General features: G+C 67.3%; 100 protein-coding genes and 4 pseudogenes (2 of these 104 only partly in view). 51 read left to right on the top strand and 53 right to left on the bottom strand.

The genetic code is table 11. The annotated features are described in order from the left end of the window. A protein-coding gene (locus ACV7NQ_RS03155) for a nucleotidyltransferase domain-containing protein (protein WP_463358216.1) crosses the window boundary here: on the bottom strand, positions 1-712 show its 5' portion. The gene continues 62 nt to the left of window position 1, outside the view; only the first 712 of its 774 coding nucleotides appear in the window; it begins with the start codon at positions 710-712; its stop codon lies off the left edge, out of view. 928 nt (positions 713-1640) lie between these two features. Here ACV7NQ_RS03155 and serA point away from each other — a divergent pair. Then, positions 1641-3239 (top strand): phosphoglycerate dehydrogenase, encoded by a 1599-nt coding sequence (serA, locus tag ACV7NQ_RS03150; protein WP_463358215.1) that lies wholly within the window; start codon positions 1641-1643, stop codon positions 3237-3239. Between the two features lie 372 nt (positions 3240-3611). Beyond that, positions 3612-4619, top strand: a complete 1008-nt coding sequence (locus ACV7NQ_RS03145; RefSeq protein ID WP_463358214.1) for a 3-isopropylmalate dehydrogenase — start codon at positions 3612-3614, stop codon at positions 4617-4619. A 71-nt stretch (positions 4620-4690) separates the two neighbouring features. On the opposite strand, the gene ACV7NQ_RS03140 is transcribed toward ACV7NQ_RS03145, so the two are convergent. From ACV7NQ_RS03140 to ACV7NQ_RS03115, 6 genes are all read right to left on the bottom strand, one after another. Next, positions 4691-5404: an MBL fold metallo-hydrolase gene (locus tag ACV7NQ_RS03140; RefSeq protein ID WP_463358213.1), complete on the bottom strand. Its 714-nt coding sequence runs from the start codon at positions 5402-5404 to the stop codon at positions 4691-4693. Between the two features lie 176 nt (positions 5405-5580). Continuing rightward, complete coding sequence (locus tag ACV7NQ_RS03135) at positions 5581-6330, bottom strand: adenosylcobinamide-GDP ribazoletransferase (RefSeq protein ID WP_463358212.1); 750 nt, start codon at positions 6328-6330, stop codon at positions 5581-5583. Then, a complete protein-coding gene (locus ACV7NQ_RS03130) occupies positions 6327-6581 on the bottom strand; it encodes a hypothetical protein (RefSeq protein WP_463358211.1) in 255 nt (84 codons plus the stop codon). The genes ACV7NQ_RS03135 and ACV7NQ_RS03130 overlap by 4 nt, the downstream gene beginning before the upstream one ends. Continuing rightward, positions 6578-7720 (bottom strand): nicotinate-nucleotide--dimethylbenzimidazole phosphoribosyltransferase, encoded by a 1143-nt coding sequence (gene cobT, locus ACV7NQ_RS03125; RefSeq protein ID WP_463358210.1) that lies wholly within the window; start codon positions 7718-7720, stop codon positions 6578-6580. Before cobT ends, ACV7NQ_RS03130 begins: the two co-directional genes overlap by 4 nt. 119 nt (positions 7721-7839) lie before the next feature. Then, on the bottom strand, positions 7840-8415 hold the full coding sequence (locus ACV7NQ_RS03120; protein ID WP_463358209.1) for a bifunctional adenosylcobinamide kinase/adenosylcobinamide-phosphate guanylyltransferase: 576 nt from the start codon (positions 8413-8415) through the stop codon (positions 7840-7842). A 59-nt stretch (positions 8416-8474) separates the two neighbouring features. After that, entirely contained in the window at positions 8475-9461 is a 987-nt protein-coding gene (locus ACV7NQ_RS03115; RefSeq protein WP_463358208.1) for a helix-turn-helix domain-containing protein, read from the bottom strand. Between the two features lie 86 nt (positions 9462-9547). On the opposite strand from ACV7NQ_RS03115, the gene ACV7NQ_RS03110 reads away from it, so the two are divergent. Further along, positions 9548-9709 (top strand): hypothetical protein, encoded by a 162-nt coding sequence (locus ACV7NQ_RS03110; protein ID WP_463358207.1) that lies wholly within the window; start codon positions 9548-9550, stop codon positions 9707-9709. A 156-nt stretch (positions 9710-9865) separates the two neighbouring features. Here the strand turns inward: ACV7NQ_RS03110 and ACV7NQ_RS03105 are convergent, their stop codons facing one another. Continuing rightward, the gene (locus ACV7NQ_RS03105) at positions 9866-10477 is read right to left on the bottom strand and encodes a DUF3043 domain-containing protein (protein ID WP_463365520.1); all 612 of its coding nucleotides are present in this window, start codon (positions 10475-10477) and stop codon (positions 9866-9868) included. A gap of 256 nt (positions 10478-10733) precedes the next feature. Between ACV7NQ_RS03105 and ACV7NQ_RS03100 the strand changes: the two genes are divergently transcribed. Together ACV7NQ_RS03100 and ACV7NQ_RS03095 are read left to right on the top strand one after the other, a co-directional pair. Continuing rightward, the gene (locus tag ACV7NQ_RS03100; protein ID WP_463365519.1) at positions 10734-11084 is read left to right on the top strand and encodes a HesB/IscA family protein; all 351 of its coding nucleotides are present in this window, start codon (positions 10734-10736) and stop codon (positions 11082-11084) included. Between the two features lie 197 nt (positions 11085-11281). Then, positions 11282-12250: a carbohydrate kinase family protein gene (locus ACV7NQ_RS03095; protein ID WP_463358206.1), complete on the top strand. Its 969-nt coding sequence runs from the start codon at positions 11282-11284 to the stop codon at positions 12248-12250. A 110-nt stretch (positions 12251-12360) separates the two neighbouring features. Here ACV7NQ_RS03095 and asnB read toward each other — a convergent pair whose 3' ends face one another. Continuing rightward, positions 12361-14304, bottom strand: coding sequence for an asparagine synthase (glutamine-hydrolyzing) (asnB, locus tag ACV7NQ_RS03090; RefSeq protein WP_463358205.1), 1944 nt, complete (start codon positions 14302-14304; stop codon positions 12361-12363). Positions 14305-14715: 411 nt separating this feature from the next. On the opposite strand from asnB, the gene ctaC reads away from it, so the two are divergent. Together ctaC and ACV7NQ_RS03080 are read left to right on the top strand one after the other, a co-directional pair. Next, positions 14716-15849 carry an aa3-type cytochrome oxidase subunit II gene (gene ctaC / locus ACV7NQ_RS03085; RefSeq protein ID WP_463365518.1) on the top strand — a complete coding sequence of 378 codons (1134 nt, stop codon included), beginning with the start codon at positions 14716-14718 and terminating at the stop codon, positions 15847-15849. A gap of 13 nt (positions 15850-15862) precedes the next feature. Continuing rightward, the gene (locus ACV7NQ_RS03080) at positions 15863-16279 is read left to right on the top strand and encodes a cytochrome c oxidase subunit 4 (protein ID WP_463358204.1); all 417 of its coding nucleotides are present in this window, start codon (positions 15863-15865) and stop codon (positions 16277-16279) included. Positions 16280-16622: 343 nt separating this feature from the next. On the opposite strand, the pseudogene ACV7NQ_RS03075 reads toward ACV7NQ_RS03080, so the two are convergent. The 14 genes and pseudogenes from ACV7NQ_RS03075 to ACV7NQ_RS03010 form a co-directional block, all read right to left on the bottom strand. After that, positions 16623-17230: pseudogene (locus ACV7NQ_RS03075) on the bottom strand (SDR family NAD(P)-dependent oxidoreductase); the annotation flags it as partial. Between the two features lie 135 nt (positions 17231-17365). Beyond that, on the bottom strand, positions 17366-18643 hold the full coding sequence (locus ACV7NQ_RS03070; RefSeq protein WP_463358203.1) for an FAD-binding oxidoreductase: 1278 nt from the start codon (positions 18641-18643) through the stop codon (positions 17366-17368). Positions 18644-18696: 53 nt separating this feature from the next. Beyond that, positions 18697-18978, bottom strand: a pseudogene (locus ACV7NQ_RS03065) (alkaline phosphatase D family protein); the annotation flags it as partial. A gap of 467 nt (positions 18979-19445) precedes the next feature. Continuing rightward, the gene (locus ACV7NQ_RS03060) at positions 19446-19694 is read right to left on the bottom strand and encodes a hypothetical protein (RefSeq protein WP_463358202.1); all 249 of its coding nucleotides are present in this window, start codon (positions 19692-19694) and stop codon (positions 19446-19448) included. Between the two features lie 195 nt (positions 19695-19889). Next, on the bottom strand, positions 19890-20615 hold the full coding sequence (locus ACV7NQ_RS03055; RefSeq protein ID WP_463358201.1) for a lysophospholipid acyltransferase family protein: 726 nt from the start codon (positions 20613-20615) through the stop codon (positions 19890-19892). A 128-nt stretch (positions 20616-20743) separates the two neighbouring features. Further along, positions 20744-21757 (bottom strand): ROK family glucokinase, encoded by a 1014-nt coding sequence (locus ACV7NQ_RS03050; RefSeq protein ID WP_463358200.1) that lies wholly within the window; start codon positions 21755-21757, stop codon positions 20744-20746. Continuing rightward, positions 21754-22437 carry a hypothetical protein gene (locus tag ACV7NQ_RS03045; protein ID WP_463358199.1) on the bottom strand — a complete coding sequence of 228 codons (684 nt, stop codon included), beginning with the start codon at positions 22435-22437 and terminating at the stop codon, positions 21754-21756. The genes ACV7NQ_RS03050 and ACV7NQ_RS03045 overlap by 4 nt, the downstream gene beginning before the upstream one ends. Beyond that, the gene (locus ACV7NQ_RS03040; protein ID WP_463365517.1) at positions 22434-23657 is read right to left on the bottom strand and encodes an ArsA family ATPase; all 1224 of its coding nucleotides are present in this window, start codon (positions 23655-23657) and stop codon (positions 22434-22436) included. Before ACV7NQ_RS03040 ends, ACV7NQ_RS03045 begins: the two co-directional genes overlap by 4 nt. Positions 23658-23698: 41 nt before the next feature. Beyond that, positions 23699-24136: an SRPBCC family protein gene (locus ACV7NQ_RS03035; RefSeq protein ID WP_463358198.1), complete on the bottom strand. Its 438-nt coding sequence runs from the start codon at positions 24134-24136 to the stop codon at positions 23699-23701. Positions 24137-24266: 130 nt separating this feature from the next. Continuing rightward, the gene (locus tag ACV7NQ_RS03030; RefSeq protein ID WP_463358197.1) at positions 24267-24659 is read right to left on the bottom strand and encodes a polyketide cyclase / dehydrase and lipid transport; all 393 of its coding nucleotides are present in this window, start codon (positions 24657-24659) and stop codon (positions 24267-24269) included. Between the two features lie 44 nt (positions 24660-24703). Continuing rightward, positions 24704-25831, bottom strand: a complete 1128-nt coding sequence (locus ACV7NQ_RS03025; RefSeq protein ID WP_463358196.1) for a glycosyltransferase family 4 protein — start codon at positions 25829-25831, stop codon at positions 24704-24706. A 267-nt stretch (positions 25832-26098) separates the two neighbouring features. Then, positions 26099-27103: a hypothetical protein gene (locus tag ACV7NQ_RS03020; RefSeq protein ID WP_463358195.1), complete on the bottom strand. Its 1005-nt coding sequence runs from the start codon at positions 27101-27103 to the stop codon at positions 26099-26101. Between the two features lie 6 nt (positions 27104-27109). Beyond that, positions 27110-28135 (bottom strand): NlpC/P60 family protein, encoded by a 1026-nt coding sequence (locus tag ACV7NQ_RS03015; RefSeq protein ID WP_463358194.1) that lies wholly within the window; start codon positions 28133-28135, stop codon positions 27110-27112. 249 nt (positions 28136-28384) lie between these two features. Further along, positions 28385-28960 carry a C40 family peptidase gene (locus ACV7NQ_RS03010; RefSeq protein WP_463358193.1) on the bottom strand — a complete coding sequence of 192 codons (576 nt, stop codon included), beginning with the start codon at positions 28958-28960 and terminating at the stop codon, positions 28385-28387. Positions 28961-29557: 597 nt separating this feature from the next. Between ACV7NQ_RS03010 and ACV7NQ_RS03005 the strand changes: the two genes are divergently transcribed. Both ACV7NQ_RS03005 and ACV7NQ_RS03000 read left to right on the top strand, forming a co-directional pair. Then, a complete protein-coding gene (locus ACV7NQ_RS03005) occupies positions 29558-31504 on the top strand; it encodes a DEDD exonuclease domain-containing protein (RefSeq protein WP_463358192.1) in 1947 nt (648 codons plus the stop codon). Positions 31505-31509: 5 nt separating this feature from the next. Beyond that, the gene (locus ACV7NQ_RS03000; RefSeq protein WP_463358191.1) at positions 31510-31785 is read left to right on the top strand and encodes an Lrp/AsnC family transcriptional regulator; all 276 of its coding nucleotides are present in this window, start codon (positions 31510-31512) and stop codon (positions 31783-31785) included. Positions 31786-31847: 62 nt separating this feature from the next. On the opposite strand, the gene trpD is transcribed toward ACV7NQ_RS03000, so the two are convergent. Further along, on the bottom strand, positions 31848-32909 hold the full coding sequence (gene trpD, locus ACV7NQ_RS02995) for an anthranilate phosphoribosyltransferase (protein WP_463358190.1): 1062 nt from the start codon (positions 32907-32909) through the stop codon (positions 31848-31850). Positions 32910-33347: 438 nt separating this feature from the next. On the opposite strand from trpD, the gene ctaE reads away from it, so the two are divergent. The 4 genes from ctaE to qcrB all read left to right on the top strand — a co-directional run bounded on the left by ctaE (position 33348) and on the right by qcrB (position 37812). After that, entirely contained in the window at positions 33348-33959 is a 612-nt protein-coding gene (gene ctaE, locus ACV7NQ_RS02990; RefSeq protein WP_463358189.1) for an aa3-type cytochrome oxidase subunit III, read from the top strand. A 72-nt stretch (positions 33960-34031) separates the two neighbouring features. Continuing rightward, positions 34032-34895 carry a cytochrome bc1 complex diheme cytochrome c subunit gene (gene qcrC, locus ACV7NQ_RS02985; RefSeq protein ID WP_463358188.1) on the top strand — a complete coding sequence of 288 codons (864 nt, stop codon included), beginning with the start codon at positions 34032-34034 and terminating at the stop codon, positions 34893-34895. A 20-nt stretch (positions 34896-34915) separates the two neighbouring features. Continuing rightward, positions 34916-36190 (top strand): cytochrome bc1 complex Rieske iron-sulfur subunit, encoded by a 1275-nt coding sequence (gene qcrA / locus ACV7NQ_RS02980; protein ID WP_463365516.1) that lies wholly within the window; start codon positions 34916-34918, stop codon positions 36188-36190. After that, on the top strand, positions 36187-37812 hold the full coding sequence (gene qcrB, locus ACV7NQ_RS02975) for a cytochrome bc1 complex cytochrome b subunit (RefSeq protein WP_463358187.1): 1626 nt from the start codon (positions 36187-36189) through the stop codon (positions 37810-37812). Before qcrA ends, qcrB begins: the two co-directional genes overlap by 4 nt. Before the next feature lie 70 nt (positions 37813-37882). On the opposite strand, the gene ACV7NQ_RS02970 is transcribed toward qcrB, so the two are convergent. Further along, positions 37883-38371, bottom strand: a complete 489-nt coding sequence (locus tag ACV7NQ_RS02970) for a polyadenylate-specific 3'-exoribonuclease AS (RefSeq protein WP_463365515.1) — start codon at positions 38369-38371, stop codon at positions 37883-37885. Between the two features lie 149 nt (positions 38372-38520). Between ACV7NQ_RS02970 and ACV7NQ_RS02965 the strand changes: the two genes are divergently transcribed. Further along, entirely contained in the window at positions 38521-39906 is a 1386-nt protein-coding gene (locus ACV7NQ_RS02965) for a class II 3-deoxy-7-phosphoheptulonate synthase (protein WP_463358186.1), read from the top strand. A 137-nt stretch (positions 39907-40043) separates the two neighbouring features. Here ACV7NQ_RS02965 and pknB read toward each other — a convergent pair whose 3' ends face one another. Further along, positions 40044-42023: a Stk1 family PASTA domain-containing Ser/Thr kinase gene (gene pknB, locus ACV7NQ_RS02960; RefSeq protein ID WP_463358185.1), complete on the bottom strand. Its 1980-nt coding sequence runs from the start codon at positions 42021-42023 to the stop codon at positions 40044-40046. A gap of 150 nt (positions 42024-42173) precedes the next feature. Here pknB and ACV7NQ_RS02955 point away from each other — a divergent pair, with 150 nt between their 5' ends. Then, positions 42174-42542: an Rv2175c family DNA-binding protein gene (locus ACV7NQ_RS02955; RefSeq protein WP_463358184.1), complete on the top strand. Its 369-nt coding sequence runs from the start codon at positions 42174-42176 to the stop codon at positions 42540-42542. Positions 42543-42796: 254 nt separating this feature from the next. Here ACV7NQ_RS02955 and ACV7NQ_RS02950 read toward each other — a convergent pair whose 3' ends face one another. From ACV7NQ_RS02950 to ACV7NQ_RS02935, 4 genes are all read right to left on the bottom strand, one after another. Further along, positions 42797-43777 carry a phytoene/squalene synthase family protein gene (locus ACV7NQ_RS02950; RefSeq protein WP_463358183.1) on the bottom strand — a complete coding sequence of 327 codons (981 nt, stop codon included), beginning with the start codon at positions 43775-43777 and terminating at the stop codon, positions 42797-42799. Further along, the gene (locus tag ACV7NQ_RS02945; RefSeq protein WP_463365514.1) at positions 43774-45351 is read right to left on the bottom strand and encodes an alpha-(1->6)-mannopyranosyltransferase A; all 1578 of its coding nucleotides are present in this window, start codon (positions 45349-45351) and stop codon (positions 43774-43776) included. The genes ACV7NQ_RS02950 and ACV7NQ_RS02945 overlap by 4 nt, the downstream gene beginning before the upstream one ends. A 226-nt stretch (positions 45352-45577) precedes the next feature. Further along, entirely contained in the window at positions 45578-47146 is a 1569-nt protein-coding gene (crtI, locus tag ACV7NQ_RS02940) for a phytoene desaturase family protein (RefSeq protein WP_463358182.1), read from the bottom strand. 1 nt (position 47147) lies between these two features. After that, a complete protein-coding gene (locus ACV7NQ_RS02935) occupies positions 47148-48374 on the bottom strand; it encodes a polyprenyl synthetase family protein (RefSeq protein WP_463358181.1) in 1227 nt (408 codons plus the stop codon). 232 nt (positions 48375-48606) lie between these two features. Between ACV7NQ_RS02935 and ACV7NQ_RS02930 the strand changes: the two genes are divergently transcribed. Next, positions 48607-49608 carry a methylenetetrahydrofolate reductase gene (locus ACV7NQ_RS02930; RefSeq protein WP_463358180.1) on the top strand — a complete coding sequence of 334 codons (1002 nt, stop codon included), beginning with the start codon at positions 48607-48609 and terminating at the stop codon, positions 49606-49608. Between the two features lie 286 nt (positions 49609-49894). On the opposite strand, the pseudogene ACV7NQ_RS02925 reads toward ACV7NQ_RS02930, so the two are convergent. Together ACV7NQ_RS02925 and ACV7NQ_RS02920 are read right to left on the bottom strand one after the other, a co-directional pair. Beyond that, a pseudogene (locus ACV7NQ_RS02925) lies at positions 49895-51027 on the bottom strand (LLM class flavin-dependent oxidoreductase). After that, positions 51024-51830, bottom strand: coding sequence for a DUF1684 domain-containing protein (locus ACV7NQ_RS02920; protein WP_463358179.1), 807 nt, complete (start codon positions 51828-51830; stop codon positions 51024-51026). The pseudogene ACV7NQ_RS02925 and the gene ACV7NQ_RS02920 overlap by 4 nt, the downstream one beginning before the upstream one ends. Positions 51831-52669: 839 nt before the next feature. Here ACV7NQ_RS02920 and ACV7NQ_RS02915 point away from each other — a divergent pair. Beyond that, on the top strand, positions 52670-53401 hold the full coding sequence (locus ACV7NQ_RS02915; RefSeq protein ID WP_463358178.1) for a hypothetical protein: 732 nt from the start codon (positions 52670-52672) through the stop codon (positions 53399-53401). 120 nt (positions 53402-53521) lie between these two features. Here the strand turns inward: ACV7NQ_RS02915 and ACV7NQ_RS02910 are convergent, their stop codons facing one another. The 5 genes from ACV7NQ_RS02910 to ACV7NQ_RS02890 form a co-directional block, all read right to left on the bottom strand. Next, positions 53522-54676: a glycosyltransferase family 2 protein gene (locus tag ACV7NQ_RS02910; RefSeq protein WP_463358177.1), complete on the bottom strand. Its 1155-nt coding sequence runs from the start codon at positions 54674-54676 to the stop codon at positions 53522-53524. Between the two features lie 58 nt (positions 54677-54734). Further along, positions 54735-55502, bottom strand: coding sequence for an LppM family (lipo)protein (locus ACV7NQ_RS02905; protein ID WP_463358176.1), 768 nt, complete (start codon positions 55500-55502; stop codon positions 54735-54737). A 26-nt stretch (positions 55503-55528) separates the two neighbouring features. Further along, the gene (locus ACV7NQ_RS02900; RefSeq protein ID WP_463358175.1) at positions 55529-56320 is read right to left on the bottom strand and encodes a carotenoid biosynthesis protein; all 792 of its coding nucleotides are present in this window, start codon (positions 56318-56320) and stop codon (positions 55529-55531) included. A gap of 317 nt (positions 56321-56637) precedes the next feature. After that, a complete protein-coding gene (locus ACV7NQ_RS02895) occupies positions 56638-58206 on the bottom strand; it encodes a phytoene desaturase family protein (protein ID WP_463358174.1) in 1569 nt (522 codons plus the stop codon). 43 nt (positions 58207-58249) lie between these two features. After that, complete coding sequence (locus ACV7NQ_RS02890) at positions 58250-58861, bottom strand: GNAT family N-acetyltransferase (RefSeq protein ID WP_463358173.1); 612 nt, start codon at positions 58859-58861, stop codon at positions 58250-58252. Positions 58862-59020: 159 nt separating this feature from the next. Between ACV7NQ_RS02890 and ACV7NQ_RS02885 the strand changes: the two genes are divergently transcribed. The 22 genes from ACV7NQ_RS02885 to ileS all read left to right on the top strand — a co-directional run bounded on the left by ACV7NQ_RS02885 (position 59021) and on the right by ileS (position 84647). Continuing rightward, positions 59021-59461: an SAV_6107 family HEPN domain-containing protein gene (locus ACV7NQ_RS02885; protein ID WP_463358172.1), complete on the top strand. Its 441-nt coding sequence runs from the start codon at positions 59021-59023 to the stop codon at positions 59459-59461. A 125-nt stretch (positions 59462-59586) separates the two neighbouring features. After that, positions 59587-60009 (top strand): DUF3040 domain-containing protein, encoded by a 423-nt coding sequence (locus ACV7NQ_RS02880; protein WP_463358171.1) that lies wholly within the window; start codon positions 59587-59589, stop codon positions 60007-60009. Positions 60010-60430: 421 nt separating this feature from the next. After that, entirely contained in the window at positions 60431-60862 is a 432-nt protein-coding gene (gene mraZ, locus ACV7NQ_RS02875; RefSeq protein WP_463358170.1) for a division/cell wall cluster transcriptional repressor MraZ, read from the top strand. A 179-nt stretch (positions 60863-61041) separates the two neighbouring features. Next, the gene (rsmH, locus tag ACV7NQ_RS02870) at positions 61042-62019 is read left to right on the top strand and encodes a 16S rRNA (cytosine(1402)-N(4))-methyltransferase RsmH (RefSeq protein ID WP_463358169.1); all 978 of its coding nucleotides are present in this window, start codon (positions 61042-61044) and stop codon (positions 62017-62019) included. Further along, positions 62016-62900 (top strand): cell division protein FtsL, encoded by an 885-nt coding sequence (ftsL, locus tag ACV7NQ_RS02865; RefSeq protein ID WP_463358168.1) that lies wholly within the window; start codon positions 62016-62018, stop codon positions 62898-62900. The genes rsmH and ftsL overlap by 4 nt, the downstream gene beginning before the upstream one ends. Before the next feature lie 74 nt (positions 62901-62974). Continuing rightward, positions 62975-64792, top strand: a complete 1818-nt coding sequence (locus ACV7NQ_RS02860; protein ID WP_463358167.1) for a peptidoglycan D,D-transpeptidase FtsI family protein — start codon at positions 62975-62977, stop codon at positions 64790-64792. Between the two features lie 130 nt (positions 64793-64922). Next, a complete protein-coding gene (locus tag ACV7NQ_RS02855) occupies positions 64923-66560 on the top strand; it encodes a UDP-N-acetylmuramoyl-L-alanyl-D-glutamate--2,6-diaminopimelate ligase (protein WP_463358166.1) in 1638 nt (545 codons plus the stop codon). Beyond that, on the top strand, positions 66557-68071 hold the full coding sequence (locus tag ACV7NQ_RS02850) for a UDP-N-acetylmuramoyl-tripeptide--D-alanyl-D-alanine ligase (RefSeq protein WP_463358165.1): 1515 nt from the start codon (positions 66557-66559) through the stop codon (positions 68069-68071). Before ACV7NQ_RS02855 ends, ACV7NQ_RS02850 begins: the two co-directional genes overlap by 4 nt. Positions 68072-68138: 67 nt before the next feature. Then, positions 68139-69215, top strand: coding sequence for a phospho-N-acetylmuramoyl-pentapeptide-transferase (mraY, locus tag ACV7NQ_RS02845; RefSeq protein WP_463358164.1), 1077 nt, complete (start codon positions 68139-68141; stop codon positions 69213-69215). Positions 69216-69264: 49 nt separating this feature from the next. Beyond that, complete coding sequence (murD, locus tag ACV7NQ_RS02840) at positions 69265-70695, top strand: UDP-N-acetylmuramoyl-L-alanine--D-glutamate ligase (RefSeq protein WP_463365513.1); 1431 nt, start codon at positions 69265-69267, stop codon at positions 70693-70695. Then, positions 70692-72176 carry a putative lipid II flippase FtsW gene (gene ftsW, locus ACV7NQ_RS02835; RefSeq protein ID WP_463358163.1) on the top strand — a complete coding sequence of 495 codons (1485 nt, stop codon included), beginning with the start codon at positions 70692-70694 and terminating at the stop codon, positions 72174-72176. The genes murD and ftsW overlap by 4 nt, the downstream gene beginning before the upstream one ends. A 44-nt stretch (positions 72177-72220) precedes the next feature. Next, positions 72221-73381, top strand: coding sequence for an undecaprenyldiphospho-muramoylpentapeptide beta-N-acetylglucosaminyltransferase (gene murG, locus ACV7NQ_RS02830; protein WP_463365512.1), 1161 nt, complete (start codon positions 72221-72223; stop codon positions 73379-73381). Beyond that, on the top strand, positions 73378-74901 hold the full coding sequence (gene murC / locus ACV7NQ_RS02825) for a UDP-N-acetylmuramate--L-alanine ligase (RefSeq protein WP_463358162.1): 1524 nt from the start codon (positions 73378-73380) through the stop codon (positions 74899-74901). Before murG ends, murC begins: the two co-directional genes overlap by 4 nt. 3 nt (positions 74902-74904) lie before the next feature. Then, positions 74905-75570, top strand: coding sequence for a cell division protein FtsQ/DivIB (locus ACV7NQ_RS02820; RefSeq protein WP_463358161.1), 666 nt, complete (start codon positions 74905-74907; stop codon positions 75568-75570). Positions 75571-75877: 307 nt separating this feature from the next. Continuing rightward, positions 75878-77119 carry a cell division protein FtsZ gene (ftsZ, locus tag ACV7NQ_RS02815; protein ID WP_463358160.1) on the top strand — a complete coding sequence of 414 codons (1242 nt, stop codon included), beginning with the start codon at positions 75878-75880 and terminating at the stop codon, positions 77117-77119. A gap of 73 nt (positions 77120-77192) precedes the next feature. Continuing rightward, positions 77193-77921, top strand: a complete 729-nt coding sequence (gene pgeF, locus ACV7NQ_RS02810; protein WP_463358159.1) for a peptidoglycan editing factor PgeF — start codon at positions 77193-77195, stop codon at positions 77919-77921. Continuing rightward, entirely contained in the window at positions 77918-78664 is a 747-nt protein-coding gene (locus tag ACV7NQ_RS02805; protein WP_463358158.1) for a YggS family pyridoxal phosphate-dependent enzyme, read from the top strand. Before pgeF ends, ACV7NQ_RS02805 begins: the two co-directional genes overlap by 4 nt. Before the next feature lie 188 nt (positions 78665-78852). Beyond that, complete coding sequence (locus tag ACV7NQ_RS02800) at positions 78853-79638, top strand: cell division protein SepF (RefSeq protein WP_463358157.1); 786 nt, start codon at positions 78853-78855, stop codon at positions 79636-79638. An 89-nt stretch (positions 79639-79727) separates the two neighbouring features. Next, on the top strand, positions 79728-80030 hold the full coding sequence (locus ACV7NQ_RS02795; protein ID WP_463358156.1) for a YggT family protein: 303 nt from the start codon (positions 79728-79730) through the stop codon (positions 80028-80030). 69 nt (positions 80031-80099) lie between these two features. Beyond that, positions 80100-80945, top strand: coding sequence for a DivIVA-like cell division protein Wag31 (gene wag31 / locus ACV7NQ_RS02790; RefSeq protein ID WP_463358155.1), 846 nt, complete (start codon positions 80100-80102; stop codon positions 80943-80945). 65 nt (positions 80946-81010) lie between these two features. Beyond that, on the top strand, positions 81011-81211 hold the full coding sequence (locus ACV7NQ_RS02785; RefSeq protein ID WP_463358154.1) for a hypothetical protein: 201 nt from the start codon (positions 81011-81013) through the stop codon (positions 81209-81211). A 304-nt stretch (positions 81212-81515) separates the two neighbouring features. Next, complete coding sequence (ileS, locus tag ACV7NQ_RS02780; RefSeq protein WP_463358153.1) at positions 81516-84647, top strand: isoleucine--tRNA ligase; 3132 nt, start codon at positions 81516-81518, stop codon at positions 84645-84647. 52 nt (positions 84648-84699) lie between these two features. Here the strand turns inward: ileS and ACV7NQ_RS02775 are convergent, their stop codons facing one another. Beyond that, positions 84700-84981, bottom strand: coding sequence for a nuclear transport factor 2-like protein (locus ACV7NQ_RS02775; RefSeq protein WP_463358152.1), 282 nt, complete (start codon positions 84979-84981; stop codon positions 84700-84702). 412 nt (positions 84982-85393) lie between these two features. On the opposite strand from ACV7NQ_RS02775, the gene ACV7NQ_RS02770 reads away from it, so the two are divergent. After that, positions 85394-85951 carry an NlpC/P60 family protein gene (locus tag ACV7NQ_RS02770; protein WP_463358151.1) on the top strand — a complete coding sequence of 186 codons (558 nt, stop codon included), beginning with the start codon at positions 85394-85396 and terminating at the stop codon, positions 85949-85951. Positions 85952-86022: 71 nt separating this feature from the next. On the opposite strand, the gene ACV7NQ_RS02765 is transcribed toward ACV7NQ_RS02770, so the two are convergent. Further along, entirely contained in the window at positions 86023-86898 is an 876-nt protein-coding gene (locus ACV7NQ_RS02765) for a UTP--glucose-1-phosphate uridylyltransferase (protein ID WP_463358150.1), read from the bottom strand. A 340-nt stretch (positions 86899-87238) separates the two neighbouring features. Here ACV7NQ_RS02765 and ACV7NQ_RS02760 point away from each other — a divergent pair, with 340 nt between their 5' ends. From ACV7NQ_RS02760 to ACV7NQ_RS02750, 3 genes and pseudogenes are all read left to right on the top strand, one after another. Further along, a complete protein-coding gene (locus ACV7NQ_RS02760) occupies positions 87239-88576 on the top strand; it encodes a DNA polymerase IV (protein ID WP_463365511.1) in 1338 nt (445 codons plus the stop codon). 89 nt (positions 88577-88665) lie between these two features. Then, positions 88666-89172, top strand: coding sequence for a WKL family lipoprotein (locus ACV7NQ_RS02755; protein ID WP_463358149.1), 507 nt, complete (start codon positions 88666-88668; stop codon positions 89170-89172). Positions 89173-89231: 59 nt separating this feature from the next. Further along, a pseudogene (locus ACV7NQ_RS02750) lies at positions 89232-89402 on the top strand (hypothetical protein); the annotation flags it as partial. A 44-nt stretch (positions 89403-89446) separates the two neighbouring features. Here ACV7NQ_RS02750 and rarD read toward each other — a convergent pair. Next, a complete protein-coding gene (gene rarD / locus ACV7NQ_RS02745) occupies positions 89447-90394 on the bottom strand; it encodes an EamA family transporter RarD (protein WP_463358148.1) in 948 nt (315 codons plus the stop codon). A gap of 23 nt (positions 90395-90417) precedes the next feature. On the opposite strand from rarD, the gene ACV7NQ_RS02740 reads away from it, so the two are divergent. Together ACV7NQ_RS02740 and ACV7NQ_RS02735 are read left to right on the top strand one after the other, a co-directional pair. After that, on the top strand, positions 90418-92841 hold the full coding sequence (locus tag ACV7NQ_RS02740; protein WP_463358147.1) for a cation-translocating P-type ATPase: 2424 nt from the start codon (positions 90418-90420) through the stop codon (positions 92839-92841). An 80-nt stretch (positions 92842-92921) separates the two neighbouring features. Then, positions 92922-93740: a PhzF family phenazine biosynthesis protein gene (locus ACV7NQ_RS02735; protein WP_463358146.1), complete on the top strand. Its 819-nt coding sequence runs from the start codon at positions 92922-92924 to the stop codon at positions 93738-93740. 8 nt (positions 93741-93748) lie between these two features. Here ACV7NQ_RS02735 and ACV7NQ_RS02730 read toward each other — a convergent pair whose 3' ends face one another. The 3 genes from ACV7NQ_RS02730 to lspA form a co-directional block, all read right to left on the bottom strand. Continuing rightward, positions 93749-94348, bottom strand: a complete 600-nt coding sequence (locus ACV7NQ_RS02730; RefSeq protein WP_463365510.1) for a hypothetical protein — start codon at positions 94346-94348, stop codon at positions 93749-93751. A gap of 319 nt (positions 94349-94667) precedes the next feature. Beyond that, positions 94668-95594: an RluA family pseudouridine synthase gene (locus ACV7NQ_RS02725; protein WP_463358145.1), complete on the bottom strand. Its 927-nt coding sequence runs from the start codon at positions 95592-95594 to the stop codon at positions 94668-94670. Further along, positions 95591-96319: a signal peptidase II gene (gene lspA / locus ACV7NQ_RS02720; protein ID WP_463358144.1), complete on the bottom strand. Its 729-nt coding sequence runs from the start codon at positions 96317-96319 to the stop codon at positions 95591-95593. Before lspA ends, ACV7NQ_RS02725 begins: the two co-directional genes overlap by 4 nt. An 89-nt stretch (positions 96320-96408) precedes the next feature. Between lspA and ACV7NQ_RS02715 the strand changes: the two genes are divergently transcribed. Together ACV7NQ_RS02715 and ACV7NQ_RS02710 are read left to right on the top strand one after the other, a co-directional pair. Continuing rightward, positions 96409-97350, top strand: a complete 942-nt coding sequence (locus ACV7NQ_RS02715; protein WP_463365509.1) for a hypothetical protein — start codon at positions 96409-96411, stop codon at positions 97348-97350. A gap of 89 nt (positions 97351-97439) precedes the next feature. Continuing rightward, positions 97440-97907: a VOC family protein gene (locus ACV7NQ_RS02710; protein WP_463358143.1), complete on the top strand. Its 468-nt coding sequence runs from the start codon at positions 97440-97442 to the stop codon at positions 97905-97907. Between the two features lie 88 nt (positions 97908-97995). Here the strand turns inward: ACV7NQ_RS02710 and ACV7NQ_RS02705 are convergent, their stop codons facing one another. Together ACV7NQ_RS02705 and ACV7NQ_RS02700 are read right to left on the bottom strand one after the other, a co-directional pair. Further along, entirely contained in the window at positions 97996-98454 is a 459-nt protein-coding gene (locus ACV7NQ_RS02705; RefSeq protein ID WP_463358142.1) for a Rieske (2Fe-2S) protein, read from the bottom strand. 73 nt (positions 98455-98527) lie between these two features. Continuing rightward, the gene (locus ACV7NQ_RS02700) at positions 98528-98716 is read right to left on the bottom strand and encodes a DUF6529 family protein (protein ID WP_463358141.1); all 189 of its coding nucleotides are present in this window, start codon (positions 98714-98716) and stop codon (positions 98528-98530) included. A gap of 502 nt (positions 98717-99218) precedes the next feature. Between ACV7NQ_RS02700 and ACV7NQ_RS02695 the strand changes: the two genes are divergently transcribed. Next, the gene (locus ACV7NQ_RS02695) at positions 99219-99782 is read left to right on the top strand and encodes a dihydrofolate reductase family protein (RefSeq protein ID WP_463358140.1); all 564 of its coding nucleotides are present in this window, start codon (positions 99219-99221) and stop codon (positions 99780-99782) included. A 267-nt stretch (positions 99783-100049) separates the two neighbouring features. Here the strand turns inward: ACV7NQ_RS02695 and ACV7NQ_RS02690 are convergent, their stop codons facing one another. From ACV7NQ_RS02690 to ACV7NQ_RS02665, 6 genes are all read right to left on the bottom strand, one after another. Beyond that, positions 100050-101699, bottom strand: a complete 1650-nt coding sequence (locus tag ACV7NQ_RS02690; RefSeq protein ID WP_463358139.1) for a solute symporter family protein — start codon at positions 101697-101699, stop codon at positions 100050-100052. Continuing rightward, positions 101696-102097 (bottom strand): DUF485 domain-containing protein, encoded by a 402-nt coding sequence (locus ACV7NQ_RS02685; RefSeq protein WP_463358138.1) that lies wholly within the window; start codon positions 102095-102097, stop codon positions 101696-101698. Before ACV7NQ_RS02685 ends, ACV7NQ_RS02690 begins: the two co-directional genes overlap by 4 nt. 194 nt (positions 102098-102291) lie before the next feature. Beyond that, complete coding sequence (locus tag ACV7NQ_RS02680; protein WP_463358137.1) at positions 102292-104046, bottom strand: sodium/solute symporter; 1755 nt, start codon at positions 104044-104046, stop codon at positions 102292-102294. A gap of 51 nt (positions 104047-104097) precedes the next feature. Beyond that, on the bottom strand, positions 104098-104466 hold the full coding sequence (locus ACV7NQ_RS02675; protein ID WP_463358136.1) for a hypothetical protein: 369 nt from the start codon (positions 104464-104466) through the stop codon (positions 104098-104100). Then, positions 104463-105260: a LytR/AlgR family response regulator transcription factor gene (locus tag ACV7NQ_RS02670; protein WP_463358135.1), complete on the bottom strand. Its 798-nt coding sequence runs from the start codon at positions 105258-105260 to the stop codon at positions 104463-104465. Before ACV7NQ_RS02670 ends, ACV7NQ_RS02675 begins: the two co-directional genes overlap by 4 nt. A gap of 41 nt (positions 105261-105301) precedes the next feature. Beyond that, the gene (locus ACV7NQ_RS02665; protein WP_463365508.1) at positions 105302-106501 is read right to left on the bottom strand and encodes a histidine kinase; all 1200 of its coding nucleotides are present in this window, start codon (positions 106499-106501) and stop codon (positions 105302-105304) included. A gap of 333 nt (positions 106502-106834) precedes the next feature. Between ACV7NQ_RS02665 and dnaE the strand changes: the two genes are divergently transcribed. Beyond that, a complete protein-coding gene (gene dnaE, locus ACV7NQ_RS02660; protein ID WP_463358134.1) occupies positions 106835-110389 on the top strand; it encodes a DNA polymerase III subunit alpha in 3555 nt (1184 codons plus the stop codon). Positions 110390-110504: 115 nt separating this feature from the next. Here the strand turns inward: dnaE and ACV7NQ_RS02655 are convergent, their stop codons facing one another. Continuing rightward, positions 110505-111119, bottom strand: a complete 615-nt coding sequence (locus ACV7NQ_RS02655; protein ID WP_463358133.1) for a class I SAM-dependent methyltransferase — start codon at positions 111117-111119, stop codon at positions 110505-110507. Positions 111120-111203: 84 nt separating this feature from the next. On the opposite strand from ACV7NQ_RS02655, the gene treZ reads away from it, so the two are divergent. Together treZ and ACV7NQ_RS02645 are read left to right on the top strand one after the other, a co-directional pair. After that, positions 111204-112979: a malto-oligosyltrehalose trehalohydrolase gene (treZ, locus tag ACV7NQ_RS02650; RefSeq protein ID WP_463358132.1), complete on the top strand. Its 1776-nt coding sequence runs from the start codon at positions 111204-111206 to the stop codon at positions 112977-112979. A 244-nt stretch (positions 112980-113223) separates the two neighbouring features. After that, positions 113224-114483, top strand: coding sequence for a serine hydrolase domain-containing protein (locus tag ACV7NQ_RS02645; RefSeq protein ID WP_463358131.1), 1260 nt, complete (start codon positions 113224-113226; stop codon positions 114481-114483). Between the two features lie 48 nt (positions 114484-114531). Here the strand turns inward: ACV7NQ_RS02645 and ilvA are convergent, their stop codons facing one another. Next, positions 114532-115343, bottom strand: the 3' portion of a protein-coding gene (gene ilvA, locus ACV7NQ_RS02640; protein WP_463358130.1) for a threonine ammonia-lyase IlvA. Its footprint extends 544 nt past the window's final position; the window shows 812 of its 1356 coding nt (coding positions 545-1356); the start codon falls outside the window, past its right edge; the stop codon is at positions 114532-114534.

Genomic DNA, 115343 nt, shown 5'->3' with positions numbered 1-115343 from the left:
CCAGATCGCGATCCGGCGTCTTCGGGAAAGCATCTGCGGCGCGGTCGAATTCGGCGGCGATGAACGTGTCGATCGGCAAAGGCACGGTGCCGCTGCCCATTTCGCGGGTGCGCGACTTGAGCTCGGTCAGCTCGGCAACGGCCGCAACCAGATCCGCGGGCAGCTCGCACTGCTCGAGCAGCGTCGGCAGGTGCATCGGCGCCACCACGGCATCCGGATGCTCGCGCAACCACCGCAGCGCCATGGCCGGACGCAGCGAATAGAACACTTTCTTCAGCGACCGGTGCTGGTCTGACAGTGCCCGCTGTCTGCTGCCCAGATGCAGGTAGTGGCGGGCAACCTGGTTGCGGTCGGCGACTTCGGTTGCCAGCGTGCGCAGTTCATCGCGGAAGCGAGCATCGCCCCGGTACACGATCGGCGACATCAGCCACTCGATCAGGACAGCGTTGCCCTTGACAAGCAGCCGCAGCGCCTTGGCCAGATCCCAGCCGTTCACATCGAGCAGATCCACGAGCGGGGTCTCGATCACGTCGCGGGTCCGCCACGGCGACAGGTAGGTGTCCAGGTTCGCCACATAGACGAAGCGGCAGTCGTAATCCGAGTCGGGTGAGGGGAATCCCCAAGCGCGGCTACCACTCTCGATCGCCAGCCGCACCGACACGCGAGGCTCGCGCTCGACCCGATCCAACTCGGCGTCGATTGACCCGACCACCGTCGGGTCCATGGAGCTGGGGATCGCGCGCAGGGACATTCGGCGATGCTATGTGTCGGCGGCCCTGAAGTGCAGCCCATTTTCGCCGGCGCAGTTCTTCATCCACCACACCGCGTTCATCCACCTGGTGCCGGTCTACGTCGGCACCGCAATGCTGCCCCCTCGCGCTGATGCATGCGCGGCCGTATCTGGCCGCGCTCTCCGGTGGTCTCGCTCGGCGCGACCGCTGATTCGCCGATGAAGGTTCGCGCGCGCTGACCTCTGCCACGTCTGGCCGCAGCGGCGTCCGTGAATATTTCGTGTCGGAGAGACGCGAAAAGTGTCACGTATGTCCGAGTTTGTTCGAGACTTTCCTGTTGGCAATTCTCAGACTCATGCCATGTTCCTCTCAGGAACTCGCAATGTCGATCCTTTGCGGGAGTAATTAAGAATGTAGAAAAATTGGACCTGACCAGGGATTCGGTATCTTTGCAGGTAGGGAACAATATGGACGATTGTCCAGCTTGCAATTATTGACAAATGTAGTCTGCCTCACATTCGTGTCGAATTCCGTAACCGGATTTGTTCCTGCCTCGATAGGCCATATGCCAGCCAGCCCAGCTGGATTTTTTCGACGAGAGGTAATCATGATCCCCGTTATCATCCACACCGGTAGCGCCGCCGTGCACGGTCTCTTCAGCACCGTGGGTGCCGCCCTGCACGGCATCCTCCACACCCTGGGGACCGGTTCGTTCGGCCGCTGAGTAAGCATGACGGTCGATTGATTCGACTTCCAGCCGGCCCCAGACGCCCTACGGCGCCGGGGCCGGCTGCTTTTTGTCCGCACTGACGTCACCCGCCTACCGGGGGGTAGGGTGCGGCGAATCCTCGCCCACTAAGCTGGGCGGCGGTAGTTGCCGACCCCCTTTCTCCCCAGGAGTACTCCACCGTGAGCCATGCAGGCCGTCCTGTTGTTCTGATCGCCGACAAGCTCGCCCAGTCGACCGTCGACGCGCTTGGTGACGGTGTCGAGGTCCGCTGGGTCGACGGCCCCGATCGTCCCGCGCTACTCGCCGCGGTCCCCGAGGCCGACGCGTTACTCGTGCGCTCGGCGACCACGGTCGACGCCGAGGTGCTGGAGGCGGGCAAGAATCTGAAGATCGTCGCCCGCGCCGGCGTCGGCCTCGACAACGTCGAGGTGCCCGCGGCCACCGAGCGTGGCGTCATGGTCGTCAACGCGCCGACCTCGAACATCCACACCGCCGCCGAGCACGCGGTCACGTTGCTGCTCGCCGCCGCGCGCCAGATTCCGGCCGCCGACACCACCCTGCGTGAACGCACCTGGCAGCGCAGCAAGTTCAATGGTGTCGAGATCTTCGACAAGACGGTCGGCGTCGTCGGCCTCGGCCGCATCGGCCAGTTGTTCGCCGCGCGCCTGGCTGCCTTCGAGACCAAGGTCGTCGCCTACGACCCCTACGTGTCGCCGGCCCGCGCCGCCCAGCTGGGCATCGAGCTGCTGAGCCTGGACGAGCTGCTCGGGCGCGCCGACCTGATCTCGGTGCACCTGCCGAAGACCCCGGAGACCAAGGGCATCATCGGCAAGGAAGCCATCGCCAAGACCAAGCCGGGCGTGATCATCGTCAATGCCGCGCGCGGTGGGCTGGTCGACGAGCAGGCGCTCGCCGATGCCATCCGGTCCGGCCACGTGCGCGCCGCGGGTCTGGACGTTTTCGAGACCGAGCCCTGCACCGACAGCCCGTTGTTCGAGCTGCCGCAGGTCGTGGTGACCCCCCACCTCGGCGCCTCCACCTCCGAGGCGCAAGACCGCGCGGGCACCGATGTCGCCAAGTCCGTGCTGCTGGCGCTAGCCGGTGAATTCGTGCCGGGCGCCGTGAACGTCACCGGAGGATCCGTGGGCGAGTCGGTTGCGCCGTGGCTGGACATCGTGCGCAAGCAGGGCACGCTGCTCGGTGCGCTGGCCAACGAGCTGCCGGTTAGCCTCGAGGTGCAGGTGCGTGGCGAGCTGGCCTCGGAAGACGTTGCGGTGCTCGAGCTTTCCGCGCTGCGCGGCGTCTTCTCGGCGCTGGTCGAAGACCAGGTCACCTTCGTGAACGCGCCCGCGCTGGCCAAGGATCGCGGCATCACCGCCCAGGTGACCACCGTGTCGGAGAGCCCGAGCCACCGCAGCGTGGTCGATCTGCGCGCGGTGTTCGGCGACGGCAGCACGCTGAACGTGGCAGGCACGCTGACCGAGCCGCAGCTGGTCCAGAAGATCGTCAACATCAACGGGCGCAACTACGACATGCGCGCCGAGGGCCTGAACCTGGCCGTCCTGAACTACGAGGACAAGCCGGGCGCCCTGGGCAAGATCGGCACCAGGCTCGGTGACGCCGGGATCGATATCCTGGCCGCCCAGCTGAGCCAGGACCTCGACAAGGAGGGCGCGACCGTCGTGCTCCGGGTCAACCGCGAGGTGGCCGCCGACGTGCAGGCCGCCATCGCCGAGGCCGTCGGCGCCGCCAAGGTCGTGGTCGTCGACCTGTTCTGATCCGGTTGGTCGGGGCGCGTCTGGAATAAGGCGCGCCCCGAACCGGCTGCCACTTGCAGGTCCTTGGTCGAATGGCCGACGTGGCGTCGATGACAAGGCCCTTGTTCGGCGGGGTGGCGTCACGGCGCCGCGCACCACGCGCGAATTCGCCTCGTGCGCAGGGAATTTCACACAATGTGGCGATCGGGACGCAGCGGCGGGTTGCCGTGTCGGCATCGGCAGGCCCGCCCGATGGCGTCCGCCGGCGTGACACCCAGTACCGTGGCGATGCTGCGGTTCGGACGGCGTGGCGCCGGGCGGACGCAGGTGGTCGGCCCAGGTCCGCGGTGCCTTGCGGAAGCCGCCAACAACACCGAACGGAGCATTGTTGTCATGAAGCTTGCTGTCATCCCCGGTGACGGAATCGGTCCCGAGGTCATCACCGAGGCACTCAAGGTGCTCGACGTGGTGGTGCCCGGGGTCGAGAAGACCGAATACGACCTGGGTGCCAAGCGCTACCACGCGACCGGTGAGATCCTCCCGGAATCGGTGCTGCCGGAACTGAAGCAGCACGACGCAATCCTGCTCGGTGCGATCGGTGATCCGTCGGTGCCGAGCGGCGTGCTGGAGCGTGGTCTGCTGCTTCGCACTCGTTTCGCGCTGGACCACCACGTGAACCTGCGGCCGTCGAAGCTGTACCCGGGTGTCACCAGCCCGCTGTCGGGCAACCCCGATATCGACTTCGTGGTCGTGCGTGAGGGCACCGAGGGCCCCTACACCGGAACCGGCGGCGCGATCCGAGTGGAGACTCCGCACGAGGTCGCCACCGAGGTGAGCACCAACACCCGCTTCGGCATCGAGCGCGTGGTCCGCTACGCCTTCGTCAAGGCGCAGGCCCGTCGCAAGCACCTCACCCTGGTGCACAAGACCAACGTGCTGGCCTTCGCGGGTTCGCTGTGGCAGCGGACCGTGAACGAGGTCGGCGCCGAGTTCCCCGATATCGAGGTCGCCTACCAGCACATCGATGCCGCGACCATCCACATGGTCAACGACCCGGGCCGCTTCGACGTGATCGTCACCGACAACCTGTTCGGCGATATCATCACCGATCTCGCGGCCGCGGTCAGCGGCGGCATCGGTCTGGCCGCCAGCGGGAATATCGACGCCTCCGGCACCAACCCGAGCATGTTCGAGCCGGTCCACGGCAGCGCCCCCGACATCGCGGGCCAGTCCAAGGCCGACCCGACCGCCGCGATCCTCTCGGTCTCGTTGCTGCTCAACCACCTCGGCCACTCCGACGCCGCCGCCCGCATCGAAGCCGCGGTAGCCAAGGACCTGGCCGCACGCACCGCCACCGCCTCTACCATCGAGGTCGGCGACCGCATCGCCGCCGCGGTCTGACGAGAACACCGCAGCAGGCGCATATCGCCACAACCATGTGCCACTCACGGCCGACCGCGGGTGGCCTTGGCTCAGCTGGGCATGAACATGTGCCATTCGTCGAGGGTTGTGGGGCGCATGACGTAGTTGGATTCCTTGACGGAGGAGAGGTTGGCGCTGGGCTCTTGGGAGTACCAGTGGCCGGGGTAGACGACGGGGTCGCCGGAGAGGTCGGCTAGGTAGCGGAGGCTGCGGAACATCTCGTCCGAGTCGCCGCCGGGGAAGTCGGTGCGCCCGCAGCCGTCGACGAACAGCGTGTCGCCGGCGATGAGTCGGTTGTCGAAGAGGAAGCATTGGCTGCCCGGGGTGTGGCCGGGGGTGTGTAGCAGTTCGATCTCGAAGGCGCCGACGTCGACCTTGTCACCGTGCTGGTGGCCGGTGAGCTCGCTGGGCGCGATTCCGGTGACGTTCGCGACCCAGGACAGCTCCTCGGCATTCACATGCACTGGGACACTTGTCTTTTCGAGCAGTTCGCGCACACCGCGCAGGGTGAACCCGAGCATCGTGCCGCCCACGTGGTCGGGGTGATGATGGGTGGCGAGCACGCCCGTGAGCCGCAGTCCGTCGCCTTCGGCGATATCGACCAGATCGCCCGCCGCGTACGCCGGATCCACCACCACACATTCCCCGGTCTCGTGGTCACCGATCAGATACGCGAAGTTCCGCATCTGCGTCGCGATCGGATCACCTACGGCGAAGTCTCGCCCGGACAATAGCTGGCGAAAATACAGGCGCTCGGAAGACATACCGCACACCTTATTGCCCGACCGCTCACATCGACCCACTGCGATCCCGCATGCCGTCTGGGGGCACGCCGACGCCTGCGAGCTCGCGCTGCTCGAGGCTGCGGACCCGGAAGGTCGCCAGCCGCCGCAAAGCGTTCGGCAGCGGTGCGCCGCCACCAGAGTCGTAGCCCGGCAGGTCAGGCGCCGAGCGACAGGCCCATTGCGGTGAGGGCGACCGACAACTCCAACGCAGCACCGAGGATGTCGCCCGACAGGCCGCCGAAGCGTCGGACACAGTGGCGGACCAATACGGCCGAGAGGCCCACGGCGAGCAGCACGACGAGGGAGCCGAGCCAGCGATGTTCCGGAACGGCCCATATCGCGGCGAGCAGAGCGGCGGCGGTCCAGGCCGCGATGGTGCGGCGGCTTTGGGTTCCGGCGACGAGTGCTCCGAATCCGGTGTCGGGCGCCGCGTCGATGCCGCGTCGGCAGGCGAGCACCACGGCGACTCGACCGACCGCCACCGCGAGCGCCGCCGCGAACCACCGCTCGGTCTGCGCCAGGGCGGCGAACGAAAACGCTTGGATGCCAATCGAAAACACGATGGCCGCGACGCCGAACGGGCCCGCGCCACCGCTCTTCATGATCTGCCTGGCCCGTTCGGGCGGGCCGTAACTCCCGAGCCCATCCACGGTGTCGGCGAGTCCGTCGATATGCATGCCGCGGGTGATCAGCGTCAGCGCGGCAACCATCAGCAGCCCGGCGAGCGGTGCCGTCGTCCCCGCCCACATCAGCACCCACATCAGCCCCGCCGCCACGGCACCGATCACCCCACCGACCAACGGCGCCAACGCAATTGCCCGCCCCGCTGCCGCACGGTCCACGCTGTCGGGCCCGCGCACCGGCAGCACCGTCAGCCAAGAGATCGTAAGACGCAGCCCGTTCATGCGCACGGACCCAGCCGCGACCAGCCCGTGCCCGACCGCCTGACCCGTTGCGTCACCGCCTCATACGTGGAGCTGAGCAACTCGACGCGGATTGTCCGGCTGATCTGTTGTACGGCAACGTAGTTCGTGAATTCGGGCCGCCACGCGAGTGCCACCCACTGCGCTGGTCGGGTGGCCGCGTGGCTCGCGGCGTCGGGTCGAGCAGTGAGCGCGACGGTCAGCGGCGCCAGGGGTGACCGTCGTCCGCTCATTTCTGCAGGTTCGGCGCTGCCGGAGACGGGTCTGCCGATTCGGTCGTGAGTTCCGGGCTTTCTTCGGGGTCGGCGGTACTGACGCCTGCCTCGGCGAAGGTGGACATGTCGGCGAGGGCGGCGACGGCGGCGCGCAGGATGGGCAGGGCGGTGAGGGCGCCAGAGCCTTCGCCGAGCCGCATGTTCAGGTCGAGCAGCGGTTGGATGCGCAGTTGTTTCAGGGCCAGGGTGTGCGCGGGTTCGGTGGAGCGGTGCCCGGCGAGCCACCATGCGCTGGCACCGGCGGCCAGATCTTCGGCGACGAGGGCGGCGGCGGTGACGACCACTCCGTCGAGGATGACCGGGGTGCGGCGGGCGGCGGCCTGGGCCAGGAAACCCGCCATCGCGGCGAAATCGGCGCCCGCGGCGACGCGCAACAGTTCGACCGGGTCCTTGACGACCGGACGGGCCCGGCGCATCGCGTCGCGGATCGCGGCCACCTTGCGCGCCCAACCAGCATCGTCGACGCCCGTGCCGCGCCCGACCGCGACGACTGGCTCAGTGTCGGTGAGGGTCGCGATCAGCGTGGTGGCGGGTGTGGTGTTGCCGATCCCCATGTCGCCCGCGATGAGCAGGTCGGCGCCCGCGTCGATCTCCTCGTCGGCGATCGCGATGCCCGCGGCGAGTGCCGCTCGGACCTCGTCGGCGCTGAGCGCGTCCTCGCGGTCGATCGCCCCGCTGGAGCGACGCACCTTGTGCTTGCCGACCAGCGGATCGGTATCGGCGTCGACGGAGATATCGACCACCCGTACGGTCGCCCCGGCCACGGCGGCCAGCGCGTTCACCGCGGCGCCGCCGCCGACGAAGTTGGCGACCATCTGCGCGGTCACCTCGCTCGGATACGCCGACACACCATGCCGGGCGATGCCGTGATCCCCGGCGAACACCACCACTCGCGCGCGCTCGAACTGCTTCGGTGGGCACACGCCCTGGCATGCGGCAACCCAGTTGCCGAGATCCTCCAGCCGCCCCAACGCCCCACCGGGTTTGGTCAGCTGCGCCTGTCGCTGCTCCGCGGCCGTGCGAATCTGCGCGTCCGGCGGCACAACCGGTCGGAATCCCTCTGTCACTGTCGAGCCTCTCCGGTCGTGGCAGTTCATCGCCGCACAGTCGTCAACTGCGACCAATCTTGCCCGTCGCGGCCACTGCGCACACCACCACCCCGACTCCTCGGGTACTCGGCGCAACCCCGCCGTTCCCGTATACGCCGGGTAGCGGGTTACTTGAGGGGCAACACAAGCCCGGCGACGATGAGAACAACCTCGTCGCAGAGTTGCGCGAGGCGCTGGTTGAGGGCGCCGATTTCGTCGCGGAACAGGCGGCCGGATCTGGTGGCGGGGATGACGCCCATGCCTACCTCGGGACTGACGACCACCAAGCGGTGCTGGTAGTCGGCGACGGCGGAGATGAGCGCGTCGGTGTCGGGGGCGATGGTGCCGCGCGGGGCTTCCCAGGCGTCGCGGGCGTCGATGCGGGCGGTGAGCCAGGTGCCGATGTCGTCGATCAGGGTCGCGCCCGTCGCGGCGCCTGGTGCCTGTTGATCGGCGAGAATCGCTGCTGGATCGGCACTTTCGATGACCGACCAGTCGGCGGGCCTGCGGTCGCGGTGTCTGCCGATGCGTTCGGCGAAGTCCAGATCGGCGGGATCGGGGATCGCGGTCGCCAGGTAGCGCACCGGCCCCGCGTCGGCCGCCAAGCCTTCGGCGTAGGCGGACTTTCCGGACCCGCCCCCACCGAGGACAAGCGTCCGGCGTGTTCGGCGCGCGCGCCTGATGGTGGGTGAGGTGTCCGACACGTGCAGAACCGTATCAACCCGACCACGCCGTCAGCTGCCTGGACGGAGTCGACGGGGGTTTACGCTCTGTCGGCGTCGGTCGCTGGGCTGCAGCCGAAGCGGCGGCGATATTCGGTGGGTGCGATGCCGACGACACGCTGAAAGTGGTGGCGCAGTAGGGCGCCGGAGCCGAAGCCCGCTTGGGCGGCGATTTGCTCGAGGCCGTTGTCGGTGTCTTCCAGCAGTTGCTTGGCGTAGAGGACGCGCTGGTTGGTCAGCCATTTCACCGGGGTGGTTCCGGTTTCGGCGGCGAAGCGGCGGGCGAAGGTCCGCGTCGACATCGTCGAGCGGGCGGCGAGATCGTCGATGGTGTGCGGGTGTTCGAGGTTCTCGGTCATCCACGCCAGGGTGGCACTGAGGCTGTCGGAGGTGCACGCGGCGACCGGGCGCTCGATGAACTGGCGTTGTCCGCCGTCGCGCTGCGGCGCCACCACCATGCGCCTGGCGATCCCGTTGGCGGCAGCGCTGCCGATTTCCCGGCGCACCAGGTGCAGGCAGGCGTCGATTCCCGCGGCGGTGCCCGCGCTGGTGATCAGGTTGCCTTCGTCGACGAACAGCACGTCCGGGTCGACGGTGGCCTCGGGGAACATTTCGGCAAGTTGGTCTACATAACGCCAGTGCGTGGTGCATTTGCGACCGTCGAGAAGTCCGGCCGCGCCGGCGAGGAACGCGCCGGAGCAGACGGTGAGAATGATCGCCCCCGCGTCGGCTGCCGCTCGAACCGCGCCGACGATGCGCGGATCGAGCCCGGCGCCCAGCGCGGAGGCGGCGAAGGCGGGAATCGCCACCAGGTGGGCCTTCGGCAGTTCCTCCAGGCCGTACTCCGGCGTGATGGTGACGCCGGGGGTGGTGGAGCGCAGCGGCTTCCCCGGTACGGCTCCGCACACCTTGTAATCGAACGCGGGCAGCCCGTCGGAGGTCCGGTCCAGGCCGAAAACCTCACAGACGACTCCGAATTCGAACATGGCGAGGGGGTCGGTAATGACGACGGCGACCTTGGAGAACATGGATTCAGTGTAACTGGCTGAATCTTTGCGGACAATGTCCGAACAGCCACTTTCGGCCGAAAATGTACGAGCGCAAAATTACTGCCATGATTACTTTTGTAGTTGCCCTGGCACTCATCATCGGCATCGCGGTCGGCATCGCGTATGGCTGCGGCCACTACGGATCGACGAACATCGTCGATCGCGACGCCCAGCGTCAGCAGGCCGAGCTGACCGCGATGTTCGGTCGGCTGTCGCACCACCGATGAGATCTGACACACACCCAACCAGCACGCGCGAGTCGCACCAGCGCCATTCGCCGAGGCTCGCGCGGGCACGACAGGCCGAGAAAAGCGACCGGCCCGGAGCAGGTAGCGCCGGGCCGGAGTCGCGGAACGCGTCCGTGGCGGACGCGAGTCATGGATCTAAATAGCGTCGCCGGGGCTGACCCGCGGCTTGGGGGCGCGCATCTTGCGGATCTGCGAGGCGCGGACGAAGGCGTACCAGCCGAGACGGTATCCGGTGTCGGTGCTGTCGGGAAAGCGCTCACTGACCCGGTTGTTCACGATCCGGCTGAGCAGGAACCCCTCCGCCATCATGAACGCCATCATCACCAGCATCGCCAGGGTCACAATGGTCTGCAGCGCGGGCGCGACGAACATCGACAGGATCAACACCAGCGCCATCGGCATGAACAGGCCGACCAGGTTGCGCCGACCGTCGACGATGTCACGCACGTAGGCCCGCACCGGGCCCTGGTCGCGCGGCAATAGGTACTTGTCCTCGCCCGCGAGCATCCTGGCGCGCCGATCCTTGACGGCCAGACGTCGCTCGGAAGAGGCCAGTTTGCGATCTGCCCTGCTGCCGCGAGTGGCCTTGCGCCGGGCCCTGGCCTCCTTCGCGGTGAGTGGTGCTGGAGCGACCGGACCACGGCGCTTGCCTTGTGCGTCACGGCGTTTCGGGGTGGGGCGGCCCTTGCCTTCGGTGGCAGGGGCGGCCGTCCGGGTGGAGCCCGCGGCCGAGCCGCCGTCCGAGATCGCCGTCTGATCGGCGCTCTCGTCGGTAGTGCTGGACTCGCCGCGACGGAACAATTTCACAGCGACCAGGCTATTCGATGCCGCGCGCAGCGGGAAATGCGGTCTGTTCGGCGAGGGTACGGTGGGTCTGAGGTGGTCGTGTGCTCGTCCCACCCCGATGATGGCAAGATAGGGAATAGCAGCCTGCGGAATGGTGTTGACAGCCAGGAGCCGTGTGCTGTTCACGGGTTTAACACAGGTGTCCCTAGGAGAGTCCATGACTGTGCAGAATGAGACCGAAACCCACGGTGCGACGCTGACCGAGGCCGCTGCAGCCAAGGCAAAGGCGCTGCTGGACCAGGAAGGCCGCGACGACCTGGCGCTGCGGATCGCCGTGCAGCCGGGCGGTTGCGCCGGCCTGCGCTACCAGCTCTTCTTCGACGACCGCTCGCTCGACGGTGACCTCATCGCCGACTTCGGCGGCGTCATGCTGGCGGTCGACCGGATGAGCGCGCCGTACGTCCAGGGCGCCTCGATCGATTTCGTCGACACCATCGAGAAGCAGGGCTTCACGATCGATAACCCGAACGCCACGGGCTCCTGCGCCTGCGGAGACTCCTTCAACTGATTTCGGGAGTACATGGGTAACTCGCCGGGTACATCCAAAACGCGGCGACACACATGGCCGCCGGCCCGTAACGTGAACCGCGCGGCACCCGCTTGTCCGCTGAATATTTCGGGGAGGCGGGACGGTACGGTGAAGACATCGCCGGGTGTTCCACTACGGCGATGTTTTCCTGTCGACAGCTAAGGACCGCGAGCCTCGTGACTATCGCAGTATCGGCATCGATTGCCACCGACCATCTGATGCGCTTCCCAGGAAGGTTTGCCGACGCGCTGTTGGCCGATCAGCTCGACCATGTGTCGCTGAGCTTCCTGGTCGATGATCTGCAGATCCGGCGCGGTGGAGTCGCAGGCAATATCGCCTACGCCATGGGCCTGCTGAACCGCACGCCGCTGCTCGTGGGGGCTGTCGGCGCCGATTTCGCCGAGTACCGCGCCTGGCTGGAGTCGCACGGGGTCGATTGCTCCGGTGTGAAGATCTCGGACCGCGCGCACACCGCGCGCTTCGTCTGCACCACCGATGACGATATGGCGCAGATCGCCTCGTTCTACCCGGGTGCGATGAGCGAGGCCCGCGACATCACGATCGGCGAACTGGCCGAGGGCCGCGAGTTGGAGTTGGTGCTCATCGGCGCCAACGATCCCGACGCGATGCTGCTACACACCCAGCAATGCCGCGAGCTCGGCATGCCGTTCGCGGCCGACCCGTCTCAGCAGCTGGCCCGCCTCGACGGCGATCAGGCCATCCAGCTGATCGACGGCGCCGCTTACCTTTTCACCAATAAGTACGAGTGGGCCCTGCTGCTGCAGAAGACCGGTCTCAGCGAGCAAGAGATCGCGCGTCGTGTCGGCATCCGCGTCACCACACTCGGTGCGAACGGCGTGCAGATCGTCGACCGTGACGGCACCGAGGTGCTCGTCGGCGTGGTCCCAGAGGTCGACAAGGTCGAGCCCACCGGCGTCGGCGACGCCTTCCGCGCGGGCTTCCTCACCGGTCACACCGCGGGCCTGAGTCTGGAGCGCTCCGCCCAGCTGGGCTCCCTGATCGCCGTGCTGGTCCTGGAAACCATGGGCACCCAGGAATGGGCACTGAACAAGGACGACGCGCTGGAGCGCCTCACCAAGGCCTATGGCGCCGAGGCTGCCTCGGACATCAAGACGCTGCTGTAGTCGGCCCCGCTCATCGACATCGGCCCACCGCCATTGCAGGCGAGTGGGCCGGTTCTTTTGCCGACGCTCAATTGTGTTGCCGGGTCCCGACTTTCGCCGGGACCACAGCCCTACGGCGAGACCGGGTACTCCGGCTCCCGGATGTCGGGAGTGATGCGGTTCTCGACGAAGATGCCGTGCCAGATCATGAACACCAGCAGGGTCCACAGGCGGCGGCTGTGGTCGCCGCGGCCACGGCGGTGATCGTCGAGCATGCCCTTGATGGCGCCCTTGTCCAGCAGGTGGTCGGTCTGGGATTCGGCGATGGTCTGCTGGGCCCAGTCGTAGAGCTCCTCGCCGCGCAGCCAATGCCGCAGCGGCACAGGAAAACCGAGCTTCGCGCGGTGCAGCACGTGCGCGGGCACGATGCCCTCCAGCGCCTGGCGCAGCGCGTATTTGGTGGTTTCCTTGGTGATCTTCTGCTCGTAGGGCAGCCCTTCGGCGACCTTCAGCACCTCGGTGTCCAGGAACGGCACCCGCAACTCCAGCGAGTTGGCCATGGTCATCTTGTCGGCCTTGACCAGGATGTCGCCGCGCAGCCAGGTGAACAGGTCCAGGTGCTGCATGCGCGCCACCGGGTCCCCGCCGCGCGACTGCGCGTAGATCGGGGCGGTGACGTCCTGGTGGGTCCATTCCGGCCGGAACTCGCGCAGCACCGACCGCAGTTGCGCGTCGCTGAAGCTGCGCGCATTGCCGTAGTAGCGCTCTTCAAGGGTGAGCGACCCGCGGTGCAGCAGGCTCTTGCCACGGGTGCCATCGGGAATCCGATCCGACAGCTTGCCTGCCAGCTTCCGCAGCCCGCCGGGCAGGCGCTCGAAAGGCTCGAGCGACAACGGCTCCCGGTAGATCGTGTAGCCGCCGAACAGCTCGTCGGCGCCCTCACCGGACAGCACCACCTTGACGTGCTTGCGCGCCTCCTTCGCCACGAAGTACAGCGGCACCAGCGCCGGGTCGGCCACCGGATCGTCCAGGTACCAGACGATTTCGGGGATGGCGGCGGCGAATTCGGCGGGAGAGACCGTCTTGATGACGTGCCGGGCGCCGATTGCCTCGGCGGTCTCCGCGGCCACGTCTGCCTCGGAGTAGCCCTCGCGCTCGAAGCAGCTGGTGAAGGTGATCAACTTCGGGTTGTGCCGCATGGCCAGCGCGGCGACCGCGGTGGAGTCGATGCCGCCGGACAGGAACGAGCCGACGGTGACATCGGCGCGCATGTGCTTGGCGACCGAGTCCTCCATGGCCTCGGCGATCTCCCGGTAGCGGGCCGCCGCCGAGCCCGGCGCGAAGGGCCGCACCTGGAACTTCGGGGTGAAGTAGCGGGTGGTCTTCGGCGCTTCGCCCTGCCGCACGACGGCGTAGCTGCCGGATTCGAGCCTCCGGATGTCGGTGTGCAGCGTTTCCGGCTCCGGCACGTACTGCAGCACCGTGTAGTGCTCCAGCGCGCGCGGATCCAGCGCGTCGCTCAGCGCGAGCGCGGGCAGCAATTCGAGGAGGCTCTTCTTCTCGCTGCCGAACGCGGTGCCGCCGGGACCGGTGGCCAGGAACAGTGGCTTGATGCCGAACGGGTCGCGAGCCAGGAACAGTTCCTGGGTCTCGGTGTCCCAGATCGCGAAGGCGAACATGCCCCGCAGTCGCGGCACACCCTCGGCGCCCCAGTAGTGGAAGGCCGCGACAATAGCCTCGCCGTCACCCTCGGTGGCGAACATCGGCGCATCGCCGAATTCGGCGCCATGCTCGGCCCGCAGCTCTGCGCGCAGCTCCAGGTAGTTGTAGACCTCCCCGTTGAAGGTGAGGGCGTAGCGCTCCCGATTCTCCGGCGGGCCCCAGCGTAGCGGCTGGTGCGAGTGCTCGATGTCGATGATCGACAGTCGGTTGAAGCCGAAGATCAGGTGGTCGTCGTGCCAGGTGCCACGCTCGTCCGGACCGCGGTGGCGGACGCAATGCAGAGCGTTGTACACCTGCTCCACGGTGCCCGGTGCTGCGACGTCAGATGTCAGAAATCCGAGCAGTCCACACACGGCGTCGGCAACCTCATTTCCTGCAGTCGGGGCGATCGCCCTGAATCATGGCGGGACTGCGCCCAGGGGGCAGGACGCAGCGATCGAAATCTAGTGTCCGAGTATGCCGCACAGGCCGAATCGATGCGTCTTGCGCACCGTGTCCAGGGCATTTTGACGCACCGGGTAGTGGCCGACGGGCAGGTGAGCGCACACCGGCCGCGATCGGCGGAGTGTCGAATCCGACCCGACGACAAACGGGATGCAGGTTTGGTCTACGCTGCGTAGTACTCAGGCCATGCTCAGGTGGTGCGTGCGCGACAGCGGCGCCCGCGTCGGGACGGCCTGAAACGTGCTTAGAACGTAGCGCCGGGGCGATCGCAACCCCGGCGGTGCAATGTCGGAATGTGTGGCGACCAGGAAGGCGTGAGCGTGGCGCACAAGGCGAGCGAAGAGATCGGGGCACGACCCGTCAGGGGTCGGCAGTGCTTACCCGCCCCGCCGGCTCCGCCGGCCAACCGTCCCCACAGCCGTATCCTTCGGCGGGCCGGGCTGGCGGTGTCGTTGGGCATCACCGCGATGCTCGTCTCGGGCTGCTCGATCGACAATGTTTGGCTCCGGTTCGGCTGGCCTTCGGGCGTCACACCGCAGGCCACCCGGATGCGTGAGCTGTGGACCTGGTCCGTCATTGCCGCATTGCTGATGGGCGTGCTGGTGTGGGGTCTGACCTTCTGGACGGTCACCTTCCACCGCAAGCAGAAGGGCTCCCCGGAGTTCCCGCGCCAGACCGGTTACAACGTGCCGCTGGAGCTGACCTACACCGCGATCCCGTTCGTCATCATCGCGGTGCTGTTCTACTTCACCGTCGTGGTACAGGACTACGTGCAAACGAAGGTGAGCGATCCCGACGTCACCGTCGATGTGACCGCCTTCCAGTGGAACTGGAAGTTCGGCTACCGCAACGTGGACTTCAAGGACGGCTTCAAGTTCGACGGCATCGACACCGCGCGTGAGGGTGCCAACCAGCAGCAGCTCCAGGAGTACAAGGAGCTGACAAAGGACGGCCATCCTCAGCCGGGCCCGGTGCACGGCAAGCCCGCGCACGAGATCCTGTCCTACCTGCACTACGACAAGATCGAGACGGTCGGCTCCAGCACCGAGGTTCCGGTGCTGGTGCTGCCGACCGGCAAGGTCATCGAGTTCCAGCTGGCCGCCGCCGACGTGGTCCACTCCTTCTGGGTGCCGGAGTTCCTGTTCAAGCGGGACGTCATGCCGAACCCGAAGGAAAACCACTCGGACAACGTCTTCCAGATCTCCAAGATCGACAAGGAAGGCGCGTTCGTCGGCCGCTGCGCCGAGATGTGCGGCACCTTCCACTCGATGATGAACTTCGAGGTCCGCGCGGTGACGCCGGAGAAGTTCACCAGATACGTCGATGCGCGTAAGGCGGGCAAGACCAACGCCGAGGCGCTCCAGTCGATCGGTGAGTCCCCGGTTGCCACCTCGACGAAGCCGTTCAACACCGACCGCACGACCAAGAGCGCGGCCGCGGCCGACAGCAAGTGAGGACTGATCTGACATGAAGATCGAAGCGCGGATTTTCGAGCTGCTCACGGCTTTCTTCGTCATCGTGGCGATCGTGTACGGCTATTTCACCGGGCAGTCGCGCACCGGCGTCGAGTGGGCGGGCACCACGGCCACCGTGCTGACCGCCGGCCTGTCGCTGATCATCGGCACCTACTTCCGCTTCGTTGCGCGTCGCCTCGACCTGCGTCCCGAGGACTACGAGGACGCCGAAATCGTGGACGGCACCGGCGATCTCGGCTTCTTCTCGCCCGGCAGCTTCTGGCCCATCACCCTCGCGGGCTCCGGTGCGCTGACCGCGCTCGGCCTGGCGTTCTTCCAGTTCTGGCTGATCGGCATCGGCGTGGTGTGCATCCTCGGCTCCGCCGCGGGTCTGGTGTTCGAGTACCACCTGGGCCCGGAAAAGCACTGAGCCGACCCCCAGCACAACGAAACGCCCCATCGCCAATCCGATGGGGCGCTTCGCTTTTGTCTGCCCGTCCCTCATGCCGGGCAGACCGCTGGGATGCCGGTCCGGGGCGGCGAGGGTTTTCTTTCAGATGCCGAAGGCGTGCATCAGGCGGTTGGTGGAGCGAGGAGCCACCCCTGCGAGGCCGCGCAGGGTGCGGGCGAAGCGAGGCTCCAGGCGCGCCGGGCGGGTGCGGATGGCGGTTTCGGATCCAGCGGGCGGCCTCGGCGGGCTCGCGGGCCCGGTCCTCGCTGAAGTGTGCGATCATCACGTCGGTGTCCGCGCGGACGACCGGGTAGTGCACGGAGGTCATCTGGATGCCGCGTGAAGACAGTTCGGCGTCGGCGCACCGTCCGAAGGTGGTCCACGCAGCCTGGGAACTGGCGTAGGACGCGAAATTCGGTGCGGCGCCGGTATTCAGGCTCCACGGGCCCACATTGATCACGTGCCCGGAGCCGGACTCCAGCATGGCGGGCAGCAGGCCGAGGGTCAGCCGCAGCGGGCCGAAGTAGTTGGCCGCCATCATGCGCTGGTAGTCGCGAAAGCGGTCGAGCGATTGAGTGACGGGCCTGCGCAGCGGGCGGCCCGCATTGTTGATCAAGACATCGACAGCGCCAATTCGGCCAGTACCCAATCGACGAGCTGGTCCACATCGCCGAGCGCGGAGATGTCACAGCGACACCAGCTCGCGTGGCCGCCGCCGTCCACGATCTCCCCGCATGCGGTGACCAATTGGTCGCCATGCCGGGAGACCAGCAGCAGCGCAGCGCCCTGTTCTGCGAGTCGCGTCGCGGTGGCGCGGCCGATCTCGGAGCAGGCGTCGGTCACCAGGACGCGTCGGCCTTCGATCGACTCGGCGAGCCGTTGCCGCTTGCGGTCGTTGAATCGGGCAAGGGCGAAACGGAATTCGAGCATCGGAACAGCACCCTTCACAGGAGATGAGCTGAACAAACGCATCGACACCCCGCCGACAGTGTCGAAGTCGACCGCTGCCGCTGAGCTGGCAGCGTCAAGCTACCGGCCAGCGACTATGCGCGCCGCAACAGGAGTCTAGTCCGTGGAGTCGTATCGCAGGGCCTGTTCGGAGTGACAGATCTCATCGATCCCGGAGACGATGTCGCGCAACAGTTCCGAGGGCAGCGCCGAGGGCCGCAAACGGCAGGTAAAGGTGATCAGGCCGTGGTCTTCGGCGGGCAGTCCGTGCGCGGCGGCCTCCGACCGCAGGTATTTCGAGCGCACGCCGTAGGTCATCGCCGAGATGACGGTGAAGCAGCCGGTCCGCTCCCGGTGTCCGGCAAACAGATCGTGCAGGCGGTTGAAGACCGAGGTGTAGCTCGACAGCGGCGCGAAAATGGCTACCCGATAGGCGGGTCCGCGTTCCGACGAGCTGATCACGGTGTCGGCGAGGTATTCCGCATCGCGCAGCGTCAGCACCTTCGGAGCGAACATCAGCGCGCCCGCCGCGGCATTACGCACCGGGGTGCCCGCGCGGCCACCCGCGGCGGAGGCGATGGCGCCCAACGACTTTCTGGTTCTGGTGCCGACCTCGCGGCGCGCGCGCAGCGATCTGGTCGGGGTGGTGGGGTAGAGGCTCGACCACTGACCGAAGCGCACGGTACCCAGCTGCACGTGGCCGGTGCCGACCGGTCGTGACACCTTCAGCGGTGCGGTGTCGACCCAGCGACCCACTTGCAGCGCCGTATTGCCCGGCCAGACGATCTCGGCGTAGGCGTGCTCGACGAAGGAGTCGAAATCCAGGAACCGGTCGGCATTGGTGGTCAGCCAGGTGTGGTCTTTGTCGATATCGACCGCGTCCAGCGTCAGCGCGGTGATGATGCCCGCGCGCCCGCCCGCGCCGAGGATCTGGTGGAATCGCTCGGTGTGGTGGGTGCGTCCGCAGGTGCCGATGCGCCCGTCCGGGTCGACATATTCCAGATCCACGATCTGGTCGATGAACAAGCCGTACTTGTGCGAGGCGGTGCTGACGCCGCCTACCGACGCGAAACCACCCGCGGTGATATCGCGGTGGTCACCGACAATCGGCAGGCCGAGGCCGTGCGCGCCGAGTCGACGGTCGATATCCGATAGCTTGGCGCCCGCCTGCACCCGCACGGTGCGCCGGCCGAGGTTGATGTCGAGCACCGCGTTCATCCGCCGCAGCGACACCACCGCGCGTTGGTCGGGCAGCGAAAGACCGTCGTCGAACGGCTCACCGCCGCGTACCGTCAGGCGGTCCGCGCGCGTACGTGAATCGCGCACAGTGCGAACGACATCCGCGGTGTCACGGGGTAGATATTCTTCGGCGGCGACAGACTGCGGCGTGCTCATGGACCGAAAGCTAACCACAGCGCGGCCTCCTCTGCTCACCCGAAGTCGGGGACTCAACGGACCGGCGGCAAAAGCCGCTGGCTGAACAGCACCGATCCGGTCGCGTCGCACAGATTGACCGTCAGTTCCCTTGACTTGCCGTCGATTAGAACCTCACCGAAATGTTGGAAGGCATCGGGCGGTGAGGCGTTCTGAGTGGGCGGGGCATGTACGAATACCGCCTGCGGACCGAAGGTGCCGTCGAGGTCGTTCGGGCCGAACGCGTCCGCGTTGAGCGGCCCGGAGACGAATTCCCAGAACTCGTCGAAGTCGGTGAATGCCGCGCGCTCCGGGGCCAAGGCCGGGTCCGCCACGAGACCGAGGGCAGAGGCGGGCAGCAGGGTGCGTCGGGAGACGGCGAAGTCCGAACCACCGGGGATCATGGGAGCAACCCTTGCGCAACGAGCTCAACGGCGGGTGAACGGTTGTTGACTGGTTAGGTCGAACACCGGGGAGCCAGCGCTGCTGGTCGCGCTCGTTTCGCCAATGTTCACACGCGGGAAATAGACCGGCAAGGCTACCTGGACGGCGGCGAGCGCGCCGTCACGGAAAGTGCGTGCTGCCTGACAGCGGGGCTCACCCAGCGGCCGAAAAGCGACACGCGCCGAGTTCAGGTGGGGGAATCTCTGACGTCTAAGTGGTTGCGGCGTAACCTCTTACGCGGCGCAGGGCAGTTGCTCGGTGCCAGCGGTGCCGGCGCGACGCCCCGAACGAGGAAGCCGGGGCGTCGCGCTGCTGCTCGGGCAGTGATGATGCTGGTCGGTCAAAGAGTGTTGTCGCAGAGCGTTTCGTAGGCGCGCAGTGCGTCCTCGGGGAAGACGAGGATGTGCAGGCGGGTCGGGGCGCCCGACCGGCTCGTGGCGGCTGGTCCCACCGTGGAGCGGATACCGTTGGTGCGCAGCAGTTCTCGGACGACACGGGCGGTAATCGCACCGGAGACGGTGGCCGCCGCGACGAGCAAGCCGTAGTCCTCGGTGTCGGGCGCTGCCGAACGGTTGAGCCGCTGCATCATTGCGGGTGCCTTTCGTCGTCGCCGGAGATCCGGTCCTGATACCTCGGTAGCACGGCGAGTTGCATGGGTTCCTCCTCATGCTGCCCGACAGAGGTCGTCGGTCACGCCCGGCTTCCGGTCTGCGCGGACACTTGGCGCATCGCCGCGCGGAAGTCCGTCACTCTCCGCGGAAAATGTCCGCGCAGACCGTGCGAACTAGCTGGCTGCCGATTCCGGGATCCGCGTAGCCTCCGGCCGGGACCCACTGGGGACGTTCTTTTTGAGGCTGGCCGCGTACACGTCCACGTATTCCTGGCCGCCGAGTTGCATGAGTTCGTACATGACCTCGTCGGTGACGGCGCGTTCGACGAAGCGGTTGCCGCCCATGCCTTCGTAGCGCGAGAAGTCGATGGGGGTACCGAATTTGACGGTGACCTTGCGGCGGCGCCAGCGGAAGGGGCCGGGCGGGCTGACATCGTCGGTGCCGATGACGGCGACCGGGATCACCGGAACTCCGGTTTCCAGGGCAAGGCGGGCCAGGCCGGTCTTGCCCTTGTACAGGCGGCCGTCGGGGGAGCGGGTTCCCTCGGGGTACAGGCCGACCAGGCGACCCTCGTCGAGCAGCGTGCGGGCGGCGCTGAGCGCGTCCTCGGCCGCGTCGGCACCGCTGCGGTCGATGGGGTACTGACCCGAGGCGGTGAAGAAGAACTTCTGCAACCGGCCCTTGATGCCCGGGGTGGTGAAGTACTCGGCCTTGGCCAGATAGTTGATCCGCCGCGTGCTCAACAGCGGCGCGAACAACCAATCCGCAATGGAGAGATGATTACCCGCCATGATCGCGGGGCCATCCGCGGGAATGTTCTCTACACCTTCGACCGTTGGCCTGTTATAGAGATACATGAATGGTCCCAGCAGCACGTACTTCAGCAGCCAGTAGAACATGACGTCCTTTCGCAGGGACCGGGTTCGCGGGCACCTTCTTCAGTTGCCGACTTTACCGTTGGTTACAGAGCACATCCAAGCCGAGCGGCGTAACTCACCACATGTTCTCAGTGGCTGACTGGTATGTCTCAATGGCTGGTACGCGCGATTCGAGGACGGCCACGACCGGACTCGGCGAGGGTCGCCCTCGCGAGCTCCGCGGCGCCGATCATGCCCGCCGCCTCACCGAGTTGGGTGGTGCGGATCCGAGCCAGGGGGCGGTGGCCGGCACCGGTGATCGCGCGGGCGTACTCCTCGCGCGCCTCGTCCAGGAATAGCGGCGCCGAACTGCTCACGCCGCCCGCGATGACGACCAGGTCCGGGTCGAAGATGTCGCTGACGAAGGCGAGGCCCAGGCCGAGCCAGCGCGCGAAGTCGGCCATGACCAACACGGCCAGCGGGTCGCCGTCCTGCGCGGCCCCGGCCACCCGACGACCGGTCAGTGAGCCGGGGTCGCGGAAGATGTCCCTGGCCAACACCGTCGAGTGCACCGGGTCGGTGGCCAGCATCTCGATCGCGGTGTCGGCGAGCGCCGTTCCGCTGCAATACCTTTCCCAGCAACCGCGTTTCCCGCACGGGCACGCCCGTCCATCCGGGACCACCTGTAGGTGGCCCAGCTCCGGTGCGACGCCATGGGTGCCCCGATACAACTCGCCATCCATCAGCAGCGCCGCGCCGATGCCGGTGCCGATCGCGACGAGCACCACGTTGTGCCCGCCCGCCGCCGCGCCGAACCGGTATTCGGCCCATGCGGCGGCATTGGCGTCGTGCTCGAGGATCACCGGCAGGTCGAGGCGCTCGCCGAGCCGCCGCGCGACCGGGGTGTCCTTCCACGGCAGGTGCGGGGCGAACCGGACGGTCGAGCGGTCGGCGGTGATGAATCCGGCCACGGCCAGGCCCACCGCGCCGATCGGATGCCGACGGCACAGTTCGCGGACCACGCGATCCAGCGCGTCCTCCAAAGCGCGCGCCGAATGCGGTGTCGGCGCCTGGACGGTGTCGAGCATCTCGCCGTCACCGTCGACTACCGAGGCACGAATGTTGGTGCCGCCGACGTCGATACCAACGGTCAGCGGTCGTGCCCCTGCCATTTGGCGCGTCATGCCTTGATCGTCACGGGAATGCCGACGTATTGGGAACGCGTGCGGTCGACCGAGGTCGGGCGCGGCGAGCTGCGGGCGTCGCGCGCGCTTTCGGGGGCGCTGGCGTCGTGCGGCATCGAATCATCTCGCGGTGTGTGATGGTGGGACACAGAGTTATCGTCCGACGTGCCCGTCCGCACATCATCGTCGGGTGGCAGCACCGGCTCGACCGGCACCCCGGCCAGCGCCTCACGCAGCACCGTGATGATCGCGGTCCCGTGATCGGCCACTGTCGCGAGCACATCGTGATGTTCCCCGCACATCAGTGCCGCCGCCGCACACACCGGGCACCAACTGCAGTTCGACCATTCGGTCTGGCCCTCGACCGCAGTGCGCCGCAGCACCGGCTCGACTCGCTCCAGCACGGCCTCGGCCAGCAATTTCAACTCGGCCGCGAATTCACCGAGTTCGTCGCCGAGTTCGAAATCGCCGAAGCCGCGGCCGCTTTGCTGTGGTCCGTCCGCGATCGGATCGCCGTGGTCGCGGCCGCTCTCGTCCGCTCCGTCTGGTTGTGCGGTGTCGGCACCCGGATCGTCCAGCCGTGCATCGGCCGCGTTCTGGGCCGAATCATCCTGAGCGCCAGCACTTTCCGGACCGTCGTTGCCGCCCGGCCAGCGTCCTTTCCCGCTGCCGTCGTTCATGTCGGCCACGCTTCCGGGTCGGGGCGAAAACGTACGACCAGGGATCCGCTGTCGAGTTCGGCTCCGTCGACCGTGCACCGCCGCAACACCGGTCCCAGGCGCACGCGACGCCGGATCCCGTCCGCTCCCACGATCAAATCGTCCTCCACTCGTCCCAGTCGCAGCGTCGCCGGATCGACGACGGGCAGGTGCATCCGCAACGTGTACAACGAATGCAGTCCGGTGCCCGACTCCAATCGAACCACCGGATCCCCGGAACTTGCGCGAACCTCCGCCGGATTGTCGCGCAGTACGGGGTCGGTGTCGACCGCATAGGACAGGGCGGCCAGCGAAGTCAGCCCGACGGGCTCCGGACCACTGTGCTGTGCGATCAGTAGGGGAATGCCCGGCAAATCGCGCCGTAATCGCGCGATCACGTCGAGTTGTTCGCCACGCCGATTCAGATACCAGTGCACCGCCGGATGATCCGACTCCGCCGGATCCGTGGGTGGCAGCACCTTGTTCACCACCACCGCGTCCAAACGCAGGCCGAGCAGCGCGGCGGCCGAGCGCACCCGCTCGGATTCGGCGACCGCGACCTGTTCGGCGGCGGTGATCAATCGGGCGCCGGTGCGCTGATGATCGGCGAGCAGATCACGCACCTCGGTCACCGCCGTGACGATCCGCTCGACCGTCGCGGCCAATACCGCGCGCCGCAGATCGGCGCCGACGGTGCTCATCGCCCGTGCGTGCGGCGGCCAGACGCGTTCCACATAGCCGAGCAGGGTGTCCGGTGCGGTGACGATGCGCAGCATGTCCGCCGAGGGCGGGCAGTCGACGACGATCACATCCCAGTCGTCCTCGTCGGCGAACTGGCTGATCTCCACCAGCATCAACAGTTCCTGCACACCGGGCAGCCCGGTCAGCTCGGCCGGATCCAGCGCCGCGAGATCGATGCCATGACCGTGTCCAGTGTCCGTCCCCAGCATCCGCATCACCTCGCGGAACCGATCCTCCAGCAGCGCAAGGGAATCCACCTCGATCACGTCGAGGCCGGGCAGCACGTTCGCGATGCCGGTCACGGTGCCTGGGTCGTGCGGAAACCGGAACCCGAGCGCGTCTCCCAGCGAATGCGCCTGGTCCAGCGAGGCCACCAGCACACGGGAACCCGCACGCGCGTACGACATCGCCATTGCGCACGCCAACGTCGTCTTGCCGACCCCGCCCTTGCCGATAAACAGTTCGACCCGGGTCTTATGGCCGGTCCCGGTCTGATTCGCGATCAGCCTTCGACCCGTTTCTTCAGTTCTTTCAGTGCGGTATCGGTGATCACCTTCTCCGCCTTGCGCTTGAACATGCCGATCATCGGGATGTTCAGGTCGACTGTCAGTTCGTAGGTCACCTGGGTGCTGCCGTCGGGCTGGTCGGTGAGTTCGTAGGTGCCGTCCTGCGCCTTCTGCAACTCACCGCTGACCAGGGTCCAGCTGACCGCCTTGTTGTCTGGTCGCCAGCTATAGGACAGCACGTAGGTGTCCTTGACGACTCCGGCGTCCAGCACGAAACGCGCGGTGCGCACCCGGCCGTCGGATTCCCTCTCCAGCACATCGACGGACTTCGCCGCCGAGACCCATTCCGGGTAGGACTCCAGATCGGCGATGACGGACATCACCCGCTGCGACGGTGCCTCGATGATGATCGATCTCTGGGTCCTGTCGGCCATGGCGGACAACGGTTCCTTTCCGGCGACGGTGCTGTATTAGCGACAGTGCTGTGTTTGATCTAGCGAATAGCGACAGTGCTGTGTTGGATCTAGCGCTGTGGTTGATCGAACGACACCAGCGAGGTGCGCGTCACGACGCGCTGTGCGCGGGCGCGACGCCGGCCGGGCGGCCTGCCTCCAGCCGCGCCTTCACCTCGAACGACATGTTCTTGCCCGCCACCCGACGCGCCCGATTGGCCGCGAGTAGCTCGCGCGCCGACATCCGGCCCGCGGGCTGCGGTTCTGCGTGCAGGAAGTAGTGCAGGATCACCCCGTCCAGCGAGGGCTGCAGCCATACCTCCATGGTTCCGGCCAGCGCGCCCGCAACCGACCAGCGGATTCCCTTGTCGCCCCGGTCTTCTCGCACGTCCAGGGTGAGGTCGGGCCACCAGCGGCGCCAGTTGTTCGGTCCCGACAGTATGTCGGCGACCGCGGCCCCCTGGGCGGCGACGAAGGTCTCATCTGCGACCTGGATACTGCTCACCTGGCTGAGCGTAATGGATCACACTCGCGCCGAGCGCGCCGCGTTCACCTCAGCAGTTGCCGCAGCCGGGCGCCGAGGCTGTCCCAGCGCCACTGCTGCTCGACCCAGGCCCGGCCCTCGGCGCCCATCCGAGCGGCGGCATCGCGGTCGGACAGAATATCGACGATGGCCTCGACGATCTCAGAGGTCTTGCGTCCGTCCACCACGCGACCGGTCTTGCCTTCCAACACCGTCTCGGGCGCGCCGCCAGAGCGACCCGCCACCACCGGTACTCCGGCCGCGGACGCCTCCAGGTACACGATGCCGAGACCCTCCACGTCGAGTCCGGCGCCGCGGGTGCGGCACGGCATGGCGAACACGTCCGCCAGGGTGTGGTGCGCGGCGAGTTCGTCGGCGGGGACGCGGCCGGTGAACACCACGTCGTCGGTGACCTCCAGGGCCGCCGCTAGTCCGTGCAGTTTCTGTTCGTAGGGTCCGCCGCCCGCGACCACCAGCACCGCGCCCGGGATGCGTTCGCGAATCTCGCGCATGGCCACGATCAGCGCGTCCTGCCCCTTGCGCGGCACGAGCCGCGACAGGCACAGGATGGTCGGGCGATCGTCGAGCCCGTAGCGTTCGCGCAGTTTCGCCCGCGCCGCCGGATCGGGCCGGAACACGTCGGTGTCGACACCGGGTGGCAGGTACTCGAGGGCGGCGTTCGCCCCGAACGCGGACGCGAAACGTCCACGCGTGTACCGACTGACATGGGTGATGACGTCGGTGTGCTCGCCGATCGCGCGCAACGCCTGCCGGGCGCCGGGCAGCATGGACCAGCCGACCTCGTGCCCGTGCGTGCTGGCCAGAATGCGTTGCGCGCCCGCGCGGCGCAGCATCGGCGACATCAACGCCAACGGCGCCGCCGCGCCGAACCAGACGGTGTCGCAGTTCTCGCTGCGCAACAGCCGCGCCGTCCGCCGCATGACCAGCGGCGTCGGCAACATCAGCGTGGTGGGGTGACGGACCACCTGAAACTTCTGTTTGGCATCGAACTTCAGATGGCTGTCCCCGCGCCACCGCGGTGCGTAGACAACCAGATCATCCGGCGGCAGTTCACCGGCCAACGCTTGCAGATACGACTGGATACCGCCCGGCCGAGGCGGGAAATCATTGGTAACCAGCAGAGTTCGAGCCATGCGCAACAACCTACTGTGTTTGATTTGCAGCGCCTGCGGCGCTGCGTGTTCGCGGCCCCGAAGGCTCACGTCCGAGTGGCCGAGACTCGCGACTGCGTCGCATGCGCTTCGGCCACTCGGACGCGAGCCGGCCGCGAACGTCGCTCGTAAGACTCGCTCCGTGGTGAGTGCCGTTCGGTTGGTCGGTGTCGGGACGTGGCCGCGGCCAACGGCCGTCCCGGCGACCCACCCGGAGTCGTTGCGCGCCGTGCGTTCGTCTTGTCCCGGTCAGGCCGCGTGGACGCCGAGCCAGGCGCGCCAGTCGGCGACGAAATCCGTTCGGTTGGTTTGCAGCACGTCACGCAGGATTTGATCCTCGCTGGTGGGGTCCTGCTTGCCCGCGGCGATGCGGCGGTAGAGATCCACCAGACGCGTCTCGTCGTATTTGTCGGCGACGAAGGCGCAGACCGACCACGCCTGCTCGTAGGCGAGTACGGCCGACTTACCGGCGAAGGTGGCGGCGGCGGGCAGATCGTTGGGGAGTTCGTTCGCTCGGGCCTGGGTGGTGACCGTCGGTGCGATATCGGTGAATCGGTGCCCCTCGCCACGGTGGGCGGCGTACTCGGCGAAGCCCTCGACCATCCACAGCGGCGCGCCGTCGACGGTCTCGGCGCGGGTGGCCACGTGCGTGAGTTCGTGACGCAGCAGGGTGCGCAATCCGTCGGGGGTGAGCCGACGGCCCGCGTCCGCGCTGAAAACCACCCGCTGGCTTTTCGGCTGGGTGCCGGGGGCGAACGGGTCGGCGATCGAGGCGGCGGCGACATCGGGCGGCATGTCCGCCGAACGCAGCAGCGCGGCGAACTCGGCGGGCGCCGAGGACACGACAACCAGCGCCGACTGGGCCCAGTTCGGTCCCCACAATTCGGTGACGGCGGTCGTGGCGGCGGCAAGTTCACGCGCGAGGATATCGATTTCGATCCGCTGGGCCGGATGCCCGACGACCAGGGACTCGTGTCCCGAGCCGGTGGGCACCACTCGGGTGACCAGCTGACCGAAGGGTTCGACGGTGCGGCGGATGTCCGCAAGTCGCGGATCGTTATCGGCGGCCGCGACCTGCCTGACACTGTCGGCCCCGGCCTGTTGAGTGGCACGCAGTTTCGGCAGTATCGGATTGGGCACCATGAGCAGCGCGACGCAGGTGCCGGTCAGCAACATCACCATCGCGACGGTGAGGGCGAACTGGAATCGCCGCCGCGCCGAGAACCAGTCGCGAACCCGCCGGATGTTGCTCATCGCTCTCTAGAATCGCCGAGCGGAGTGATACGGCGTCGAGCCCATCGGCGCCACGGCGACCGGGACACCAAAAGTGGAGGCGTGCAACATGAGTCCGTTGCCCGCGTAGATGCCGACATGGGAGATGTCGGAGTAGAAGAACACGACATCGCCGGGTTGCAGATTCTTCCGGTCCACCGGGGTGCCGAAGGTGGCCTGTTGGGAACTGGTCCGAGGCACGTCGATGCCGACCTGCTTGAACGCCCACTGCACCAGACCGGAGCAGTCGAATTGGTTCGGGCCGGTCGCGCCCCACACGTATGGGTCGCCAATACGGGTCAGTCCGGCCGCCAGCGCGCTGGTCCCGCTACCGGGCACGAGACCCTGCAGCAGGGTGTCACGGTTGAAGCCGGGCGGGAAGGGCGATCCGGTCAGGGCAGTCTTGTCCTTGGCCGACAGCGTGCCCCACGCCGAGACCACCTGAGCGATCGCGCCGGACAGATCTGCCCGCTTGTGTTCCAGCTCGGCACGCACCTGGTCGGCTCTGGTGGCGGCGGCGCGGGCCTTGTCGTCGGCGGCCTTGGCGATCGCTTCCGCGTCGGCCGCGGCGCTGGTGGCCGACCGGTAGCGGTTCAGCTGATCGGAAGTCTTGGCCGACAGCACATCCAGCGTGGACATCTGATCGAGCAATTGCTGTGGCGAGTTGCTGGCCAGCACGGCGAACAGTCGGTTGGAGCGCGCGCCCTGATAGGCGGCGATCGCGGTGCGGTCGACGATCGGCTGGAACTTGCGGACTTCGTCGCGCGCGGCGTTGGCGGCGTCGGTGCTCACGGCTAGCTTGTCGTCGAGATCGCGCTGGATGGCGAGCTTGGCGTCGAGATCGGCCTGCACGCCCAGCGCCTGCTGGTTGAGCTGCTCGGACTCGCGCGACAGGTCGATCATCCGCTGCACGGCCTCGCTGGGCGTGGTCGGCGGCGTAGCCGGATCGGCACCCGCTGGGCTGCCGCCGTAGAGCGTCGCGGCCAGGACTCCGGTCGCCAGTGCCCCGCCCACCAGACGTTTCGTGCTTTGTCTCCGGTGATGTGCCACAGCTGGCGTGCCCCGTTCTCTGGTAAAGCGAGGACGCAGTCCTCAAATGAGGTGTTGTCACCCTCGTGAGCTGCGAGAACGGTAGTTCGATCACCGGCAGCGCCGTAAGGTCTCGTTTAGGTTACGGAATGGCGTAGGTCTGTGTCCAGTAGGGTACGAAATGATCACGTACGCCATCCCGCTGCCCCGCCGTATCGAAGGCAGGCCGGTGGATCAGAAGCGGCGCGCTCCGGCGACCGGCATCGACGAGATCGGGGCGATCTTCACCGGGGTGCCAGAGGTCGACGCGTGGATCACGTTGCCGTCGCCGGCGTACAGGCCGGAGTGGCCGCCGCCATAGAACGACACCACGTCGCCCAGCTGCAGGTCGTCCAGCGAGACCGGGGTGCCCGCAGCCAGTTGGGCGTAGCTGGTGCGCGGCAGCTCCATACCGGCCTGCTGGTAGGCCCACTTGACCAGACCCGAGCAGTCGAAGGCGTTCGGGCCCGCGGCGCCGTAGACGTACGGCGAACCCAGCTTGGTCATCGCGGAGTCGAGCGCGACCTCGCCATGGGTCTTCTGGGGTGCCATGAACGGCAGTGGCGCGGGTGGGTTGCCGAGCTGGATGTCGGGGATGTTCGGGGGGATCGGGATCTCGTTGGGCACATCGAAGGTTCCGATGCCGGTAATGGTCACCGGCTGGGCCGATGCGGGAGCGGCCGGAAGAAGAAACGCGCCGATGGTCGCAGCGCCGACTGCTCCGGCGGCAACGGCACGCTGCACCTGTCGCTTTACGGTGGTGTTCGCCATGATGCGGTACTCCGAATCTGAATCTGCCCCACGACGCCGTACCCGGTGGTGCGGCGGACTTCGTTCCACCAGTCCTGCGGCTCGGTGAGACTCCGTGAGGTCTCGAAAAGGTTACGAAACAATCACGGTGGTTTGTAAAGAAGGCCACATCCGAAATGTCGGTGCTCAACAAAAATGCGAAACATGAAATGCGAGATAAATCACAACAATCACGAAACGATAACAACTGGTCGTTATCGAGGAATGTCCGAGCCGCCACGCGGCGCGTCCAGGACCCTATCCGGGCCAGTTTCCGGCTCCGTTTCTCGGCCATTTCCCCAGGTCGAAACAGCCATCGAGGTACTGATAGCGACTTGACACCGAACGTGCGATCGGTGTCGCCGCGACACGCAGTGCCGGGCCCAAGATGCCACCGCGCTGCGATCGTGCCCCGGACTCATTGATGCAGTTTCGGTATGTATGTGATCTGGGTCTCTTTTGTGAATTGAAGATCATTTCGCGGGTAAGAAAACGAAAAGCTCGCGGATAAATACGGACATTTCGTGTGCGATGTCGCGCGCGCCGTTCCTGTCGGACCCAGCCCTTACGCTGCACGCCGTGTCCGACCCTGTGCCGCGCCCGGCCGCCGCCAAGCAGCTGGCCTTCGATGAACTCGACACGCCGCTCTATGACACCACCTTCGTGGTCGTCGACCTGGAGACCACCGGTACCAGCCCGGCCGGCGACGCGATCACCGAGATCGGCGCGGTCAAGGTGCGCGGCGGGGAGGTGCTCGGTGAGTTCGCCACTCTGGTCAACCCGGGACAGGAGATTCCGCTGGGGATCGTGCAGATCACCGGGATCACCACCACCATGGTGTACGCGGCGCCGCGGATCGAGGCGGTACTGCCCGGCTTCCTCGAGTTCGCGGCGGGCGCGGTCCTGGTCGCGCACAACGCACGGTTCGATATGGCGTTCCTGCGCGCCGCGGCGGCTCGTAGCCACACCGCCTGGCCCACCGGGCCGGTGCTATGCACTGTGAAGCTGGCCCGTCGGGTGCTGACCCGAGACGAGGCGCCCTCGGTTCGGCTCGGCGTACTCGCCCCGCTGCTCGGTGCGACCACTCAGCCGACCCACCGCGCCCTCGACGACGCCCGCGCGACGGTCGACGTCCTGCACGCGTTGATCGCTCGCGTCGGCAACCAGGGCGTGCACAGTCTCTCCGAACTGCTCGACTATCTGCCTGGGGTCACCCCCCGGCAGCGGGCCAAACGCGTCCTCGCCACCGACCTGCCGGGAAGTCCGGGCGTCTACCTGTTCCGCGGACCCTCCGACGAAGTGCTCTACATCGGCACGGCGGTAAACCTCCGCCGCAGGGTCCGCAACTACTTCACCGGTTCCGAGACCCGGGGCCGGATGAAAGAGATGGTGTCCCTTGCTACTCGGGTCGACCACGTGGTGTGCGCGCACGCGCTGGAGGCAGGGGTGCGGGAGCTGCGGCTGCTCGTCGCGCATACCCCGCCCTACAACCGGCGCTCGAAATTTCCCAGGCGCGCCTGGTGGATCACGCTGACCGAGGAACCCTTTCCGCGCTTCGCGATCGTCCGGACACCGAACCGGGATGCGTTGGGTCCCTTCTCTTCTCGAATGGATGCCACCGAGGTGGCAGTTACCATCGCGGAATACAGCGGCCTGCGCACCTGCACCACGCGTCTGCCGCGTGCGGGTCGGCACGAATGTCCGCCCGCGGTGGTCGGCGGCTGCCCCGCCGCGGCGGTCACCGGGATCCCTATTAATAGAGAGGAATACGCGTCCGCACCGGCGGCGGTCCGCGCGCTGTTCGCGGGCCACTCCGACGCGCTGCTGTGCGCCATGCTCGAACGCATCGAAACACATTCGCGGGCAGAGCATTTCGAGGCGGCGGCCCGGCAGCGCGACCGCGTCGTCAGGGTGATCCGCGCGCTGCACCGCACCCAGCGTCTTGCGGCCATCGCCGGTATCGCCGAATTGATCGCCGCGCACCCGGACGGTGTGGGCGGATGGGAGTTCGCGGTGATCCGCTACGGCCGCCTCGCGGGCGCGGGTAATGCGGCAAAGGGTGTATCGCCCATGCCGGTCGTCGAACGCATTGTCGCCGCGGCGGAAACCGTCATCCCGATCGGTGCCGACGCCGGCGCCGGTGCGCTCCGGTCCGCCGATGCCGAACTATTGGACGCGACACCGGCGGCGGTCGATCCCGGCTCCGAGATGATGCTCCCGATCGACGGCACAGCGGTTCAATCCCTGCCCGGCGGTCCCGAAGCAACGCTGGTGGTCGCCGGTGTGGGTGCGGCAGCGCTGGGGGGTGCCGCGCCGAATGTGCCCCCGTTGCGCGGCGCGTCGCCGGAGGAGGTGGCGCTGGTCGCGCGCTGGCTGGCGAGGCCGGGGGTTCGGATCGTGCGTACCACCGAGGGCTACCGCGAGCCCGCCTACGGAGCCGGGCGCTGGATGGGCTGGGTGGAACTGGCCGATGCGGCGGCGCGAGCGAAACTCCCGGAGCAGGAGTACGCCGACCGCTTAGGCTGACAGCCATGATTACCGCGATCGTCATGATCAACGCCGAGAACGCCCGCATCCCGGAGACCGCGCAGGCGCTCGCCGACACCGAGGGCGTGGCCGAGGTCTATTCCTGCGCGGGCGATATCGACCTGATCGCGATCGTGCGGGTGCGCGACCACGAGCAGATCGCCGAGGTGGTGACCGACCGGATCGATAAGACGCCCGGCGTCGCCCGCACCATCACACACATCGCGTTCAAGTCCTATTCCAGCGCGGATGTGGAGGCCGGGTTCTCGCTGGGGGAGTAAGCGCCGCGGAGACTCAGCCGACCTGGACCGACGACCCGTTGGAGGTGTGGGACTCGCCCGGCTCAGCTGTCGCCGAGCGTGTTGGTCAATACGACCCAGCGGTCGAGCAGGGCGGCGGATTTGCCTGTGTCGATGGCGGTGGCGGCCCGTTCGACACCGGCGGCCAGCACTTCGTGGACATCGGTGTCGGGATCACCGATGCCCTGCGACAGGTCATAGGCGACGATGGCCGCCGCGGAGTTCACCAGGACGGCGTCGCGGACGGCGCCGGGGGAGCCCGCGAAAACATCGCGGGCCACGGCGGCATTGGTCTCGGCATCGCCGCCACGCAGCGCATCCAGGTTCACCCGCGGGATGCCCAGCCGAGCCGGGTCGATGGTGGTCTCGCGCCGCCGCCCGCCGGAGACGATCCAGACGTCGGTGGTGTCGGAGGTGGTGATCTCATCCAGGCCGTCGTTGCCACGCACGATCAGGGCGCTTGCGCCGCGTTCGGCGAACACGCCGGCGATCACCGGCAGCAGGTCGGAGAAGGCGCAGCCGACCAGTCCGGCGCGCGGTTGCGCCGGATTCGTCAGCGGGCCGAGCACATTGAAGACGGTCGGGATGCCTATTTCTTTACGGGCCGGTCCGGCGAAGCGCAGCGCCGGATGGAACAGCGGTGCGAAACAGAAGCCGATCCCGACCTCACGCACGCATTGTGCCACCGCGTGCGGGCCGAGCGCGAGCCGCACACCGAGCGCCTCGAGCACGTCGGCGCCACCGCTCTTCGACGAGGCCGCCCGATTGCCGTGCTTGACCACCGGCACGCCCGCGGACGCGACCACGATCGCGGACATGGTGGAGATATTCACCGAGCCGGAGCGGTCGCCGCCGGTCCCGACGATGTCGACCGCATCGCCGTCGACGTGAACCAGGCGGGCGTGCGCGAGCATGCCGGAAGCCATACCGGTCAGCTCCGCCGAGGTGGGGCCCTTGATCTTCATGGCAACCCCGAATGCGGCGATCTGCGCCTGCGTCGCGTTGTCCGAGAAGATCTCGTTGATCACCCATGCGGTGTCGTCCGCGGCCAGATCGCCACCATCGGCGAGTGTCCCGAGCACCTGGGGCCAGCTGCGCACGCTCATGTCCACTTCTCCCGTCACACTGGTTCGCGCACCAGTTTGTCGCGATGCAGCCTAGTGGGCCAGACGTTTATTACAGCTCGAGCTGTGCGGCGGGGATGCGCAGATAGTGCCGCAATACCGCGGGTGCGTCGGCCTGCCACCCGGTCGCGCGTGCCTCGTCTCAGCGTTCACTTACTCAGCGTTCACTTACTCAGCGTTCACTTACTCAGCGTTCACTTACTCAGCGTTCACTCACCGTCGCCTGCGATGCTGGACCTGGCGCAACACCTCGCCACAACACCAACTTTCGAGCGAAGCGAGATCGAGCCCGAACACGCAGCGCCGCAGGCGCTGCAAATTGGACACGAGAACCTGTCTGTCCGTGCGTTTTCCGAGACCGAGCCACAAGTTTCGCACCCGGGTACTTGTGTCGTACTACGACGAGTCATACTTACCCCCGTGACGACCGCAGTAGGGACCCCAGGATCGGCCATTACTCAGCGTGTGCATTCGCTGAACCGGCCCAACATGGTGAGCGTCGGTACCATTATCTGGCTGTCGAGCGAGCTGATGTTCTTCGCCGGGCTCTTCGCGATGTATTTCGTCGCGCGCGCCCAGGCGCACGGTAACTGGCCGCCGGAGCCGACCCACCTGAATCTGACGCTTGCCGTGCCGGTCACGACCGTGCTCGTCGCCTCGTCGTTCACCTGCCAGATGGGTGTGTTCGCCGCGGAGAAGGGCGACGTGTTCGGGTTGCGTCGCTGGTATGCGATCACCCTGATCATGGGCGCGCTGTTCGTCGCGGGCCAGGGCACCGAGTACCACTCCCTTGTCAAGGAGGGCACCTCGATCTCGAGCAGCGCCTACGGCTCGGTGTTCTACATCACCACCGGTTTCCACGGTCTGCACGTCATCGGCGGTCTGATCGCCTTCGTGTTCCTGCTGATCCGTACCAAGGTCAGTAAGTTCACTCCCGCACAGGCCACCGCGGCGATCGTCGTTTCGTACTACTGGCACTTCGTCGACATCGTCTGGATCGGGCTGTTCGCCACGATCTACTTCGTCCGCTGAGCCCGACGCGACGCGTCAGCTACCCCCAAATCTTTTGCACAAGTCGGTTCCGTCTACTCCAAAGGGACACAGATGAGTTCATCTCCCCCATCAACGCCAGAGCCTGCCAGCCCCGACAGCGGCAAGGCCAGCAAGACGCGTAAGCAGCGCCGCATTCGCCGTCGTATCGCGGGTGGGCTCGCGCTGCTGGTGGGACTGGTCGCAGCCGGCTTCCTTGCCGCGGCTTTCACGCCGGATCCGCAGATCGCGACCGCGAGTGAGGACCAGTCCGCGTTGATCCGCGACGGCAAGCAGCTGTACGAGACCTCGTGCATCACCTGCCACGGCGCGAACCTGCAGGGCGTGCTCGACCGCGGCCCCAGCCTGATCGGTGTCGGCGAGGCCGCCGTCTACTTCCAGGTGTCCTCCGGCCGTATGCCGATGGCCCGCAACGAGGCCCAGGCGCAGCGCAAGCCACCGAAGTTCGACGAGCACCAGATCGACGCGCTGATGGCGTATGTGGCGGCCAACGGTGGCGGCCCGAGCGTCGTGCGCGACTCGAACGGTCAGATCGCGCAGGAATCGCTGCGTGGCCCGGACATCGCCCGCGGTAGCGAGCTGTTCCGCCTGAACTGTGCGTCCTGTCACAACTTCACCGGCAAGGGCGGCGCGCTGTCCTCCGGTAAGTTCGCGCCGCCGCTGGAGCCCGCCAGTGAGCAGCAGATCTACGACGCGATGGTCACCGGCCCGCAGAGCATGCCGAAGTTCTCCGACCGGCAGCTGACCCCGGAAGAGAAGCGCGACATCATCGCCTATGTCAAGAACGCCACCGAGGAACGCGACCCGGGCGGGTACGGCCTCGGCGGCCTCGGTCCCGCGACCGAGGGTCTGGCCATCTGGGTGGTCGGCATCACGCTCGTCGTCGGTGCCGCGATGTGGATCGGATCAAGGTCATGAGCGATAAGGAGCCAAACGACATGGGTCGGCCCGATGAGGGCGACGGCATCACCGAGCTGTCGAAGGACGAGGTGAGTCCCGCCGTGTCCGAACAAGCCGGAGCAGGGTCCGAGCATGCCGGGGCAGGGTCCGAGCATGCCGGGGCAGGGTCCGAGCATGCCGGGGCAGGGTCCGATCTCAGCACCTTGGATCCGACCGAGGAAGAGCTCGACGCGATGTCGCGGGACGAGCTGGTCAAGCTCGGCACCGCGCGTGACGGCGTCGTTGTCGCCTACCGGCGCGAGCGCTTCCCGGTCCCGGGTACCCGTGCCGAGAAGCGGGCCGAGCGACAGGTGTCGTTCTGGTTCGCGGTCTCCGGCCTGGCGGCCGCGGTGCTGGTCGGTGTGTACCTGTTCTGGCCCTGGCAGTACAAGGGCAAGAACGAGGACGGCGCCGGTCTGTACTCGCTGTTCACCCCGCTGGTCGGTCTGAGCTTCGGTATCGCGGTGCTGGTCATCGGAGTCGCGGTGGTGTTGATCCGCAAGAAGTTCATCCCCGCCGAGCTGTCCATCCAGGACCGCCACGACGGCAAGTCGCCCGAGGTCGAGCGCCGTACCCTGGTCGCCGAGCTCAGCGACGCGCTGGAGACCTCCACGCTCGGTCGCCGCAAGATGATCACCCGCACGGCCGGCGCCGGTGTCGGTGTGCTCGGTATCGGCGCGCTGCTGGTCTTCGTCGGCGGCATGATCAAGAACCCGTGGGCCAAGGGCGACAAGTCGCCGCTGTGGGTCTCGGGCTGGACCCCGGATTACCCGGGCGAGACCGTCTACATCCGTCGCGACACCGGTCGCCCGGAGGACATCGTGCTGGTGCGTCCCGAGGATCTGGACGCGGGCGCGATGGAGACCGTCTTCCCGTGGAAGGAAAAGTGGCGCGGTGACGAGCACGCGACGCTGCAGTCGCTGCGCGGTATCCGCAACGCCGTCATGATGATTCGTCTGCGCACCGAAGACGCGCAGAAGGCCATCAAGCGCAAGGGCCAGGAGAGCTTCAACTTCGGCGACTACTTCGCCTACTCGAAGATCTGCACCCACCTCGGCTGCCCCACCTCGCTGTTCGAGCAGCAGACCAACAAGATCCTGTGCCCCTGCCACCAGTCGCAGTTCTCCGCGACCGAATGGGGTAGGCCGGTCTTCGGTCCCGCCGCCCGCGCACTGCCGCAACTGCCGATCACCGTCAACTCCGAGGGCTACCTGGTCGCCAATGGCGACTTCATCGAGCCCCTCGGCCCGGCCTACTGGGAGCGTCGTTCATGAGCTTTGCAGACAAGGCGACCGCCCAAGCCAATGCGGCGGACGAGCGGTATCGCGCCGCGGCATTCGCGAAGCGGTCGATCAACAAGGTCTTCCCGACCCACTGGTCGTTCCTGCTCGGTGAGATCGCGCTCTACAGCTTCATCATCCTGCTGCTGTCGGGTGTGTATCTGACGTTGTTCTTCGATCCGTCGATGACCGAGGTCGTCTACAACGGCGCCTACCAGCCGCTGCGCGGCGTGACCATGTCGCGGGCCTATGAGACGGCGCTGGACATCTCCTTCGAGGTGCGCGGCGGTCTGTTCGTTCGCCAGGTCCATCACTGGGCGGCCCTGCTTTTCGCGGCGTCGATCATCGCGCACCTATTCCGCATCTTCTTCACCGGCGCGTTCCGCAAGCCGCGTGAGGCGAACTGGGTGATCGGCTGCCTGCTGTTGATCCTGGCGATGTTCGAGGGCTTCTTCGGTTACTCGCTGCCCGATGACCTGCTGTCCGGTACCGGCCTGCGGGCCGCGTTCGGCGGTATCACGATGAGTATCCCGATCGTCGGCACCTGGATGCACTGGCTGATCTTCGGTGGGGACTTCCCCGGCGACCTCATCATCCCGCGCCTCTACATCGCGCACGTGTTGCTGTTCCCCGGCATCATCCTCGCGCTGATCGCCGCCCACGTGGCGCTGGTCTGGTATCAGAAGCACACCCAGTTCCCCGGCCTCGGCCGCACCGAGAATAATGTGGTCGGCGCCCGCATCGTGCCGGTGTTCGCCGCCGACCAGGGTGCGTTCTTCGCCTTCACCCTCGGCATCGTCGGCATCATGGGTGGCGTGCTGCAGATCAACCCGATCTGGAACCTGGGGCCCTACAACCCCTCCCAGGTTTCCGCCGGGTCGCAGCCGGACTTCTACATGATGTGGACCGACGGCCTGGCCCGACTCATGCCGCCGTGGGAGCTCTACCTGGGTCGCTACACCGTCCCGGCCGTGTTCTGGGTCGCGTTGATCATGGGCTTGGTCTTCACGGTGCTGATCCTCTATCCGTGGATCGAGAAGCGCCTCACCAAGGACACCGCGATGCACAACCTGCTGCAGCGTCCGCGTGACGTGCCGGTGCGCACCGCGATCGGTGCGATGTCCATCGCGTTCTACATGGTGCTGACGCTGTCGTGCGTCAACGACATCGTCGCCTACAAGTTCGACATCTCGTTGAACGCCACGACCTGGATGGGCCGCATCGGCCTGCTGATCGCGCCGCCGATCGCGTACTTCGTCGCCTACCGGTTCTGCGTCGGCCTGCAGCGCGGCGACCGGGCGGTGCTCGAGCACGGCATCGAGACCGGCGTGATCAAGCGCCTGCCGCACGGTGAGTACATCGAGGTGCACCAGCCGCTCGGCCCGGTCGACGACCACGGCCACCCGATCCCGCTGGAATACCAGGGCGCCCCGGTGCCCAAAAAGATGAGCAAGCTGGGTTGGGCGGGCAAGCCCGGCACCGGCAGCTTCCTGCGGCCGGACCCGTGGCAGGAAAGCGAGCAGGCCTTCGAGATCGAGCACGCGGAGGAGCACAAGCAACTCGCCGTGCTGCAGAAGGCTCAGGAGAAGGATCAGAACGGCAAGCAAAACCACTGACTTGTAGCCACAAACGAAGACCCCGAGTCGAATCCGACTCGGGGTCTTCGCGTTTGCCGTGCCATATCGGTCAGCGCCGCCGGGCCGCCTCGATGGCTTCGAACTTCGCCAGGTTGTGCCGGGCGTCGGCCAACGCGTCGTGCGCGTCCTGGGGGATCGGGGGCAGCTCGGGGCGGCCGTGCGCGTCCCAGTGCTGGCGCAGTTCGTTGGTGTAGCGGGGCAGCGTGTTGGGCAGATCGACCATCGACCCCCACAGCTGGCACAGTGCCACGTGGTCGTAAGCGCCGACCCATGCCCACAGCTCCGGCGTCACGCTCGGGCGCGGAACCAGGAAGTCGTAGAGGTCCTTGCGGATCTGTTCGCGGCTGCGCCACACCCGCGACGACGGCGACGGCAGTTTCGGCAGCACGTTCTTGCGTACCCAGGGGCCCGCCCGATCGGGATCGAATTCCGTTGAGACCGCGTAGTATTCGCGGCCGTCCTCGCAGACGACGCCGATGGACACCAGATCGATGACGACGCCATCCTCGATGAATTCGCAGTCATAGAAATATCTCAACGAGATCGGACTCTCCTCGGCGGTTCGGTACGGCGTCGGCGGCTGGACCGCCGCGCCCTCGGTGTGCTCGAACATTCAACCCTAGGTGTGCGGATTCAAGCCCTACCACCGGGTATCTACACCACCCGGTCGGTCCGTATTCTGAACTGGTGAACTGGACCGTCGACGTACCCATCGATCGCCTGCCGGAACTGCCGCCGCTGCCCGCGGAGTTGCGCAGACGGCTGGATGACGCGCTTGCCCGCCCGGCGCTGCAGCAGCCGTCGTGGGATCCGGTGCAGGCGGCGAATATGCGTACGGTGCTGGAGAGCGTGCCGCCGATCTGCATGCCCGCTGAGGTGGAGGACCTGCGGGTGCAGCTCGCCGAGGTCGCGCGCGGTGAGGCGTTCCTGATGCAGGGCGGTGACTGCGCGGAAACCTTCGCCGACAACACCGAGCCACACATCCGTGGCAATATCCGGACGCTGCTGCAGATGGCCGTGGTGCTCACCTACGGCGCCAGCCTCCCGGTGGTCAAGGTGGCGCGCATCGCGGGGCAGTACGCCAAACCGCGCTCCTCCGATACGGATTCGCTCGGCCTCAAGTCCTATCGCGGCGACATGGTGAACTCGCTGGCACCCGAGGCGGCGGTGCGCGAGCACGATCCGTCGCGCCTGGTGCGCGCCTACGCCAACGCCAGCGCCGCGATGAACCTGGTGCGCGCGCTGACCGGTGCGGGCATGGCGGATCTGCACAAGGTGCACGACTGGAACCGTGACTTCGTGGCCCAGTCGCCCGCGGGCGCGCGCTACGAGGCGCTGGCCGAGGAGATCGACCGCGGTCTCGCGTTCATGACCGCGTGCCGGGTGAAAGACCCGAGCCTGCAGTCGGCTCGCATCTACGCCAGCCATGAGGCCCTGGTGCTCGACTACGAACGCGCCATGCTGCGCCTCGGCGAGAACCCGGCGGGCGAGCCGGTGCTCTACGACCTGTCCGCGCACTTCCTGTGGATCGGCGAGCGCACCCGTCAGCTCGACGGCGCGCACATCGCCTTCGCGGAACTACTGGCCAACCCGATCGGCCTGAAGATCGGCCCGACCACGACGCCGGATCAGGCGGTGGAATACGTCGAGCGGCTCGACCCGAACAATCAGCCGGGCCGACTGACCATCGTCTCGCGGATGGGCAACAGCAAGGTCCGCGACGTGCTGCCGCCCATCATCGAGAAGGTGCAGGCGACCGGCCACCAGGTGATCTGGCAGTGCGATCCCATGCATGGCAACACTCACGAGGCGTCCACCGGTTATAAGACCCGCCACTTCGACCGGATCATCGATGAGGTGCAGGGCTTCTTCGAGGTGCACCACGCGCTGGGCACCCATCCCGGCGGCCTGCACATCGAACTCACCGGTGAGGACGTCACCGAATGCCTCGGCGGCGCGCAGGACATCTCCGACCTGGACCTGTCGGGCCGCTACGAAACCGCCTGCGACCCGCGCCTGAACACCCAGCAGTCGCTGGAACTGGCGTTCCTGGTCGCCGAAATGCTGCGCTGAGCCGAGTTCGAGCAAGCCGGGCCGAGTCCCGGCTGATCTCGATCGCCGCAATAGCAGTCGAACGTCTGTGGACCAGGCACGGGCCGGCTGCTGCGCACGTGGCTGGTCGGTGCGGATCTACCCGGGTTTCCTGGTGCTCAGGGGAGGGCGACGATGGTGATCGTGGTGCCGGATTCGACATTGCCCTGGGGGCCGACGCTCTGCGAGATCACTACCGAACCGTCGGACGGGGTCAGCTGACGTACCTGTACCTGCAGGCCCAGGGCTTGCAGCTTGGCGCGAGCATCGCCGACGCTCTGGCCGATCACGTTGGGCATCCGGATGGCATTGGACACGATCAACGTCACACCGTCGCCCGACTGGACGGTGGTGCCCGCGGCTGGCTCGGTGCCGATCACCTTGTCGGCCTCGATACTGCGATCGAACTGCATCCTGGTGTCGTGCACCATGATTCCGGCGTCGGTAAGCAACTTGGTGGCGTCCGCGGTAGTGCGTCCGCGCACATCGGGCAGCCGGACCGGCTTGGACCCATTGCTGCGGTACACCTTCACCTGCGCGCTCATCGGCAGCACGGTGCCGGACGCCGGATCGATCTTCGCGAGGCTGCCCTTCGGGGCGGAGCTACCGACTTCGCCGGAGTCCACCGGTTGTAGTCCGGCGTCGCGGATGAGCTGGTTGACCCTCGCGAGGTCATCGCCGGGCTTCACATCCGGCACCTTGGGCTTACCGCTGGATACCAGCATGGCCACGGTCGATCCCTTGGTGACCTTGGCCCCGGCGGGCGGGTCGCTGCCAACCACGGCGCCCACCGGGATCGTGTCCGAGGCCTTCTGTCTAACATCGGTGCTGAAGCCCGCATCGGACAAGGCCGCGACCGCGCGGTCCTTGTCCAGTCCGGCGATCGGCGGGACCGCGGAGAAGCGTCCGATACCGAGCCACCAGCCGCCGACTCCGACCAACAGTGTCAGAATCGCCACCACGGCCACCCACAGCAGCATCGTGCGGCGCGCGCGGTTGCGCTCGGTGCCGTACTCCGGATACGGGGAGTTCTGCGGCAGGTGTGAGGTCTGCGGCCCGTAGTTCTCGGGCGGGCTGTAGTCGTCCTGCGGACCGTAGTCGCCGTAGCGCGGCCGTGAGGCCGTGACGACCCTGGTGTGCTGCAGCGGCTGCGGGGCATACGGTTCCGCGTGCGCCGCGGCTTGCTGAGCCGGGGCGTGGTCCGGCGTGGCGATCCGGTAGCTTGCGCTCAGGTGCTCGGCCGATTCCTTCGGCGCGGGCACCCGGTACGGCGGCAGATTCAGCGCGACCGCGATCTGGTGCAGCGCCGCCACCATTTCGTTCGCGTCGGCGAAACGGTGCGAAGGCTCACGGGCGGTCGCCCGGGCGATCAGGTCGTCGAACTCCTGCGGTACCCCGGCGATGAACTGACTCGGGCTCGGGACGTCCTTCTCGATCCGCTGATACGCCACCGACAACGAGGTGTCACCGGTGAACGGGACTTGGCCGGTGAGCAATTCGAAGATCAATACACCGAACGCGTAGACATCGCTGCGCGAATCAGCGGTGCCGCTGGTGACCTGTTCGGGCGCCAGGTAAGCGGCGGTGCCGAGAAGCACGCTCGCCGAGGTGGTGTTGGCCGCCGCCACGGCACGCACCAAGCCGAAATCGGCGATCTTCACCTCACCCGCATCCGAGATCAGCACGTTTTCCGGCTTGATATCGCGATGGACCAGCCCCGCCAAATGCGCGACGCCGATCGCGGCGAGCACCGGTTCGGCGACCGCGCGCGCCGCGTGCGGCGGCATCGGGCCGCGTTCGCGCAGCAGTTCGCGCAGCGTGCCACCCTCGACCAGCTCCATGATGAGGAACGGATATTCGCCGTCGACGCCCTGGTCGTACACCGCGACCAGTGACGGATGCTTGAGCTTGGCGACCGCGCGCGCCTCGAATTCGAATCGCGACAGGAACTGGGGATCGGCGGCGAACTTGGGATCCATCACCTTGATGGCGACCGGGCGGTCCAGGCGAGTGTCCACGCCCCGGAAGACCATCGACATCCCACCGCGAGCAATCGGCGCATCGATGCGGTAGCGCCCTTCCAGTATTTGCCCGATCAAGTGATGTCCTCCGGCTTTCACAAAGTTCTCACCCCTCGCTGGTAGTGCGACAAGCGACCGACCGCCCCGTGCGGCCCCCTCGATGGTAATCGGCGAATGCCGCCCGGGTGTCTCACGACGTGCGGCGGCGGACCGTCTACCGTATTCCGGGTGAGCGCATTTCCCTGCAGCGATGATGTCCTTCCGGAGTCCGCGGCCGTGCTGCCACTGCCTGAGGTGGCCGACAAGCTCGGGCTCGTGGTGACCCGGGTGCATCAGATGTTGCGTGACCATCAACTGCTCGCCGTGCGCCGCGACGGCGTAGCAGGCGTCCCCGAACGGTTCTTCGACGATACCGGCGCGGTGGTCAAGCCGCTGCCCGGCCTGATCACCGTGATGAAGGACGCCAAATACACCGACGAAGAGATCCTCGAATGGATCTTCACCGAGGATGACACCCTGCCGGGCAGGCCCGTCGATGCCCTGCACGGTCCGCTGGCGCGCGAGGTCATCCGCCGCGCAGCGGCCGATCCTGTCTGAGTTATTGGCCGCTCTGAGTTATTGGCCGCGCGGGCGCGGCGTGTTCGCGGCCCCCTTGGGCTCGCGTCCGAGCGGCCGAGACTCGCGACTTCGTCGCATGCGCTTCGGCCACTCGGACGCGAGCCGGGCCGCGAACGGCGCTCGTAAGACAGCGCGTGGCGGTTGGGTTTGCGGGTCGCCGCTTTGATCGGGGCTTGCCGTGCACGCCGGGCTTGTCCGTCAAACGCGTCGCCGTGCACGCCGGGCTTGGTCCGTCAAACGCGTCGGAAAGTACTGGCGAACTCGGTGGCGGCCACGCGGAGGCGTCGGCGTGCCGGGACTACTGCTCGATGCCGGAAGACCGCGTAGCCGGATTGTTCGATCTGGTCGAGGATGCCCGCGTAGAGGGTGCTCGCGGTGCGGATGGCCGGGCGGACGCGCGGTTCGAGTAGGTCGATGCCGGGGTTGGCGGTGCGATAGATGTCGCGGTTGATCGCGATGAGGTGGGCCAGCGCGCGGCGGACCCGCTGATCGGTGTGGCCGGTGCGGTGGCAGTGCGCGAGCAGATCGTGGTCGACGCCGAAGGCGGCGAGTTCGTCGGCGGGGAGGTACACGCGTCCGCGATCGAGATCCTCGGCGACATCGCGCAGGAAATTGGTGAGCTGGAACGCCTCGCCGAGGGCGCCGGCCGCGGTTTCGGCCTCGGCCACGGGTACGACGGCGCCGAGGACCGGCAGTAGCTGCAATCCGATCGCCGCCGCCGAGCCGCGCATGTAGTCGCGCAGTTCGGCCATCGTGGCGTAGCGGTTGCGGTATTGCGGGGTGCCGAGGATGTCCATTCGCATCGCGTCCATGAACGTCCAGAAGTGCTGGGGCGCAATGGCATAGCGGTCGATGGTGGCGGTGAGCGCGACCAGCACCCGGCGGCGTTGGTCGCCGATTCGCTCCGGGAGCGGATTACCGTCCAGTTGGCTGCGTAGCTGCTTCTCGATCCGGTCCAGCAGTTCGGCGCAGTCCTGGACGCGATAGGCGACGGCCACCGGATCGGGGGTGTCCGCGAGGTCGAGCCCCTCGGCGTGATCGACGATGTCGTCGACCATCCTGGCGAACGCGTACAGCGCGTGCACCGCTGGTCTTCGCTCGGCCGATAGCAGGCGGGTCGCCAGGAAGTAGGTCCGCCCGTGCGTCGCGGCGATCTGCTTGCATGCGCGGAAGGCGCCGGATAGTTCGGCGTCGGTCGGCTCGGTGCCCGTCATCGCCGTGGTGACGGCGCCGGATCCGTCGGGGTGGCCCGCAAGCGCAGCGGGTCCACCTTCCGCAGCGACATCGCCGCCACCACGGCGGCGAAGGTCGCGGCGGCCACGTGCCAGAAGTTGTAGAGCCCGATCGAACCGTCCGGCTGGAACACCAGCATCAGCCAGGTACACAGACCGACCAGCACCATCAGCGTGGTGGTGGACAGCGCGAATCCGGCGGCCAGCGCCAGCGGCCAGGAGTAGTACCAGGGCAGCGCGGCTGGAGACAGGATGACGATCGCGACGAACGCGATGAGGATGCCGAGCACCGCCTCGCGCTCGCTGTGCCGGAACCGCCACCAGGTCCACACCAGCACCGCGACCAGCGCCACCGCGCAGATCGTCCTGGTCACGCCGAGCACCGGATCCATGCGCCACGGGGTCACCCAGGTGGTCGCGTGCGCCATGATCGTCGGCAGCGACAGCCAGTTGATGATCTTCTTCGAGCCCGACAGCGCGGTCAGCCAGCCGATGCCCACTCCCGCGGCGGCTGAGGCGGCCACGAAGACCACTGCGAACACGCTCAGCCCGAGCCCGGCGATCTTGGCGAACATCACTGCGGGATGCGGCATTTCCTCGCTGGGCCGCGCGGCATCGGGCTCGCCCTCGAGCGCTTGGGTGGCGCCAGGTGACTCCGCGGCGCGCTGCAGTGCCCGGCGTTCCTTCTCGTGCAACATCCAGATCCACACCAGGAACGGCAGCGCGATGCCTGCGGTCGCCTTGATGGCCACACCGATCGCGACGACCACGATGCCCGACACATGATGGCGTTCCAACACCAGCGCGATGCCCGCGCACATCAGGCCGACCATCAGCATCTCGTTGTGCACGCCACCGATGAGGTGGATCAGCACGAGAGGATTGAGCACGGCCAGCCACAGCGCGACCGTCGGCTTGCCGCCGAGATGCTTGGTCAGATACGGCACCGCCCACATCATCAGCACCAGGCCGGGCAGCATGACCAGCCGCAGCGCGATCGTCCCGGCCACCACGTTGTCGCCGGTGATGGTGGTGATCGCGCGGCCGAGTAGCAGGAAGACCGGACCGTATGGCGCCGTCGTAGTGGTCCACACGGGGCTCACGTTGTCAAGCAGCACACCGGGATTCGCGACCGGGCCGACCTGATACGGGTCGAATCCGTCGCGTAGCAGCGCGCCCTGGGCCAGGTAGGAGTAGGCATCGCGGCTGAACATCGGCGCGGCGAACAGCAGCGGAAAGATCCAGATGCCGACGATCGCGCGTAGCTCGTTGAGCGTGACGCCCGCGTCCGACCGATCGCCGAAGCCAATCGTGGTCCGGCCGAGCCGGACCCACGCGGTGATCATCAGCAGCACGCCGACCCAGATGACCATGGTCGACAGCGCGTAGCCGTGGCCGAATCGCAGCCAGGACAGATGCATCGCCTCGAGCAGCGGATCGCGTTTGCGAACGCTGCCCGCGCCGAACCCGCCGAAGGTGATCATCACCGCGCCGAAGAACCCGAGCAGCGCGGAGTGCCCCTCGGGGCTGCGTAGGAAATCGGCGGAGGTCCGCATCCCCCACCGGAATCCGTGCACGGGCGCCGCGACGGGGACGGTGGGCTCGGTCGCGTCGCGCTGGTGCTCCGGCGCGCTCGATGTGCGGTCCGCGAGGCTCGCGTGGGTCTCGATGATCAGGTCCTCGGTGGCGGTTGCGGCGCTGGTTTCGGGGGGTGGCATGTGGTGTCGGTCCCCCCGGAGAGATCGGCGGTCGCAGCCGCGAGCGAATAGGTCGGCGTTGAGTTTAGAGGTTTGCAGGGAACACTATCCCGGTGGAGCGTGGGGTTTCATCCCCAGCACCGGTGATCCGGTTTGCCGCCAGTTTTCCGGACAGCAAGGTGGTGGGCACTCCCACACCCGGAGTGGTGCCGCAACCCGCGATAACTACGTTGTCGCTGGAGCGTGGAAAATTGCGTGGACGGAATGGTCCGGTTTGCCGGAACAGGTGCGCCGCGGAGAACGGTGTTCCGGCCAACATGCCTTGGTCGCGCCAGGTGTACGGGGTGTCCAAGCGATCGACCGTGAAGTGTTCGGCAATGCCGTGATAGCCGCGTGATTCCAACACGTCGAGCAGTTCGCGGAGGTAGGACGGGCCGAGTCGATTCCAGTCCAGGGGCGCGGAATCGAGGTTCGGGCAGGGGGCCAGCAGCGAGAACGGTTCGTGCCGTCGATCTAGTCGATCGATGTAGAGGGTCGGGTCGGTGAGCGCGGGCCTGGTCAGCAGCAGCGACGGATCGCCCATCAGCTTGCCCCTGCCGCGCCGGGCGGTGATCTCGGCGAACGTCTGGTTCCACGCGTGCCCGAAGTCGATGGTGTGGTGCGACTGCACCGGCCAGGTGGCGGCGATCTCGGCGGGCACCGTGCCGTGCGCGACGACGGCCGAGGGCGCTGCTCGCAGCCTGCGCGGGCGCACGCCGAAACGTTCGATCGAGCCGAGGTCGGTACTGAGCACCAAGGCGTCGCAGTCGAAGGTCCGGCCATCGGCGGTTCGAACCCGCCGCGCTCGCCTGCCCGCATAGTCGATCGCGGTGACCTCGGTGCTCAGCGCCAAAGTGCCGCCCGCCGCGGTGAACGCGTCGGCCAAGGCGACGGCGATGGCACGCATGCCGCCCTCGGGGAAGTACACGCCCAGCGAGGTGTCCATGTGCGGTATCGCGCCGTACACGGCCAGCGCCTCGGCGGGCGGCATGCCCGCGTAGAGCGCCTGAAAGGTGAACAGCCGGGCGAGCCTGGGATCGTGCAGGAACCGGCCGACCCGCGGGCCGAGCCTGCCGAACCCGCCGAGCCGCACCAGGTCCGCGAGCGCGCGCCGCTTCTCGGGTTTGCGCACCATATCCAGCGGCGAATCGAAGTTCGTGTCCATGAACTCGCCGAACTCCGCCTGGTAGATCCGTGTCAGCCAGGCCCGCAGCCGGCGGTATCCACGCGCCTCCTCGGGACCGCAGACCCCGCTCACCTCTTCGGCCATCGTCTCGGCGTCGGCGAACACCCTGATGGTGGCTCCATCGGCGAACCTGGCGTGGTAGCTCGGCGCGAGTTGATGGATACGCAGTGGCGGCGTGCAGGATTCCGGGGTCTGTCCGACCGCGGCGAGAGCGTCGGTGATCAGCTCCGGCAGCGTCAATACTGTCGCGCCGGAATCGATCTCGTAGTCCGGCCCGCGATAGTGCCCGACCCGGCCGCCGGGATGGTCGGCCCGTTCCAGCAGCGTCACGGTCCGTCCGGCGCCGGTGAGATACAGCGCGGCGGCAAGACCGGAGAGGCCCGCGCCTACGACCACGACGCGATCGGTCGGTCCCGCAACGGTTTTCATCTCACGCCGCCCGCTTGGTCGCGGCTAGTGCGATGGTACGCAGCTGCTCTTTCGCCGCTGGGGTGGCGGAACTGGATTCGATGGCGGCCAGGGCCTGTTCGGTGAGGTCGGCGATGCGGCGTTCCACTTTGTCGGCGGCGCCGAGTTCGGTGAGGGTGGCGCGCAGGTGTTCCACTTGGTCCGCTGTGAGGTTGGTGCCGATGCTGGTGCGCAGCAGGGCGGCGGCGGCCGGGTCGGTGGCGTCGGCGCGCCGCAAGGCCTCGGCGACCAGCACGGTGCGCTTGCCCTCGCGCAGGTCGTCGCCGGAGGGTTTGCCGGTGACCGCCGGGTCGCCGAAGACGCCGAGCAGGTCGTCGCGGAGCTGGAAGGCGATGCCGATATCGGTGCCGAAGGTGCGGTAGCCCTCGACGAGCTCGGGGTCGGCGTCGGCGATGGCCGCGCCGAGATGCAGCGGGCGTTCGACGGTGTAGGCGGCGGTTTTGTAGCGGTTGATCCGCAACGCGGCGGCCACGGATTCGTCGCCGCCCGCCTCGCCGTTGATGTCGAGCAGCTGGCCCCCGAGCACCTCGGTGCGCATCAGCGCCCAGACCGACGCGAACCGGGCGATGGCCGAGGGATCGAGGCCCGAGGCGTGCACCATGTCATCGGCCCAGGCCAGCGCCAGGTCACCGACGAGGATGGCGACACTGGTGCCGAACTGTGCGGAGTCGCCAGCCCAGCAGCGATCGCGGTGGCGCTGCTCGAAATCGACGTGCACGGTGGGGAAGCGGCGCCGGGTGCGCGAAGAATCGATGATGTCATCGTGGATCAGGGCGCACGCCTGCACCAATTCCAGTGCGGCACAGGCATTCAGGACCGCGGCCGCGTCGGGACCCGTCGGGTCGCCGCCCGCGCCGAGCCAGCCGGTCCAGGCGAAGGCGGGCCTGGTTCGTTTGCCGCCGCGCAGTACGAACAGCTCGAGCGCATCCGCGGCTTGTACGAATACCGAACCCAGCGGTTCCACGATGGGTCGCCGGGTGCGGAAGAAGGTGGTGAGCGCCGCTTCGACGGCGTCGACGAACGCGGGCGTCCCTGCCTTCAGCGTTGCGTAATCGGTCTCCGGAGCAGTGTCGTAACCGGCCGTGTCACCCGGAACTGATCCGGTGGACGCGGCCGACGATGTGGCCGCGTCGGAGGACGTGACACGAGGCGTCTGGATACCGGATCCGGCGGACAGGGGAGCCTCCAAGGTCGTGCGGGTGGTGGTCGGCGCCGGGTCGCCCTGGACGCTACAAGTGTTTCGGTGCCGAGCGAGTTCTGTGTGTCGCTCGGCGGTGGCGGATGTGCCGCCTCGTCGCAGAATACGCGGTCGCTGGCGACTGCTTGCGGGTCGCTCGACATAACGTCGCCGGCGACTGCCCGGACAACACCTGCGTGAGCGACCCGACAGCGTCGCGACCGGCCACCACTACACTGGACCGGTGACTTTCGATAACGTGCGGGGACGCTCGACCGCTGGCCGGCCGTCTCCGGCACCACCGATCGTCTCTGGAACACCGTCGGTTGTGGAGAGTTTGCGGACCCATTCGGGCAGCGCGGTGCCGTTTTCGGTCGAGTTCAACCCGCCGCGCGACGCCGCCGCCGAGGCTCGGCTGTGGCGTGCGGTGCGGCAGTTCGAGCGGATGCATCCGGCCTTCGTCTCGATGACCTACGGTGCGGGCGGCTCCACCCGCGATCGCACCGTGCGGGTGACCGGCGCGCTGGCCCAGGAGACGACGCTGCTGCCGGTGGCGCACCTGACCGCCGTCGAGCACAGCGTGGCCGAGCTGCGCTCACTGGTCGGCGCGTACGCCGACTCCGGCATCAAGAACATCCTGGTGCTGCGCGGCGACCCGCCGGGCGATCCGCTCGGCGCATGGACCCAACATCCCGAGGGCGTCGCCTATGCCGAGGAACTGGTGCGCATCGTGCGCGATCTCGGCGACTTCCACGTGGGCGTCGCGTCCTTCCCGCAGGGCCACCACCGCTCGCCCGATCTGGACACCGATACCCGGTACCTGGCCGCGAAACTGCGTGCGGGCGCTGAGTATTCGATCACCCAGATGTTCTTCGACGTCGAGCACTATCTGCGACTGCGCGACCGCGTCGCCGCGTTCGACCCGATCGAGGCGGCCAAGCCGATCATCCCCGAGCTGATGCCGATCACCTCGCTGCGCACCGTCGCCCGCGCCGAGGAACTCTGCGGCCGGGCGCTGCCGAGCTCCGTCATGGACCGGCTGCACAAGGCCGCCGGCGACGATCCCGGCGGCAATCAGGCGGCCGTCCGTGCGGTCGGCATCGAGATCGCCACCGAAATGGGCAACCGCCTGATCAATGAGGGCGCCCCCTGCCTGCACTTCATCACCCTCAACTTCGCCAAGGCCACCAGCGAGGTCCTCACCAACCTCGGCTATGGAGTGACGGCAGCCCCGATCAGCGCCTGACCCAACAGCGAGACGCCCGAGACGCCAGAGCGCGGCCAACCGAGTCGTCAGGCCGTCGCCACTACGATTGGTGGGCCTGCATGCTCCTGACAGATGCACCGCGCAGTGGCGTACTTCGGGCCTACGGTTACCTACACAAACACCCACCACGCGCGAGTCTTACGAGCGCCGTTCGCGGCCGGCTCGCGTCCGAGTGGCCGAAGCGCATGCGACGCAGTCGCGAGTCTCGGCCGCTCGGACGCGGGCCTTCGGGGCCGCGAACCCGCAGCGCCGCAGGCGCTGCAAATTAAACACAGCCCCATTCCTCGGCGAGGAGGCGGTGGGATTCCAAACTGTCGGTGTGGTTGTGGGCGATGCTGGTGATCAGGAGTTCGTCGGCGCCTGCCACGCGTTGTAGTGCGGCGAGACGTTCGGCGACTGTTGTTGGGGCGCCGACGAATTGGGTGGCCAAGCGGTCGTCGACCAGGCGTTGTTGCTCCGGCGTCAGTGGCGTGGCGGTGGCGGGGTCGAGGTAGTCGGCGGCGCCTGCCCCGCTGCGGATGCTGTGTACCCATTGTCCGTAGGTCGAGGCCCGTTGTTGCGCGGTCGCGTCGTCTTGGGCGACGACCACGTCCGCAGAGATCACCACATAGGGGTCGGCCAGTTGGGGTGACGGGCGGAAGGCCGCCCGGTAGGCCTCGACCGCGTCCAGGGCGGTGCCCGGCGCGACGTGGTAGGCGGCGGCGAAGGGCAGGCCGAGTTGTCCGGCGAGTTCGGCGCTTTCGCTGGCCGAGCTGCCGAAGAGCCACAGTTCGATCTGGGCGCCCTCGCCCGGAACCGCGTGCAGCGCAATACCATCGGCACTCCGATAGGTGCCGTTGAGCAGTGCGCGCACCTCGTCAACCTGATCGGCGAAGTCCAGTGCTCGGGCGCCCGCCTGCTGCAGTGCGCCGAGTGAGGCGACGAACTTCGACCGATCGGCGATCCGGCCGGGATCGAACGGTGGCGGGACGACCACGCACTCGCGGATCTCGGTGCGCCCGGTCACCGTGTCTATCACCGGGTGGCTCTTCTTCGGGTGCTCGGGTTGTGCGCCGAACTGGGCGCGGCGGTGGCCGGAGCGGCCGAGCCCCAGATCGAGTCGGCCCGGGTACAGGGCGTCGATGGTGCCGAAGGCCTCGACGATCGACGCGGACGTGTGATGACTCACCTGCACCGCACCCGACCCGACCCGGATGCGTGAGGTGGCCGCCGCGACCAGACCGATGAGGGTGATCGATGAGGAACTGGCCACTGACACGAAATGGTGTTCGGCCAGCTAATACCGGTGGTAGCCCCACTGTTCGGCGTGCTGCGCGCGATGGTGTTGCGCAGCGCCTGTTGTGCGGTGGATCCGGCGCTGATCGGAGCCAGGTCCAGGATCGATAGTGGAGCGATCACGCCGACCGTCCCAACCGTGGATGCTGTTCTCCCGCTTCGATGGCCACGCGCAACCGGTTCTCCGCGGGCGCCAGCGGGCAGGTCGCGAAATCGGTGAAGGCGCAGGGCAGATTGGACGCGCGGTTGAAGTCGAGCCGTACCGTACCGTCGGAATCCGGTGCGCTCATCGCGAGCGAGCGGGCCGCCGGGTAGGTGGTGACGCCGCTGGTGGCGTCGGTGAACAGGATCCGCAGACTGTCCGGCTCACCGAAGGCGATGACCTGTTCGGTGACGGTGCCGAGGGTGAATTCGATAGCGCCCGCGGCGGTGTGGTGATGTTCGAGGCCGTCGACGACCGCGCCGGTGGTGACGGTGCACGGTGCGTCGAACGGTTCGAAACGGCCATCGATCACCCAGCGCGGGTCGGGCGCGTAGGCCGGGATCCCCTCGAAGCTCAGCAGTGTCGCGGCGGCCGGATCGTGCACCCGCACCGCGTAGCGCCCGGTGCGGCGGATCACCTCGAGCACCCGATTCTCGTGCAGCACACTGAGTCCCGGCGCGCCCTCGGCGGGGGCGATGATCTGCACGCCCGCGATGCCGACGCCGTCATACTCCAGCCGGTCGGCGGGCTGGGCGGTGATGAACACCTTGTTGTCGGTGACCCACCAGGTGCCGGGCACTTCCGGCAGGCGCTCGGGTTGGTCGGTGAGCCAATGGATTCCGGTCAAGCTCAGGAAGCCGAGCGGGTCGCGCAGCTGATCCTCTCTGGCGAGCTGCCAGGAAGCCCACTCGGTCTCGAAAAGTGTGGTGGTGCTGGTGGTCATGACGCTCGGGCTCCTTCGTGTGCGGTGCTGCGGTGGTTCTGGTGGGGATGGGGCAGGCCGAGATGTTCGCGCAGGGTGCTGCCGATGTACTCGGTGCGGAAACTGCCGCGTTCCAGCGACAGGTGCACAATCTGGCAGCGAGGTCAGCTCCGACAACTCGCGGAGGTGACCCGGCACTGGTTGACATGCCGCCGGGCCCAACGGTTGATGCGCTGTTCGATGATCACTTCGGTTCCTCCATCGTTCCCGGCGGAAGCACCCGCACCCGACGAGGCGGGGGGTTGCTGCGACGTCGACGAGCCAGGTCTCTCGGTCGCTTGGTGCGGCCCGCGCCGAACGCGGGCCGATATAAGGGTCTGGCCGAAACATCATGCAAATCAAGGCAACCCCAGGACAAGGTTAGGAATCACTCTGAGCTCAGCCCTTGCCCCACACCCCCCGCCCCGCGATCATTGCCACGGTCGTCATGCGGAACCGCCGCGATATCATCGGTCTGCGCCCGAATCACCACCCCACACGCGCCGTCCCATGGCCGTCCTCCCGTCGAATACTCCAGCGCACGCCGAGGACTATCCGCGACGATGCGACTGCGTCATCGGCAGGGCCGACGCGACTACATCACCGATAGAGACGACGACGCGACTGTCGACGTCGCTGACCGCTGTTGTTCAGCATGTTCGGGTTCTCGAGGCCAGCGGTCTCATCGGCAGAGTTGGGGCTCGCCGCAATCACGGCTGGACGCGTGCGACGCGCCGAGAATTTGCTAGTCGAAAAAAGCCCTGATACGTGGATTTGCCGAGTACCCTGACCTCGATCGTGCCGACGATGAGGAGGTCTCTGTGACCGTTTTGCGCCGTCTGACCACGTTTACCGCCATCGCGACCAGCTCGGCCGCACTAGCGTTCGCGGTCCCGGCCGCCGCTTTCGGTGCACCGGCTGCCCCCGCCCCGGTGGCCCCTGCCCCCGCCGCGGCGGGCGATCGCCTAGGTCAGGCGCAAACCGCGGCTCCCAATGACCTATTCGGCGCGTATCAATCGGCCATAGACGCCCTACGCGCCTTCGGCATGGACCCGTTCCTTTATCCGACCGCCGCCGCCTTCTGCTCCAACGCCACCACCCTCGGCCTGGTTCCCGCGGTCGCGGGCGCTGTGCCCGGCCCGTGGCCCAAGACCAATGTGCCGATCCCCGGCCTCGATCTGTCCGCCGTCAAGGCCGGCCAGACCCTGTTCACGTTCGTGCCCTACGGCGTGGCGCCGGACACCTCGACCGTGTCGGGCATGCGGGTCGCGTGGTTGAACCTGAGCAACGGACGCAGCGGCTCCACCGCAATGGGCCCGCTGTCGGACGTCTTCCGCGCCATGGTGCCTCCGGAGATGCCCCCGGAGATCCGGCCCTTGGCCGAACGCGCCGTCCAAGAATTCTTCGCCGCCGCCCTTCCTGTCGGCGGTGTCCGCGCGATCCCCGTCGATACGGGCTCGGGGACCGTGCTGGCAGCGGTCTTCGGCACTGTCGACAACGGGGGGCGCTCCTGTTTCTTTTTACCGACGGTGGGCATTGTGTCGGTTAGGTGAGATGCGGCCTGCACGGACACTTTTCGATGGAAATCGACGAGATTCGCCATTGCGGTGCGAAAGTGTCCGTGCAGGCCTGGTCCAACCGGAGACACCCGCCGCTGTGCGTCCACGCCGCGCTTACCACGTAGACAGCGCCCGACCCTTCCAGCGCAACTCACCACGCCGATGGGCCCGACGGGATCGCACCCGCAGCCGGTGATACGCCCCAATGGACACCGGATGAGCCAGTGCCGCAAGGACATCCGCCCCTGCGACCGTACCGCCGCTCTCGATAGAGCGCGCCAACATCCGCCCCGCTACCGCGGCACAGTAGCCCACCAGCCCGGCCCGTCGGACCGCGCCCCTGCCCACAATTGCGGCCAGCGGCGGAGCACAATAGCCCAGTGCCGCAACGGCTCCAACTGCCGCGCCGCCGACCGCGGAACCACCGTAGGCGGACCACAGCCAACGGGTATAGCCCGCGTCGAGTTCCGCGGCGCCGCAGTACATTCGGGTGTCCGCCAGCCCGCCCGCGGCGACCAGTGCGGTACGGAAACCGGAACGGCGCAGTGCGCGAGCGATATCCAGGTCTTCGGTGGCGCTGGCGGCCACCGCACCGTGACCGCCGATGGCGCGGTATGCCTCGGCATCGAAGACGAGAAACTGTCCGCATGCCACCGCTGTCGAAGGCCGGGTGCTGCGGTTGGCCACCGAGATGGGCAGTGTGGACGCCCACGACCAGCACAGCAGCGGTTGCACCACGGCTTCCGCCGCCGAACCGGCCCGTTGGCGAGGCCAGGGCGACAGCAGTGCGACACCCTGCCGGTGCAATTGCGCCACCGCCGCCGCGACCGCATTGGGCGCCAACCGGATATCGGCATCGAGGAATACCAGCGTCTGTGTATCCGCGAGCGCGGCCAACCGGGCGCAGGCCGCGGCCTTGCCGGTCCACCCCGGATCCGGCTCGGTATCGCTGCGGATCACCGTGCACCGTTCGTCGCCCGCGATCGCGGCGGTAGCGGCGGCGGCAGTGTCGTCGGTGGAAGCGTCATCGAGGATCAGCACCCGCAGCCGTGGCACGCCGACCTGAGCCCGCAGATCCGCGATCAGCGCGGGCAGTCGCGTGGCTTCGTTGCGCGCGGGAACGCAGACCGTGATCGGCTCGATCGCCGTCGCCGCCGTATCGGGCAATCGACGCATCGTCGTCCAGTTGTACAGCGCGATCGCCGCACCGAGCAGCGCGATACCGGCGCCCGCACGGGTGAGTGTCGTTGCGGCTGTGTGGAGATTCACGGCTTCGGCATCATGTCGACACCAGCCGGCATGACCGCGCTGGTGTCGTGTCATGAACTCAGCGATTCTGCCGCGGTCGCCACAGGCTGCTGAAGGAGAAACCTTCCGGGGCGCCAGGGGGCGCGGGGTTGCGGTTCATGTACGCCACCGCGGCGACGATGGCGGCGACCGCGAGGGTGATGCCGCCGACGATGCCCGCCCAGCCCGCGAAGGAGCGGGTGTTCGGGTCGGCGTAGCTGACCTCGGCGCGCAGCGTGGACACATCGCCGGGCGGCAGCTTCCATGACACCGTCGAATCGTCTTCGCGGTTGCCGTTGGTCTTGGCGACCCGGGCCGGGAACGCCACCGAGAACTGCACGTCCGAGCCGTGCGGCGGAACGGATTTCAGATCCACCCTGCCATTGAGGCTGACCAGGTCGCCGGTGCGCACGAACTGCAGGTTGAACATGCCCTGCGTCTGTTCGGACAGTCCGCCGAGCTGCGAAACCTCTCCGAATGAGAGGTCGTCGAAGAACACCTTGCTGCCCACGTACCCGTCCTGGCTGTAGGGCTCCACCCGCACCTTCGCCGCCAGCGAGTCGGGCGCCTTCAGCTGCGGGCCCTTGTCATTGGGGTCCGCCGGGACGACCGCGGCCACGATCCGGCCGGACACCCGGTCATTGGAGGACACACCCATCGATACCTGCACGCGCAGGCAGCCGGCGAGCATGGGAACCAGCAATGCCGCCAGCAGGACTGCCGCCGCTATCCGGATCCCTGGGCGGGGCGAGCGCGGCGACGGTAGAACCGGAGCGTCGGGTATCGTGGTGAGAGGACTCGGCTGCACGGCTCACATCGTGCCAGGCCACTGGTTCAGATTGCCACGCGACGGGCGGAACCGCCCCCGTTGTGTTCCCTCCGGGACCGCACCAGCCGCACTACCAGCGGTACCCCGAGAATTCCCAGCCCGATCCCGCCGTAGCAGGCCGAAGCGGGCAAGCCCAGGAACACCGCATGCGCCAGCGCCGACCCGAGCCAGGTCCACAGAAAGACCGCGACCGGCACCGCGACCGACTCGGCAGTCGAACCCGACGACCCCACTTCGTGCGTGACGCGATCCCACACCGTCAGCAGCAACGCCATCACCAACGCCACCCCGAACCACCCTAGATAGTTGGTATAGGGAATCTGCGCCAGCCAGGGCAGCCCCGAATCGGTGTCGCACCAACTCCACTGCCCGTCGGCGACCATCTGCGGATCCAAAGACAGATCCCACCCCACCGCACCCACCGCCGTGAGTCCGATCCGCCAGACAGCCCGCCGCGACAGCAGCCCGGCCACCACCCACACCGGATACACCCCTCCGGTCCAGGCCGATGCGACCACCAACGGCACCCCGGCCAGCGCGGGACCCAGCCTGCCATCCGCGTAGTCATAACAACCGAACGGGAATCCCGTTGCGGTACCGATGACCTCGGCAAGCAGCCCCAGCCCGGACACAGTCACCAGGAACCCTGCGGCATATCGCGGCCCTCGCGTCACCGCGGCATGGACCAGCGCCGTAGCCGCCGAGAGCAACACGACCACGACGGTCACCTGATCACGGGCGACCCCCGAGGTCAGCGGATAGCAGATCTGCACGACGACCAGTAGGACCGCGAACACGACGGGTATCAGTCCTCGCGCTGGCCGCCGGCCAGTCGGGGCACCACCGGATCCTGTTATCGCGAGCCGTCGAATGGGCGCTGCTGCCTGCCGGTCCTGTTTGCGTGCGGGCCGTCGTCGGGCCTGGCCCACAGGCATGTGCTCATGGCGGGCTCGGTCTGGGCGCGGGGTGGTGCTTGTTGGCGCCTGCTGATCAGCGAGAACCAATTCCGGCGCGGAGGGCTCTACCGTCTCAGGCCCGCGGTGCCCAGCGGTCGGCGGGCTCAGTTCCATATTCGGCCCGGCTTGTCCGACCGCCTGCGGTTCGATGTGGTCCGTCATCGCTTGCGCAGCAACGGGAACCGACTCCGGCGCTGGTCGCGCAGGACGAGTTGTGCCGCGCTGCGTCCGCTGGCGCCGGACACCCCGCCGCCTGGATGGGTCGATGCCCCGGTCAGATACAGCCCCGGCGCGCCGGGCACACGCTGCCCCGACAATTCCGGCAGTGGTCGCCACAGCATCATCTGGTCCAGGGACATCTCGACATGCATGACATTGCCGCCGCGCAGGCCCATTTCGCGTTCGAGATCCACGGGTGTCTGCACGTATCGCCGCAGCACCGACTCGGCGAAACCTGGTGCATAGGAGTCGACTTCGGCGATGATGCGGTCGGCCTCACGGTCGGCGTGCGCGGCCCAGTCACTGCCGTCGGCCAACTCGTACGGATGCCACTGCGCCCACAGCGAGAGTTGGTGCTCGCCGGGCGGAGCGATGGTCGGGTCCACAGCGCTGAAGCTCATGGCGAGCACGACCGGCCGCGGCGGTAGGTCCCCGGCGAGGGCGGCGCCGTGTGCCAATCGCAGCTGACGCCGATCGGAGACGAGAAATTGCAGGCCACGGGCGGATTCGTCGGTCGAGCCTCCGGGGTAGCGGGGCAGTGCGCTGGTCGCCAGCCGCACCACCATGCCGATACCCGGGCCGACCCGAATTCGCCGCTGCCAGTCGTCGATAACGGCATCATCGAATCCGCCCTCGCGCAACAGGTCCAGCGTGGTCAGCACATGCGCGCCCGCGATCACGGTGTCCGCGTACAGATTTCGGCCCGAGGCGGTGCGCACCCGCCAGCCGTCCCCTGCCCGTTGCAGCGCGGTGACCGCGTCGCCCGCCGACACCGTGCCGCCGTCAGCGCGCAACCGGGCGACGAGCGCCGCCGACAGCGCGCCACTGCCGCCGACTGCGCGACCCGGCGGCCGGGTGTGCATGAGGGCAGCGAATCCCACCATCGGCGCGGTGCCCGGCTCCGACATCGGAGGGCCGGACTGGGCGCCGAACCAGGCCAGCGATGCCTTGAGCCGCTCGTCGTCGAAGAAATTGTCCAGCAGGGCGTCCCCGGACTGCAGGAACTCCCGCGACAGCGCGCTGCCACCGTCGCGCGCGTCCAGCCCCCAGAACGAACGCAGCAACCGGCCGGGAGTGGGCGCACCGCCGAACGCGCGCATCACCCGCGCGGTGCGTGGCCCCCAGAGTTCGACGAAACGCCGGTACGCTGCGGCATCGCGCGCCCCGCAGGCCGCGCCGATCGACGCGCAGGTCCGGTCGAGATCGCGGTAAAACACGATGGGCGCGCCGCCGCGGTGCTCAGCGGGTGTGAAACCCCAAGGTTCACAGTCGATATAGCGCAACCCGAACCGGGAAAGCCCGAGCTCCTCGATGATCCCGGTGTGGCGCACCATGATGTGCGCGGACGATCCGCGATCGACCAGATGCCCTGGGAAACGTTCGACGGTCGACACCGCTCCGCCGAGCACCGCATCGCGCTCGAGCACCTCGACCTGTCGACCCGCGCGCGCCAGGTAGCAGGCCGCGACAAGGGCGTTGTGGCCCGACCCGATCACGAGAACCGTCACGCGACCCTCACGACCGTGCCCTCGGCCGAGACGCTCGACCCATTCACAGCGGCAGCCGTCGCCCGAGAATCGCGAACGGCCTGGTGTCGCCCGCGAAGACGAAATCCCGGACCACGTCGGTGAATCCCTGGCTGCGGTACAGTCGCCAGGCTCGGTTTTCCTCGCGCTGGACCTCCGGCGTGGACAGCAGAACCGCGCGTTCGGACCGGTTCTGCAGCAGCCTGGTCAGCAGGGTCGCGCCGATGCCTCGGCCTTGGGCGGCCGGGTGCACGTGCAACTCGGTGAGTTCGAAATAGTCCGAGAGTAGTTCGCGCGCCGAATGTTCCGGCCAACCCGACCGTCGCATCCCGCTGTGTACCTGCTGGTGCCACCACTGGTGGGCGGCGCCGCGGTAACCGTAGGCGATTGCCACGATCGGCGCCGACCGGAGGTCGATGCACCCGGAATCGTCGGGCAAGACGGCGGCGACCGCCTGCCAGTCGGGACGGGTGGTGTGCTCGGTCCACATCGGCGCGCGGTGCTGTTCGGTGCCGCGCGGATAGTCCATCGCCGCGACATACACGGCCAGCGCATCGTGCAGCCGGGAGCGCAGGGCCGCGACCGGGAGATCAACGACGACGGGTGCGGGGGCGTGATTGGGCTTGACGGCAGTCATGGCTCTCGTCGGGCCGCGCTGGCGCGGAAGTTTGTCGGTGGGTGTCTCTATATTCAATCTCAATTCAAACGTTCGAATACCTGTTCGATCCGCGCGGTGCTGACAACTCGGCTCCCGCGCACACGATGGGCCAGGTGCGCGATTGCGGAGGGACGGCTGATGTCTGGTCGGATCGAACATGTGGGACAACCCGGTCGGGCGGGAAAACTGCTGAAAAAGGCCGACGGCCTGCTGATGCAAGCGGCGGGCGAGGAGGATCCGCGGGAGCGGTTCCGGACCGCGTACCTGGCGGCTTTGCGCGGCGCGGGCGCGGTGCTCGCGTTCACGGGGGCTGACGCCGCGCCGCGGGCGCGTTCGCGCAATGCCTGGGTGCTGTTGCAGCGGGCGGCGCCCGAGTTCGTCATGTGGGCCGACTACTTCAGCGCCCGCTCGGAGACGCGGGCCGCGCTGGAGGCCGGTCTGGATCGTGATGTCGACAATCAGGAGGCCGACGAGTTCTATTCGCGGGTGGGCGCATTCCTGCACGACGTGGAAGATCTCATTGATGCGGGGGCTCGATTGCGCCCGGCTCCGGGCTGGACGGGAGACATGACCGCTTAGTTATCGGCGACAAGGTGGTACGGCACTGATCGAACTCGTATCATTGGTGACAGATAGCCGCCAAGGTCGGCTGTCTGTCGCCTACCCGGAGGCGACAGCCAAGTCCTAGTGCCGGGGGAGGTACCGTGCCACTCTCCGAGCACGAGCAGCGCATGCTCGAACAGATTGAGAGCGCTCTCTATGCTGAGGATCCGAAGTTCGCCTCGTCCGTCCGCGGCGGACGCCTTCGCTCGACCTCGAGTCGTCGCAGACTCCAGGCCGCAGCCCTGTTCGTCCTCGGCTTGTTTCTACTCGTCGCCGGCATTGCTGCTCCGGTAAAGCTCGGCGACTTTCCGATCATCAGCCTGATCGGATTCATCGTGATGTTCGCCGCAGGCGTGCTCCTACTGCTCGGCGGTTCGAAGGGCATTGCCAAGGGTGGCCGGTCGGGCGATGCCCAGTCCGGTGGCGCGAGCGGCGGATCGAGCGGACGTGGGCGTCAGCGCAAGTCCGGTGGTTTCTCCGAGCGCATGGAAGATCGATTCCGGCGTAGGTTCGAGCAGGAGTAGCTCGTCCTCAGCCCGCGTTCAGCCTGACATCTACATATCAGACGGCGACGCCGCACCGATTCGGTGTGGCGTCGCCGTCTTGTGTGCGAGACGGCGAAGCGTCAGATCTTTCGGCTGGTTTCCCGCCACCCCACATCGCCCCACAAAGATCCCCACACCGCCCCATTCGCCCCCCTTAATGCGGGCGCACCAGGGCGTTTGCTGGTTGTTGTCGGGTGCTGGTCCAGCCGGTCGGCGCGTGTCGGGCGAACACGCAAATAGTTCCCCACCATGGTGATAGCTGGGATGATCTGCGGAATCGCGGAAGCGGGGAGCCAGATCACCTCGAGTTTCGATTGAAAGTGGGGGAAAGTGGGGTAATGTGGAGCGCGCTACAGGATTGAAGCCGTCAACCAAGGTGGTCCAGTAGGGAGGTATCGGGTTGTTTCTCGGTACCTACACACCTCGGTTGGACGACAAGGGGCGACTCACGTTGCCTGCGAAATTTCGAGACGATCTGGCGGGAGGGTTGATGGTCACGAAGGGGCAGGACCACAGCCTTGCCGTGTACCCCAAGGATGAGTTCACCGCGCTCGCTCGTCGGGCCGCGGCGGCATCTCGAAGTAATCCGCAGGCTCGCGCGTTCGTCCGGGCACTCGCGGCCGGAACGGATGAACAACATCCGGACGCACAGGGCCGGATCGTGTTGTCGGCCGATCACCGTCGCTATGCGAATCTTTCGCGGGATTGCGTAGTGATCGGATCGGTCGACTTCCTCGAGATATGGGATAAGCAGGCGTGGGAGTGCTACCTCGCCGAGCACGAGGAGGACTACGCGGACGCGAGAGACGAGTCGCTGGGCGGAATCTTCTAACCAAGCGAACGAGTGCCACGCGGCCTCTGCCCGGACGCGGACCCTGACGTACTTCCCCGACGCCAGGTGCCGTGTTTCGGACAGAGACCACGCGGCATTCGTATTTCGAAAGCAACTGTGTATCAAGGCGACCCGTGTGCGGTGCGCGACAACGCGAGGCAAAATCCCGGGAGGTCGAGGTGAACCGTGAACAGCACGGTCCCCGTCATGTTCCGGTTCTGCTCGGGCGCGCCGACGAACTCCTAGGACCGGCGCTGGGCAAGCCAGGCGCGGTCTATGTCGATGCCACCCTCGGACTCGGCGGGCATGCCGAACACTTCCTGCGCACCTATCCGCGGATTCGGCTGGTCGGACTCGACCGCGACACCTCGGCGCTGGCCCTTGCCGCCGAGCGACTACGGCCGTTCGAAGACCGAATCACCCTGGTGCACACCCGATATGATTGCATCGCCGACGCACTGGAGGAAGCGGGCCTGGCAGCCACCGGTTCGGTGAGCGCGATCCTGATGGATCTGGGTGTGTCCTCGATGCAGCTCGACGAGGCCGAGCGCGGCTTCGCCTACTCCATCGACGCGCCGCTGGACATGCGGATGGACCCGACCACCGGCCTCACCGCCGCCGACGTGCTCAACACCTACAGCCACGGCGATCTGGCCCGGGTGCTGAAAACCTACGGGGAAGAACGCTTTGCGGGCCGGATCGCCAGCGAAGTGGTGCGTAGGCGACAGCAGCGGCCGTTCACCACCAGCGCCGAGCTCGTCGAGGTGCTCTACGCGTCGATCCCGGCGGCGACCAGGCGGACTGGCGGGCACCCGGCCAAACGGACCTTCCAGGCGCTGCGGGTGGAGGTCAACCACGAGCTCGATTCGCTGAAGGCCGCACTGCCCGCGGCGCTCGATTCGCTGCGGGTCGGTGGGCGGATCGTGGTGATGTCCTATCAGTCGCTGGAGGATCGGGTGGTCAAGCAGGAACTGGCCCCGCGCACGACCTCGCGAACTCCGGTCGACCTACCGGTCGAATTGCCCGGTATGGGACCGGAATTCAAGCTGCTGACCCGCGGCGCCGAGAAGGCGACCGAGCGGGAGATCGAGGAAAACCCGCGCGCGGCGCCCGTGCGGATGCGTGCGGTAGAGAGAATCCAGGAGGGGAATTCATGAGTGTTCGGACGCGTACCGTCGAGGCGCCGGGCCGGGTCGCCCGCCGGGTTCAGGCCGCCGAGCGGGTGAAGTCCGGTGCGGCGCAACGGGCTTACGCCCGCCGCCGACTGCGCGCCGAGCAACTCTCCGACACTCCGGATCTGCCGAAACGGCGGGTATCGGTGATGGCGACGCGAATTCCCTTCGTGGCGACCATCATTGCGATGCTCGGCTGCGGACTCGTGGTCACCCTCCTGCTGACCACCCGGGCCGCGGAGGACAGCTATCAGCTCGGCGACGCCAGGTCGGTCAACCGCAAGCTCTCGGAGGAGCGGGCCGCACTGCAGCGTGAGGTCGAGGCCGCCGATTCGGCGCCGGAACTCGCGGCGCGGGCCCGGGAACTCGGCATGATCCCGGCCAAGGATCCGGCACGCATCGTGGTCGCTCCGGACGGCGTCGTGACGGTCATCGGAAAGCCGAGTCCCGCACAGGGTCCGCCGGTGCCGCCGCTGAATGTCGCGCCGTCGGAGCCGATCGCTGCGCAGCCGGGACATGTGCTGGCACAGGGTGAGCGGGTGGTGCCGGTGCCGATTTCGCGGCCGCCGTCGGCGCCAGGTCAGGAGAACGCGGCACAGGCCAACGACGCCCAAGGTCACACCTCGACGGCCGCTCCGACGCCAGCCAGCGCGGCGCCGGCGGCCACGAGCCCGGCCCCGGTGCCGCCGGTCCAGACTCCGGTGGCGCAGACCTCGGCAGTACCGCTGCCCGCCGAGGCGCCGGTCGAAGCGCCACAGCCCGCCGCGCCGGAAGCCCAAGCGCCACAGGCTCGATCACCGCAGGAGCAAGCTCCCCAACCGGAAACGCCGCAGGAGCAGGCCGCGCCCGGTGGAGGCGACCAGTGACCCAGACCAGGTCCGTGCCGCGACAGCGACGCGGGCCGAATCCATCCAAGCCGTCCAGACCCAGAGCCGCCGCTATGAAGAAGTCCGCGGACCGGCCACTGCGGCTGCGGCTCGGCGTCGGCAGGATCGTGATGCTGGTCGCCCTGCTGGTCGTCGCGCTGCAATTGCTGTGGCTGCAGAGCATTGCCGCGCCCGGTCTGTCCGCGCAGGCGGCCAGCCAGCGCACCACCCGTGAGCCCGAGGCGGCCACCCGTGGCTCGATCACCGACCGCAACGGCAAGGCGCTGGCCTTCACCATCACCGCGAAAGCGCTGACCTTCCAACCAATTCAGGTCCGGAAGGATCTCGCGGACGCCAAAGCCAAGAGTGCGAAGGCCCCCGATCCGGACGAGCGGCTGCGGGCCATCGCGAAGACCATCCACGACAAGCTCGGCAAGGACGCACCCAGCGAGTCGGATCTGCTGACGAAGCTGCGCAGTGATCAGACATTCCTGTACCTGGCCCGCAGCGTCGACCCGCGCATCGCCACCGACATCAGGTCGCTATACCCTGAGGTCGGCGCCGAACGCCAGGATGTGCGTGACTATCCGGGTGGTTCGTTGGCGGCCAACGTCATCGGCGCGACCGGCTGGGACGGGCACGGCCAGATCGGGCTCGAATCATCGATGGACTCGGTGCTGGCAGGGACCGACGGGTCGCTGACCTACGACCGCGGCTCCGACGGCGCGGTCATCCCCGGCAGCTCTCGCGATAAGCAGTCCGCCGTGAACGGCAACGCGGTGGAGCTGACCCTCGACTCGGACCTGCAGTACTACGTGCAGCAGCAGGTGCAGCAGGCCAAGGAGATGTCCGGCGCCAACTCGGCGTCCGCGGTGGTGCTCGACGCCAAATCCGGTCAGGTGCTTGCGATGTCCAACGACAATACCTTCAATCCGGTACTCGGGCCGGATCATTGGAACTCCGCGGACTTGAACAACCCCGCGGTGCAGGACCCGTTCGAGCCCGGCTCGGTCAACAAGATCGTGACCGCGGCCGCGTCCATCGAATACGGGTTGACCAATCCTGATGAGGTGCTGCAGGTTCCGGGCGAGATCCGGATGGCAGGCGTCACCGTGCACGACGCGTGGCCGCACGGTGTAGCGCCCTACACCACCACCGGAATTTTCGGTAAGTCCTCCAATGTCGGCACGTTGATGCTGGCGCAGCGGGTCGGTGAGGACCGGTTCGCGGACATGGTGAACCGCTTCGGTCTCGGCCGGCGCACCGGCGTCGGACTGCCCGGCGAGAGCCCGGGCCAGGTGCCGGCCAGGGACCAATGGTCCGGCGGCACCTTCGCGAACCTGCCGATCGGCCAGGGTCTCTCGATGACCACGCTGCAGATGACCGCGATGTACCAGGCGATCGCCAATGACGGCATGCGGATCCCGCCCCGGATCGTCAAGGCCAAGATCGCGCCCGACGGCACCCGCACCGAGGAAGCGCAGCCTGACGGGGTTCGGGTGGTGAGCCCGCAGACCGCGGCAACGCTGCGCACCATGTTCCAGGCGGTGGTGCAGAAGGATCCGATGGGCGTCCAGATGGGTACCGGCAGTCCCGCGGCGGTCGACGGCTATCAGGTCGCGGGCAAGACCGGCACCGCGCAGAAGGTCGACCCGAGCTGCCGCTGCTATTCGACCTCGTCGTTCTATATCACCTTCGCCGGGATGGTGCCCGCGGACAACCCGCGCTATGTCATCGGCCTGATGCTCGACGCACCCATCCGCAGCTCCGACGGCAGCGGCGGCGGCTCGGCCGCGCCCCTGTTCCACAACATCGCCTCCTGGGCGTTGCAACGTGACCGCATCCCGCCCTCGCCGGAGCCGGCCAAACGGTTCGTTCTGCAGGCTCCATAAGAATGTGTGGCTGTCGAATTGCGTCGTGAGGTTGAATCGGTGAGCCGCGTTGTCCGGCCATGAGCCGACCTCGGTAATCTGACTCGTCGTCCCAGTCCACTAGTCCGTGCCGATTCTCGAGAGGAGCCTTGTGCCCGCGCAGTTCAGCCAGCATGCGCTCCGGCCGACCCACCCGCGGTCGACGCCGCTGTCTACCGTGCCGGAGCTGATCGGCGCGAGCGTGCTGGGATCCGCTCCGGCGGATCTGCACGTCACCGGCATCGAGCAACGCTCGAACGCGGTGCAGCGCGGTGACCTGTTCGCCGCGCTGCCCGGCGCCCAGGCACATGGCGCCCGATTCGCGCGCGATGCCGTCGCGCGCGGCGCGATCGCGGTGTTCACCGACGCGGCAGGCGCGGAACTGGCAGGCGAGCTGAACGTGCCGGTGCTGGTGCGCGAGCAGCCGCGCGCGGTGCTCGGCGAACTGTCGGCCGTGCTCTACGGCAAGCCGTCGCAGCAACTGCGCATCGTCGGTATCACCGGCACCTCAGGCAAGACCACCACCGCGTATCTGGTGGAGGCAGGGCTGGCCGCCGCGGGTCTGTCCACCGCGCTGATCGGCACCATCGAGACCAGGATCGGCGGCCGCCGGGTGCCGAGCGCGCTGACCACGCCCGAGGCCCCGCAGCTGCACGCGATGTTCGCGCTGATGGTCGAGCAGGGTGTCGACGCGGTCGTGATGGAGGTGTCCAGCCACGCGCTGGCGCTGGGCAGGGTCGACGGCGTGCGCTTCGCGGTGGGCGCATTCACCAACCTGTCGCAGGACCACCTGGACTTCCACGCCGGCTTCGAGGACTACTTCGCCGCCAAGCGCAGGCTGTTCGAGCCCGAGTCGCCGGTCGCCGCCCGCACCGCGGTGATCTGTGTCGACGACGAGTGGGGACACCGGCTGGCCGCCGGACTCGCGAGCCCGATCACGGTGTCCACCCGTGGTTCCGCCGACTGGCAGGTCGAGGGCGCGGTGTCCGCGCACGGCGGCGAGCAGGAGTTCACCGTCACCGGGCCTGAGGTGAATGTCGATGTGCGCCTGCGGCTTCCGGGCCGCTACAACATCGCCAACGGGCTGCTCGCGCTCGCCGTGTGCGCGGCGGCGGACGCCGATCCCGCGGTCGTCGCGCCCGCGCTCGCCGCGGTCGACGTGCCGGGCCGGATGCAGCGGGTTGAGCGTGGCCAGGACTTCCTCGCCATTGTCGACTACGCGCACAAGCCGGCTGCGATCGAATCGGTAATCGCCACGCTGCGTGGACATCTCGCGACGGATGCGGCGGAATCCGCTGGTCGGCTCGCCGTGGTCGTCGGTGCGGGCGGCGACCGGGATGCGGGTAAGCGGCCGTTGATGGGCGCGGCCGCGGCACGCGGCGCCGACCTGCTGATCATCACCGACGACAATCCCCGCACCGAGGACCCGGCGGCCATCCGCGCCGCCATGCGCGCAGGCGCACAGGACATTCCGGCGGGCGAGCGCGGTGAGATCCGCGAGATCGGCGACCGGGCCGAGGCCATTGCGGCCGCGGTCGACTGGGCGCGGCCCGGTGATGCGGTGCTGGTCGCGGGCAAGGGCCACGAAGCAGGGCAGGAGATCCAGGGTGTGAAGCATCCGTTCGACGACCGCGACGTGCTCGCGGCGGCACTGGAGCGGCGCCTTGGCAGCGACCGATCCGACCAGACCACACAGCGAGCACAACGAAGTCCGCAGAGTTCGGACGCGGAGGACTTGACGGTTTCATGATCGAGATGACACTGCGAGAGATCGCCCACGTCGTGGGCGGCACGCTGCACGACGCGGCCGACCCGGAGGTGAGGGTAACGGGTTCGGTCGAATTCGATTCGCGCCGAATCGGTTCCGGGGATTTGTTCCTCGCCCTTCCTGGCGAGCGTTTCGACGGCCACGACTTCGCGAAGTCGGCGGTCGCCGCGGGTGCGGTCGCGGTGCTTGCGGCCAGGCCGGTAGGTGTGCCCGCCATCGTCGTCGCACCGAGCCTGGGCACCGTCCCGGCAAGTTCGGTTGCGCTGACCCATGATTCGGACGGTTCCGGCGCCGCGGTGCTGGCTGCCTTGGCGGCCCTCGCGCGGGCCAGCGTCGAACGACTCAGCGCGGCAGGCGGACTCACCGTTGTCGGAGTGACCGGCTCCTCCGGCAAGACCTCGACCAAGGATCTGCTCGCCGCCGTGCTCGCGCCGCTCGGCCCGGTGGTGGCACCGCCCGGATCGTTCAACAACGAGCTGGGCCACCCGTGGACCGCGCTGCGCGCCGACGCCGACACCCGCTTCCTGGTGCTGGAACTGTCCGCACGCGGGCCCGGTCACATCGCCGCGCTGGCACAGGTCGCACCGCCGCGGATCGGCGTCGTGCTCAATGTCGGCACCGCGCATCTCGGCGAGTTCGGCAGCCGCGAGGCGATCGCCGAGACCAAGGGCGAACTGGTGGAGGCGCTGCCGTCCGACGGTCTGGCCGTGCTCAATGCCGACGATCAGCAGGTGGCCGCGATGGCCGACCGCACGACCGCCCGCGTGGTGACGGTCGGGCAGGCCGAGCGGGCCGATGTCCGGGCCACCGATATCCGGCTAGATGACGCGGCGCGCGCCGGCTTCACCCTGCACACGCCGACCGGCAGCGTCCCGGTGCAGCTGGCCGTGCACGGCGAACACCAGGTCGGCAATGCGCTCGCCGCCGCAGCGGTGGCCCTGGAAAGCGGTGCCGATCTCGATACCGTCGCCGCGGCACTCTCCGGCGCGCGTGCCGCATCGGCCCGCCGGATGGATGTGCGGACCACCGCCGACGGCATCACCGTCGTCAACGACTCCTACAACGCCAATCCGGATTCGGTGCGGGCTGCACTCAAGGCGCTGGTCACCATGTCCCGCGCGGCCGACACCCCGCGCCGCACCTGGGCGGTGCTCGGCGAAATGGGCGAGCTCGGCGAGGAATCCGTGATCGAGCACGACCGGATCGGCCGCCTCGCGGTGCGCCTGGACGTCTCGCGGCTGATCGTGGTCGGCACCGGAAGGCCCTCCCACGCGATGCATCAGGGAGCGGTGATGGAAGGCTCATGGGGTGAGGAGTCGATTCTCGTGCCCGATATCGGCGCGGCCATCGCGCTGCTCGACGATGAGGTGGAGGCGGGCGATGTGGTGCTGGTGAAGGCATCGAAGTCGGTCGGCCTGTGGGAGGTCGCCGAACACCTCACCGGTACAGAGCGTGCGGGCGAACGCAGGGGTAGCACGGAGGCAGCGCAGTGAGCGAGCGAACCATCGGCACAGCGGTTATCGGCCGAACGACGGCGCCGAGCGTTAGCGAGGCGCAGTAGTGAGACAGATTCTGTTCGCGGCGGGGATCGCGCTGGCGGTGTCGATCCTGTTGACGCCGTTGCTGATTCGGATCTTCGCCAAACAGGGCTTCGGCCAGGAGATCAGGGTCGACGGTCCGGCGAGTCATCAGGCCAAGCGTGGCACCCCGACTATGGGCGGTGTCGCGATCCTGGTCGGCCTGTGGGCGGGGTACCTGGGTTCGCATCTGATCGGTATCGGCTACGACGCCGATGGACCCTCGGCGTCGGGCCTGCTCGTGCTCGGGCTGACCACTGCGCTCGGACTGGTCGGCTTCCTCGACGACTTCATCAAGCTGCGCAAGCAGCGCAACCTCGGGCTCTCGGCCGCGGGCAAATACATCGGCCAGATCAGCGCCGCGGTCATCTTCGGCGTGCTCGCGCTGCAATTCCGCGGCGCCAACGGGCTGACTCCCGCGAGCAGGCACCTGTCCTACGTCCGCGACATCGCCACGGTATCGATGGGCGCGATCATCTTCCTCGCGTTCGTCAGCATCGTCGTGGTGTCCTGGTCCAACGCGGTGAACCTCACCGATGGTCTAGACGGGCTGGCAGCGGGTTCGATGAGCCTGGTGCTCGGCGCCTACGTGATCATCACGTTCTGGCAGTACCGCAACGCCTGCTCGACCCTGCCCGAGGCGGGCTGCTACAACGTGCGTGACCCGCTGGACCTGGCGTTGGTGTGCGCCGCCGGCGCGGCCGCGTGCGTTGGATTCCTCTGGTGGAATGCGGCGCCCGCCAAGATCTTCATGGGCGACACCGGTTCGCTGGCGCTGGGCGGCATGCTGGCCGGACTGTCCATCACCACCCGGACCGAGCTGCTCATGATCGTCATCGGCGCGCTGTTCGTCGCCGAGACGCTGTCGGTGGTGTTGCAGGTGGCGGTGTATCGCACCACGCGCAACCGGTTGTTCAAGATGGCGCCGTTCCATCATCACTTCGAGCTGAGCAAGTGGGCCGAAACTACGGTGATCATCCGATTCTGGTTGCTGGCGGCGATCGCCTCCGCGGTCGGACTCGGGCTGTTCTACAGCGAATACCTCTCTGCGGTCGGGTGAACTAGCAATGGTCGAACATTCTCCGAGGGCCCTGCGGTCGCCAGGCCCCATGCTCGAATTCCTGCGTGGCCGTGACGTTCTGGTGGCCGGGTGGGGTGTGTCGGGTCGCTCGCTGGTCGAACCGCTTCGCGATATCGGCGCGCGCCCGGTGGTGACTGACGGCGGGGCGTCCGCGTTGGCCGAGGCCGCCGGGCTCGGGCTGGACATCGCGACCTGCACCGAACTCGAAGCCGCCGACTGGAGCCGGTTCGCGCTGGTCATCACCAGCCCGGGCTGGCGGCCGGACTCGCCGGTGCTGGCTTCGGCCGTCGCCGAGGGCACGCCGGTGTGGGGCGATGTCGAATTCGCCTGGTGGGTCGATCAGGCCAGGATCTACGGCCCGGTCCGCAAGTGGCTGGTGGTGACCGGTACCAACGGCAAGACCACCACCACCTCGATGGTGCACGCGATCCTGCGCGCGGCGGGCATTGCCAGTGTGGCGTGCGGCAATATCGGGCTGCCGATCCTGGATGCGTTGCGGCGCAACCCCGGTCCGCAGGTGCTTGCCGTCGAACTGTCGTCGTTCCAGTTGCACTGGGCGCCGTCGGTGCGGCCGGAGGCCGGTGTGGTGCTGAATGTGGCCGAGGATCACCTGGATTGGCACGGCGGCCTTGATGCCTATGCCGCCGCGAAGGCCAGGGCTCTGGTCGGCCGGGTCGGTGTCGTCGGACTCGACGACCCCGTGGCCGCTTCGCTCGCACGGCGGTCCAAGGCGCGGCGCACCGTCGGCTTCCGGATCGGGGTGCCCGCCGATGGTGAACTCGGTGTCGTCGACGGCAAGCTGCTCGACCGCGCCTTCACCAAGGCCGCGATCCTCGCCGAGGTCGGCGACATCAGCCCGCAGGGCCCCGCCGGTGTCGCCGACGCCTTGGCCGCCTCAGCACTGACCAGGGCCATCGATGTGGCACCGCAATTCGTGCGCGAGGGCCTGATCGAGCACAAGGTCGGACCACACCGCGCCGCATTCGTACGCGAACTCGACGGCGTCGAATTCGTCGATGACTCCAAGGCCACCAACCCGCACGCCGCGCGCTCATCGATCCTGGCCCACTCGCAGGTGATCTGGCTCGCCGGTGGGCAATTGAAGGGCGCCGAGGTCGAGGATCTGGTCGAGGAGGTCGTCGACCGATTGGTCGCCGCGGTGCTGATCGGGTCCGACGCGCCGGTGATCGCGGCCGCATTGGCACGACACGCGCCCGAGGTCCCGGTCGTCGAGGTAGGCGCGGGAGACGATGCAGGGATGGGTAGAACCGAGGGGGCCGACGCCGTGATGGCGCAGGCGGTGCGCGCGGCGGCCGGGTTCGCCCGCAGCGGCGATACCGTGCTGCTGGCTCCGGCCGCGGCCTCACTGGACATGTTCGCCGACTACACGCATCGCGGGCGCAGTTTTGCCGCGGCGGTGCAGGCTCTGGAAGACGGTGACATCGGGCGGCGGCTATGACCGAGACGGCGCAGCGCGGCAGGCAGGTCGGCACGAAATTCGGTGCCTGGCTGGCCCGCCCGCTCGCGTCGTTCCATCTGATTGTCACCATTGCCACGCTGCTGACCGTGCTCGGCCTGGTGATGGTGCTCTCCGCGTCGAGCGTCGAGGCGTATGCCGATGGTGGATCGGCATATTCGCTGTTCAACCAGCAGGCCATGTTCGCGGCCATCGGCTGTGTGCTGTTCTATCTCGCGCTGCGGATTCCGTTGCGCCGACTGCGCGAGTGGTCTTTCCCGCTGTTCGCGATCTCGGTGATCGCGCTTGTGCTGGTACTGATTCCGGGCATCGGCCACGAGGTGCAGGGTTCGCGCCGCTGGTTCAGCCTCGGCCTGTTCTCGGTGCAGCCCTCGGAGATCGTCAAGGTGACGTTGGTGGTGTGGGGCGCGCATCTGCTGGCCTCGCGTCAGGTCGAGCGGGCGAACCTCAAGGAACTGCTGGTTCCGCTGGTGCCCGCGGGTCTGCTCGTCTGTCTGCTCGTCGTGCTGGAGCCGAACCTGTCCACCACGATCGCGCTCGGCATCGTGCTCGCCGCGCTGCTGTGGTTCGGCGGGCTGCCGGTGCGACTGTTCATCACGATCGCGGTCTCCGGCGTCGTCGCCGCAGCAATCCTGGCGCTGTCCGCGGGCTACCGCTCCGACCGGATGCGCGCCTTCTTCAACCCGGGTGACGACCCGCAGGGCATCGGTTACCAAGCGCGCCAAGCGTTGTACTCGCTGGCCGACGGCGGGATCTGGGGCCGTGGCCTCGGTCAGAGTCGGGCCAAATGGAGCTACCTGCCGAACTCGCACAACGACTTCATCTTCGCCATCATCGGCGAGGAACTCGGCTTCCTCGGTTGTGCGCTGGTGCTCGGACTGTTCGCGCTGTTCGTCTATACCGGACTGCGCATTGCCAGCCGGTCGGTCGATCCGTTCCTGCGGCTGCTCACCGCGACCGCGACCACCTGGATCACCGGTCAGGCCCTGATCAATATCGGCTACGTCGTCGGCCTGCTGCCGGTGACCGGACTGCAGCTGCCGCTGGTGTCGGCGGGCGGTTCGTCATTGGCGATTACGCTGTTCATGTTCGGCATCATCGCCAACGCGGCCCGGCACGAGCCGGAGGCCGTTTCGGCGTTGTACGCCGGACAGGACGGCCGGTTCAGCAAACTGCTGCGGCTGCCCAAGCCAGAGGTGTATTCGCCCGCACGGGCGGATGCGGCCAGGGCACGCTCGGCCGCAGCCAAGGCGGCCAAGTCCGCCGAGAAGGCCCGCACTGGTCGGGCACGGGACGAGCGGGCCAGGCGGGCGCTGCCACCCGCGCGGCGCCCGCAGTTCGGCGCCGATCCGGGCCGGCGTCGTGCGCCCGAGAGTCGGGGCACGGGTTCGTTGCGGGCAACGCGGGCTTGGGAGCCGAGCTATCCGGTGAATCATGCGAGAGATCGGGGAAGATCCAGGTGAGTGACCTGCGGCGCGAGCGACGGGCACGGAGGCGGCAGCGCAGCGTGACCACGGAGGGCCCCGGGAGCGCCGCCAATCCAACACAGCGGCCCGCGAACCGGCCACTGTCGGTGATCGTCGCCGGTGGTGGTACCGCGGGACATATCGAACCGGCACTCGCCGTCGCGGATGCGCTCACGCGCCTGGATGATTCGATCCGGGTCACGGCGCTCGGCACCGAACGCGGACTGGAGACTCGCCTCGTTCCCGAACGCGGCTACCCGCTCGAACTGATTCCGCCGGTTCCGTTGCCGCGCAAGCCGACCGCTGATCTGCTGCGCCTGCCCGGCCGAGTGCGTGCCTCGGTGGCCAGGACCAGGGCGATCATCGACGCTGTCGATGCCGATGTGATCATCGGCTTCGGCGGCTACGTCGCATTGCCCGCCTACCTCGCCGCGGGCAGGGGAGTGCTGTGGCGTAGGCGCGCGGTGCCGGTGGTGGTACACGAGGCGAATGCGAAGGCGGGCATAGCCAACAAGGTGGGCGCCCGCCGCGCCACCCGCGTGCTCGCCGCCACGCCGGATTCCGGGCTCGCCAACGCCGAGGTCGTCGGCATTCCTGTGCGTGGCTCCATCAGTTCGCTGGACCGGGCCGCGCTGCGGGCCGAGGCTCGCGCGCATTTCGGTCTGCCTGCCGAGGGCCCGGTGCTGTTGGTCTTCGGCGGCTCGCAGGGCGCGCGGACGCTGAACGAGGCGGTCTCCGCCGCCGCGCCGCAGCTGGCCGCCGCGGGCATCTCGGTGTTGCACGCGCACGGCCCCAAGAACACCCTGGAGGTCGCCGACTCGGGTGACGACCGATCGCGGTATGTCGCCGTGCCGTATCTTTCCCGGATGGATCTGGCCTACGCCGCCGCGGACGCGGTCGTCTGCAGGTCAGGTGCGATGACCGTCGCCGAGGTGTCGGCCGTCGGACTGCCCGCTTTCTATGTTCCGCTGCCGCACGGCAACGGTGAGCAGGAGTTCAACGCCCGGCCGATCGTCGACAAGGGCGGTGGCAGAATTGTGGCCGATTCCGAATTGACCCCGAAATACGTGATCGACGAGGTGATACCGCTGCTGACCGACCCCGCACGGCTGATCGAGATGAGCCTGTCCGCCGCAGGCGCCGGGCACCGCGACGCGGCCGACGAGGTAGCGCGGATCGTCGTACAGGTGTCGGGCCGATGAGTGAGGCGAGCGTGAACCAGGTGGAATCCGACACCGTGGACGCACGGTCGGCGCTGTCGCCCGAACTGGAGCGGGTGCACATGGTCGGCATCGGCGGCGCGGGGATGTCTGGCATCGCGCGCATCCTGCTGGCGCGCGGCGGTTCGGTATCGGGTTCGGATGCCAGGGAGAGTCGCGGCGTGCTCGCGCTGCGGGCCCGTGGCGCACAGGTGCGCATCGGCCATGATGCCGGCGCGCTGGACCTGCTGCCCGGCGGCCCGACCGCGGTGGTGACCACCTACGCGGCGATCCCGAAGACCAATCCCGAACTGGTCGAGGCGAATCGGCGCGGTATCCCGGTGCTGCTGCGACCGGCCGTGCTCGCCTCGCTCATGCAGGGACATCGCACACTGCTGGTTTCGGGCACGCACGGCAAGACATCCACCACCTCGATGCTGATCGTGGCCCTGCAGCACTGTGGGTTCGATCCGTCCTTCGCGGTCGGCGGCGAACTCAACGAGGCGGGCACCAACGCCCATCACGGCACCGGCGAGATCTTCGTCGCCGAGGCCGACGAGAGCGACGGCTCGCTGCTGCAATACGACCCGCATGTCGCGGTGGTCACCAATATCGAATCCGATCACTTGGACTTCTTCGGTACCGATGAGGCGTACGTGCAGGTCTTCGACGACTTCGCCGACCGGCTCGCCGAGGGCGGCCTGCTGGTCGTGTGCCTGGACGACCCTGGCTCGCGGGCACTTGCCGAACGCGTCGGTGCGCGGCTCGCGGACAAGAACATTCGAGTGCTCGGCTATGGCTCGGGTGAGTTGCCCGATGCGCCGGTGCCGGTCGGGGTGCGGCTGCACAGCTGGGAGCCGCGCGATGTCGGCGGGATTGCCCAGTTCCAGCTGGCCGATGAGCCGGCGCCGCGCACCCTGCGGCTCTCGGTGCCGGGCAGGCATATGGCGCTCAACGCGCTGGCCGCATTGCTTGCCGCCCGTGCCGCCGGAGCCGATGTGGACGAAATCGTCCAGGGGCTGGAAGGTTTCGGCGGGGTGCACCGCCGATTCCAGTTCGCCGGACGGGAAAACGGCGTGCGCGTCTTCGACGACTACGCCCACCACCCGACCGAGGTGCGCGCCGTGCTCGGCGCGGCCGCCGAACTGGTCCAGCAGGAGGCCCGCGACGGCGCCCGCTCCCGGCAGGGCCGCGTCATCGTGGTGTTCCAACCGCATCTCTACAGTCGCACCGCTACTTTCGCGCAAGACTTCGGCGCCGCGCTGAGCCTGGCCGACGAGGTGGTCGTGCTCGATGTCTACGGTGCGCGGGAGAAGCCGCTGCCGGGCATCAACGGTGCGCTGGTGGCGCAAGCGGTCACCAAACCCGTCCACTACCAACCGGATATGTCGCGGGTCGGCCGCCAGGTCGCGGCGCTGGCGCTGCCCGGCGATGTGGTGATCACTATGGGCGCCGGTGATGTGACGATGCTCGGCAGCCAGATCCTGGACGGATTACGCGCGCGTCCCCAGTACGGACGGTGAGGCGTGCTGCCGTGGCGACGGATCCCGCTGTGGGGATTGCTCGGGGTGTGCCTGCTCGTCGTCATCGGCGTATTTTCCTGGTTCACGCCCGCGCTTTCGGTGCGCACCGTCAAGATCGATGGGCTGGTCGCGGTTCCCGAACAGCAGGTGCGCAATCAGCTGGAGATTCCCTCGGGGCGTTCGATACTGCGCATCGACACCACCTCCATGGCCAAGCGGGTGGCGAGCATTCCGGAGGTGCGCACGGTTCGGGTGCAGCGGCTATTTCCGTCCACGGTCAAGGTGACGGTGGCGGAGCGCGCCCCGATCCTGTTCTTCGACAGTCCGCAGGGCGCGCATCTGGTGGACGCGGAAAGCGTCGAATTCGCGATCGCGCCAGCGCCGATCGGGGTGCCCGAATTGGTTACCGATCATCCCGGCGGGAACGATCCGGTGACGAAGTCCGCGGTGTCGGTGCTCGCGGTGCTGCCGCCCGCGCTGAGCATTCAGGTGGGCGAGGTTGTCGCACGGTCGATTTCGGATATTTCGCTGAACCTGCGCGACGGACGCACGGTAGTGTGGGGCGGGACGAACGATGCCGAGCGAAAGGCGGCGGTGGTTCTGCCGCTGCTGACCAGGGACGGAACGGTCTTCGACGTTTCGAGTCCGAATCTCGTCACGGTAAAGTGATCGATACCCATTGTGCCCAGGGATTTTTCGGTGGACTAGCGTCATCGAGACGGGGCGCCGGGGGGCAACCGTCCACGATACGACGTGTTGCGCGGCGAGACGAGAGGGATCACACAAGATTCTGTCACTCGTTTCGGCGCGCCTGCACGCGGATCGTGGCGGCGGCGAATAGCGTTCCGCACCAGTCGGATACTTGACATTACGCCAACCCTATGGTTGAGGTTTAGGGTTTTGAACCCGGGTTGCCATGGCGGAGTGTCGAGAATCCGAAAACGACAGGCTTTAGATCGAAGGAAGGCGAGAGCCCATGACGCCCCCGCACAACTACCTTGCAGTGATCAAGGTCGTCGGTATCGGCGGCGGCGGTGTGAATGCCGTCAACCGGATGATCGAACAGGGACTCAAGGGAGTCGAGTTCATCGCGGTCAACACTGACGCGCAGGCTCTGCTGATGAGCGATGCCGACGTCAAGCTCGACGTCGGCCGCGAGCTCACCCGCGGACTCGGCGCCGGTGCGGACCCCGAGGTCGGCCGCAGGGCCGCCGAGGATCACAAGGACGAGATCGAAGAGGTGCTCAAGGGCGCCGACATGGTCTTCGTCACCGCGGGCGAGGGTGGTGGCACCGGAACCGGTGGCGCGCCCGTCGTCGCGAGCATCGCCCGCAAGCTCGGCGCGCTGACCATTGGCGTTGTCACCCGGCCGTTCTCGTTCGAGGGCAAGCGGCGTGGCAACCAGGCAGAGGTGGGCATCAATCTGCTGCGCGAGTCCTGCGACACGCTGATCGTCATTCCGAACGACCGGCTACTGCAGCTCGGCGACGCGGCGGTGAGCCTGATGGACGCGTTCCGCTCGGCCGATGAGGTGCTGCTCAACGGTGTCCAGGGCATCACCGACCTGATCACCACGCCGGGTCTGATCAACGTCGACTTCGCCGACGTCAAGAGCGTGATGTCCGGCGCGGGCAGCGCGCTGATGGGTATCGGTTCGGCGCGCGGCGAGGGTCGGTCGGTGAAAGCCGCTGAGTCGGCGATCAATTCGCCGCTGCTCGAGGCGTCCATGGACGGCGCGCACGGCGTGCTGCTCTCGATCGCGGGCGGCTCGGACCTGGGCCTGTTCGAGATCAATGAGGCGGCGTCGCTGGTGCAGGAGGCCGCACACATTGAGGCCAACATCATCTTCGGCACCGTGATCGATGATTCGCTCGGCGACGAGGTGCGCGTCACGGTGATCGCGGCCGGTTTCGACGGCGGCGGGCCGGCGCGGCGCACCTTCGAATCCGCGAGCCGAGGCGCCCTCAGTTCGGCTCGGGCCGGCGAGATCGGTCAGAGCCGAACGAGTGAGGTCGCGGCATCGTCGCGCACCGAAACCTCTTCTGTCGCAACCCCGCCCGCCTCGACCCGTGGGTCGGTGCCCAGCTACCGGGACAGCGAACGCGCTCGCACCCTGGCCGAGCCGACGGTCACGAACAACTCGCGTTCGCATATCGAACCCCCCGACGCGGGCGACGATGACGACGATGTCGATGTGCCCTCGTTCATGCGCAGGTAAACAGCTCATCGGGTGGCTGTGACGGGGAATACGCGCATTCGGGGAGGGGCGGACCGGCTATTAGGCTGGTGCCATGACTATTGCGCCGACGCTGACCGTTCGACGGGTGACCACCACGCGAGCGGGGGGTTTCTCGGCGCCGCCGTATGACTCGTTCAATCTCGGGGACCACGTGGGGGACAACCCGGCGACGGTGCGGCGCAATCGGGATCGGCTGGCCGAGGGGATCGGGCTGACGCCGGATCGCCTGGTGTGGATGGAACAGATCCACGGGCGCAATGTCGAAATCATCGATGGCCCAAGGGCCGAGCCGGTGCCCGCCACCGATGCTCTGGTAACGACCGTGCCCGGCCTCGCGCTGGTGGTGTTGACCGCCGACTGTGTTCCGATTCTGTTGTCCGATGACGAAGCGGGCGTGGTCGCGGCCGTGCACGCCGGGCGTATCGGCGCCCGCATCGGCATCGTGCCGCGGGTGCTGGAGGCGATGGTCTCCGTCGGCGCGCGCCTGGAGCGCATCGGCGCCTTCCTCGGCCCGGCCGCGTCGGGCCGTCAATACGAAGTCCCCGCGGCCATGCGCGCCGACGTCGAGGCGCACCTGCCCGGCAGCGCCACCACCACCGTGCGCCGCACCCCCGCGCTCGACCTGCGCGCCGGAATCCGCAGGCAGCTCACCGAGGCCGGCGTTGCTGCGGTCGCCGTGGACCCGCGCTGCACCATCGAGGATCGCACCCTGTTCAGCCATCGCCGCGGCGCGCCGACCGGCAGACTCGGCAGTGTTATCTGGATGCAGGCGGGCCTGTGAACCCCGAAACCGTTGCGGCCGAGGTGATCGACGGCCGGACGGCCGAGTTGGCGACGAACCTGGCCGAGCTGAACAAACGAATCGGCACGGCATGCCATGGGGCCGGGCGTGATCCGGAGTCGGTGCGCCTGCTGCCCGTGACGAAATTCTTCCCGGCATCGGATGTCGCCATCCTGCATCGGTTGGGCTGTCGCGAATTCGGCGAGTCCAGGGAGCAGGAGGCCACCGCGAAGGTCGCCGAGCTGGAACTGCCGCAGGTGCGGTGGCACATGATCGGCCGGTTGCAGCGCAACAAGGCGCGAGTCGTCGCGCGCTGGGCGTATGCCGTGCACTCGGTCGACAGCGAACGATTGGCAATGGCTCTTGACGTCGCCGCGCGGGCCGCGCTGGACGCGCGGGAACGTACCGACCCCGTGCGGGTGCTGGTTCAGGTCAGCTTGGACGAGGAGCCGACCCGCGGCGGGGTCGCGCCCGAAGAGCTTGCGGCGCTGGCGGACCGGGTGGCCGGTGCGCCGGGGCTGCGGCTGGCTGGGCTGATGGCGATTCCGCCGCTCGATGTCGACCCGGCCGCCGCGTTCGCCCGCCTCGCGGCGTTGCACACGCGCCTACTCGCCGACCACCCCGATGCGCGAGAACTCTCCGCGGGAATGTCCGGCGATTTGGAATCGGCAATAGAACACGGTTCCACCTGTGTGCGTGTCGGAACCGCTTTGATGGGCGCTCGACCGATAACCTCGGCGTAGCAAAGAAACCTCATCAGTCACATTCGACACATATGCTTGGGGACAGAAGAGGGCTGAGCAAGACTTCAACACCCGGCCGCCACCGGGGCCGAAGGAAGGTCGACCAGAATGAGCGAGCGCAGCGAGCGAGTAATCGACGCAGCCACCATCGTGGTCATGACGGAGCCGAGCGACAGCGAGGCGCAGTCATGAGCACGCTGCACAAGTTCAAGGCGTACTTCGGCATGGTTCCGCTCGAGGATTACGAAGACGACTATGTCGCCGAGCATGCCCCCCGGGGCGTGGACGAGCGTGCCACCCGTAGGCCCCGTGACTACTCCGACCGTGCGGGCTATGGCGCCCCTCGTTATCCGGAGGACCGGTACGGCGCCGAGCGCTTCAATGACGAAGCCGATTACCCGGAGCCGGCCTACAAGTCGCCGTACAAGGCCGGTTACCCCGTGTCGCGGCGCGACGACTACGCCGACGAGCCCTATGGTGACGACCGTTACGAGGCGCCGCGTCGCCCCACCCGGGTCGAGACCGCGCCGACTGCGGGCCGATTCCGCGCGGGTGGCAGCGCGCCGATGATGCGGGGAGCCACCAGGGGTGCGCTCGCCGTCGATCCCGAGGCCGAGGAGCGGCGGCTGGAGGAGCGCGTGCGCCCCGAGCCCGCCCCCGCGCGTCGACCGGGGATCTTCGAGGACGGAGGTCCTTTGTCCAAGATCACGACGCTGCGCCCGCGAGACTACAGCGAGGCCCGCATCATCGGTGAGCGGTTCCGCGAGGGAAACCCGGTGATCATGGATCTGGTCGACCTCAGCAACGCCGACGCCAAGCGGCTCGTCGACTTCGCCGCGGGGCTGGCCTTCGCGCTGCGTGGCTCGTTCGACAAGGTCGCGACCAAAGTGTTCCTGCTCTCACCGGCTGATGTGGACGTATCGGCCGAGGAACGTCGCAGGATCGCCGAAACCGGCTTCTACAACCAGAAATAGCGGTGTGATCCGGGGGGACTTGCAGGCCGGTTGCGCATGGGGCGGTGTGGTCATTTTGCGCGACGCGGATTTTCGGGCAGAGTGAAGTCGTGGCCTTGTTCGCGGTGCTGTACTTCGTACTTTTCATCTTCTGGCTGTTGCTGATCAGCCGGGTGATCGTCGAGTTCATCCGTAGCTTTGCTCGCGACTGGCGCCCGAGCGGCTTCGTCGTCGTCATCCTCGAACTGATCTTCACGATCACGGACCCGCCGGTGAAACTCCTGAGGCGGTTGATACCACCGGTGTCACTGGGAGGAATTCGACTCGACCTATCGATTATGGTCCTGCTTTTCATCGTCTTCATCCTGATGTCGATCGTGGGCAGGCTCGGGCAACCGGTAGCCCCGGTGTGACAGAATGAACCGAGAAGATAGCTTGCTAGATCTGCTAGATCTCCAAAAGACGCGTGAAGGGATCCTTCCATGCCGCTGACCCCAGCCGATGTGCACAACGTCGCGTTCAGCAAACCGCCGATCGGGAAGCGCGGCTACAACGAGGATGAAGTAGACGCCTTCCTGGATCTCGTGGAGCAGGAGCTCTCGCGGCTGATCGAGGAGAACGCGGACCTTCGCCAGCGGGTTGCTGAGCTGGATGCGGAACTGGCCGATGCCAAGAAGAATCGCGGCCCCAATTCCGTAAAAGCGCCGGTGCAGCAGGCCCCGCCGGAGCCGATCAAGCCCCCGATACAGCAGGCCCCGCCGCCGGCCCCGATGCCGATACCCGCGCCCGTCGCGAAGGAAGCTCCGAGCGCCGATGCGAACCTGCAGGCGGCCAAGGTGCTCAGCCTCGCCCAGGAGATGGCCGACCGGCTCACCAGCGATGCCAAGGTCGAGGCGGAGAACCTGCTGTCGAACGCGCGCGCAAATTCCGAGCGATTGGTCGGAGATGCCAGGACTCGCTCCGAGGCCATGATTGCCGACGCCCGCCAGAAGTCGGATGCGATGCTGTCGGACGCGCAGGCCCGCTCGGACAACCAGCTGCGTCAGGCCAAGGAAAAGGCCGACGCCCTGCAGGCGGATGCCGAGCGCAAGCACACCGAGATCATGGCGACCATCACCCAGCAGCGCAGCGTGCTGGAGAGTCGGATCGAGCAGCTCAAGACCTTCGAGCGGGAATACCGGGTGCGGCTGAAGTCGTACCTGGAATCGCAGCTCGAGGAGCTCGAGAACCGTGGCTCTGCCGTTCCGGTCGACGGCGGTGAGGCATTCGCCGACGCGAATACGGCGAATAATCTCGCACCGGCGTCATTCGCCAAGGGTGGCAAGTAGTCTCGTTCTCAGGCCGACATAGCCACCTTTGTAGTCCTGCCGCCGGGCATGTCTAGGGGGTCATCATGCTCGTCTTGACGCTCGTCCTTGCCGCTATCGGTTTCGCCCTGCTAGTGGCCGCGCTGACCACCGGATCGGTGGTGTGGGCGTGGGGTTGCATCGTTGTCTGTGTCCTCGGGGCCACCGGGTTGCTGGTCAGCGCCCTGTCCATGCGTAGCCCGGACAGCGATTCCGCGCCGCCGCCGGGTCGACACGCCAAACGTTGAGGTACGGTCCACACATAGTGGTTTGACCGTACTGGCTAGAATCAAACATGTACGTGGCGTTGATCCGGCCATCACCGGGGAGTCTTCGGAAGAACGGCGCGGCGAGCGAATGCTCGGCACGCTCAGTAGAACCGAACGGGTGAGCCCGTCACAGCTCGCTACGAGAGGTCAGGCGGTTGCGCGAATCGCGCAGCTCCCGGACAAGCGGGGTGGTACCGCGGTATCGGCGCAACCGGCGCCTTCATCGTCCCCGTGCTGACATATACGCGCCACGGGCGCGGCGGCACGAGGAGACGCATCCGCGATGGCGGACGACACTTCCAGCAGCGCATACCCACGCGTCGACCTCGGCGCCGGGGGTGGGACGTCCTTCCCTGAGCTGGAGCAACGCGTGCTCGAGGCCTGGGCGGCCGACGACACCTTCCGCGCCAGCATCGAAAACCGTTCGGGTGCAGCGGAGTTCGTCTTCTATGACGGACCACCCTTTGCCAACGGTCTGCCACATTACGGACATTTGCTCACCGGGTATGTGAAGGACCTTGTTCCGCGTTTCCAGACGATGCGCGGCAAACGCGTCGATCGACGATTCGGTTGGGACTGTCACGGATTGCCCGCAGAAATCGAGGCGGAAAAGCAGCTCGGTATCACGGACAAATCACAGATCGATGCGATGGGGCTGGCCGAATTCAACGCCGCGTGTAAATCTTCGGTGCTGCGCTACACCGGGGAATGGCGCGATTACGTGACGCGTCAGGCGCGCTGGGTCGACTTCGACAACGACTACAAGACACTCGATCTCGACTTCATGGAGTCGGTGATGTGGGCGTTCAAGTCGCTGCACGAGAAGGGCCTGATCTATCAGGGCTTCCGGGTTCTGCCCTACAGCTGGTACGAGCAGACCCCGCTGTCGAATCAGGAAACCCGGCTCGACGACGCCTATAAGATGCGCCAAGACCCGGCCGTCACTGTGGACATGGTGCTGCGCGTGCCCGCAGAGCACCCGCTGCACGAACTCGACGGCGCCAATGCGCTGATCTGGACCACCACACCGTGGACGCTGCCGTCCAACCTCGCGATCGCGGTGCACCCCGACGTGCGCTACGTGCACCTTCGCGCGGTCGACGGCAAGCGGTATGTGCTGGCTGCCGAACGAGTTTCGCACTACCGTCGCGAATTCGGCGAAGAGCCGGAGGTGTTGTCGGAGTACGACGGCGCCGCGCTGGCCGATCTGTCCTACGAGCCGCCGTTCGACTTCTTCGTCGGCCACCCGCGCGCGCACCGCGTGCTCACCGCCGACTACGTGACCACCGACTCCGGCACCGGAATCGTCCATCTCGCACCCGCTTTCGGTGAGGAGGACATGGACGTCGCCACCGCCAACGGCATCGAGATCGTGCAGCCGCTGGACCCGGGTGGCAAGTTCACCTCGATGGTGCCGCCGTACGAGGGCTTGATGGTCTTCGACGCCAACCCGGTGATCATCAAGGACCTCAAGGCCACGGGAAAGCTGTTGCGGCACGAGACGATCGAGCACTCCTACCCGCACAGTTGGCGCTCGGGCCAGCCGCTGATCTACATGGCGGTGCCGTCCTGGTTCGTCGCGGTCACCAAGTTCCGCGACCGGATGGTAGAGCTGAACCAGCAAATCACCTGGGTGCCCGAGCATATGAAGGACGGTCAGTTCGGCAAGTGGCTCGAGGGCGCACGCGACTGGAACATCAGCCGTAACCGATACTGGGGCAGCCCGATCCCGGTCTGGGTGTCCGACGACCCGGCGTACCCGCGCGTCGACGTGTACGGCTCGCTCGATGAGTTGGAGCGCGACTTCGGCGTGCGTCCGACCGACCTGCATCGGCCGATGATCGATGAGCTGACTCGGCCGAATCCCGATGACCCGACCGGCAAGTCGACCATGCGCCGGGTGCCGGAGGTACTCGACTGCTGGTTCGAGTCGGGTTCGATGCCGTATGCCCAGGTGCACTATCCGTTCGAGAACAAGGAGTGGTTCAGCAGCCACTTCCCCGGCGACTTCATTGTCGAATACAACGGACAGACCAGAGGCTGGTTCTACAACCTGCACGTGCTGTCCACCGCGCTCTTCGATAGCCCGGCCTTCAAAACCGTTGTCGCGCACGGCATCGTGCTCGGGGACGACGGGCTGAAGATGAGCAAGTCCAAGGGCAACTACCCGGACGTGAACCAGGTGTTCGACCGGGACGGCTCCGACGCCATGCGCTGGTTCCTGATGAGTTCGCCGATCCTGCGGGGCGGCAACCTCATCGTCACCGAACGCGGGATCCGCGAGGGTGTCGGCCACGCGCTGCGCCCGCTGTGGAACGCGTGGACCTTCTTGCAGCTCTACGCATCCCGGCCGGGCACCTGGCGCACCGACTCGCCGAACGTGCTGGATCGCTACATCTTGGCCAAGCTGGCCGCGACCAGGGATGTGATGACCGATGCGCTGGAGACCTACGACATCGCGGGCGCCTGCGACGAACTGCGCTCCTTCGCCGACGCGCTCACCAATTGGTATGTGCGCCGGTCGCGTTCGCGCTTCTGGAGCGAGGACCGCGACGCCGTCGACACGCTGCACACGGTGCTCGAAGTGGTCACCCGGCTGGCCGCGCCGCTGCTGCCGCTGATCTCCGAGGTGATCTGGCGCGGGCTGACCGGTGAGCGTTCGGTGCACCTTTCGGATTGGCCGAAAGAGGGTGAGCTGCCACGGGATTCGGAGCTGGTCGCCGCGATGGACGAGGTGCGGGTGGTCTGCTCGACGGTGCTGAGCCTGCGCAAGGCGAAGAACCTGCGGGTGCGGCTGCCGCTGGCCGAGGCCACGATCGCCGCGCCCGATGCCGACCGGTTGCGTCCGTATGCGGACATCATCGCCGACGAGGTGAACGTCAAGAAGGTCGATCTGACCACCGATGTCGCCGTGCACGGCCGGTTCGAGCTGGTCGTCAACGCCCGCGCCGCGGGCCCGCGCCTCGGCAAGGATGTGCAGACGGTGATCAAGGCGGTCAAGGCGGGCGAGTGGTCCGAGGACGCCGACGGCGTGGTCACGGCGGCGGGCATCCAACTGCTGCCCGAGGAGTACACCCAGCGCCTGGTCGCCGCCGAACCCGAATCCACCGCCGCGCTGCCTGGCAATGCCGGTCTGGTGGTGCTGAATTCGGTGGTGACCGAGGACCTCGAGGCCGAGGGCTGGGCACGCGACGTGATCCGCGACCTGCAGGAGACGCGAAAGTCCGCGGGGCTGGAGGTTTCCGATCGGATCACGGTCGTGCTGGAGGTGCCCACGGACCGGCAGGCATGGGCGCAGACCCATCGCGACCTGATCGCCGGTGAAATCCTGGCCACCGAGCTGACTTTCGGTGATCCGGGTGCGGATGCGGCCGAGATCGTCGGTGGCGTACGGGTTTCCCTCGCCAAGGTCTGAGACGAGTGGTCGAACGAGCGGGGCGGGACCCACGGCGGTCCCGCCCCCCGGCTCATTTGTAGTCGTTCTCGGTGCGCGCGATCAGGTAGGCGCGGCGTTCGGAGATCTTGGCATCGCGCATGACGAACGCCTCGCCCGCCACCATCCGGACCTGCTCGCCGGTCTTGCGGGTGGCCTCGATGGTCAGCTCGGCCATGATCACGTCGTCTTCCTCGGCCATCCGCACGATGGTGATGGTCGGGCTCCCGGTGAACTCGGGGTTCTCGATCTCCGCGTCGTAGGCTTGCTTGCCCGCCAGCCGAACACCGTCCACTCGATGTCGTCGGTCAGGCACGACAGGATCTGTTCGTGGTCGGATTTGTTGAATCCGTCGAGGTACCGCCGTACCGTTCCCTTGTTTTTCGACATCGCAATCGTTTCGAATTCGTCGCCCGCACGGGCCTCTGCCTCGACTGTATGAGAATCTGATTGCGAAATGCAATCAGTTTACTGTGACTGAGATCACACGCTGAGAATTAGCTGGTCTCTTGTCGTGATCTTGAACAGGGCGGCAGAATCAGTAATGTTACTGCTGATGCAGGATTGTACTGCTGTGACGGCAGTGAATGTTCGTGCTGGATTTCTCTACCTGAATACCTTGTGACGGGTGCGAATTCGCGCCGGGCGCAGGTGCTGTGATGTGCGGCTCCACCCCCTCGATGAGGCCGGTGCCGCGCGGTAGCCGGGTCGACGAAAGGGGCGAGCACGTGCCGACAGAACCATTGCGCCGGATAGCCTTCGGGTTTCTGGTATTCACAGTCGTGACCCTCGTTCTGGCCGGGCCCGCCTGGTCCGAGACGTGGAGCGCGGCATCGGGCTCCGGCTCGGGCTCCGGCGAATCGGGCTTCGGCTCGGGCTCCGGCGAATCGGGCTTCGGATCGGGAAGCTCCAGCGGCTCGGCGGCCCTGCCGTTCCCCAGCTCGCGCGGCCTTGGCGCGCTGGCCGCAGCCGAGACGCAAACCGGCAAGCCCTACGAGTGGGGCGGCACCGGCCCGTTCAGCTGGGACTGCTCGGGCCTGGTCCAGTGGGCATTCCGCCAGGTCGGCGTCGAACTACCCCGCACCACCTGGCAACAGGCAAAGGTCGGGCTGGCCGTCCCGTTCGGCGCACTCTCGCCGGGCGACGTGGTCATCCTGAACCGCGACGCTTCCCATGTCGGCATCTACGCCGGTTCCGGCCAAATCCTGAACGCCTACGACTGGGGTGTGCCGGTCGGCCTGAGCCCCCTGAGCGAATTCGACATCTTCACCATCCGCCGCTTCTGAGCCCGGCACCGCCGCCGGGCCCACGCGCGAAAACCGTTCAGCGCCCACCGTGATCACAAGGCGGGAGTAGATCAGTCCACGAGTTGGCGTAGTAGCGGTCCGTACTCGGGATGGGCCAGGGCGGAGGCGAATTGGGCTACCAGGTAGTCGGCGGGGTTGCCGGTGTCGTACCAGCGGCCCCGGATGACCTGGCCGAAGACGGTGTTGTCGGCGGCGTGCACGTTGATGGCGTCGGTGAGGTAGACCTCGCCGGTGCGGTGTTCGTACCAGCTCTCGGTCTGGCGGCGCAGTTCGGCGATGATGCCGGGGGTGACGACGTAGCCGCCGATCGCGGCGTAGTTCGAGGTGGCGTCTTCGGGCTTGGGCTTTTCCCGCAGGCCGGTGATGCGCAGTAGTCCGTTGCCGTGGTCGTCGGCGACGACCGGGACGCCGTAGCGCTGCGATTCGGACGGGTCCATCGGCATCAGTGCCAGTACGGGGGCGCCGGTCGTTTCGTAGGCGTCGACGAGCTGCTGGGCGCGCGGGATCTCCGCGACGAACACGTCGTCCGGCCACAGCACCAGCATCGGCTCGTCGCCGAGGGTGCGGGCCGCATTGAGGACGGGGGTGCCGTTGCCGTAGGGGCCGTGCTGATCGAGGTAGGTGATATGGCCGAGCCGGGACAGCTCGCCGACCTCTTCCACCGCGTCGGCGTAGGCGGTCTTGCCGTCCGCGCGTAGCTGCGCGACCAGCCCGGGATTGGGCCGGAAGTGGTCCTGGATCAACGACTTGCCGCCACTGACGACGATGGTGATGTCGGTGATTCCGGACGCGACCAGCTCGCGGACGGTGTGCTCGATGACCGGCTTGTCGCCGACCGGCAGCATCTCTTTCGGGATGGCCTTCGTCAGCGGGAGGAGCCGGGAGCCGATTCCGGCGGCCGGGATGACGGCCTTGCGGATCTTCATACTCCGATCATCACATACCGAGATGGCCGAAAAGTCCGATCCCCGGCGTTCGGCGGTGGTTCTTGTGTGCGCCGACCCGTCTGCCGCACGCAGAATCTGGCCAGGTCACGGCCGGTCGACGGGATTGAAGCGGCGCTCGCGCACGGTCGTGAGCTGCACACATGATCGGCAGCAACCCGACAGTGACCGCACAGCTACACGGCGCGCGGATCTGTCGGTGCGGCGGCGTAGATTTCCGGTCGTGAGCACCGACAACACCACCGTCCCCAGGGACGGTGCGGCAGGCGTGGCGGCTCCTGCCGCGGGCCGTACGGCCCGGCGGTGGGTGCTCCATATCGATATGGACGCCTTCTTTGCTTCGGTCGAGCAACTGACCCGCCCGACCCTGCGCGGTCGCCCCGTTCTGGTGGGTGGCACCGGCGGGCGCGGCGTCGTGGCCGGGGCGAGTTATGAGGCACGGGTGTTCGGCGCGCGTTCGGCGATGCCGATGCATCAGGCGCGGCGGTTGGTGGGGGTCAGCGCGGTGGTGGTGCCACCGCGCGGCGCGGTCTACAGCGTGGTGAGCGGACAGGTGTTCGACGCGCTGCGCAGCCGGATCCCGGTGCTGGAAACACTGTCGTTCGACGAGGCATTCGGTGAGCCGATCGAATTGGCCGGAGCGAGCGTGCAGCGGGTGCACGAATTCTGCGAAGAGCTGCGGGCAGTGGTCCTGGAGCGGACCGAACTGGTGGCTTCGGTGGGCGCGGGCACCGGCAAGCAGCTGGCCAAAATCGCCTCCGGCCTGGCCAAACCCGATGGAATCCGGGTGGTTTCGCCGGACGAACAGCACCGGCTGCTGTGCGGGCTGCCAGTGCGCAAACTCTGGGGCATCGGGCCGGTGGCCGAGAGCAGGCTGCGCTCGCTCGGCATCGAGACCGTCGGCGCGTTCGCCGCGCTGCCGGAGTCGGAGGCAGCCTCGATCCTGGGCGGCAGCGTGGGCGCGGCGCTGCACCGGTTGGCCCGTGGCATCGACGACCGTCCGGTCGCCGAACGCGCGGAAGCAAAACAGATCAGCGCCGAAACCACCTACGAGAGCGACATCGTCACCCTCGCCCAGCTGCGGCCCGCGATCGAGGCGATGGCGGTGGCCGCCCACAACCGGCTCGGCAAGGACGGGCGCGCCGCTCGCACCGTGGTACTGAAACTGAAGAAATCCGATATGAACATCGTGACCAGGTCGTTCACCCTGCCCTATGCGACAGCCGATCTGGCCACCCTGAGCACCGCCGCGCAGCGCTCCGCGATCGATCCCGCGGAACTGGGCCCGATTCGGTTGGTCGGCGTCAGCTTCGGCGGACTGTCCACGGTCCGCCAGGAATCGCTGTTCCCGGAACTCGATCAGTCGCCGATCGAAGAGTACCGGGACACCTCCGAATGGGAAGCCGGTGTGGTCGAACCGGAGGGACAGCCCAGTTCCGAGGGGGCACAGGCCGATTCGAAGTCCTGGCCGCCGAACCTGTGGTATCCAGGAATGGACGTGCTGCACCCCGAATTCGGACACGGTTGGGTGCAGGGTGCCGGACAGGGTGTGGTCACCGTCCGGTTCGAGACCAGCTCGACAGGGCCGGGCCCGGCGCGTACTTTCGCTGCCGACGACATCAGTTTGTCCCGGGCTGATCCACTCGGCAGTCTCCGCTGACCGGTAGCCTGAGTTACTCGTGCAGCGTCGCCGGTTCGGTTCGAGGCTGCCCGGGAACCCGTACCTACTCGAACGTAAAGGACGAGCAGTTGAAGCTTCGTAAGACCGGACGCATCGCGATCGCCGGCCTGGCCATTGCTGCCACATTGAGCATGACCGCTTGTGGTAGCGACAACAAGAAGGACACCGCCACGCCGACCCGCACTACGACCAGCGCCAAGGCCTCGGCGTCCGCGTCGGCGAACCTGCCGCCGGTCCCGACCGTGGCGGATCTGAACGCGGCACTGCAGACGGCGCTCGATCCCTCGATCCCGAGCTCGGAGAAGCTCGACATGGTCCAGGGTGCGCAGGCCGATCCGGAGCTGCCCAACCGCCTCGCCGAGGCCGCCAAGGGCGCCAACGTCCAGGTCGCCGTTACCGACGTGACCTCCTTCGGTGACAGTGTCAACGCCAAGGCGAACTTCACCATCAACGGCCAGACCAACGTCGTTGACGTGCCCTTCGTAGCCGAAGACGGCAAGTGGAAGGTCCAGAAGACCTGGGCCTGCACCATGCTCACCAACCTCGGCCAGCAGTCGGTGGCCTGCACCGGCTAGTGACCTCGGCGTCGGCCGGCTACTCGAGCTAGTCGAAGTCGGCCGACGCCGGTTCAGCGCTGTTCGATAGCGCGGCAGTATTTTTCGTATCCCGAACCTCGCCCGCGAGCTGGCCGCAGGTCGGATCGGCCCGCAGTATCGAAGCGCCGCTGGTCTCCTACGCGCCACTCACCGTCGACGCCAGCCTGCCGTGCGCGGCGATCAACCAGCTCAGCACCGAGGGCGGCGGGCATCTTCAGACCGGTGCGCTCGGCTTCCTGACCGTCTGGATGGCCTACAACAACTCCTGCTCCTCCGTCGACGCCATCGACTCCACGGCCGTGCTCGGGGTCCGCCTGCCGCGGCGGGCCCGCCGCAGTGCGTCGACGGTGAAGATGGCCAGGGCGGTCCAGATCAGCGCAAAACCGGCCCAGCGAGAGCCGGGCATGGGCTCGTGGAGGACGGCGACGCCCCAGGCCATCTGGAGGGCCGGAGTGAGGTACTGGAGCAGACCCATGGTCGAGAGCGGAACACGTTGCGCGGCAATGGCGAACAGCAGCAGCGGGATCAGGGTGACCGGGCCGCTGGACATCATCAGGCCGGTGTGCGCGATGCCAGTGCCGAACGCGCTGTGGCCGGTCGATGCGAACACGATGATGAAGGCCAACGCGAAGGGCGCCGCGACGATGCCCTCGGCCGCGATGCCACGCAGGGCATCCAGTGCGATCACCTTTTTCACCAGGCCGTAGAGCGCGAACGAACAGGCCAGCGCCAGCGCGATGATCGGCGGCCTGCCGTAATCGACGGTGAGCACCACGACCGCCACCGCGCCGAGTCCGAGCGCGGCCCACTGTGCCCTGGCCAGCCGCTCTCGGAAGAGCACGACGCCGAACGCCACGGTCACCAGCGGATTGATGAAGTAGCCCAGGGCGCACTCCACCACATGCCCCGAGGTGACGCCGTACACGTACACGCCCCAGTTGAGCGATAGCGCCGCCGCGGCGACCGCGGCCAGCCGCCAGGTGTTCGCATCGATCCCGCGCATCTCGCGTAGTCGACCGGTCACGATCAGCACGACAAGCACCACAACCAACGTCCACACGATCCGTTGCGCAACCACTTCCACGGGGTTGGCGAACTTCAGCAAACCGAAGAACGCGGCGAACAAACCCCATATCAGAAATGCGGATGTACCGAACACAACCCCCGGGACCGACCTGCTTTGCTGCACTCGACCGAACATAGTGTTCGGTTAGCCTTGCGTGCATGTCGATAACCGTGCAGGCATCGGGCACCATCGGACTCACCGCGGCGGAAGTCGAGCAACGTCGCCGCGACGGGCTCAGCAACGACGTCCCGGATCGAGCCAGCCGATCGGTGCGCGACATCGTCCGCGCGAATGTCTTCACCCGGATCAACGCCATCCTCGGCGTGCTGTTCATATTGGTCCTGGTGACGGGCTCGATCATCGACGGCATGTTCGGTCTGCTGATCGTGGCCAACAGCGCGGTCGGCATCATCCAGGAGATCCGCGCCAAGCGCACCCTGGACCAGCTGGCCATCGTCAGCCAGGCCAAGCCGACCGTGCGCCGCGACGGCAAGTCGGTGGAACTGGCACCGCGCGAGGTGGTGCTCGACGACCTCATCGAGCTCGGCCCCGGCGATCAGATCGTGGTGGATGGCGTCGTCGAAGAATCCGCGCAGCTCGAGGTCGACGAATCGCTGCTCACCGGTGAGGCCGACCCGGTGGACAAGCCGGTCGGCGCCGAGGTGATGTCGGGCAGCTACGTGGTGTCCGGCAGCGGCGCCTACCGCGCCACCAAGGTCGGCCGCGACGCCTACGCGGCGAAGCTGGCCGAGGAGGCCAGCAAGTTCACGCTGGTGAAGTCCGAGCTGCGCAGCGGCATCGACACGATCCTGAAGGTCATCACCTACCTGCTGATCCCGGCGGGTCTGCTGAGCATTTACAACCAGCTGTTCTCCAGCAAGGAGGGCTGGCGGCCCTCTGTGACCGGCATGGTCGCGGCGCTGGTGCCGATGGTGCCGGAGGGCCTTGTGCTGATGACCTCGGTGGCGTTCGCGGTCGGTGTGGTGCGGCTGGGGCGGCGGCAATGCCTGGTGCAGGAACTGCCCGCGATCGAGGGTCTGGCCAGGGTGGATGTGGTGTGCGCGGACAAGACAGGCACGCTCACCGAAAATGGGATGCGGCTGTCGGATATCAAGGTGCTCGACAGATTCGACGACGCCGAGGTTCGCAAGGCGCTGGCCGCCCTGGCACACGACGATCCGCGCCCGAACGCGAGTGTGCAGGCGATCGCCGAGGCGCTGCCCGACGGTCCCGGCTGGCAGCACACCGCGGTCGCCCCGTTCTCCTCGGCGAAGAAGTGGAGCGGGTACTCCTACGGTGAGCACGGCGACTGGCTGCTCGGTGCCCCCGACGTGCTGCTCGACCCGAAGTCCGAAGATGCCAGGGTCGCAGAGGAACTCGGTTCGTCGGGTCTGCGGATTCTGCTGCTGGCGCGCAGTGACCGATCCGTCGACGCCTCCGATGCTCCCGGCAACGTGCAGCCCGCCGCGCTGGTCGTGCTCGAGCAGAAGATCCGTCCCGACGCTCGCGAGACGCTCGAATACTTTGCCAGTCAAGACGTTTCGATCAAGGTAATCTCCGGCGACAACGCCGTGTCGGTGGGCGCGGTGGCCGCATCGCTGGACCTGCCCGGCGGCGACCACGCGGTCGACGCGCGCGAATTGCCCGAGGACCTCGACGAACTCGCCGATATTCTCGAACGCGAGACCACCTTCGGCCGCGTGCGTCCGGACCAGAAGCGAGCCATGGTGGCCGCCGTGCAGTCTCGTGGCCACACCGTGGCGATGACCGGTGACGGCGTGAACGACGTGCTCGCGCTGAAGGATTCGGATATCGGCGTCGCGATGGGTGCGGGCAGCCCGGCCACTCGCGCGGTCGCACAGATCGTGTTGCTGGATAACAAGTTCGCCACGCTGCCCTATGTCGTGGGCGAGGGGCGCCGGGTGATCGGCAATATCGAGCGGGTCTCGAACCTGTTCCTCACCAAGACCGTGTACGCGGCGCTGCTTGCCTTCCTGGTGGGTCTCGCGGGCGTCGGCTCGCAGATCTTTCACTACGACCCGATCCCGTATCCGTTCCTGCCGCGGCACGTCACCATGGCGGCCTGGTTCACCATCGGTATCCCGGCGTTCATTCTCTCGCTGGCGCCCAACAACGAGCGGGCGCGCACCGGATTCGTACCCCGGGTCCTGCGTTTGGCCATTCCGTCCGGTGTGGTGATCGGCGTGACCACCTTCGTCTCCTACCTGATCGCCTACTCCGGGGTGAACGCCACCGAGCAGCAGAAGGAGCAGGCGGGCACCACCGCGCTGATCACGCTCATCATGATCGCGGTGTGGGTGCTGGCCATCGTGGCGCGGCCGTACGTGTGGTGGAAGGTCGTGCTGATCGCGGCTTCGGTTGTCGCGTATCTGTTCTTGTTCACCGTTCCGTTCACGCGGCACTTCTTCAAGCTCGACCCCTCGAACATCGGACTCACCACCGCGGCAATCATCTGCGGCGCCATCGGTATTGCGCTTGTGGAGGCCGCCTGGTGGATCAGCGCCGCGATCAAGGGGGACAAGCGGCAACTGCTCCCCGCCGCCCCGGGCGGGGCCGCCTGACGAACTGGACATCTGACTCGCCGCGCCACGAGATACCTTGTGCGAGGCGATCATTCAGTGTTGGAGTACCTTTTCCGAATATGGAGGTACTGCTGCACCAGATCGACGCGTTCGCCGACGCACCGTTCTCGGGCAACCCGGCCGCGGTCATGCCGTTGCCCTCGTGGCTGTCTGACGAGCTGCTGCAAAATCTGGCGGAGGAGAACAACCTCCCTGAAACAGCCTTCTACACCCCGCATTTACCCCCGGAGGCCGAGGCGCCACCGGGGGACTGGCCCGCATTCCACCTGCGCTGGTTCACCCCCACGGCGGAGGTCGACATGTGCGGGCACGCCACCATGGCCGCGGCCGCCCAGGTGCTCGAGGACATCCACCCCGGCGTGGACCGGGTGAGCTTCTTCACACGCAGCGGCTGGCTGCACGTCGACCGCACCGACGACGACGAATACGTGCTCGACCTGCCGGTGATCACCTGCACCGAGGTTGAACCGGACCCGGCGCTGGTCGCGGCGCTCGGCGTGCACCCCGTGCGCGCTCTCAGCGGCATGGACGAAATCATCGTCGTCGGCACCGAACAGGAAGTCCGCGACGCCCGCCCGAACTTCTCCGCCTTCCCGCCGCTTTCCCGCGGCGCCGTCATCACCGCGCTGGGTGACAGCGTCGACTTCGTGTCCCGCTTCTTCGCCCCTGCCCTCGGCGATCCCGAAGACCCGGTTACCGGATCGGCGCACGCCCAACTGGTTCCGCTCTGGACCAAGGATCTGGGTCGCACCGAACTCACCGCCCGCCAACTCTCCCGCCGCGGCGGCAATATGCGCTGCGAACTCGTCGCCGACCGCGTCCTACTGGTCGGCCGCTGCCGCCGCTACCTCGACGGTGTCGTGCTGATTCCGGAGTAGCCGCTGTGTCACTGATCGGGTACGGGGCCGTCGTCGGGACCGGGCAGCACCGTGTCGTTCTGGTCCGGGAGCAGTGGGACGACGGCGAAGCGGCCGGAGACGGCGTCGGCGGGCAGCGCTTGGACGGCGCGGATTCCGTTCTGGGCGGCCAGGTCTCGGAGCCGGGGGAGCGACCCGCGGACAACGAGACCGACAGTACAGGCGCAGCCTGCGCGGAGGCGGGCGACCGCGAAGGCGGTGATACGGGCGGTGCGTTCGTCGGGAGCGTGTTGCGCGAGCAGCTGCCAGGCCGCATTGCCCGCCGAGGCCACGGCAACCGCGTCGCCGGCGGGCACCTGCACCGCGACGATCGGGGTTTGTACGCGGGGGATCGGGACCTGGTGGATCACCTGGGCGATGCGGAGCCCGCCGTTGCGCGTCGGAATCTGTTCGGGGGTCAGGTTTTCGGTGAAGGACACAAGCGCCCAGTGCTCGTCGCCGTCCCGGCTGGAGAGCGAGGCCTTTGCTCGCGCAAGGTATTCCGCGACCGGCTCGCCCCGTTCGGGGCCGAGCCGATCTGTGGAGACACCGGAGGGTACCGGTGGAATCAGCTGGCCGAGCACCACCATGAGCGCGACGAGGCCGACCGCGGCTACGGCGATGGCGGCAGTGCGCCACAGCCGGAATCGTCGGTCCGGCACGGCATCTTGGTTCGCCAGCGCGTCCGGGTTGGGTGAGCCGCCGCCTCGGTCGGGCACCGGATTCGGTTCGGGCACAGTGTTTTCGCGACGTAATGCGCCCGGCTCAGGCGCTGCGTTCGGGTCGGGCGTTCCGTTCGGGTCGGGCTTTGCGTTCGGGTCGGGCTTTGCGTTCGGGTCGGGCGTTGTGTTCGGGTCAGGCACTGTGTTCGAGTCGGGCACTGTGTTCGGATCCGGCTCTGCTTCCGGTTCAGGCATTGCGCAGGACGTCGAGCGCGTTATTCAGGTCGGCTGGGTACTCGCTGGTGATTTCCAGATACCGGCCGTCGGACGGGTGGTTGAAGCCGAGGGCGCGGGCGTGCAGCCATTGGCGTTCCAGACCGAGGCGTTCGGCCAGGCGCGGGTCGGCGCCGTAGGTGAGGTCGCCGCAGCAGGGATGCCGAATCGCCGAGAAGTGCACCCGGATCTGGTGGGTGCGACCGGTTTCCAGGTGGATGTCCAGCAGGCTGGCGGCCTGGAACGCCTCGACCGTGTCGTAGTGGGTGATGCTGGGGCGTCCGTCGGCGGTCACCGCGAACTTCCAGTCGTTGCCGCGGGCTCGGCCGATCGGGGCGTCGATGGTGCCGCTGCTGGGGTCCGGATGTCCTTGCACCAGTGCGTGATACCGCTTGTCGATGGTGCGTTCCTTGAACGCCCGCTTGAGCACCGTGTAGGCGCGTTCGGACTGCGCGACCACCATCACCCCGGAGGTGCCGACGTCGAGCCGGTGCACGATGCCCTGGCGTTCGTGCGCGCCCGAGGTGGAGATGCGGTAGCCGGCCGCTGCCAGCCCGCCGACCACCGTCGGCCCGCTCCAACCGACCCCGGGGTGCGCGGCGACGCCGACCGGCTTGTCGACCGCGACGATGTCGTCGTCGGCATAAAGGATGGTCATCCCCTCCACCGCTTCGGCCTCGATGGTGAGTGCCCGCTTGGGCTCCGGAAACTCGACCTCCAGCCAGGCGCCACTGATGAGCCGGTCGGACTTGCCCGCGGCCACGCCGTCGAGTTGTACCGACCCCTCCTCGGCCATCGCGGCCACCGCAGTGCGCGACAGGCCGAGCAGACGTGACAGTCCCGCATCGACCCGCATCCCGTCGAGCCCGTCGGGCACGGGCATGGTTCGGGTTTCCCTCATGCCGCGTTATCCTGTCCGGTGCTCTTCGTGGCGCCGTCGGAACCGTGGTCCGTCGGTCGGTCCTCGACCGCCGCCGCGGTGTCGTCGGAATCACTGCCGGGTTCGGCGTCGCCGCCGCGTCCGGCGCGGCTGCCGTCGGGTTCGAAGCCGAATACCGTCAGCGCCACCAGCAGGATGGCGCCGCACACGATCGACGAATCCGCCACGTTGAACACCGGCCACCAGCCGATCGCGACGAAGTCGACCACATGTCCCTGCAGCGGTCCCGGCGCCCGGAACAACCGGTCCACCAGATTGCCGAGCGCGCCACCGAGCACCATGCCGAGGCCGATCGCCCACCACAGCGAGCGCAGCGTGCGTCCGATGCGGATCACACCGATCACCACGGCCACCGCGACCAGCGTCAACAGCCAGGTCATGCCGGTGGCCATGGAGAACGCCGCGCCCGGATTGCGCACCAGCGTCAGCCGCGCGAAATCGCCGATGAGGTACACCGGATCACCCGGTGTCAGCTCGGCGACGACGATCGTCTTGGTGAGCAGATCCAGTCCTAGCAGCACCGCCGCGATGATCAGCAGCGTCCGGAGCCGTAACGGCGCGGCGGTTGCGGCCGTTGCCTTCTCGTCGGGCGGCACAGGGGTCGATGGCGCTGGTTCGGTTGGCGGCACCGCGTGGTCGGCGGTGTTGTCCTCGGGCGGCCGGTCGTCACTCACGACGCCTATCATCTCTCGAGCCGGCGTGCGGCTCACGCACGCGGTCGCCTGCATGTCCCAGACGACACTCAGGAACCGGTCGTACTCTGATTCTCGTGACGGTGTTGTCTTCCCCCCACGTGCCGCGGATCGTGCGGCCGGGTGTGCTGCTGGTGGTGCTCGCAGTTGGGCTGTCCACGTTCGGCGTCGGCTGCAGCGACGGTTCCGCCGCGCGCAACAAGTCCGACAGCACCGAGCCGCTCGGAATCGGCAAGGAAGTGACTGTGCCGATCTCGGCCGCGATCACCACCATCGTCTCCCAGGGCGCCGAGCCGCGCTCCCTGCTGCGCCCCAGCTACCCGGCGGGCACCTCGCAGCAGGTAACGCTGTGCACCGACTACCGCATCCAGCAGCAGATCAATGATCAGCCCGCCCGCGACTTTTCCTCGCCCGCGCTGACCATCCCGTTGACCGCCAGGTCCGGCGCCGAGGGTGTCGATCTCACCCTGGGCGCGGTCACCACGCCGGACCCCTCGCTGGCGAAGGCGCTCACTGCCGCCGGTGGTTCGCGCGCGGGCTTCGACATGAGCGAGCTCGGCGCGATCACCGCGCTGCGGCTGGAGCCATCGCCGGAGACCTCCAATTCCGCCCGTGCTGCCCTGGAGCAGGCCTTCTATCAAGCGGTCTACAATTCGATCGCGTTTCCCGATCAGCCGGTCGGTGAGGGCGCGGTGTGGACGGTGCGCCAGGAGGTGACCGGTGGGGTCGCGCTCGACCAGGTGACCACGGCGACGCTGACCAAGCGCGAGGACGACCGGCTGACCATCGAGCTCGAGGTGACGCAGACACCGAAGTCGCCGGTGTGGTCGCTGCCCAATAACGCGGGCACCCTCGACATCCAGGATTACGTCATGCGGGGCGCAGGCACGATCACCGTCGATCTGGGGCTGCCGCTGCCGGTGGCGGGATCCATCACCGTCGGCGGCCACCAGGCCTACCGCGATTCGCGCAGCGCCAGCATGTTGCAGCAGACGATCAATACCCAGGTGTCGTGGACGGAATGAACTAGATCATCGGTCGGATCGGGCATTTTTGTGCGTGCCCGGGGATAGGCTCGGCTTGTCCGACAATCACCTTCGACCGGAGGTTTCTCATGTCTGATATCAAGCCTGTTCCCGATGGATTTCCGGTGGTTTCGCCCGGACTGGCGATCGATGGCGCCGCGGCCGCCATCGACTTCTACAAGCACATTTTCGGCGCATCTGAGCGGATGCGCATGCCGAGCCCGGATGGCAAGATCGCGCACTGTGAATTGATGTTCGGTAATTCGGTCGTCATGATCAGCGACCCGGCTCCCGATATGGATTTCCTCGACCCGAAAACGATCGGCGGCACCCCGGTCAATATCTACATTTATGTGGAAGACGCGGATGCCGCCTTCGCCGCGGCGCTCGCCGGGGGCGCCAAGGAACTCAATCCGATGACCACCCAGTTCTACGGTGACCGCAGCGGCGCGTTCGAGGACCCGTGGGGTCACCGCTGGACCGTGGCCAGCCGTGTGGAGGACGTGCCGCCGGAGGAGATGGACAGGCGCATGGCCGAGATGTTTGGCAACTCCTGACCGACTCGAACCCGCTTCCCCCCGAGGCGGGTTCAGTGCGTTGCGCCGGGCATTGTCCCCGTCGTGATTGGGGCGTGTTCGGACCGGCCTACTGCGGCACGATCGAGTCGCCTTGGACGCGAACGGGTTTAGCGGCCAGTGGCCGGGTCGCGGGGCCGTTGACGACCGAGCCGTCCAGGCCGAACTTGCTTCCGTGGCAGGCACAGTTGATGGTGCCGCCGGATACGTTCGCTAACTTGCAGCCCGCGTGCGTGCAGGCCGAGGAGAGGCCGACGAAGGATCCGGCGCTCGGCTGGGTCACCACCACGTCACCGTTGATCACGCCGCCGCCGACCGGGACGTCGGCGGTTTTGGCGATGGCAGTCGGGCTCGGTTGCCCGGCTTGGGCATTCGTCACCGGTGCGGTGGCGGACGCCGGTTTCGACTCGGGGGCCGAATCGTTTTTGCTGTAGGTGCTGCACGCGGTCAGTGCGGCGGCCGCGGCCACCGCGCCGGCGCCGGCCACCACGACGGTGCGGCGGCGGAGGATGAGTTCGTCGTTGGTCATTGTTCGGTCTCCGTTCAGAAGATGATGCCGTTGTTCTGGAAAAACCACAGGGCGGAGGTGAGCCGGATGCCGGTCAGGTCGGTAGCATCAGTCCGCCCGCGACGGGAATGACCCAGCCGGGCAGGCCCTTTCGGGTCAGCAACAGCACGCGAAAGGCGCCCTTGGCGGGGAAGGTGATCGCCGCGGGCGCAGTGCTGGTCGGCGCGGCCGGGGCCGGCACGGCAACCGTTCCGAGGGTGCGCAACGGTCCCAGACGTTTCATAGGATCTCCTAGCTGTGCGGCCGCCGACAGTTCGGCCGAAGCGATTTCCGAACCCACGCCGCGCCGGTACCGCTATCTCGCAATGTCTACGAGGTAGGCCGCCCCGGCGGTTCAAACAGATATTCGCGACACCGCTGACCGGCGTGTTCTCGGCAGGGAGAGCCCGGAAGGAGGTGATCGCCATCAGGGCGACGCGCGCGTCCTCTGCCGACACCTGCCCGCGGACCGCGCCGTCATCTCGAGCACGCGCAACCAGCTAAGCGGACGCCTCGGCATGCGCGCGGCGCTGTTCATCGGATGCTCCTCCCGCCGCGTACGAACCGAGCCATGCCTCTCCAGGACCACGGCAGGGCAAGATCGTCATGACCGTTCCCGAGAGAACCAGGGTGCCGGAGAGAAACCGTAAACAATCCGTAAGCCGGTTCCGTCAAGTTGATCACACAAGAAAACAGCAGGTCGAACGGCCCGCTACGTCTCAGACCTCTCGAAAGGAACCAACCTCATGCGCAAGCTCAAGCTCCAGGTACAGACCACCGTCGACGGCTATATGTCCGGCCCGAATGGCGAGATGGATTGGATGACGTTTCCGTGGACCGATGACATCGCCGCCTACGTCACGGCGCTCACCGCGCCGGTCGACACCATTGTGTTGGGTCGCAAGCTCGCCGAGGGATTCATTCCGCACTGGGCATCCAAGCCGGAGAGCGAGCCGCAGTCGGCCATCGACACCATGAACAACACGCCCAAGGTCGTGATCTCCAACAGCCTCACCAAGTCGCCCTGGGAGAACACCGTTGTCGCGGGCGGCGATGTCGCCGAGACGGTGAATCGGCTCAAGGCGCAGCCGGGTGGGGACCTGATTGTCTACGGCGGCGGCACGTTGGTATCGAGCCTGATCGCCGCGGAACTGATCGACGAACTGCACCTGTTCGTCAACCCGATCGCGATCGGCGCGGGCCTGCCGGTGTTCGCCAAAACCGATGCCTACCAGCGGCTCAGCCTCGTCACCGCGACACCGTTCGAGTGCGGGATCGTCGCGTTGCACTTCGCGCCGAAGCCGTCCTGAACACGACCGCCTCGGCGCCGAGTCGGGCGGCGGACCCGGTCCCCCTCATCATCGTGGTGGCCGGGTCCGCCGCATTCGGTGTCCGCCTAACCGCGGGCGATGGCCTCGAGCACCGGCATTGGCCGTCGCGGTCAACGCGGCATCCGGCGGGTAGCTCGCCGGTAGTGCGGTCGCCGAGCCGTCGAGGTCGGTCGTGTCGCGGTCGGTGGTCGCACTGGTCAACGTCAATCTTCTATCGAAACAGCAGGGGCGGCAGGGTGTTCGCGGTCAGTGCACGACGGCCTTCTCGGCGCCGACGCCGGTGAGCGAGCGGACCTCCATCTCGGCGGCCCTGGCCGGATCTTCCTTCCGGCGCCCGCCGACGAAGGTGCCGATGACGCCGAGGGCGAAAGCCAGTGGGATGGAGACGATGCCCGGATTCGACAGCGGGAACCAGTCGAACTCGGAGCCCGGGATCATCGCGGTCTTCGATCCGGATACCGCGGGGGAGAACACGATCAGCACGATGGTGGAGATCAGGCCGCCGTACATGCTGAACAGTGCGCCGGTGGTGTTGAACCGCTTCCAGAACAGCGAGAATACGATGGTCGGCAGGTTCGCCGCCGCGGCCACCGCGAAGGCCAGCGCCACCAGGAACGCGATGTTCTGGCCGTTGGCGAGGATGCCGAGCCCGATGGCGAGCAGGCCGATGATCACCGCGCTGATCCGGGAGACCCGGACCTGCTTGATCTCGTCGACCCTGCCCTTCTTGATCACGCTTGCGTAGATGTCATGCGCGAACGATGTCGACGCGGTGATGGTCAGTCCGGCGACGACCGCGAGGATCGTGGCGAAGGCGACCGCGGAGATAATGCCGAGCAGCACAACGCCACCCAGTTCGAAAGCCAGCAGCGGGGCCGCCGAGTTCTGCCCACCGGCCGAGGCCAGGATGCGGTCCGGGCCGACGATCGCGGCCGCGCCGTAGCCGAGCACCAGGGTGAACAGGTAGAACGCGCCGATCAGGCCGATCGCCCACACTACCGAGCGCCGCGCCTCCTTCGCGGTGGGCACTGTGTAGAAGCGCATCAGCACGTGCGGCAGACCCGCGGTGCCGAGCACCAGCGCCAAGCCGAGGGAGACGAAGTTCAGCTTGGAGGTCGCGTTGCCGCCGTACTGTGCGCCCGGCGCGAGGACGTCACGCGCAGACACACCCTTGGTCTTCGAGCCGGACACCGTGTCCTGCGCCGAGCCGAGGATGTCGGAGAAATTGAACCCGAACTTGGCGAACACCATAACGGTCATCACCGCGGCGCCGGTGATCAGCAGGCACGCCTTGATGATTTGCACCCACGTGGTGCCCTTCATGCCGCCGACCAGCACGTACACGATCATCAGCACGCCGACAACGGCGATCACGATCGACTGCCCGGTCTTGTCGGAGATATCGAGCAGCAGCGCCACCAGGCCGCCCGCGCCCGCCATCTGCGCCAGCAGGTAGAACAGCGACACCGCCAGGGTCGTCAGCGCGGCCGCGGTGCGGACGGGGCCTTCCTTCAACCGGAAGCTCAGCACGTCCGCCATGGTGAATTTGCCGGTGTTCCTGAGCATTTCGGCGACGAGCAGCAGCGCGACCAGCCAGGCGACCAGGAACCCGACGGAGTACAGGAACCCGTCATAGCCGTACACCGCGATCGCGCCCGCGATGCCGAGAAAGCTTGCCGCGGAAAGGTAGTCGCCCGCGATGGCGATGCCGTTCTGCGGACCGGAGAAGCCGCGGCCTCCGGTGAAATAGTCGGCGGCGGTGCGGTTGTCGCGGCTGGCCCGGATCACCACGACCATCGTGATCGCGACGAACACGCCGAAGATCGCGATGTTCGCGGCCGGATTGCCCACGGTCCCAGCCGCGGCCAGATACCGCGTGTCAGCGAAGGCGGTCATGCCTGGCCTCCCTCGAGATAGTTACGAATGCTCGTCGCGCGCGGATCCAGTTCGCGGTTGGCGAATCGGACGTAGAGCGCGGTGATGACGAAGGTCGAGACGAATTGCCCGAGGCCGAGCAGCAATCCGAGGTTGATGTTGCCGAAGATCTCGGTGGCCATGAAATCGTGCGCATAGGCGCCGAGCAGCACGTAGCTCAGATACCAGACGAGGAACAGCGCTGTCATCGGAAAGACGAAGCGGCGCAACCGGCTTCGCAGTTCCTGGAATTGCGGACTCGCTTGCACCGTGGCGAATTCCTCGGCGCTCGGCGTGTGCGGGGGCGCTGTGCCTGCCGGCGCGGCGGGATCCGAGGGTCGAGGCTCGGTGGCCTCGCCGTCGAGGTCGATACTGCTCATCAGGAGTCCTAGCGTGTGACGTGACCTACTGCGCAGACCGTAGCCAGGGCTGCGTGAGGAATCATGATGTGGCGCAGGTCACTCTGTGAAGGTGCCCGATTGTGCGGTGAACGGTCGCCTGGGTGCGACGAACGGTCACGCCACAAAGGCGGAAATCGCTCGGTTCGGTCGCATGTTCAGTTCGATGGGAAGGCTCAGTTCGAGCGAAGACCGCGTTCGCGATCGGCGCCCATGCCCAGGCGTTCGGGCGCGTGCAGGCGCACGAAGATCCGGCCGACCGTGCGGGCGCTCTGGCCCCGCGTCACCTTGCTGACCAGGATCATCGACGCGAAGGCCAACGGCACGCTGATCGCTGCGGGATAGCCGAGGAGCGCCGAGGGCCAGCCACCGGCCACCTCCTCGGAGACGCCGCCGAGCACCGAAACCACTGTCGCGCCGCCCGCCGCGAGGCCGCCCGCGATCAGTCCGGTGGCCGCGCCGATCGCGGTCAGTCCTCGCCACCAGATGCCTAGCGCCAGCAGCGGACACAGTGTCGACGCCGCGACCGAGAACGCGAGCCCGACGGTGCGGGACAAGTCGAGCGAGGCCAGGGTGAGCGAAAGACCGAGGGGCGCCGCACCGGCGAACAATGCCGCCGCCCGGAAATCACGAATCCGCCCGCGCAGCATGTCGGTACTGAGCACGCCCGCGATGCTGACAAGCAGGCCCGACGAGGTGGACAGGAACGCGGCGATCGCGCCCGCGGCGACCAGCGCGGCAAGCAGCTGTCCTGGCAGACCGGCGAGCACCGAGCCGGGCAGCAGAACCACCGCCGCATCGGAGGTGCCGGTGATCAGCAGCTGTGGCACATAGAGCCGCGCGAACACCCCGAGTAGTACGGGGAACAGATAGAACAGCCCCACCAGTCCGATCACTGCCAGCGCGGTGGTCCGTGCGGCCCGTCCGTCCGGATTCGTGTAGAAGCGCACCAGTACATGCGGCAATCCCATCGTGCCCAGGAAAGTCGCGATGATCAGCGAATACACCTGATACGTCGGATGCGATCCACCGAATCCGCCGCCGGGCGCCAGCCATCCCGCATCGTCCGCGGGCGCACCGGCCACCACCGGCACCGCGGAACCCGCGTCCAGTACCAGCCGTGTCCCCGCCGCGAGGTCGTGCTCGCCCGAGGTGAGCAGCACCGGCCCGTCCACCGCGCGGTCGTCCAGCGTGCCCGTGATCGAAACCTGTTGTGGCGCACCGACCTGTACCACCACATCGGTGCTGACATCCACCGTCGTGCGCTCGGTGACGGCCGGGGGAGCGGGCGCGCCGAGCTCACGATCATCGGCCAGGAAATGCCCGAGCAGCACCAACGCCGGGATCGCCACCGCGGTCAATTTGAGCCAGTACTGGAAGGCCTGCACCAGCGTGATCGACCGCATCCCGCCGCCGGCCACATTCGCGATCACGATGGCGCCCACCGCCAGCGCGCCAACCCAACTCGGCACATCCAACAGAATGTGCAGCGTCAACCCGGCCCCTTGAAACTGCGGAATGAGATACACCCCGCACACCAGCACCACCACGACCGCCGCCAGTCTGCGCAGCCGCACCGAGCCCAGTCGGAACTCCGCGAAGTCGGGCACCGTATAGGCCCCTGACCGTCGCAGCGGCGCGGCTACGAACAGCAGCAGTCCCAGATACCCCGCGGTGAACCCGAGCGGATACCACAGCGCGTCGGCGCCGTACTTGGCGATCAGCCCAGCCACACCGAGAAACGAAGCGGCCGAGAGATATTCACCGGAGATCGCGGCCGCGTTCCAGCGCGGTCCGACGCTGCGCGAGGCGACAAGAAAGTCGGAGGTGGTGCGCGCCATACGCACCCCGTAAACGCCGATCGCGACCGTCGCGAACGCAGCGAGCAGCAGCGCGATGATCGTGAGAACCGGCGCGGTACCGGTGTTCATCGCGATCCTCGGTTTCCCCGCGTGGATTCCACCGCGGCGCGGGGGTGCACGTCAGTCCTCCGCCAGTTCGAGGAAGTCTCGCTCGTTGTGTTCGGCGAGCCGAACGTAGAGCCGCCCGACCGCATACAGCAACGGGTACACCGCGATGCCGAGCAGCAGCCACGGCAGGCGGATGCCGAGGAGGACGAACGAACCCACCGATCCGACCCGGAAAAGCACAGGCAGCGAACACAATACGAGGACCGTGACCAGGCCCATGCGAAGCGCAAGCCCCAACTGCGCGCGAATCAGCCCGCCGATCATCGCCTCGCCGATCTCGGTCTGCTCGGCCACCTCCACCCGGGTCCGTGCCCGCCGCGCACCGCGCCGCTGCGCCAGGACCACGCGCTGGCGGATCGGGCGCTGCTGCGGTCCGGTCACTGGCGTGTCCACTGCTGTCGTGGGCCGTGCACCAGACGCTGTTTCAGCTCCCTGACCTGCCTGCGGCTGACCGGCAGCTCGACCGCCGCGGCATTGCCGTCGGCGCGCAGGCACACCACCGTGCCGGTGCCCGCCGTGCGCAGCCCCGTCACCAGTCGCAGCGCCACCAGATACGACCGATGTACCCGCAGGAATCCCGCATTCTCCCAGCGTGATTCGAGCGCGGACAACGGAATCCGCACCAGATGCGAACCCGCGCTCGTGTGCAGCCGCGCGTAATCGCCGTCCGCCTCCACCCAACTCACGCTCGATCGGTGCACCAGCGTGGTAACTCCACCCAGCTCCACGGGGATGACCTCGTTCGGATCGGCGCGCGGCGCCGTGGCGGCGGGCGCCGGCGTGCTGCGGGCCGCGACGATGCGCCGCACCGCCTCCGCCAACCGCGCCTCCCGCAGCGGTTTCAGCAGATAGTCCACCGCGCCGAGATCGAATGCCGCCACCGCCCGGTCGTCGTGTGCCGTCACGAATACCACGGCGGGCGCAGTGGCGAACTCCGACAGAATCCCGGCCAACTCCATTCCGTCCAGCCCCGGCATATTGATGTCGAGGAACGCCGCGTCGATGGGATGGGCACGCATCAGTCGCAGCGCACTGGTCACGTCAGTCGCACTGTGGATCGTGCCGACACCGGATTGCGCACGCAGCAGGTAGACCAGCTCGTCCAGAGCCGGTTTCTCGTCGTCCACGGCCAGCACACACAGCGCTGCGGCGGAATTGTCGGTGGTCCGAGTCACAGTCGATCCATCGTAAACGTACGGCGGTGCGCCGGATCGGGTCACGCCTGGATGCCCGCGCGGAATTTGGGGACGCGCAGGCTCACTTTGGTCCCCGCGCCGGGCGCGGTCTCCACGGTGAGACCGTAGTCGTTACCGAAGGCCGCGCGTAGGCGGTCGTCGACATTCGCCAGGCCGACGTGCGCGGCCTCGCCGGAACCCGCTGGGCCGGTACCGGTTTCGATAGCGTCGAGCGCCCCCGACCGCAGCACGTCGGGGTCCATTCCGATGCCGTCGTCCTCGACGCTGATCATGCAGTCGATACCGGCATCGACCGCCACGATGCTCACCGTGCCGCCCCGTGCCGCCCCCGCCAGTCCGTGCCGAACGGCGTTCTCCACCAACGGTTGCAGCGCGAGGAACGGCAGCACGACGCCGAGCACTTCCGGCGCGATCTGCAGCCGCACCTCGAGTGCGTCGCCGAAGCGGGCGCGCTCCAGGGCGAGATAACGCTCGATATTGCGCAATTCGTCGGCGAGCACGGTGAATTCGCCAGCGGCACGGAAGGAGTAGCGGGTGAAGTCGGCGAACTCCAGGATCAGTTCGCGCGCCCGATCCGGGTCGGTGCGGACGAACGACGCGACGGTATTGAGTGCGTTGTAGATGAAATGCGGGCTGATCTGAGCCCGCAACGCACGTACCTCGGCCCGGTCCAGCCGAGCCCTCGACGCATCGAGTTCCGCCAATTCGAGCTGGCCGCAGGCATAGCGCGCCACCTCCGCCACCGCGCCGAGCCGCCCCGGCTCCGGCTGCCCGGTCGTCACCACCCCCAATGCCCCGGCAACTCCTGAGTTCTCGGTCAGCAACGGCTGCGCGATCAGCGTGCGGCCGGCATGTTCGACACGGCCGGGTCCGGACACCAGGACCGGCCTTTCGGTCGCCATGGCGCGCCGTGCGGCATCAGCGAAATACTGGGCGAGATCGGAGTGCGGGCCGTCCCAGGCGAGCAGGGTGCCGTCCGGATCGGCGACACCCAGCGCCTCGGCTCCGGTGAGTGCGCGTAGATGCGGAGCCGCCTCTTGCGCGGACTGGTCGGTCAGGCCCTGCCGTAGTGGACGCGCGGCCAGCGACGCGATGTGCAGGGCGGTGTGCACCGCTCGCTCGGCCGGTGTGGTCACGGTCCGCCGGGTCCGTGACCACACCAGTAGCGCACCGGCGACCAGCACCACCGAGGCGACAACGGCCGCAACCGCTGTGGTCAACGCGTACCCGTCGAATGCTTGTGCCACTGCCAATTCATCGCCCGATTATCCCGGGGCCACCATGCTGTCGGGTGGTAGCAGCTATCCCCCATGCCCAGGTGGTCGAAATTTGTCTGGCGGAAGAAAATCCGAGCGCCGGCGCTGGCGGAATTCGGACGCTGCTAGGTTGGTCCGGGCGCGCTAGCGGGCGAGCCTCCGGGACGCGCCGGTGATCTTCACCACCGACACGCCGGACTCCTGCGACACCGCCTCTTGCTTGGCCGAACCAGTCGGTGGGGACCCATAGAATCGGTCCAGCCAACCCCCGTCGAGACATTGGGAGGAAGGACCGTCTTGGCCGCCTCGTCCGGATCATTCGTTCACCTGCACAACCACACCGAGTACTCCATGCTCGACGGTGCGGCAAAGATTTCGCCACTGTTCGCGGAGGCGAAACGGCTGGGAATGGACGCCGTCGGGATGACCGACCACGGCAATATGTACGGCGCCTCCGAGTTCTACAACTCGGCGAAGAAGGCCGACATCAAGCCGATCATCGGGATCGAGGCATACATCGCGCCCGGCTCCCGGTTCGACACCAAGCGCATCCAGTGGGGCGATCGGAGCCAGAAGGGCGATGACGTCTCCGGTTCCGGCGCCTACACCCACATGACCATGGTCGCGGAGAACGCGACCGGGCTGCGCAACCTGTTCAAGCTGTCGTCGCTGGCCTCCCTCGAGGGGCAGCTCGGCAAGTGGGCGCGTATGGACGAGGAGATCATCGCCCAGTACGCCGAGGGCATCATCGCGACCACCGGCTGCCCGTCGGGCGAGGTGCAGACCAGGCTGCGCCTCGGCCACGACCGTGAGGCGCTGGAGGCCGCGGCCAAGTGGCAGGAGATCTTCGGCAAAGAGAACTTCTTCCTGGAGATCATGGACCACGGGCTGTCCATCGAGCGACGGGTCCGCGAGGGGCTCATCGAGATCGGTGAGAAGCTCGGCATTCCGCCGATCGCGACCAACGACTGTCACTACGTCACCAAGGATCAGTCGACCAATCACGAAGCGCTGCTGTGTATTCAGACCGGCAAGACGCTCAGCGACCCGACGCGCTTCAAATTCGACGGCGACGGCTACTACCTGAAGTCCGCCGACGAGATGCGCGCGATCTGGGACGCCGAAGTGCCAGGCGCCTGCGACAACACCGTCCTCATCGGCGAGCGCGTGCAGTCCTATGACGACGTGTGGGAGTTCCGCGACCGGATGCCGGTGTTCCCGGTGCCCGACGGCGACGACCAGAACTCCTTCTTGCGCAAGGAAGTCGACTGCGGCCTCGAGCGTCGGTTCCAGGGCGGCCCTGTGCCCGACGAATACCGGACACGGGCCTACTTCGAGCTCGACGTCATCAAGCAGAAGGGCTTTCCGGCCTACTTCCTCGTCGTCGGTGACCTCGTCTCGCACGCCAAAGAGGTCGGCATCCGCGTCGGCCCCGGCCGTGGTTCGGCCGCCGGTTCGCTGGTCGCGTACGCACTGGGCATCACCAATATCGACCCGATCCCGCACGGCCTGCTGTTCGAGCGGTTCCTGAACCCGGAGCGCCCGTCCGCGCCCGATATCGATATCGACTTCGATGATCGCCGCCGCGGTGAAATGGTCCGCTACGCGACCGAGAAGTGGGGCACCGAGCGGGTCGCCCAGGTCATCACCTTCGGCACCATCAAGACCAAGGCCGCCATCAAGGACTCGGCGCGAGTGCTGTTCGGCCAGCCCGGTTTCGCCATCGCCGATCAGATCACCAAGGCGCTGCCGCCGCCGATCATGGCCAAGGACATCTCGGTGTCCGGCATCACCGACCCGGACCACGAGCGGTACAAGGAAGCCGCCGAGGTCCGCGAACTCATCACCAACAACCCGGACGTCGCGAAGATCTACGAGACCGCACGCGGCCTCGAGGGGCTGATCCGCAACGCCGGTGTGCACGCCTGCGCGGTGATCATGTCCTCGGAGCCGCTGACCGACGCCATCCCGGTGTGGAAGCGGGCGCAGGACGGCGCCATCATCACCGGCTGGGATTACCCGTCGTGTGAGGCCATCGGCCTGCTGAAGATGGACTTCCTCGGTCTGCGCAACCTCACCGTCATCGGTGACGCGATGGACAACATCAAGGCCAACCGCGGCATTGATCTCGACCTGGACAACCTGCCGCTGGACGACCCCGCCACCTACGAATTGCTCTCGCGCGGTGACACTCTCGGCGTCTTCCAGCTCGACGGTGGTCCGATGCGTGACCTGCTGCGCCGCATGCAGCCGACCGGCTTCAACGACATCGTCGCCGTGCTCGCGTTGTATCGCCCCGGCCCGATGGGCATGAACGCGCACAACGACTACGCCGACCGCAAGAACAGCCGGCAGCCGATCACCCCGATCCACCCGGAGCTCGAGGAACCGCTGAAGGACATCCTCTCGGAGACCTACGGTCTGATCGTCTACCAAGAGCAGATCATGTTCATCGCGCAGAAGGTCGCCTCGTACTCCATGGGTAAGGCCGACGCGCTGCGTAAGGCCATGGGAAAGAAGAAGCTCGAGGTGCTGGAGGCCGAGTACAAGGGCTTCCACGAAGGCATGACCGACAACGGATTCTCTGAGGCCGCGGTGAAAGCCCTGTGGGACACCATCCTTCCGTTCGCCGGTTACGCGTTCAACAAGTCGCACGCCGCCGGCTACGGCCTGGTCTCGTTCTGGACCGCCTACCTCAAGGCCAACTATCCGGCTGAATACATGGCGGGTCTGCTCACCAGCGTCGGCGACGACAAGGACAAGGCCGCGGTCTACCTGTCGGACTGCCGTCGCCTCGGCATCACCGTGCTCCCGCCGGATGTCAACGAGTCCGAGCAGAACTTCGCCTCGGTCGGCAAGGACATCCGGTTCGGCCTCGGCGCGGTGCGCAATGTCGGCGCCAACGTGGTGTCCTCGATCATCGCCGCGCGCAAGGAGAAGTCGAAGTTCACCGACTTCTCGGATTACCTGAACAAGATCGATGCGATCGCCTGCACCAAGAAGGTCACCGAATCCCTCATCAAGGCAGGCGGATTCGACTCCCTCGGGCACCCGCGCAAGGGTCTGCTGCTGGTGCACTCCGACGCCATCGACGCGGTGATGTCCACCAAGAAGGCCGAGGCGATCGGGCAGTTCGATCTGTTCGGCGGCATGGACGACGGCGACGAGTCGATGGCCTCGGTGTTCAACGTCAAGGTGCCCGACGACGAGTGGGAGACCAAGCACAAGCTCGCGCTGGAACGCGAGATGTTGGGCCTGTACGTGTCCGGGCATCCGCTCAACGGCGTCGAGCATGTCCTTGCCGCGCAAGCGGATACGCAGATCCCGGCCATTCTCGAAGGCGATGTCAAGGATGGCGCGCAGGTGACCATCGGCGGCATCCTCGCCTCGGTCAACCGCCGCATCAACAAGAACGGCCTGGCCTGGGCTTCCGCGCAGTTGGAAGACCTGACCGGTGGTATCGAGGTGCTGTTCTTCCCGCAGTCGTACTCGGTCTACGGCATGGACGTCGTCGAGGACGCGGTCGTTCTGGTGAAGGCCCGGGTCTCGGTCCGCGACGACCGAATCTCGTTGATCGCCAACGACCTCGCCGTCCCCGACCTCTCCTCGATCGGCGTGGCCAAGCCGCTCGCGGTGATCCTCTCCACCCGGCTGTGCACTCCGGACAAGATCGGCGAACTCAAGCGCGTCCTGTCCAGGCATCCCGGCACCGCGGATGTGCACATCCGCCACGTCGGTGCCAGGGACAAGACCTCGCTGTGGAAATTGGACGACAGCTTGCGCGTTTCGCCGTCCTCGGCGTTGATGGGCGACCTGAAGGCCCTGCTCGGCCCTGGATGCCTGGCGAGCTGAGTTCGCGTACCCCTCCTGACCCGAACCCCGGCCTGCCGCACGGCAAGTCGGGGTGGGGCGTCCAGGTTTGAACTGATCGTTTCAATACTGCCGTAAGGGATCTCGATCGCCCGAGCTACGGCGAGACCGCGACACCCATGGAAAGCGCGGCGACAAATCTGGGGCCGTCACCATAGAACTCGTCGATATCGCGGATCTCGAAGCCCGCGGTTTGCACCAGTCCGCGAATATCGCGGTCGAGGTGACAGCCGCCCGCGAAGGTCTTCTGGATCGGGTTCAACCGGTGCTGCCACACCTGCACCTTCGGATCCGGCGCCAGGCCGTGCTCGACGAAATGCAGGGTGCCGCCGGGGACGAGCACCCTGCGCATTTCGGCCAGCGCGGTCGCGATATCCGGGATCGTGCACATGGTCCAAGTTGACAGCGCCGCGTCGAAGGAGTTGTCGGCGAAGGGGAGTGCCTGGCCGTCGAGCCCGGCACGTTCGATCGGCACGTTGGCGTTCGTCAGCCGCTTTGCGGCGAGCTTCCATCCGAGGTCGGCCGGTTCGACCGCGCTGACCGTCTGCACCGCGGCCGGATAGAACGGCACATTCAGCCCGGACCCGAAGCCGATCTCCAGCACGCGCCCCTGCAGCCCAGCACAGGTCCGCTTGCGCTGCGGATTGTTGAGCCGCGCCCCGCATGCCACGTTGACGAGCCGCGGCACGACCTGATCGTTATAGATACCCACGCCTTCACTGTGTCAGGGCGTCCCCGGTCGCGCCAGGAGTGGGCGCGACGGCCAGATCCAACGACCACCACGGCTCGACAGGTAATGCGGCGTGCGCCGTGCGATGCTGGCGCGGTGACTCTGTTCGAGGTGTGGGCGCCGCGTCCGGAGCGGGTGCGGGTCGAGGTGGATGGCACGGCGTACTCGATGACGAGGTCGGCCGACGGTTGGTGGCGGGCCGAGGTGGCGGCCGGGCCGGGGGCGCGCTATGGCTTCCTGCTGGACCACGATCCGACGGTGCTGCCCGATCCGCGTTCCCCCCGCCAGCCCGACGGCGTGCACGCGCGCTCGGCCCTGCACGCTCTCGACCCGGCGGACTGGACGGACTCCGGTTGGACCGGACGCCAGTTGGCGGGCGCGGTCTACTACGAACTGCACGTCGGCACCTTCACTCCGACGGGCACCTTCGACGCCGCCATCGAACGCCTCGATTACCTCGTCGATCTCGGCGTCACGGTGGTCGAGTTGATGCCGGTGAACGGCTTCGACGGCAGCCACAACTGGGGCTACGACGGCGTGCTCTGGTACGTGGTGCACGAACCCTACGGCGGTCCGGACGGCCTGCAACGCTTCGTGAACGCCTGTCACGCAAGGGGATTGGCAGTCGCGCTCGACGTCGTCTACAACCACCTCGGGCCGTCGGGCAACTATCTGCCGCGCTTCGCGCCCTACCTGACCGAGGGCCGCAATACCTGGGGGCAGAGTCTTAATCTGGATGGGCTGGGCTCGGATGAGGTGCGGCGCTTCATCATCGACAATGCGCTGCGCTGGCTGCGCGATTTCCACATCGACGCACTGCGCCTGGACGCCGTGCACGCGCTGGTGGACCGCACCGCCACCCACCTGCTCGCCGAACTCGCCACCGAGACCGAACGGCTCGCCGCCCACGTGCGCAGGCCGCTGACCCTGATCGCGGAGAGCGACCTCAACGATCCGACGCTGATCACTCCGCGGGCCGCAGGCGGTTACGGGCTGGCCGGGCAGTGGAACGACGACCTGCACCATGCCGTGCACACCGCGGTCTCCGGCGAACGGCAGGGCTACTACGCCGATTTCGGCAGGCTGAGCTGCCTGGCGCACACCCTCACGCACGGGTTCTTCCATGCCGGAACGTATTCCAGCTTCCGTGGCCGCACCCACGGCCGTCCGCTGGACACCCGGGTCATCCCGGCGAGCGCGCTGCTGGCCTACACCTGCACCCACGATCAGGTGGGCAACCGTGCGATCGGCGACCGTCCCAGCGTCAACCTGACCGATGGCCAGTTGGCGATCAAGGCCGCCCTGGTACTGCTTTCGCCGTACACGCCGATGCTGTTCATGGGCGAGGAATGGGGTGCGACCACCCCCTTCCAGTTCTTCACCTCGCACACCGATCCGGTGATCGGCGCCGCCACCGCCACCGGGCGTAAGGCCGAGTTCGCCGAACACGGTTGGGACTCCGACGATGTCCCGGATCCGCAGGACTCCGAAACGTTTCTGCGCTCGAAACTGATCTGGTCCGAAGTCGATGACGCGCGCCATGCTCGGCTGCTCGCCTGCTACCGCGACCTGATCGCGTTGCGGCGGGCGCGGGCGGAGCTCACCGACCCGTGGCTGACACATGTATTCGTCGAGTACGACGAGGATGCGCGCTGGATCATCGTGCACCGGGGCTCGCTGACAGTGCTGTACAACCTCTCCGCCGACGCGGTCACTGTCCCGGCCACCGGCATCCCCCTGCTGTTCTGGGATGCGCCCGAGGTGAGTGAATCGAGTGCCAAGACAACTATTCCCGGCCACTCGTTCGCCGTGCTCGAGGTCGAGCAGGGTGACGAATGCTGACTCGGCCGCCTGAGTCGGTCATGACCATTCCCGTCCACTCGGCCGTGGTCTGCACGTCCCGACCTGGTCACAGAACGAGAACCGGCCGATAACCGTCTGTGCACCATGATCACCGCCCACTGGTCGAGCATCCGCAGAAAACCGCAGGCCCACACCCATTTCGCCAGCGCCGCTGAGCTGCTGGCCGCAACTGTCCGAGACGGATGCCATTGCCGAGTGTGACGGACGCAATTAACGTTGGGTAATGAGCAACGAGGCTTCATCCGGGGACTTCGACCTATCCACCGATCTCCCCGTCGGGGTGGGCGGCAGCGCCGCCGCTGAATTCGGACCTTTGGTGCGCGCTTTCGCGAAGACATTCGGGCATCGCCGTGGCGCGGGCGCCGGGCTCGCGGTGCATCTGCATGGTGAGCCGTTGGTCGAGATCTGGACCGGGAGCGCGGGGGGCTCGCCGTGGACCGCGGACACCGGCTCGGTCATCTTCTCCGCGACAAAGGGGGTCACCGCGACGGTGATCCACCGGCTGGCCGACCGTGGACTGCTGGATTACGCCGCCCCGGTGGCCGAATACTGGCCGGAGTTTGGCGCCAACGGCAAGGACAGGATCACCGTCCGCCAGGTGATGACGCACAGCGCGGGACTCTCATCGCTGAGCCCGATCGCGTCCGGCCTGGACGAGGTGCTCGACCACCGGTTGATGGAGGAGCGCCTGGCCGCCGCGAAACCCGATCGTCTTCTCGGCATTCCGGCCTATCACGCGCTCACCTACGGCTGGCTGCTCGCCGGGCTGGCCCGCGCGATCACCGGCCAGGGCATGGCGGAACTGTTCCGCAGTGAGGTGGCCGAGCCGCTCGGCATCGATGGCATCCACCTCGGCCGTCCGCCGGGCGCCGCGCGGACCATCTATGCCGAACTCGCGGGAACCCAGCTGCGTCTGATCGGAAACCCGCTCACCGCAATGGTATTGGGCCGCAGTTACGGTATTCCCGGCGCGCTCGGCGCCGTGACGCGCTGCCTGTTCCTGCCCGGCCTCGAAACGATTCTGGAGGGTGAGGATCCACCGATCCTGCGCACCGAACTCGGCGCGGGCAACGGGGTGTGCACCGCGACCGGCCTGGCCGGCATGTACGGCGCGCTTGCCAACGATGGCATGATCGACGGCCGCCAATACCTGGCGCCGCGAACCATCAAGGCGCTGCTGCGGATTCAGAGCTACCGCCTCGACCGCGCCCTGTTCTACGCGCCGATGCTCTGGCATCTCGGCTACCACTCCCTGCCGATGCCGGGCGCTCGGGCGGGTTTCGGCCACATCGGGCTCGGCGGCTCGTTCGGCTGGGCGGAACCACGGCTCGGCCTGTCGGTCGGTTTCGTGCACAACCGACTTTCGGCGGGTCAGTTGACCTTCGACCAATCATCGGCCGCCTGGCTGCTGCCGATGGTGCTGGCCGGTCTGCGCTCGACCCGGCGCGCCGCCGCCCTTGTCGAGACGCTGGCAGCGGCGTAACCGCTACGCCCTCGTCCGGTCCGCTGTGTAGCGGGCCGGACGGACGCGTCAGGTCAGGTAGCGGTAGGCCGGGGAACCCGGTTCTAGCCGCTCACACTGGATGGGGGAGTCCGCGATGCGTTCCTGCAACGGCGCCAACCCATCCGGCGTACCGAGTTCGATACCGACCAGCGCCGCGCCGGTTTCCCGGTTGTTGCGCTTGACGTATTCGAACAGGGTGACGTCGTCGTCGGGCCCGAGCACGTCGTTGAGGAAGCGGCGCAGCGCGCCCGGCTCCTGCGGAAAGTCCACCAGAAAATAGTGTTTCAGGCCGCGATGCACCAGCGAGCGTTCGATGATCTCGCCGTAGCGGGACACATCGTTATTGCCGCCGGAGACCAGGCACACCACCGTGGACCCCGGTTCGATCGCGATCTCCGAGAGTGCCGCCAACGCAAGCCCGCCCGCTGGCTCGGCGATGATGCCCTCACTCTGGTAGAGATCGAGCAGCGCGGTGCAGACGGCGCCCTCGTCGATCTGCATGATCTGGAAAGAGCCTGCGCCGCTGGGGGATTCGGTGGCGGTAAGCAACGGCAGCGAACCATGCGAGACCACCCGGCCGCCGAAGCTCGCGACCGCCGCGTAGGGTACGGCACCGATTCGCCGCACGGCGGCGCCGTCGACGAACGGGTCGATCTCCGGCAGCGTCACCGGACCGCCGGCAACCAGTGCCGCGGTCATCGAGGCCGCGCCCGCCGGTTCCACGCCGAGGATGCCGGTCCGCGGTGACCGGCCGCGCAGATAGGTGCCGATCCCCGCCAGACAGCCGCCGCCACCGACGGGCACCACCACCAGGTCCGGGGAGGTGCCGAGCTGTTCGA

The organism is Nocardia sp. Tas62D01 (assembly GCF_055232035.1).
Note: the sequence above shows the minus strand (reverse complement) of the source record. Positions and strands in the feature narration are given on the sequence as shown.

Bases quoted from the DNA above. Each gene is read 5' to 3' on its own strand.
- ACV7NQ_RS03000 (WP_463358191.1), top strand. From the start codon at position 31,510: ATGATTACCGCGATCGTCATGATCAACGCCGAGAACGCCCGCATCCCG.
- ACV7NQ_RS02760 (WP_463365511.1), top strand. From the start codon at position 87,239: ATGGACGCCTTCTTTGCTTCGGTCGAGCAACTGACCCGCCCGACCCTG.
- trpD (WP_463358190.1), bottom strand. From the start codon at position 32,909: ATGAGCGTGCGCAGCTGGCCCCAGGTGCTCGGGACACTCGCCGATGGT.
- ACV7NQ_RS03035 (WP_463358198.1), bottom strand. From the start codon at position 24,136: ATGGCCGACAGGACCCAGAGATCGATCATCATCGAGGCACCGTCGCAG.
- ACV7NQ_RS02740 (WP_463358147.1), top strand. From the start codon at position 90,418: ATGTCGATAACCGTGCAGGCATCGGGCACCATCGGACTCACCGCGGCG.
- treZ (WP_463358132.1), top strand. From the start codon at position 111,204: ATGCGGCGTGCGCCGTGCGATGCTGGCGCGGTGACTCTGTTCGAGGTG.
- ACV7NQ_RS02850 (WP_463358165.1), top strand. From the start codon at position 66,557: ATGATCGAGATGACACTGCGAGAGATCGCCCACGTCGTGGGCGGCACG.
- ACV7NQ_RS02735 (WP_463358146.1), top strand. From the start codon at position 92,922: ATGGAGGTACTGCTGCACCAGATCGACGCGTTCGCCGACGCACCGTTC.
- ACV7NQ_RS02685 (WP_463358138.1), bottom strand. From the start codon at position 102,097: ATGAGCAGTATCGACCTCGACGGCGAGGCCACCGAGCCTCGACCCTCG.
- ACV7NQ_RS03135 (WP_463358212.1), bottom strand. From the start codon at position 6,330: ATGAACGGGCTGCGTCTTACGATCTCTTGGCTGACGGTGCTGCCGGTG.
- qcrC (WP_463358188.1), top strand. From the start codon at position 34,032: ATGAGTTCATCTCCCCCATCAACGCCAGAGCCTGCCAGCCCCGACAGC.
- qcrA (WP_463365516.1), top strand. From the start codon at position 34,916: ATGGGTCGGCCCGATGAGGGCGACGGCATCACCGAGCTGTCGAAGGAC.
- ACV7NQ_RS03060 (WP_463358202.1), bottom strand. From the start codon at position 19,694: ATGATGCAGCGGCTCAACCGTTCGGCAGCGCCCGACACCGAGGACTAC.
- ACV7NQ_RS03140 (WP_463358213.1), bottom strand. From the start codon at position 5,404: ATGTCTTCCGAGCGCCTGTATTTTCGCCAGCTATTGTCCGGGCGAGAC.
- ACV7NQ_RS02705 (WP_463358142.1), bottom strand. From the start codon at position 98,454: ATGACCAACGACGAACTCATCCTCCGCCGCCGCACCGTCGTGGTGGCC.
- ACV7NQ_RS02860 (WP_463358167.1), top strand. From the start codon at position 62,975: ATGAAGAAGTCCGCGGACCGGCCACTGCGGCTGCGGCTCGGCGTCGGC.
- ACV7NQ_RS02725 (WP_463358145.1), bottom strand. From the start codon at position 95,594: ATGAGGGAAACCCGAACCATGCCCGTGCCCGACGGGCTCGACGGGATG.
- ACV7NQ_RS03055 (WP_463358201.1), bottom strand. From the start codon at position 20,615: ATGTTCTACTGGCTGCTGAAGTACGTGCTGCTGGGACCATTCATGTAT.
- ACV7NQ_RS02730 (WP_463365510.1), bottom strand. From the start codon at position 94,348: ATGGTGGTGCTCGGCCAGCTGATTCCACCGGTACCCTCCGGTGTCTCC.
- ACV7NQ_RS02695 (WP_463358140.1), top strand. From the start codon at position 99,219: ATGCGCAAGCTCAAGCTCCAGGTACAGACCACCGTCGACGGCTATATG.
- ACV7NQ_RS03115 (WP_463358208.1), bottom strand. From the start codon at position 9,461: ATGTTCTCCAAGGTCGCCGTCGTCATTACCGACCCCCTCGCCATGTTC.
- wag31 (WP_463358155.1), top strand. From the start codon at position 80,100: ATGCCGCTGACCCCAGCCGATGTGCACAACGTCGCGTTCAGCAAACCG.
- cobT (WP_463358210.1), bottom strand. From the start codon at position 7,720: ATGAACTGCCACGACCGGAGAGGCTCGACAGTGACAGAGGGATTCCGA.
- ACV7NQ_RS02680 (WP_463358137.1), bottom strand. From the start codon at position 104,046: ATGAACACCGGTACCGCGCCGGTTCTCACGATCATCGCGCTGCTGCTC.
- ACV7NQ_RS02920 (WP_463358179.1), bottom strand. From the start codon at position 51,830: ATGACCACCAGCACCACCACACTTTTCGAGACCGAGTGGGCTTCCTGG.
- murD (WP_463365513.1), top strand. From the start codon at position 69,265: ATGCTCGAATTCCTGCGTGGCCGTGACGTTCTGGTGGCCGGGTGGGGT.
- ACV7NQ_RS03110 (WP_463358207.1), top strand. From the start codon at position 9,548: ATGATTACTTTTGTAGTTGCCCTGGCACTCATCATCGGCATCGCGGTC.
- ACV7NQ_RS02885 (WP_463358172.1), top strand. From the start codon at position 59,021: ATGTCTGGTCGGATCGAACATGTGGGACAACCCGGTCGGGCGGGAAAA.
- ACV7NQ_RS02785 (WP_463358154.1), top strand. From the start codon at position 81,011: ATGCTCGTCTTGACGCTCGTCCTTGCCGCTATCGGTTTCGCCCTGCTA.
- ACV7NQ_RS02710 (WP_463358143.1), top strand. From the start codon at position 97,440: ATGTCTGATATCAAGCCTGTTCCCGATGGATTTCCGGTGGTTTCGCCC.
- ACV7NQ_RS03130 (WP_463358211.1), bottom strand. From the start codon at position 6,581: ATGAGCGGACGACGGTCACCCCTGGCGCCGCTGACCGTCGCGCTCACT.
- ACV7NQ_RS02700 (WP_463358141.1), bottom strand. From the start codon at position 98,716: ATGAAACGTCTGGGACCGTTGCGCACCCTCGGAACGGTTGCCGTGCCG.
- ACV7NQ_RS02645 (WP_463358131.1), top strand. From the start codon at position 113,224: ATGAGCAACGAGGCTTCATCCGGGGACTTCGACCTATCCACCGATCTC.
- pgeF (WP_463358159.1), top strand. From the start codon at position 77,193: ATGACTATTGCGCCGACGCTGACCGTTCGACGGGTGACCACCACGCGA.
- ACV7NQ_RS03145 (WP_463358214.1), top strand. From the start codon at position 3,612: ATGAAGCTTGCTGTCATCCCCGGTGACGGAATCGGTCCCGAGGTCATC.
- murC (WP_463358162.1), top strand. From the start codon at position 73,378: ATGAGTGAGGCGAGCGTGAACCAGGTGGAATCCGACACCGTGGACGCA.
- ileS (WP_463358153.1), top strand. From the start codon at position 81,516: ATGGCGGACGACACTTCCAGCAGCGCATACCCACGCGTCGACCTCGGC.
- ACV7NQ_RS02950 (WP_463358183.1), bottom strand. From the start codon at position 43,777: ATGACGGGCACCGAGCCGACCGACGCCGAACTATCCGGCGCCTTCCGC.
- ACV7NQ_RS02945 (WP_463365514.1), bottom strand. From the start codon at position 45,351: ATGCGGACCTCCGCCGATTTCCTACGCAGCCCCGAGGGGCACTCCGCG.
- ACV7NQ_RS03020 (WP_463358195.1), bottom strand. From the start codon at position 27,103: ATGAGCAACATCCGGCGGGTTCGCGACTGGTTCTCGGCGCGGCGGCGA.
- ACV7NQ_RS03100 (WP_463365519.1), top strand. From the start codon at position 10,734: ATGACTGTGCAGAATGAGACCGAAACCCACGGTGCGACGCTGACCGAG.
- ACV7NQ_RS02800 (WP_463358157.1), top strand. From the start codon at position 78,853: ATGAGCACGCTGCACAAGTTCAAGGCGTACTTCGGCATGGTTCCGCTC.
- ACV7NQ_RS03025 (WP_463358196.1), bottom strand. From the start codon at position 25,831: ATGGCTCGAACTCTGCTGGTTACCAATGATTTCCCGCCTCGGCCGGGC.
- ACV7NQ_RS03050 (WP_463358200.1), bottom strand. From the start codon at position 21,757: ATGACGCGCCAAATGGCAGGGGCACGACCGCTGACCGTTGGTATCGAC.
- qcrB (WP_463358187.1), top strand. From the start codon at position 36,187: ATGAGCTTTGCAGACAAGGCGACCGCCCAAGCCAATGCGGCGGACGAG.
- ACV7NQ_RS03045 (WP_463358199.1), bottom strand. From the start codon at position 22,437: ATGAACGACGGCAGCGGGAAAGGACGCTGGCCGGGCGGCAACGACGGT.
- ACV7NQ_RS02690 (WP_463358139.1), bottom strand. From the start codon at position 101,699: ATGACCGCCTTCGCTGACACGCGGTATCTGGCCGCGGCTGGGACCGTG.
- ACV7NQ_RS03010 (WP_463358193.1), bottom strand. From the start codon at position 28,960: ATGGCGAACACCACCGTAAAGCGACAGGTGCAGCGTGCCGTTGCCGCC.
- ACV7NQ_RS03070 (WP_463358203.1), bottom strand. From the start codon at position 18,643: ATGAGCACGCCGCAGTCTGTCGCCGCCGAAGAATATCTACCCCGTGAC.
- ACV7NQ_RS02765 (WP_463358150.1), bottom strand. From the start codon at position 86,898: ATGAAGATCCGCAAGGCCGTCATCCCGGCCGCCGGAATCGGCTCCCGG.
- lspA (WP_463358144.1), bottom strand. From the start codon at position 96,319: ATGATAGGCGTCGTGAGTGACGACCGGCCGCCCGAGGACAACACCGCC.
- ftsZ (WP_463358160.1), top strand. From the start codon at position 75,878: ATGACGCCCCCGCACAACTACCTTGCAGTGATCAAGGTCGTCGGTATC.
- rarD (WP_463358148.1), bottom strand. From the start codon at position 90,394: ATGTTCGGTCGAGTGCAGCAAAGCAGGTCGGTCCCGGGGGTTGTGTTC.
- crtI (WP_463358182.1), bottom strand. From the start codon at position 47,146: ATGAAAACCGTTGCGGGACCGACCGATCGCGTCGTGGTCGTAGGCGCG.
- ftsW (WP_463358163.1), top strand. From the start codon at position 70,692: ATGACCGAGACGGCGCAGCGCGGCAGGCAGGTCGGCACGAAATTCGGT.
- ACV7NQ_RS03080 (WP_463358204.1), top strand. From the start codon at position 15,863: ATGAAGATCGAAGCGCGGATTTTCGAGCTGCTCACGGCTTTCTTCGTC.
- ACV7NQ_RS02890 (WP_463358173.1), bottom strand. From the start codon at position 58,861: ATGACTGCCGTCAAGCCCAATCACGCCCCCGCACCCGTCGTCGTTGAT.
- ftsL (WP_463358168.1), top strand. From the start codon at position 62,016: ATGAGTGTTCGGACGCGTACCGTCGAGGCGCCGGGCCGGGTCGCCCGC.